General features: G+C 63.2%; 103 protein-coding genes, 5 tRNA genes and 1 other annotated feature (2 of these 109 only partly in view). Of the genes, 65 read left to right on the top strand and 43 right to left on the bottom strand.

Features of this window, described 5'->3' with window-relative positions:
* The 3 genes in view from selD to AB5Y47_RS09090 are tightly spaced (at most 27 nt apart) and all read left to right on the top strand, a layout consistent with a single transcriptional unit that may run on beyond the window.
* Nucleotides 1–148 carry the 3' portion of a selenide, water dikinase SelD gene (gene selD, locus AB5Y47_RS09100; protein ID WP_368220165.1) on the top strand. 890 nt of this gene lie to the left of the window's left edge, so 148 of the gene's 1038 nt are visible here — the last part of the coding sequence; the start codon falls outside the window, past its left edge; the stop codon is at nt 146–148.
* On the top strand, nt 145–1245 hold the full coding sequence (gene mnmH / locus AB5Y47_RS09095; protein WP_368220164.1) for a tRNA 2-selenouridine(34) synthase MnmH: 1101 nt from the start codon (nt 145–147) through the stop codon (nt 1243–1245). Before selD ends, mnmH begins: the two co-directional genes overlap by 4 nt.
* A 27-nt stretch (nt 1246–1272) precedes the next feature.
* Complete coding sequence (locus AB5Y47_RS09090) at nt 1273–1917, top strand: MBL fold metallo-hydrolase (protein WP_368220163.1); 645 nt, start codon at nt 1273–1275, stop codon at nt 1915–1917.
* Here AB5Y47_RS09090 and AB5Y47_RS09085 read toward each other — a convergent pair.
* From AB5Y47_RS09085 to AB5Y47_RS09055, 7 genes are all read right to left on the bottom strand, one after another.
* Complete coding sequence (locus AB5Y47_RS09085; RefSeq protein ID WP_368220162.1) at nt 1893–2909, bottom strand: HD domain-containing phosphohydrolase; 1017 nt, start codon at nt 2907–2909, stop codon at nt 1893–1895. The genes AB5Y47_RS09090 and AB5Y47_RS09085 overlap by 25 nt on opposite strands.
* Nucleotides 2906–6076, bottom strand: a complete 3171-nt coding sequence (locus AB5Y47_RS09080; RefSeq protein ID WP_263308978.1) for a response regulator — start codon at nt 6074–6076, stop codon at nt 2906–2908. The genes AB5Y47_RS09085 and AB5Y47_RS09080 overlap by 4 nt, the downstream gene beginning before the upstream one ends.
* A gap of 204 nt (nt 6077–6280) precedes the next feature.
* Nucleotides 6281–6568 carry a 50S ribosomal protein L25 gene (gene rplY, locus AB5Y47_RS09075; RefSeq protein WP_010674717.1) on the bottom strand — a complete coding sequence of 96 codons (288 nt, stop codon included), beginning with the start codon at nt 6566–6568 and terminating at the stop codon, nt 6281–6283.
* Nucleotides 6569–6732: 164 nt separating this feature from the next.
* Complete coding sequence (locus AB5Y47_RS09070) at nt 6733–7563, bottom strand: hypothetical protein (RefSeq protein WP_323920700.1); 831 nt, start codon at nt 7561–7563, stop codon at nt 6733–6735.
* Nucleotides 7564–7634: 71 nt separating this feature from the next.
* Nucleotides 7635–11549, bottom strand: coding sequence for an ATP-dependent RNA helicase HrpA (gene hrpA, locus AB5Y47_RS09065; protein ID WP_368220161.1), 3915 nt, complete (start codon nt 11547–11549; stop codon nt 7635–7637).
* Between the two features lie 189 nt (nt 11550–11738).
* The gene (locus tag AB5Y47_RS09060) at nt 11739–12161 is read right to left on the bottom strand and encodes a CBS domain-containing protein (protein WP_010674714.1); all 423 of its coding nucleotides are present in this window, start codon (nt 12159–12161) and stop codon (nt 11739–11741) included.
* Nucleotides 12162–12244: 83 nt separating this feature from the next.
* Nucleotides 12245–13315, bottom strand: a complete 1071-nt coding sequence (locus AB5Y47_RS09055; protein ID WP_041215183.1) for a transcriptional regulator — start codon at nt 13313–13315, stop codon at nt 12245–12247.
* 407 nt (nt 13316–13722) lie between these two features.
* Between AB5Y47_RS09055 and AB5Y47_RS09050 the strand changes: the two genes are divergently transcribed.
* Nucleotides 13723–15045 (top strand): YjiH family protein, encoded by a 1323-nt coding sequence (locus AB5Y47_RS09050; protein WP_010674712.1) that lies wholly within the window; start codon nt 13723–13725, stop codon nt 15043–15045.
* A gap of 57 nt (nt 15046–15102) precedes the next feature.
* Here the strand turns inward: AB5Y47_RS09050 and AB5Y47_RS09045 are convergent, their stop codons facing one another.
* Entirely contained in the window at nt 15103–15984 is an 882-nt protein-coding gene (locus tag AB5Y47_RS09045) for a pirin family protein (RefSeq protein ID WP_368220160.1), read from the bottom strand.
* A gap of 118 nt (nt 15985–16102) precedes the next feature.
* On the opposite strand from AB5Y47_RS09045, the gene AB5Y47_RS09040 reads away from it, so the two are divergent.
* Complete coding sequence (locus AB5Y47_RS09040; RefSeq protein ID WP_368220159.1) at nt 16103–17029, top strand: LysR family transcriptional regulator; 927 nt, start codon at nt 16103–16105, stop codon at nt 17027–17029.
* Nucleotides 17030–17139: 110 nt separating this feature from the next.
* On the opposite strand, the gene AB5Y47_RS09035 is transcribed toward AB5Y47_RS09040, so the two are convergent.
* The 4 genes from AB5Y47_RS09035 to AB5Y47_RS09020 form a co-directional block, all read right to left on the bottom strand.
* Nucleotides 17140–17469 carry a YbaB/EbfC family nucleoid-associated protein gene (locus AB5Y47_RS09035; RefSeq protein WP_005301028.1) on the bottom strand — a complete coding sequence of 110 codons (330 nt, stop codon included), beginning with the start codon at nt 17467–17469 and terminating at the stop codon, nt 17140–17142.
* 124 nt (nt 17470–17593) lie between these two features.
* Nucleotides 17594–20074, bottom strand: coding sequence for a DNA polymerase III subunit gamma/tau (gene dnaX / locus AB5Y47_RS09030; RefSeq protein WP_368220158.1), 2481 nt, complete (start codon nt 20072–20074; stop codon nt 17594–17596).
* A 177-nt stretch (nt 20075–20251) separates the two neighbouring features.
* Nucleotides 20252–20797 carry an adenine phosphoribosyltransferase gene (apt, locus tag AB5Y47_RS09025; protein WP_010674707.1) on the bottom strand — a complete coding sequence of 182 codons (546 nt, stop codon included), beginning with the start codon at nt 20795–20797 and terminating at the stop codon, nt 20252–20254.
* Nucleotides 20798–20929: 132 nt separating this feature from the next.
* Nucleotides 20930–21307 (bottom strand): YbaN family protein, encoded by a 378-nt coding sequence (locus tag AB5Y47_RS09020; protein WP_039039141.1) that lies wholly within the window; start codon nt 21305–21307, stop codon nt 20930–20932.
* Between the two features lie 177 nt (nt 21308–21484).
* On the opposite strand from AB5Y47_RS09020, the gene dusC reads away from it, so the two are divergent.
* From dusC to AB5Y47_RS09000, 4 genes are all read left to right on the top strand, one after another.
* Nucleotides 21485–22429 (top strand): tRNA dihydrouridine(16) synthase DusC, encoded by a 945-nt coding sequence (gene dusC / locus AB5Y47_RS09015; protein ID WP_368220157.1) that lies wholly within the window; start codon nt 21485–21487, stop codon nt 22427–22429.
* A 56-nt stretch (nt 22430–22485) separates the two neighbouring features.
* Complete coding sequence (locus tag AB5Y47_RS09010) at nt 22486–23313, top strand: AraC family transcriptional regulator (RefSeq protein ID WP_128295888.1); 828 nt, start codon at nt 22486–22488, stop codon at nt 23311–23313.
* 74 nt (nt 23314–23387) lie between these two features.
* On the top strand, nt 23388–24353 hold the full coding sequence (locus AB5Y47_RS09005) for a DMT family transporter (protein ID WP_368220156.1): 966 nt from the start codon (nt 23388–23390) through the stop codon (nt 24351–24353).
* Between the two features lie 81 nt (nt 24354–24434).
* Nucleotides 24435–24803: a TraR/DksA C4-type zinc finger protein gene (locus AB5Y47_RS09000; protein WP_039039175.1), complete on the top strand. Its 369-nt coding sequence runs from the start codon at nt 24435–24437 to the stop codon at nt 24801–24803.
* A gap of 158 nt (nt 24804–24961) precedes the next feature.
* Here AB5Y47_RS09000 and rnd read toward each other — a convergent pair whose 3' ends face one another.
* The 7 genes from rnd to AB5Y47_RS08965 form a co-directional block, all read right to left on the bottom strand.
* Nucleotides 24962–26074 carry a ribonuclease D gene (gene rnd / locus AB5Y47_RS08995; protein WP_042865294.1) on the bottom strand — a complete coding sequence of 371 codons (1113 nt, stop codon included), beginning with the start codon at nt 26072–26074 and terminating at the stop codon, nt 24962–24964.
* A 98-nt stretch (nt 26075–26172) separates the two neighbouring features.
* A complete protein-coding gene (gene fadD / locus AB5Y47_RS08990) occupies nt 26173–27849 on the bottom strand; it encodes a long-chain-fatty-acid--CoA ligase FadD (protein ID WP_139737180.1) in 1677 nt (558 codons plus the stop codon).
* Nucleotides 27850–28045: 196 nt separating this feature from the next.
* A complete protein-coding gene (locus AB5Y47_RS08985) occupies nt 28046–28897 on the bottom strand; it encodes an alpha/beta hydrolase (protein WP_323935383.1) in 852 nt (283 codons plus the stop codon).
* Between the two features lie 9 nt (nt 28898–28906).
* A complete protein-coding gene (locus tag AB5Y47_RS08980) occupies nt 28907–29422 on the bottom strand; it encodes a Slp family lipoprotein (RefSeq protein ID WP_039039136.1) in 516 nt (171 codons plus the stop codon).
* Between the two features lie 49 nt (nt 29423–29471).
* Nucleotides 29472–30173, bottom strand: coding sequence for a tRNA (adenosine(37)-N6)-threonylcarbamoyltransferase complex dimerization subunit type 1 TsaB (gene tsaB / locus AB5Y47_RS08975; RefSeq protein ID WP_368220155.1), 702 nt, complete (start codon nt 30171–30173; stop codon nt 29472–29474).
* A 97-nt stretch (nt 30174–30270) separates the two neighbouring features.
* The gene (locus AB5Y47_RS08970; RefSeq protein ID WP_368220154.1) at nt 30271–32190 is read right to left on the bottom strand and encodes an ATP-dependent DNA helicase; all 1920 of its coding nucleotides are present in this window, start codon (nt 32188–32190) and stop codon (nt 30271–30273) included.
* 61 nt (nt 32191–32251) lie between these two features.
* Entirely contained in the window at nt 32252–32497 is a 246-nt protein-coding gene (locus AB5Y47_RS08965) for a hypothetical protein (RefSeq protein ID WP_128295884.1), read from the bottom strand.
* A 190-nt stretch (nt 32498–32687) separates the two neighbouring features.
* Nucleotides 32688–32812: a sequence feature (His leader region), on the top strand.
* Nucleotides 32813–32840: 28 nt separating this feature from the next.
* On the opposite strand from AB5Y47_RS08965, the gene hisG reads away from it, so the two are divergent.
* From hisG to hisIE, 11 genes are all read left to right on the top strand, one after another.
* Complete coding sequence (gene hisG / locus AB5Y47_RS08960) at nt 32841–33737, top strand: ATP phosphoribosyltransferase (protein WP_010674694.1); 897 nt, start codon at nt 32841–32843, stop codon at nt 33735–33737.
* Nucleotides 33738–33767: 30 nt separating this feature from the next.
* A complete protein-coding gene (hisD, locus tag AB5Y47_RS08955) occupies nt 33768–35093 on the top strand; it encodes a histidinol dehydrogenase (protein WP_214003266.1) in 1326 nt (441 codons plus the stop codon).
* Nucleotides 35090–36160, top strand: coding sequence for a histidinol-phosphate transaminase (gene hisC / locus AB5Y47_RS08950; RefSeq protein WP_128295882.1), 1071 nt, complete (start codon nt 35090–35092; stop codon nt 36158–36160). Before hisD ends, hisC begins: the two co-directional genes overlap by 4 nt.
* A gap of 19 nt (nt 36161–36179) precedes the next feature.
* Nucleotides 36180–37313, top strand: a complete 1134-nt coding sequence (hisB, locus tag AB5Y47_RS08945) for a bifunctional histidinol-phosphatase/imidazoleglycerol-phosphate dehydratase HisB (protein ID WP_042017604.1) — start codon at nt 36180–36182, stop codon at nt 37311–37313.
* Complete coding sequence (hisH, locus tag AB5Y47_RS08940; RefSeq protein ID WP_113978456.1) at nt 37313–37936, top strand: imidazole glycerol phosphate synthase subunit HisH; 624 nt, start codon at nt 37313–37315, stop codon at nt 37934–37936. The genes hisB and hisH overlap by 1 nt, the downstream gene beginning before the upstream one ends.
* A 5-nt stretch (nt 37937–37941) precedes the next feature.
* Nucleotides 37942–38688, top strand: coding sequence for a 1-(5-phosphoribosyl)-5-[(5-phosphoribosylamino)methylideneamino]imidazole-4-carboxamide isomerase (gene hisA / locus AB5Y47_RS08935; protein WP_045524835.1), 747 nt, complete (start codon nt 37942–37944; stop codon nt 38686–38688).
* 132 nt (nt 38689–38820) lie between these two features.
* Nucleotides 38821–39930 carry a two-component system response regulator gene (locus tag AB5Y47_RS08930; RefSeq protein ID WP_010674688.1) on the top strand — a complete coding sequence of 370 codons (1110 nt, stop codon included), beginning with the start codon at nt 38821–38823 and terminating at the stop codon, nt 39928–39930.
* A complete protein-coding gene (locus AB5Y47_RS08925; protein ID WP_103243153.1) occupies nt 39923–42076 on the top strand; it encodes a PAS domain S-box protein in 2154 nt (717 codons plus the stop codon). Before AB5Y47_RS08930 ends, AB5Y47_RS08925 begins: the two co-directional genes overlap by 8 nt.
* The gene (locus AB5Y47_RS08920; protein WP_368220153.1) at nt 42073–46044 is read left to right on the top strand and encodes a PAS domain S-box protein; all 3972 of its coding nucleotides are present in this window, start codon (nt 42073–42075) and stop codon (nt 46042–46044) included. The genes AB5Y47_RS08925 and AB5Y47_RS08920 overlap by 4 nt, the downstream gene beginning before the upstream one ends.
* A 178-nt stretch (nt 46045–46222) precedes the next feature.
* Nucleotides 46223–46996 carry an imidazole glycerol phosphate synthase subunit HisF gene (gene hisF, locus AB5Y47_RS08915; RefSeq protein WP_214003269.1) on the top strand — a complete coding sequence of 258 codons (774 nt, stop codon included), beginning with the start codon at nt 46223–46225 and terminating at the stop codon, nt 46994–46996.
* The gene (hisIE, locus tag AB5Y47_RS08910; protein ID WP_029314506.1) at nt 46989–47624 is read left to right on the top strand and encodes a bifunctional phosphoribosyl-AMP cyclohydrolase/phosphoribosyl-ATP diphosphatase HisIE; all 636 of its coding nucleotides are present in this window, start codon (nt 46989–46991) and stop codon (nt 47622–47624) included. The genes hisF and hisIE overlap by 8 nt, the downstream gene beginning before the upstream one ends.
* 92 nt (nt 47625–47716) lie before the next feature.
* On the opposite strand, the gene AB5Y47_RS08905 is transcribed toward hisIE, so the two are convergent.
* The 3 genes from AB5Y47_RS08905 to AB5Y47_RS08895 all read right to left on the bottom strand — a co-directional run bounded on the left by AB5Y47_RS08905 (nt 47717) and on the right by AB5Y47_RS08895 (nt 50614).
* Nucleotides 47717–48037, bottom strand: coding sequence for a hypothetical protein (locus AB5Y47_RS08905; protein WP_048207631.1), 321 nt, complete (start codon nt 48035–48037; stop codon nt 47717–47719).
* 65 nt (nt 48038–48102) lie between these two features.
* Nucleotides 48103–48801, bottom strand: coding sequence for a YafY family protein (locus AB5Y47_RS08900; protein ID WP_214003302.1), 699 nt, complete (start codon nt 48799–48801; stop codon nt 48103–48105).
* Between the two features lie 190 nt (nt 48802–48991).
* Nucleotides 48992–50614, bottom strand: a complete 1623-nt coding sequence (locus AB5Y47_RS08895) for an acyl-CoA synthetase (protein WP_214003270.1) — start codon at nt 50612–50614, stop codon at nt 48992–48994.
* A gap of 466 nt (nt 50615–51080) precedes the next feature.
* On the opposite strand from AB5Y47_RS08895, the gene AB5Y47_RS08890 reads away from it, so the two are divergent.
* Nucleotides 51081–51878: a helix-turn-helix transcriptional regulator gene (locus AB5Y47_RS08890; RefSeq protein ID WP_214003271.1), complete on the top strand. Its 798-nt coding sequence runs from the start codon at nt 51081–51083 to the stop codon at nt 51876–51878.
* Nucleotides 51879–52038: 160 nt separating this feature from the next.
* On the top strand, nt 52039–52578 hold the full coding sequence (locus AB5Y47_RS08885; RefSeq protein WP_010674678.1) for a glycine zipper 2TM domain-containing protein: 540 nt from the start codon (nt 52039–52041) through the stop codon (nt 52576–52578).
* Nucleotides 52579–52732: 154 nt separating this feature from the next.
* Here AB5Y47_RS08885 and AB5Y47_RS08880 read toward each other — a convergent pair whose 3' ends face one another.
* Nucleotides 52733–55951, bottom strand: a complete 3219-nt coding sequence (locus AB5Y47_RS08880; protein WP_368220152.1) for an ExeM/NucH family extracellular endonuclease — start codon at nt 55949–55951, stop codon at nt 52733–52735.
* A 596-nt stretch (nt 55952–56547) separates the two neighbouring features.
* Between AB5Y47_RS08880 and AB5Y47_RS08875 the strand changes: the two genes are divergently transcribed.
* From AB5Y47_RS08875 to AB5Y47_RS08855, 5 genes are all read left to right on the top strand, one after another.
* On the top strand, nt 56548–57669 hold the full coding sequence (locus AB5Y47_RS08875) for an ABC transporter substrate-binding protein (RefSeq protein WP_368220151.1): 1122 nt from the start codon (nt 56548–56550) through the stop codon (nt 57667–57669).
* A gap of 123 nt (nt 57670–57792) precedes the next feature.
* Complete coding sequence (locus AB5Y47_RS08870; RefSeq protein ID WP_368220150.1) at nt 57793–58893, top strand: ABC transporter substrate-binding protein; 1101 nt, start codon at nt 57793–57795, stop codon at nt 58891–58893.
* Nucleotides 58894–58944: 51 nt separating this feature from the next.
* Nucleotides 58945–59997, top strand: a complete 1053-nt coding sequence (locus tag AB5Y47_RS08865; RefSeq protein WP_323920681.1) for an iron ABC transporter permease — start codon at nt 58945–58947, stop codon at nt 59995–59997.
* Complete coding sequence (locus AB5Y47_RS08860; RefSeq protein ID WP_368220149.1) at nt 59990–60760, top strand: ABC transporter ATP-binding protein; 771 nt, start codon at nt 59990–59992, stop codon at nt 60758–60760. Before AB5Y47_RS08865 ends, AB5Y47_RS08860 begins: the two co-directional genes overlap by 8 nt.
* Nucleotides 60761–60815: 55 nt before the next feature.
* On the top strand, nt 60816–62045 hold the full coding sequence (locus AB5Y47_RS08855; RefSeq protein WP_368220148.1) for an MFS transporter: 1230 nt from the start codon (nt 60816–60818) through the stop codon (nt 62043–62045).
* Between the two features lie 199 nt (nt 62046–62244).
* Here AB5Y47_RS08855 and AB5Y47_RS08850 read toward each other — a convergent pair whose 3' ends face one another.
* From AB5Y47_RS08850 to fadI, 5 genes are all read right to left on the bottom strand, one after another.
* Nucleotides 62245–63129: an AEC family transporter gene (locus tag AB5Y47_RS08850; protein WP_368220147.1), complete on the bottom strand. Its 885-nt coding sequence runs from the start codon at nt 63127–63129 to the stop codon at nt 62245–62247.
* 11 nt (nt 63130–63140) lie between these two features.
* Nucleotides 63141–63698 (bottom strand): YaeQ family protein, encoded by a 558-nt coding sequence (locus AB5Y47_RS08845; protein WP_010674671.1) that lies wholly within the window; start codon nt 63696–63698, stop codon nt 63141–63143.
* A 188-nt stretch (nt 63699–63886) separates the two neighbouring features.
* On the bottom strand, nt 63887–64027 hold the full coding sequence (locus tag AB5Y47_RS08840) for a TIGR02808 family protein (protein WP_010674670.1): 141 nt from the start codon (nt 64025–64027) through the stop codon (nt 63887–63889).
* A gap of 261 nt (nt 64028–64288) precedes the next feature.
* Nucleotides 64289–66436: a fatty acid oxidation complex subunit alpha FadJ gene (gene fadJ / locus AB5Y47_RS08835; protein ID WP_368220146.1), complete on the bottom strand. Its 2148-nt coding sequence runs from the start codon at nt 66434–66436 to the stop codon at nt 64289–64291.
* Nucleotides 66436–67746 carry an acetyl-CoA C-acyltransferase FadI gene (fadI, locus tag AB5Y47_RS08830; protein WP_368220145.1) on the bottom strand — a complete coding sequence of 437 codons (1311 nt, stop codon included), beginning with the start codon at nt 67744–67746 and terminating at the stop codon, nt 66436–66438. Before fadI ends, fadJ begins: the two co-directional genes overlap by 1 nt.
* Before the next feature lie 183 nt (nt 67747–67929).
* Here fadI and AB5Y47_RS08825 point away from each other — a divergent pair, with 183 nt between their 5' ends.
* The 11 genes from AB5Y47_RS08825 (at nt 67930) to AB5Y47_RS08775 (ending at nt 80226) form a co-directional block, all read left to right on the top strand.
* Nucleotides 67930–68880, top strand: coding sequence for an AAA family ATPase (locus AB5Y47_RS08825; RefSeq protein WP_368220144.1), 951 nt, complete (start codon nt 67930–67932; stop codon nt 68878–68880).
* Nucleotides 68881–68908: 28 nt separating this feature from the next.
* Nucleotides 68909–69799, top strand: a complete 891-nt coding sequence (locus AB5Y47_RS08820; RefSeq protein WP_368220143.1) for a DUF58 domain-containing protein — start codon at nt 68909–68911, stop codon at nt 69797–69799.
* The gene (locus tag AB5Y47_RS08815) at nt 69784–70341 is read left to right on the top strand and encodes a DUF4381 family protein (protein ID WP_225159456.1); all 558 of its coding nucleotides are present in this window, start codon (nt 69784–69786) and stop codon (nt 70339–70341) included. The genes AB5Y47_RS08820 and AB5Y47_RS08815 overlap by 16 nt, the downstream gene beginning before the upstream one ends.
* Nucleotides 70338–71300 carry a VWA domain-containing protein gene (locus AB5Y47_RS08810; RefSeq protein WP_368220142.1) on the top strand — a complete coding sequence of 321 codons (963 nt, stop codon included), beginning with the start codon at nt 70338–70340 and terminating at the stop codon, nt 71298–71300. Before AB5Y47_RS08815 ends, AB5Y47_RS08810 begins: the two co-directional genes overlap by 4 nt.
* 21 nt (nt 71301–71321) lie before the next feature.
* Nucleotides 71322–72782: a tetratricopeptide repeat protein gene (locus AB5Y47_RS08805; RefSeq protein ID WP_368220141.1), complete on the top strand. Its 1461-nt coding sequence runs from the start codon at nt 71322–71324 to the stop codon at nt 72780–72782.
* A gap of 62 nt (nt 72783–72844) precedes the next feature.
* Nucleotides 72845–74323, top strand: coding sequence for a hypothetical protein (locus tag AB5Y47_RS08800; RefSeq protein ID WP_263309098.1), 1479 nt, complete (start codon nt 72845–72847; stop codon nt 74321–74323).
* A 30-nt stretch (nt 74324–74353) separates the two neighbouring features.
* Nucleotides 74354–74944: a sigma-70 family RNA polymerase sigma factor gene (locus tag AB5Y47_RS08795; RefSeq protein WP_080769901.1), complete on the top strand. Its 591-nt coding sequence runs from the start codon at nt 74354–74356 to the stop codon at nt 74942–74944.
* Nucleotides 74937–75680 (top strand): DUF3379 domain-containing protein, encoded by a 744-nt coding sequence (locus tag AB5Y47_RS08790; protein WP_041215209.1) that lies wholly within the window; start codon nt 74937–74939, stop codon nt 75678–75680. Before AB5Y47_RS08795 ends, AB5Y47_RS08790 begins: the two co-directional genes overlap by 8 nt.
* Before the next feature lie 408 nt (nt 75681–76088).
* The gene (locus AB5Y47_RS08785; protein ID WP_139737813.1) at nt 76089–77360 is read left to right on the top strand and encodes an outer membrane protein transport protein; all 1272 of its coding nucleotides are present in this window, start codon (nt 76089–76091) and stop codon (nt 77358–77360) included.
* A gap of 251 nt (nt 77361–77611) precedes the next feature.
* Nucleotides 77612–78868, top strand: a complete 1257-nt coding sequence (locus AB5Y47_RS08780) for an outer membrane protein transport protein (protein ID WP_104455897.1) — start codon at nt 77612–77614, stop codon at nt 78866–78868.
* A 116-nt stretch (nt 78869–78984) separates the two neighbouring features.
* Entirely contained in the window at nt 78985–80226 is a 1242-nt protein-coding gene (locus AB5Y47_RS08775; RefSeq protein ID WP_316286339.1) for an EAL domain-containing protein, read from the top strand.
* Nucleotides 80227–80287: 61 nt separating this feature from the next.
* Here the strand turns inward: AB5Y47_RS08775 and AB5Y47_RS08770 are convergent, their stop codons facing one another.
* Nucleotides 80288–81454, bottom strand: a complete 1167-nt coding sequence (locus AB5Y47_RS08770) for an acetyl-CoA C-acyltransferase (RefSeq protein WP_368220140.1) — start codon at nt 81452–81454, stop codon at nt 80288–80290.
* Between the two features lie 132 nt (nt 81455–81586).
* On the opposite strand from AB5Y47_RS08770, the gene AB5Y47_RS08765 reads away from it, so the two are divergent.
* Complete coding sequence (locus tag AB5Y47_RS08765) at nt 81587–81985, top strand: MerR family DNA-binding transcriptional regulator (RefSeq protein ID WP_010674655.1); 399 nt, start codon at nt 81587–81589, stop codon at nt 81983–81985.
* A gap of 107 nt (nt 81986–82092) precedes the next feature.
* Here the strand turns inward: AB5Y47_RS08765 and AB5Y47_RS08760 are convergent, their stop codons facing one another.
* Nucleotides 82093–83337 carry a dicarboxylate/amino acid:cation symporter gene (locus AB5Y47_RS08760; RefSeq protein ID WP_041215213.1) on the bottom strand — a complete coding sequence of 415 codons (1245 nt, stop codon included), beginning with the start codon at nt 83335–83337 and terminating at the stop codon, nt 82093–82095.
* A gap of 268 nt (nt 83338–83605) precedes the next feature.
* Between AB5Y47_RS08760 and AB5Y47_RS08755 the strand changes: the two genes are divergently transcribed.
* From AB5Y47_RS08755 to AB5Y47_RS08745, 3 genes are all read left to right on the top strand, one after another.
* Nucleotides 83606–83890, top strand: a complete 285-nt coding sequence (locus AB5Y47_RS08755) for a pyrimidine/purine nucleoside phosphorylase (protein WP_010674653.1) — start codon at nt 83606–83608, stop codon at nt 83888–83890.
* Nucleotides 83891–84046: 156 nt separating this feature from the next.
* Entirely contained in the window at nt 84047–85429 is a 1383-nt protein-coding gene (locus AB5Y47_RS08750; protein ID WP_010674652.1) for an L-serine ammonia-lyase, read from the top strand.
* A gap of 284 nt (nt 85430–85713) precedes the next feature.
* Nucleotides 85714–87084, top strand: coding sequence for an L-serine ammonia-lyase (locus AB5Y47_RS08745; RefSeq protein WP_039039104.1), 1371 nt, complete (start codon nt 85714–85716; stop codon nt 87082–87084).
* A gap of 162 nt (nt 87085–87246) precedes the next feature.
* Here the strand turns inward: AB5Y47_RS08745 and AB5Y47_RS08740 are convergent, their stop codons facing one another.
* Together AB5Y47_RS08740 and AB5Y47_RS08735 are read right to left on the bottom strand one after the other, a co-directional pair.
* Nucleotides 87247–88209: a lytic transglycosylase domain-containing protein gene (locus tag AB5Y47_RS08740; protein WP_010674650.1), complete on the bottom strand. Its 963-nt coding sequence runs from the start codon at nt 88207–88209 to the stop codon at nt 87247–87249.
* Nucleotides 88206–88484 carry a YcgL domain-containing protein gene (locus AB5Y47_RS08735; protein WP_029314494.1) on the bottom strand — a complete coding sequence of 93 codons (279 nt, stop codon included), beginning with the start codon at nt 88482–88484 and terminating at the stop codon, nt 88206–88208. Before AB5Y47_RS08735 ends, AB5Y47_RS08740 begins: the two co-directional genes overlap by 4 nt.
* Nucleotides 88485–88590: 106 nt before the next feature.
* On the opposite strand from AB5Y47_RS08735, the gene minC reads away from it, so the two are divergent.
* The 6 genes from minC to AB5Y47_RS08705 all read left to right on the top strand — a co-directional run bounded on the left by minC (nt 88591) and on the right by AB5Y47_RS08705 (nt 92295).
* Nucleotides 88591–89316, top strand: coding sequence for a septum site-determining protein MinC (gene minC / locus AB5Y47_RS08730; protein ID WP_039039101.1), 726 nt, complete (start codon nt 88591–88593; stop codon nt 89314–89316).
* A gap of 18 nt (nt 89317–89334) precedes the next feature.
* Nucleotides 89335–90147, top strand: a complete 813-nt coding sequence (minD, locus tag AB5Y47_RS08725) for a septum site-determining protein MinD (protein WP_010674647.1) — start codon at nt 89335–89337, stop codon at nt 90145–90147.
* A gap of 2 nt (nt 90148–90149) precedes the next feature.
* Complete coding sequence (minE, locus tag AB5Y47_RS08720) at nt 90150–90419, top strand: cell division topological specificity factor MinE (RefSeq protein ID WP_010674646.1); 270 nt, start codon at nt 90150–90152, stop codon at nt 90417–90419.
* Nucleotides 90420–90599: 180 nt separating this feature from the next.
* Nucleotides 90600–90926, top strand: a complete 327-nt coding sequence (locus tag AB5Y47_RS08715; RefSeq protein ID WP_167825555.1) for an HI1450 family dsDNA-mimic protein — start codon at nt 90600–90602, stop codon at nt 90924–90926.
* Nucleotides 90927–90979: 53 nt separating this feature from the next.
* Entirely contained in the window at nt 90980–91687 is a 708-nt protein-coding gene (mtgA, locus tag AB5Y47_RS08710; protein ID WP_288212312.1) for a monofunctional biosynthetic peptidoglycan transglycosylase, read from the top strand.
* A gap of 284 nt (nt 91688–91971) precedes the next feature.
* The gene (locus AB5Y47_RS08705) at nt 91972–92295 is read left to right on the top strand and encodes an HI1450 family dsDNA-mimic protein (protein ID WP_010674643.1); all 324 of its coding nucleotides are present in this window, start codon (nt 91972–91974) and stop codon (nt 92293–92295) included.
* Nucleotides 92296–92340: 45 nt separating this feature from the next.
* Here the strand turns inward: AB5Y47_RS08705 and AB5Y47_RS08700 are convergent, their stop codons facing one another.
* Together AB5Y47_RS08700 and AB5Y47_RS08695 are read right to left on the bottom strand one after the other, a co-directional pair.
* Nucleotides 92341–92652 (bottom strand): DUF1289 domain-containing protein, encoded by a 312-nt coding sequence (locus AB5Y47_RS08700; protein ID WP_042863822.1) that lies wholly within the window; start codon nt 92650–92652, stop codon nt 92341–92343.
* A 1-nt stretch (nt 92653) separates the two neighbouring features.
* Nucleotides 92654–93523 carry a S1 RNA-binding domain-containing protein gene (locus AB5Y47_RS08695; RefSeq protein WP_042014378.1) on the bottom strand — a complete coding sequence of 290 codons (870 nt, stop codon included), beginning with the start codon at nt 93521–93523 and terminating at the stop codon, nt 92654–92656.
* A 271-nt stretch (nt 93524–93794) separates the two neighbouring features.
* Between AB5Y47_RS08695 and AB5Y47_RS08690 the strand changes: the two genes are divergently transcribed.
* The 4 genes from AB5Y47_RS08690 to AB5Y47_RS08675 all read left to right on the top strand — a co-directional run bounded on the left by AB5Y47_RS08690 (nt 93795) and on the right by AB5Y47_RS08675 (nt 96174).
* Nucleotides 93795–95027: a UPF0149 family protein gene (locus tag AB5Y47_RS08690; protein ID WP_368220139.1), complete on the top strand. Its 1233-nt coding sequence runs from the start codon at nt 93795–93797 to the stop codon at nt 95025–95027.
* 150 nt (nt 95028–95177) lie between these two features.
* On the top strand, nt 95178–95648 hold the full coding sequence (locus AB5Y47_RS08685; protein ID WP_010674639.1) for a MarR family winged helix-turn-helix transcriptional regulator: 471 nt from the start codon (nt 95178–95180) through the stop codon (nt 95646–95648).
* On the top strand, nt 95645–95833 hold the full coding sequence (locus AB5Y47_RS08680) for a DUF4250 domain-containing protein (RefSeq protein WP_043155974.1): 189 nt from the start codon (nt 95645–95647) through the stop codon (nt 95831–95833). Before AB5Y47_RS08685 ends, AB5Y47_RS08680 begins: the two co-directional genes overlap by 4 nt.
* Before the next feature lie 161 nt (nt 95834–95994).
* Complete coding sequence (locus AB5Y47_RS08675; protein WP_010674636.1) at nt 95995–96174, top strand: hypothetical protein; 180 nt, start codon at nt 95995–95997, stop codon at nt 96172–96174.
* 91 nt (nt 96175–96265) lie between these two features.
* On the opposite strand, the gene AB5Y47_RS08670 is transcribed toward AB5Y47_RS08675, so the two are convergent.
* Nucleotides 96266–96853 carry an FMN-dependent NADH-azoreductase gene (locus tag AB5Y47_RS08670; protein ID WP_221366511.1) on the bottom strand — a complete coding sequence of 196 codons (588 nt, stop codon included), beginning with the start codon at nt 96851–96853 and terminating at the stop codon, nt 96266–96268.
* Between the two features lie 226 nt (nt 96854–97079).
* Between AB5Y47_RS08670 and AB5Y47_RS08665 the strand changes: the two genes are divergently transcribed.
* The 4 genes from AB5Y47_RS08665 to AB5Y47_RS08650 all read left to right on the top strand — a co-directional run bounded on the left by AB5Y47_RS08665 (nt 97080) and on the right by AB5Y47_RS08650 (nt 100344).
* The gene (locus AB5Y47_RS08665; RefSeq protein ID WP_323896443.1) at nt 97080–97970 is read left to right on the top strand and encodes a DMT family transporter; all 891 of its coding nucleotides are present in this window, start codon (nt 97080–97082) and stop codon (nt 97968–97970) included.
* A gap of 73 nt (nt 97971–98043) precedes the next feature.
* Entirely contained in the window at nt 98044–99222 is a 1179-nt protein-coding gene (gene purT / locus AB5Y47_RS08660) for a formate-dependent phosphoribosylglycinamide formyltransferase (RefSeq protein ID WP_041211381.1), read from the top strand.
* 128 nt (nt 99223–99350) lie between these two features.
* The gene (gene hxpB / locus AB5Y47_RS08655) at nt 99351–100010 is read left to right on the top strand and encodes a hexitol phosphatase HxpB (RefSeq protein ID WP_043155976.1); all 660 of its coding nucleotides are present in this window, start codon (nt 99351–99353) and stop codon (nt 100008–100010) included.
* A 130-nt stretch (nt 100011–100140) separates the two neighbouring features.
* Entirely contained in the window at nt 100141–100344 is a 204-nt protein-coding gene (locus AB5Y47_RS08650) for a CPXCG motif-containing cysteine-rich protein (protein WP_005336871.1), read from the top strand.
* Between the two features lie 78 nt (nt 100345–100422).
* On the opposite strand, the gene AB5Y47_RS08645 is transcribed toward AB5Y47_RS08650, so the two are convergent.
* Together AB5Y47_RS08645 and AB5Y47_RS08640 are read right to left on the bottom strand one after the other, a co-directional pair.
* Entirely contained in the window at nt 100423–100713 is a 291-nt protein-coding gene (locus AB5Y47_RS08645) for a YciI family protein (RefSeq protein ID WP_029314482.1), read from the bottom strand.
* Between the two features lie 102 nt (nt 100714–100815).
* Nucleotides 100816–101427, bottom strand: coding sequence for a riboflavin synthase (locus AB5Y47_RS08640; protein WP_048207609.1), 612 nt, complete (start codon nt 101425–101427; stop codon nt 100816–100818).
* Between the two features lie 133 nt (nt 101428–101560).
* Between AB5Y47_RS08640 and AB5Y47_RS08635 the strand changes: the two genes are divergently transcribed.
* From AB5Y47_RS08635 to AB5Y47_RS08605, 7 genes are all read left to right on the top strand, one after another.
* Entirely contained in the window at nt 101561–101767 is a 207-nt protein-coding gene (locus AB5Y47_RS08635) for a YaeP family protein (protein ID WP_010674629.1), read from the top strand.
* Between the two features lie 151 nt (nt 101768–101918).
* On the top strand, nt 101919–103298 hold the full coding sequence (locus AB5Y47_RS08630) for an MATE family efflux transporter (RefSeq protein ID WP_029314480.1): 1380 nt from the start codon (nt 101919–101921) through the stop codon (nt 103296–103298).
* A gap of 193 nt (nt 103299–103491) precedes the next feature.
* Nucleotides 103492–103568, top strand: a tRNA-Val gene (locus AB5Y47_RS08625).
* Between the two features lie 11 nt (nt 103569–103579).
* A tRNA-Val gene (locus AB5Y47_RS08620) sits at nt 103580–103656 on the top strand.
* A 17-nt stretch (nt 103657–103673) separates the two neighbouring features.
* A tRNA-Val gene (locus tag AB5Y47_RS08615) sits at nt 103674–103750 on the top strand.
* Nucleotides 103751–103871: 121 nt separating this feature from the next.
* A tRNA-Val gene (locus AB5Y47_RS08610) sits at nt 103872–103948 on the top strand.
* A 39-nt stretch (nt 103949–103987) separates the two neighbouring features.
* Nucleotides 103988–104064: transfer RNA gene (locus AB5Y47_RS08605), tRNA-Val, on the top strand.
* A 133-nt stretch (nt 104065–104197) separates the two neighbouring features.
* Here AB5Y47_RS08605 and AB5Y47_RS08600 read toward each other — a convergent pair.
* Nucleotides 104198–106600: a DNA polymerase II gene (locus AB5Y47_RS08600; RefSeq protein WP_368220138.1), complete on the bottom strand. Its 2403-nt coding sequence runs from the start codon at nt 106598–106600 to the stop codon at nt 104198–104200.
* 239 nt (nt 106601–106839) lie between these two features.
* Here AB5Y47_RS08600 and AB5Y47_RS08595 point away from each other — a divergent pair, with 239 nt between their 5' ends.
* Nucleotides 106840–107718 carry a pirin family protein gene (locus AB5Y47_RS08595; RefSeq protein WP_319907257.1) on the top strand — a complete coding sequence of 293 codons (879 nt, stop codon included), beginning with the start codon at nt 106840–106842 and terminating at the stop codon, nt 107716–107718.
* A 60-nt stretch (nt 107719–107778) separates the two neighbouring features.
* Here the strand turns inward: AB5Y47_RS08595 and AB5Y47_RS08590 are convergent, their stop codons facing one another.
* The 4 genes from AB5Y47_RS08590 to AB5Y47_RS08575 all read right to left on the bottom strand — a co-directional run bounded on the left by AB5Y47_RS08590 (nt 107779) and on the right by AB5Y47_RS08575 (nt 112074).
* Complete coding sequence (locus AB5Y47_RS08590; protein ID WP_029314478.1) at nt 107779–108639, bottom strand: PA4780 family RIO1-like protein kinase; 861 nt, start codon at nt 108637–108639, stop codon at nt 107779–107781.
* Nucleotides 108640–108733: 94 nt separating this feature from the next.
* Complete coding sequence (locus AB5Y47_RS08585) at nt 108734–109729, bottom strand: lipid A biosynthesis acyltransferase (RefSeq protein WP_029314477.1); 996 nt, start codon at nt 109727–109729, stop codon at nt 108734–108736.
* Nucleotides 109730–109883: 154 nt separating this feature from the next.
* Nucleotides 109884–110873, bottom strand: coding sequence for a lipid A biosynthesis (KDO)2-(lauroyl)-lipid IVA acyltransferase (locus AB5Y47_RS08580; protein WP_045524804.1), 990 nt, complete (start codon nt 110871–110873; stop codon nt 109884–109886).
* A gap of 220 nt (nt 110874–111093) precedes the next feature.
* Nucleotides 111094–112074, bottom strand: coding sequence for a TDT family transporter (locus AB5Y47_RS08575; protein WP_039039171.1), 981 nt, complete (start codon nt 112072–112074; stop codon nt 111094–111096).
* Nucleotides 112075–112177: 103 nt separating this feature from the next.
* On the opposite strand from AB5Y47_RS08575, the gene AB5Y47_RS08570 reads away from it, so the two are divergent.
* The gene (locus AB5Y47_RS08570; protein ID WP_010674621.1) at nt 112178–113062 is read left to right on the top strand and encodes a LysR substrate-binding domain-containing protein; all 885 of its coding nucleotides are present in this window, start codon (nt 112178–112180) and stop codon (nt 113060–113062) included.
* Nucleotides 113063–113147: 85 nt separating this feature from the next.
* Here the strand turns inward: AB5Y47_RS08570 and AB5Y47_RS08565 are convergent, their stop codons facing one another.
* On the bottom strand, nt 113148–113618 hold the 3' end of the coding sequence (locus AB5Y47_RS08565; protein WP_368220137.1) for a Gfo/Idh/MocA family protein. 507 nt of this gene lie beyond the right edge of the window; only the last 471 of its 978 coding nucleotides appear in the window; its start codon lies off the right edge, out of view; its stop codon occupies nt 113148–113150.

Here is a 113618-nt window from a genome sequence, read left to right as displayed (position 1 = left end):
GCAGACCAGCGGCGGCCTGCTGGTAGCCGTCGGTAAAGAAAGTGAAGCCGAGCTCCTTGCCATTGCCGCACAGGCAGGGCTGACCCTCTCTCCCATCGGCCAGTTGCAGGCCTGCACCGGCAACCAGTTCATCGAGGTTGTCCAATGAGTGCCCTGCCACTGGCCACGGATTACGCCCGGATCTTTCTGGATGAGGTTCCACTCATCGATCTGCGCGCCCCGGTCGAGTTCAAGGAAGGGGCCTTTCCCACCGCCGTCAGCCTGCCGCTGATGACGGACGAGGAGCGTGCCCGGGTCGGTACCTGTTACAAGCAGGAGGGTCAGGCCGCAGCCATCACCCTGGGCCATCAACTGGTGGGAGGCGCGGTGCGCGCCGCGCGCATGGAAGGCTGGCTGGCCAGGTTGCGCCAGCAACCCGACGCCCTGCTCTACTGTTTTCGCGGCGGCCTGCGCTCCCAGACAGTGCAGCAGTGGCTGGCCGAGGCCGGCGTCACCCGCCCCCGGGTCGCGGGCGGCTACAAGGCGCTGCGCCACTTTCTCATCGACACCCAGGCGAAGGCCAGTGCAGAGTGCGACTGGACCGTGCTGACCGGCATGACCGGCTCCGGCAAGACCCACATGCTGGCGCACATCACCCAGGCGGTGGATCTGGAAGGGCACGCCCGTCACAGGGGGTCGTCGTTTGGCCAACTGCCGGGTGGGCAACCCGGCAACATCGACTTCGAAAATCGGCTTGCCATCGAGCTGCTTCAGCGTCGCAACCGGGGAGAGTCACAGTTTGTCCTGGAAGACGAGAGCCGTCTCATCGGTCGCTGCGCCCTGCCACTCAACCTCTATGAGGCCATGTGCCGGGCTCCTCTGGTGGTGGTGGAGGTGCCGCAGGAGGCACGGGCCGAGCAGATCCGCACCGATTACGTGCAGGATCTCTGGCTGCGCTATCTGGAGTTCCATGGGCCAGATGCAGGCTGGCCCCTCTTTGCCGGCTACCTCACCGACGCCATGGCCAGGCTCAAGCGCCGACTCGGTGACAAGGATTATCGCGAACTCGATGGGCTGTTGCAGGCCGCCCTCAGGGAACAGGCCCAGAGCGGGGACACCCGCGCCCATCTGGTCTGGATCAGACTGCTGCTGACTCGCTACTATGACCCCATGTACCGCTATCAGCTGGACAACAAGCGCGAGCGCATCATCTTCCAGGGTGACAAGCAGGCTTGTCTCGACTTCTTTGCCAAGCAGCGCGCCTGAATCAGCGGCCCATCAAGAGGACCCCATATGTTGAAATTCGAGGTGATCCCGGTCACCCAGTTTGCCCAGAACTGCTCCCTTATCTGGTGTGATGAGACCCATCAGGCCGCCCTCATCGATCCGGGCGGCGAAGCAGACAAGCTGCTGACCGCCATCGCCAAACGGGGGCTGACCCTCACCCATATCCTGCTGACTCACGGCCATCTGGATCACGTGGGCGCCGCCGCCGAGCTGCGCGAGAGAACCGATGTCGCCATTACCGGCCCCCACAAGGAGGATGCCTTCTGGCTCGATATCCTGCCCCAGCAGAGCCAGATGTTCGGCTTCTCCCACACACCGGCCTTCACCCCCGATCACTGGCTTGCACAGGGTGACAAGGTGCAGCTGGGCCGGTGCGAGCTGGATGTCTATTTCTGCCCGGGCCACACTCCGGGCCACATCGTGCTGCTCTGCCAGGCAGAACGCCTCGCATGGGTGGGGGATGTGCTCTTTGCCGGCAGCATAGGCCGCACCGATTTCCCGCGCGGGGATCACGGGACGCTGATCAAGTCGATCACCGAGACCCTGCTGCCGCTCGGGGATGAGATCGTCTTTATTCCGGGCCATGGCCCGAGCTCCACCTTTGGTCACGAACGGGCCAGCAATCCCTATCTGACACAGCCCATCTGGTAATCCCCCCGCTCCTCGCGGGCATCCCATTGCGCCTTGAGGCGCAAGATCTCCGGCATGATCTCGAGAAAACGGGAGAGCAGCCGGGGATCGAAGTGCTGGCCGGAGCCATCGCGCATGGTGGTCAGCACCCGGTCCAGGGGCCAGGGCTCCTTGTAGGGACGACGCACGCTCAGGGCGTCAAAGACGTCGGCGATGGCCACGATCCGCGACGCCTCGGGGATCCCCTCACCGGTCTCGCCAGCGGGGTAGCCCGAGCCGTCCCATTTCTCGTGGTGGTGCAGGGCAATCTCCGCCGCCATGCGAAAGATGGGGGCATCGGATCGCCTCAGGATCTCGTAACCGATGCGTGGGTGACTTCGCATGATGGCCCACTCCTCCTCGGTGAGAGGACCGGGCTTCTTGAGTATGTGGTCAGGGATACCAATCTTGCCCATGTCGTGCATGGGGGCCGCCAGCTCCAGCAGATCCGACTGCTCCGGGCTCCAGCCAGCCGCATCAGCCAGGGCCCGGGCGTAAGCGGCCATGCGCCAGATATGCACCCCGGTATCGGTGTCGTTGTAGTGGCCCGCCTCGCTCAGCATGACGATGGCGGTGCGATAGCTGCACTCGAGCTGATCGAGGCGCACCAGGGAGAGATGATTGCGCACCCGGGCACGCACCGTGCTCGGACAGACCGGCTTGTAGATATAATCCACTCCGCCCGCCTCGAACCCCTGGCTCTCGCTGTCTGCGTTGTCGCTCGCGGTGATAAAGAGCACCGGGATCCCGGCGTGAGCCGGATCGGCCTTGAGCCGGCGGCACACTTCGTAACCATCCATGTCGGGCATGCGCACGTCCAGCAGGATAAGTGCCGGCTCGTGACGCCCCACGGCGGCCAACCCCTCCTCTCCCCCTTTGGCAAAGAAGAGGTTGTACTCCTCTTTGAGGATTTGCCGCAGCAACCCGAGGTTGCTCGGCTCGTCGTCGATGATCAGCACGCGCGGTCGACTCATGGCGCAGGTTCCTCCCGATCCTCCAGATATGCCTCCAGCTTGCGGGTGGCGAACGGGATATCGAACAGCTCCAGGGCTGCGCTTATCTCGCTCACCAGATCGCAAGGCAAGTGACTCCTTGCCTGGCTCAGCGCCGGCTCAATCAGATCCAGATCCTCGCTCACCAGGGCCTGATGCAGGGCGTGCAGGCAGACCTCCCGTGCTTCCCCCTGGGCCAGCGGGGAGCTGACCGCGCCCGGTTCGCGCCCGGCATAGGTATCGATGGAGTGTTGTGCCCGCTCCAGGGCCTCGAGGAAGGGTGCGATAAGCTGGCTGGTGTCGCTCCCCTGCTCGATGGCCTCGTTCAACTCGGCACTGATACGCGCCACATCGGTGAGCGACAGGCTGCCCGCCACCCCCTTGAGCTTGTGGGTCAGGCTCGCGGCCGCATCGGTCTCGTGCTGGGCGATGTAACCCGGCAACACGGTACCGACCGTCATGTAGTCATCGCGAAAACGCCGCAGGTATTTAAGATAGACCGAGGCTTCACCCCAGTTGCGCAGTCCGGTATCGATATCGATGCCGGCCACCGGCTCGTGGGGGAGTGGCTCGTCGCTCACGGTGAGCGGCAGGACTACGTCCGGCAGATAACGCAGCAAGGTCGCGATGAGCTGCTCCACATCGAGCGGCTTGGCGATGAAGTCGTTCATGCCAGAGGCCAATGCCGCCTCCCGCTGATCCTTGAATACCCCTGCGGTGAGAGCCAGCACGGGAGTCTCCTCCCGCCCAGGCAGCAGGCGCAGGCGACGGGTCGCCTCGTACCCATCCATCACCGGCATCTGCACATCCATGAGCACCAGATCGATGCGCCGTGCCGGATCTGCCAGGCAGGCCAGGGCTCGCTCCCCATCGATGGCGGTCATCACCTCGGCCCCCTCCCGTTGCAACAAGCGGGTAGCCACCTCCAGGTTGATGTCGCTGTCATCCACCAGCAGTATGTGCACGCCCGGCAGGCGCAGACGGCGCTGGCCACTCTCAAGGGGCTCCACATGCTCGCGCTTCTCGTGGATGAGACGCGCCACCGCGTTGTAGAGACTGGAGCCGGTGACCGGTTTGTGCAGCACCAGATCCACCTGATCCGAGCCGGGGCGGTGCATCAGTTCATCCTGGGAATAGGCGGTCGCCATGATGATGATGGGTGAACGCTCCTGCTGCTCGAAGGCGCGGCGAATGGCCAGGCAGGTCTCGAGCCCGTCCATGCCCGGCATGATCCAGTCGAGCAGGATCACGTCGAAACGCTCCCCCTGGCGCAGCAGATGGTGCAGCGCCTGCTCACCGGACTCCACCACCCGCGACTGCCATCCGAGGGAGCCCACCGTCATCGACAGGGCGTCGCGGGTCACCTGATTGTCGTCGGCGATGAGCAGCGAGATGTGCTGCAGGCGCTCGTTCAAGGCCTCGGGCCGCTCCACCTGCTCCAGCCGGACGCGGAACCAGAATTCGCTCCCCTTGCCAAGCTCGCTGGTGACGCCGATGTCCCCCCCCATCAGATTCACCAGGCGGCGACTGATGGTCAGACCAAGCCCGGTGCCCCCGAAGCGGCGACTGGTGGAGGAGTCTGCCTGGGAGAATGCATTGAAAATGTTGGCCTGCTGCTCGGGGGGAATGCCGATCCCGGTGTCGCGCACCCGAAACAGCAAGGTGGCCATGCCGTCTTGCTCTGATTCCAGCACAACCTTGACCTCCACCTCGCCGCGTTCGGTAAACTTGATGGCATTGCCGGTCAGGTTGAGCAGCACCTGCTCGAGGCGCAGGGCGTCCCCAATCAGATGGGAAACCGGCTCGGGGGCACTGCTCACCACCAGTTCGAGGTGCTTCTGGCCAACGCAGGTGGACATGATGGCCGCCACGTGATCGAGCACCTCTTCGAGACTGAATGGCACCCGTTCAAGTTCGAGCCGACCCGACTCAATCTTGGAGAAATCAAGGATGTCGTTGATGATCCCGAGCAGCGCCTGCCCGGCCTGGTGGATTTTGCGCACCAGGGCATGTTGACCATCGTCGAGCCCTCCCTGTTCGAGCAGGTAGGTCAGCCCCATGATGGCGTTCATGGGGGTGCGGATCTCGTGGCTCATGTTGGCGATGAAATCACCTTTGACCTGTGCCAACCTGGCCGCTTCCTGCTGGGCCAGTTGCTCCTTGTGCCTGCTGCGCACCAGTGCAGCCACACCGGCACCAAACAACAGCAGCAGCACGGCGCTGGCGGCCAAGATGATCCCCCAGATATGAGTGCGAATGGCCTGCAGCTCGCTGTGCGGCACCAGGGACGCGGCTTTCCAGATCAGCTGATCATGATTCTGTGCCGGGTACAGGGTGGTCCAGCTCCAGAGTCCGTCGGCAGACTCCATCTGGCCGTTTGATGCGTCCCAGAACGCCTGCCAGGCCTGGGGAGAAGTCTGCTTCAGAGTCAGATCCGGGCGCTCGAGCATGAAGCCCCACTCCCGGGATGGGTCCGGGCTGCGCAGCCAGTATCCGTCCTGGTTGAACAACATAATGTGATCGGCTGCCTTGCCGCGGTTGTCGGCAAACTCCTTGAGCATACGGGCAGCCTGAACGTTGATTAGCAGCAGACCAAGATCACGTCCCCCAAGGCGCAGACGCTTGGCAATGCGGATCATGGGGTTGAAGGGGCGATCGATCACCCCGTGTTCAACGTTGAGATCGAGCGGCGAGACGTAGACCCGCTCCCAGGGCAGCGCCATGGCATCGCGAAAGTAGTAACGCTCCCCCTTGTTCTGCAACTGGTCGTCCGTCACACGCCACAAACGCTGGCCCTGGCGATCGATGCGCACCCGCTCCATGCCATCCGGGGCAAGCCAACGCACCTGGGCATAGTCGGGATTGCGGTTCAGCAGGATGGTGAACTGGACGGCCAGGGTGTCACGGTCATTGCGAGCCGCCGCTTCGAGCAGGATGGGTTCTTCCGACATGCTGCGCACATGGCGCAGCGGCACCGCCAGCTCGCCGTCAAGGCGGCCGCTGGCAAGCGCCAGGAAGGTGCTCTCATCGCTGCGAACGCGATAGAGCTCGCGCTCGATCAGTGCATTGCCCAGCAGATAGCCACCTGCCAGGACCAACAGCAGAATAGGTGAAAACAGCAGGATATATGTCCGTACGATTCCTTTCATAACGGTCAACATCGCCCCGAAAAATGGACTTGCCCGAGTACTTTTTGAACATCAGAGCACCACAACACGTGTCCTGCTGTCAATCATGCCTTCAAGTAAAGACCAATAGTGCTGTTTGAGTATTTTATTTTCCCGGAAAAAATGCTGTAAAAACAAAGAGGCCACCCGATTGGGTGGCCTCTTCACAGGAAAGTTCGTTGTCGATTAGACGCGAACGAAATCCAGGTGAACCAGCTTGTAGCGAACCGGGTGACGCTGGATAGCCTTCACGTTCACTTTGACTTCTTCACCGTTGATGACCAGGGTCAGCTCGGAGGAGTAGAACTCCGGCTTCTCTTGGGCCAGGATCAGCTTCTTGTGGTCCAGGGTAACGGACACGGCTTCTTTGCCTGCACCGTAAACGATGGCAGGAACCAGGTCAGCATGACGCAGGCGGCGGCTCGCACCTTTCCCCAGGTCAGAACGGACTTCAGCTTGGAATACGAAAGACATAGTGATTATCTCTTTTAAGATGAATGTATGGTGTTGACTGCGACCGGTCAGCACCTCGCAAAACGAGCGCGAATACTAGCACGGGCCCGGAGGGGATACAAGGAAAGAACCCGCGGCACTCCTCTCTAGGCAAAAAGGCACTCCACCACGCCTCTCGCCATCCCCTAACGCCCCTGCTCCAGACGGGCAAACTGCTGCTGTCGCTGGGCCGGGCTCAGGGAATCGAATTGCGCCAGAGTCTGCGCTTTCGGGCAATAGAGGCGCTGCCCGGCCTGTACCTGGATCCCTTTGGCCATCCTGTCACGATTTTCCTGCACCAGCGCCAGCAGATAACTGTAAGTATCCGAGCCGCCGGCCTCCTTTGACTGAAGCTGGCTTGCAATGCGCCACAGGGTTTCTCCCGCCGCCACCTGATGACAAACCCGCGATGCCTCCCCTGCCGCCGTGGCGGAAAGAGTCAGGGTCGCCTGCTCAGGGGCAGAATCTGCGGTGGCCATGGGCTGTGCATCTCCCTGCCTTGCCAAGGCCTGTGTGGGGACCTGCCCCCCAAGCCGTGCGAGCAAGGGCTCCCCCAGAGGCATCCGCATCTTCCTCTCCCGGGGCAGGGAGAACTCGGCGACAAAGGCGACAGCGCCCGGGACTTCGAACGAGGGGGCCGAGGAGGCGGCTTGCTGTACTGATTGGTGGGGCGCCATGCCATAGGCCATCTCATCGATGCGCTTTAGCCTGGCCAGGTAAGCCTTGGAGAGCTGGGCCTCCCCTTCGAACAGATCGAAGGGGGGCACCAGCCGGGCAGGAAAGAGGATCTGCCAGCGGCCATTCTTCTTTCTCTGTTCAAGAGGGGGAAACTGATTGCCCCGCCAGGCCGCAAAAATGGGCGGCACGGGGCGCTGCACCGGATAGAACTCCGGGTTGAGCTGCACCCAGGTTTGTTCCGCAATGGGTTGATACCCGCTGATGTTGACCAGTGCCACCCCCAACCAGATCCCCAGCATATGACGGCCTCCCTTCCCTTTGGCGTCTCGTTGCTTTCACACTATGGCTCAGAAAACAGATAGATAGCAGCTTAGCACTGGGCAATGGCGCTCTGCACCCGTTTATCCGAGATGGGGTATGGCGTCCCCAGTTGCTGGGCGAAGAAGGAGACTCTCAGCTCCTCGATCATCCAGCGGATATTGGCCACCTCGGCCGGGATCAGCTGGGATTTGGGGATCTTGGCGAGCAGTGCCTTGTACTCCGACTCCACGCTGTGCACCTTGAGCATGTAGACCCGATCCCGGTTGGGATCGATGGCGAGCTTCTCGAGCCGCCGCTCGATGGCCCGCAGGTAGCGCAGCAAGTCAGGCAGCCGCTGCCAGCCGGTCTCGGTGACAAAGCCCTTGTGAATGAGGTTGCCGAGCTGCTGCTGGATGTCCGACATGGCAAAGGCGGTGTCGAGCTGCATCTTGCCCTTGAGCCGTTTCTTGATCTCATGAGAGAGGGTCAGCACGGCTTCCACCTGTTTGGCCACCTCCACCACCGCATCGTTGAGCTCGGCGCGGACATACTCCTTGAGCGCCTCGAAACCGGCCTCGTCCCAAGCCATGCCGCCGTGCTGCTCAATCAGCTTGTCGCAGCCGCAGGCGATGCAGTCGTCAATCAGCTCGGCCACCTTGCCAAACGGGTTGAAATAGAGCCCCAGCTTGGCCTTGTTGGGCAACTTCTCCTGCAGATACTTGATGGGAGATGGCACGTTGAGCAGCACCAGCCGGCGTTGGCCTGCCCACATCAGCTGCTGCTGCACCACTGGACTCTCCACCAGCTGGATGGCGACCGAATCCTTCTCGTCTACCAACGCCGGATAGGCTTTCACCTCGAACCCGCCCCGCTTCTGGCTGTACTCCTGCGGCAGCTCGCCAAAGCTCCACAGGGTGAGGCCAGACTGCTCGATGTCATCATCCGCCACTTGCGACAGGGTCTCCTGCACCTTGCCGCGCAGGGACTCTTTCAATGCCTCCAGATCCTTGCCTTCCGCCACCTTCTTGTGCTTGTCGTCCACCACACGGAAGGTGAGTTTCAGGTGATCGGGCACCGCAGCCCAATCCCAGGATTCACGGGGCACGGTCACGCCGGTCATGCGGCGCAGCTGACGCTCCATCTCGTCCAAGAGCGGCCCCTGCTCGGGGTTGATACTGGCGAGCAACGCGTCGGCGTAGTTGGGCGCCGGCACGAAGTTCTTGCGCATCGGCTTGGGCATCGACTTGATAAGGGCCACCAACAGCTCGTGACGCAGCCCCGGGATCAGCCACTCGAACCCCTTCACCTCCACCTGATTCAGGAGCGGCAGCGGTATATGCAGGGTCACGCCATCGGCGGCCTCCCCCGGCTCAAACTGATAGGTCAACTTGAGCTTGAGGCGCCCCTGCTGCCAGAAGTTGGGGTAGTCGAGATCGCTGATGTGGGCCGCATCCCCCTTCATCAACATCTCTTTTTCGAAGTTGAGCAGCTCGGCGTCCTGCTTTTGCGCCTCTTTCCACCACTTGTCAAAGTGGCGGCTTGATATCACCTCCTCCGGCAGACGGGCATCGTAGAAGCGGAACAAGTCCTCATCATCCACCAGGATGTCGCGCCGGCGGGACTTGTGCTCCAGCGCCTCTACCTCGGCCAGGAGCTTGCGGTTATCGCTGAAGAAACGGTGGCGGGTCTCGAAATCCCCCTCCACTAGGGCGCGGCGGATAAACAGCTCGCGGCACAGCGCCGGATCGATGCGGCTGAAGTTGATGATGCGCTCGTTGACCAGGGTCAGGCCATAAAGCGTCACCTTCTCCTTGGCCATCACGGCGCCATTTTTCTTCGACCAGTGGGGGTCGCTGTGGTGTATCTTGATGAGGTGCCCCGCCAGCGGCTCCACCCACTCGGGTTCAATCTTGGCGTTGATGCGGGCATAGAGGCGCGAGGTCTCCACCAGCTCAGCGGCCATCACCCACTTGGGCGGCTTTTTGAACAGACCGGAGGCCGGGAAGAGGTGGAAGCGGCCGTTGCGGGCCCCGAGAAACTCGGGCTTTTCCAGATCCTTGTTGCCGATATGGCTCAAAAGACCGGTCAAGAGCGCACAGTGCACCGTCTTGAAGTCTGCCGGTTCTTGGTTGGCCTTGAAGCCCAGCTCCTTGACCGTCTGACGCAGCTGGAAGTGAATGTCCTGCCACTCGCGCACCCGCAGATAGGAGAGAAACTCCTTCTGGCACATGCGGCGAAACGGGTTGCTGCCAAGGGCATCCTGCTGCTCTTTCAGATAGTTCCAGAGGTTAACAAAAGCGAGGAAGTCGGAATCCTTGTCTTCAAAACGTCTGTGCTGCTCGTCGGCGGCCTGCTTTTTCTCCATGGGCCGCTCGCGGGGATCCTGAATGCTGAGGGCGGCGGTGATCACCATCACCTCGCTCAGGCAACCGGTCTGCGCCGCACTGATCACCATCTTCGCCAGACGCGGATCAAGGGGAATACGCGAGAGTTGGCGACCGGTCTCGGTCAGCTGCAGCTTGGCTTCGCGATCGCCGGTGGCGGGCAATTCCCTCACCGCCTCCAGCTCTTTCAAGAGGGTCAGACCGTCCTTGATATGGCGCGATTCGGGTGGCTCGACGAAGGGGAACGCCTCCATATTGCCAAGGCCGAGCGCCAGCATCTGCAGGATGACCGAGGCCAGGTTGGTGCGCAGGATCTCGGGGTCGGTAAAGGCAGGACGGCTATTGAAATCCTCCTCAGAGTAGAGACGGATACAGATACCGTCCGCCACCCGACCGCAACGCCCTTTACGCTGGTTGGCGCTGGCCTGGGAGACCGGCTCGATGGGCAGGCGCTGCACCTTGGTGCGCCAGGAGTAGCGGCTGATGCGGGCGGTGCCCGGATCGATGACGTAGCGAATGCCCGGCACCGTCAGCGAGGTCTCCGCCACGTTGGTGGCGAGCACGATGCGCCGCCCGGCATGTTGCTGGAACACCTTGTTCTGCTCGGCATTGGAGAGGCGGGCGTAGAGCGGCAGTACCTCGGTATCGCGCAGGTTGAGCTTGCGCAGGGCATCGGCGGTATCGCGGATCTCCCGCTCGCCGTTCATGAAGATGAGGATGTCCCCGAGCCCCTCGCGGGCCAGCTCTTCGACTGCATCGAAGATCCCCTGCAGCTCGTCGCGCTCCTCCAGCCCTTCGCTTTTATCACTGCTTTTTTTATCAACAAACAGTGGGCGGTAACGCACCTCCACCGGATAGGTGCGACCGGAGACCTCGATCACCGGCGCCTTGTTGAAATGACGGGAGAAACGCTGGGGGTCAATGGTGGCCGAGGTGATGATCACCTTGAGATCGGGGCGCTTTGGCAGCAGCTGTTTGAGATAACCCAGAATGAAGTCGATGTTGAGGCTGCGCTCGTGGGCCTCATCGATGATGATGGTGTCGTACTGGGTCAGCATCCGGTCGTTCTGGATCTCGGCCAGCAGGATACCGTCGGTCATCAGCTTGATGTGGGTCTGCTCGCTCACCTGATCAGTAAAGCGCACCTTGTAACCCACGTAGTGGCCGAGTTCGGACTCCATCTCCTCGGCAATACGGGCCGCCACGGTGCGGGCCGCCAGACGGCGCGGCTGGGTGTGGCCGATAAAGCCCTTCACACCGCGCCCAAGCGCCAGACAGATCTTGGGGATCTGGGTGGTTTTGCCCGAGCCGGTTTCGCCGGCGATGATCACCACTTGATGCTCTTCAATGGCTTTGGCGATCTCCCCTTGCTTCTGGCTGACTGGCAGATTGTCCGGATAGGTGACCTTGGGCACGCCCGCCAGACGGGACTGATAGCGCGCCTGTGCCACATCCAGGTCAGCGGCGATGGTTTCGAGCACGGCAGCCTGCTTGGCTTCCGGCAGCTTCTTGACCCCGTGCAGTCGACTGGAGAGACGGCGGGCGTCGAGATTCATGCAGGCGGTAAGACGGCGGCGCAGCGCCTCGATAGAGAGAGACAAGGTACGAATTCCTTAAAAGAGTGCCCATCAAGGGCCATATCGATAGCTGGGGGAGATCCTAAAGAGCGAGGCTGGGCGGTGCAAGCCTTAAAGCGCCGCGCCAACACATCAAGCCGGAGGCGTCATGACCGTCACGGATGAAAAGAGCAGGCCGGAGCCTGCTCTTTGAAAACAACCAGACAACACCGCTCAGACTCTGGCCTGATGCACGAAACAGGTGCCAAGCTGGGCGTGGATGGCCTGCATCACATTGTGGCGGTTGATGACCCCGAGCAGGCGCCCCTCCTCCACCACAGGATAGATCTTGGGCTTTTGACCCATCATCATCTCCGCCAGATCCAGGATGCTGGTGTCGGGGCCGACTGCCAGCACCTCCTTGCGCATCACATCCCTGACCTGGGCCACCTGTTCACAGTGGTAGGCCTCTTTCAACATGACGGCGATGCAATCCTGCTCGGAGACCCAGCCAATCAGATGTCCCTGGCTGTCCACTACGGGGCCGCCCAACTGATGACTGTTGAGAAATTTTTCCACCGCCGCCTGTACCATCATCTCTGCGCTGAAGGTGATGGGCTTGGTCTGCATGTAGTCCTTTGCTTTGAGTGATTCCATGACGCTTTCCCCCAACGAGCCTCCCGAGGGGAGGCAAGAGCCGGGCACTATGTCCAGCTCACTCCAAGCATAGTCCGCATGGATCAGGAGATGGATTGCAGCAAGAGCAAGAGCTCGTTCTGGCTGTGGCAGTCGGTCTTCTTGAACACCCCTTTCAGGGTGGAGCGCACGGTTTCCACCTTGACACCGCGCAGCTCCGCGATGTCGTTGCTGCTGTAACCCTTGCTCATCAGCACCAGCAGCTCCTTCTCGCCAATGGTGAGGGGATAGAGGCTGGCCAGCGCTTCGATGTCAGGATTGAAGGCGTGCTCGGGGTCACGCAGCACCACTTCCACATAGCGTTCAAAGCGGCTGAGTCCGCTCATCAGGGTGCATTGGACCAGCAGCGGGCGCAGGTTAGGCTGACGGGGAATGGACATATAGGCGCTGGCGCCGGGCAGCAAATAGGCAAAGCCATTGAGGATCTCCTTGAGCTGACGTTGCTGCTCCTTATTCTGCAAAGAGAAAATGCCATTGATGGCCCGCAATTCCACATTTTCATCGGCGATACGGTTGAAGGCCACATTGGAATAATGAATATGCCCCTTGTCGTCTATGATGGCGCTGGGCTTATTATGGTTTTTCACCAGCTGTTGCAACTGATAGTTCTGGGTTTCCAGGGCCAGCAAGTTCCAATAATGGTGGCTCCAGGCCGCCAGTCCGGAATAGATTTCCGAGAGCGAGGTGAGGTCGCGACTGCTGAAATCATCTTGCGCTGCACCACGGTAACTGCACAGGCTGCTCAGCCCACGCCCTTTGACCTGGCAGACGCCGCCGGCGGCGAATTGGGCGCCGAAACTTGCCAGCAGGCCCACCGAGCTTGAAATGCTGTTGGCGCTGACAATCCCCTTGCACCCTTTATCCAGGTAATGGTTGAACCACACATCCTGGCGATGATGTTGCAGGTAAAACTGCTGCTGGGCCTCGGTCAGACCGCTGGAAAAAAGCTTTATTCCGTCGCTCTTGTCATCATCCCGCAATAAAAACAGGGATGAACTGCAGGAAACGTCGGCACGAAATTGGTCCACGACGAGCTTAATGTCAGAATCATTAATACCGCACTCGTATAACTGGCTGATATAGGGCGATATCCTTTCTTTCTCTAATGCCTTCACACCCGAACTCCTAATTCTTATTTTTATTGAAGAGGCATCTTACTCTGCAATGTGATAGTCGAAAAGTAGTCAAATGAACAAAGGGTTTATGATTTATTCATAAATAGTCATGAATATAGGCTCATGAATGAATATGACCAGAAAGGGTAAATAGCCGCTCATGTTTTTCCTGGCGCTGGTCGCTTACCTTCCTGTTTTGCCTCTTGATGCCTCACCACCCACTCGCCATCCCGGCCCCTCTTTCCCCCCGAGATCACGCTTTTCAGTCTTGGGGTCATCTGCATCCACACCGATTCACATGTTGCATTTTGGTGACTTTGGTGTTTCCATTTTGAGCACCGGACGATATTGTATATACAAATTATCCCCTCAACGGAATTGAACCATGCGGATCACAAGGAGAGAAAATGGAACCTGAACACACGCTCACTGCACCGGCAGGATCAGGGGCCGGCATCAAGCTGCTGCTGGCCAGCCTGCTTGGCATCGCCATCTTTTTTGTTCCCTTCGAGCTTGGCGGGCGCAGCACCATAGTGGTGGATCACCTGGCCGGCTTTCTGATTGCCCAGCGCCCCCTTGCCCTGACCCTCATTCTCTTGCTCATCGCCTATGGCGCCATCACCCCCTTGCTGGATGGCCGCTGGCGCGCCCGTCCCATCGACAGGGTATTGAGCCTGTTCAAGCTGCTCGGGCTGGCCCTGGCCATTTTGTATGTCACAGACTGGGGCCCTGCCTGGTTGATGACCCCGGATCGCCTCCCCTTCCTGTTCGATAAACTGGCCATGTCTGTGGGTCTCATCGTGCCTATCGGCGCCATGGCCCTGACCTTCCTGCTCGGTTTCGGCCTGCTGGAATTCATCGGGGTGCTGATGCAACCTGTGATGCGCCCCCTGTGGCGCACGCCGGGTCACTCCGCCATCGATGCCGTCGCCTCTTTCGTCGGCAGCTACTCGGTGGGCCTGCTCATCACCAACCGGGTCTTCCTCGCGGGCAAGTACACGGTGCGAGAAGCCGTTATCATCGCCACCGGCTTCTCCACCGTCTCGGCCGCCTTCATGATCATCGTGGCCAAGACCCTCAACCTGATGGGACACTGGAACTTCTACTTCTGGTCCACCCTGGTGATCACTTTCGTCATCACCGCCATCCTGGCGCGTGTTCCTCCCATCAGTCGCCTGGCTCACCATGGGGAGACCGACGAGCCGCTACCGGCTGGCATGAGCCGCTGGCAGGCGGCCCTCACCTGCGGCCTGACCCAGTCCCACCAGGCCGATCCCCTGTTGCGGCAATTGAAGGACAACCTCAGGGACGGACTTCACATGGCCGCTGCCGTGGTGCCCACCATACTGTCCGTCGGTCTGCTGGGCCTGCTGCTGGCAAAGCACACTCCCCTGTTCGATCTGCTGGGCTGGCTGCTCTGGCCACTGACCTGGCTGCTGGATCTCGGCGAACCGCTCGCCACCGCCAAGGCCCTCTCGGCCGGTCTGGCCGAGATGTTCCTGCCCGCCATCCTGCTCAAGGATGCCGACCTGCTGGTGCGCTATGTCGCGGCCGTGGTTTCGGTCAGCTCGGTACTCTTCTTCTCTGCCTCCATCCCCTGCATCCTGGCCACCCGGATCCCGGTGAGCGTGGGACAGCTGGTGGTGATCTGGCTGCTGCGCACCCTGCTTGGCATCCTGCTGGCCGCCTTGTGCGGCAGGCTGGCACTGGCCCTCGGCTGGCTCGGTTGACCAGGGCTCACAAAAAAACAAAGCGCCATCAGGCGCTTTGTTTTTATCGGGATTGTCTCAGGGGGCGATGACGGCGAACCGGCCGCTGTTGAAATCATCTATCGCCTGATGGATCTCTGCCTCGCTGTTCATGACAAAGGGCCCATAACCCACGATGGGTTCATCGATGGGCTCGCCACTCAACAGCAACAAGCTGGCCTCGCCCTCCGCCTCCAGCATGAACTCCTCCCCGTTGGGATCGAGCAGCACCAGTTGTGCTTCGCCCGCGCGCTCCTGACCGTTGATCAAGAGAGAACCCTTGAGCACCACCAAGGCACTGTTCCATCCCGCTACCGCCGGCAGCACCACACTGGCCCCGCCCTTGAGCCACAAATCCCAGATGTTCATGGGCGAGAAGGTGCGGGCTGGCCCCTCTACCTCGCCTTGTTGCAACCCGGCATCGTTCCCGGCGATGATGCGCACCCGCACGTCGCCCTCCTTGAGGCTCAGTTGCGGGATGGTGTCGCTGGTGATGCCCTGATAACCGGGCGTCGACATCTTGTGTTTGGCGGGCAGGTTGACCCACAGCTGCACCATGTCGAGGGTACCACCACGACGGGTGAACCCCTGGGAGTGGAATTCGTCGTGCATGATGCCGGCGGCGGCCGTCATCCACTGCACGTCTCCCGGACCGATGGTCCCCCCCTGGCCGGTCGAGTCGCGATGGGCGACCTCCCCTTCATAGACGATGGTGACCGTCTCAAAACCACGGTGCGGGTGCTCCCCCACGCCCCTGGCATGATCGGCGGGCTCGAAATGTGCCGGGCCAGCCCTGTCCAGCAGCAGGAAGGGGCTCAAGGCGCGGCCATGGGTCTGATACGAGAACAGCGAGCGAACCGGGAATCCGTCGCCGACCCAGTGTTGTCGAGGGGCGCTGTAAATACCGATGACTCTTTTCATGATGCTCTCCTGGGTGATCGTCACGGGATGTGTCGTTGCTCGCATTGTGAGTCTGGAACGCTGCGTCCGGTAGACGTAAAATTGGCCATCAGCGTCCTATTTTGTGAACGATAACCCCATGCAACAGGATCTCAACGACCTCTATTTCTATGTCCAGGTGGTGGATCACGGGGGCTTTGCCCAGGCCGGCAGGGCCCTCGGCATGCCCAAATCGCGGCTCAGCCGCCGCATCGCCATGCTGGAGGAGCGACTCGGAGTGCGCCTTATCCAGCGTTCCACCCGCAGCTTCACCGTCACCGAACTCGGGCAGGCTTATTACACCCGTTGCCGGGCCATGCTGGTGGAAGCCGATGCGGCGCAGGATCTCATCGCCGCGACCCAGAGCGAGCCTTGCGGTCTGGTTCGCATCGCCTGCCCCATCGATCTGCTGCACGCCCACGTAGGGAGGATGCTGGTCTCCTTCGCCCTGGCCCATCCCAGCGTCAAGGTGCAGCTCGTCGGGGTCAACCGGGCGGTGGATTTGGTCGCGGAGGGGTTGGACATGGCGCTCAGGGTGCGACCACTGCCCCTGGAGGACAGCGATCTCGCCATGCGGGTGCTGGGTTATGCGACCCAGTGTCTGGTGGCAAGCCCGGCCCTTGTCGCGTCACTCGGCATGCCCCAGGCCCCCGCAGATCTGCTGTCATGGCCGAGCCTCGGTCACGGCGCCAGCCTGGAAGGCCATCACTGGACCCTGCTGGGCCCCGATGGTGCCCGAGTCAAACAGCACCACAGCCCCCACTTTGCCACCACCGACATGCAGACATTGCGTCAGGGGGCGATCGACGGGCTCGGGGTCGTGCAACTGCCCACCATGATGATGAATGAGCCCCTGGCCGATGGCCGGCTGGTGCGTCTGCTCCCCGACTGGGCACCGCGCCAGGAGGTGATCCACGCGGTCTTCCCCTCACGCCGCGGTCTGCTGCCTGCCATCCGCGCCCTCATCGATCATCTGGTCGAGGGCTTCTCCCACCAGGGGCAGGCAAGTACGCCGCCCCCGCCATGATCTGTGCATGGCCGTTCCCGGGTGTGCTGACATGCAAAAGGCCAGAGCTTGGCTCTGGCCTTTTCATTTTCCCCTTCACAGAGGAGGGGAAACGGATACGGGCCGTATCCTCAGAAGGGCATTTTGAAGCCCGGGGGCAATTGCATACCGCCGGTCAGCTCGCCCATCTTGGCCTTGTTCTGCTCTTCCACGCGGCGCACGGCGTCATTGACGGCGGCGGCGACCAGATCTTCCAGCATCTCCTTGTCGTCTTCCATCAGGCTGGGATCGATCTCGATACGACGCACGCTGTGGCTGCCGGCCATGGTCACCTTGACCATGCCTGCGCCCGCCTCGCCGACCACTTCCATCTGGGCCAGCTGCTCTTGCATCTTCTGCATGCGCTCTTGCATCTGTTGGGCCTGTTTCATCAGGTTACCCATTCCACCTTTACCAAACATAGATCGTCTCTCGTCTTGAAATCCGGCATCCAGCGCCGGGCTGTGGGTTCATCTGCCCTAAGTGGGGGCAGCCAAAAGTCTTTTCAACCGGGGACAAACCCCGGCACGGTTTTTTCACCGCAATTCAGCGACTCAGTGGTTCGATGCTCTCGGGATGGAGCACGGCGCCGAAACGCTGCTGCAAGAATTGTACGTTGGGATCCGCCGCCAGATCCCGGCTCACCTGTTCACGCACCCCGAGATAGAGACGATGCTCTATCTCGAGCGGCGTCTCCCGCGCGGGATCCGAGCCCAGGGTCACATCGATGTGAACCGGGCCGCCCAGCTCGGGACCGATGATCTCGGCCAGATCGGCGCGGGCCTTGTCGCTCACCAGATGGCGCTGCTCGGGTTTGAGCAGCAGGGAGACCCGATTGCCTTCCCGGGTCATCACCGCGTTGATGGCCAGTTGGCGCAGCCGACCACCCACCCCGGTGCGGGCGATGAGCTCGGCCCAGGCGTCCCCGCAATTGACCAACAAGGACGAGGGGATCAGACGGGCGACCTCCCCCTCCTCCTCGGGTTGTTCGTCGCTCTCCAGGGCATCCCAGTCGATGGTCTCCATCAACGCAATGGCGGGCTGAGGCTCGCAGGCGGCCACTGGAGGCGCGGCAGACACCATAGCGGCAACCACAGGTGCCGCCGCATCCGCGCTGCCGGCGTCAGCGCCCAGATCCCAGGGCGGCAGATCCTCCTGCGAAGGAGGTGCCATGGTGGCGGGAGCTGGCTGGGCGGAAGTCACTGCCCGCGTGGGCAACGGGGCACTGGCAAACCCCTCGTCAAACCCCTGATTCAGATACTCTTCGTAGTCACTGGCCCCCTCTTCATAGGCATCGAGAGGGGGCAGGTCGTCATACCCTGTTTGCAAGGCAGGTCCCTGCCCCGGCATCTCGGGCCGCGCCGCTGGTTGCACCTCGGTCTGGGGTGAAGTTGCGAAGGCAGGCATCGCAGGGGCCGGTTTGGTCGCGGCCACCGGTTTGACGGGAGTGACCCGGGCGGGCGCGGCGTTTGCACTCTGCTCGCCACGCAGGCGGCTTCGCAGCAGATTGCGCTTGCCAAGCAGGCTCTGCATGCTGGAGGTCGAAGAGATGGCGACGTCTTCCCCTTGAACCTCAACCTGCTGCGTCTGCCCGGCGTCATCCGCCGCCAACGGCCCAGAGGCAGGCTCTGCAGGCGGACTGGCAGGCACCACGGCCTCGTAACCCATCCGTTCGGCCTCACGCAGCAGCTCATCCTGCTCGGCAAAGAGCGGATCCAGCACTGCGCCCTCCTCCGCCTTGGGTGAGGGGGCGACGTGCTCGGCCTCAAGGACAGATGCTGGCGCGGCGGGAGCCTGTGGTGCTGCACTGGCAGCCGGGGCCGGCTCAGCCCCCTGGGGCTTTCCCGGCAGGAGCGGCGCGCTTTCCCTCGCAGCCGCCATCACGCCGGGGTGCCCTGTCATGAGAGGTTGGGCCGCCAGGTTGGCGGGATGGACCACCTCGCGCCGGGGAGAGAAGGCCAGCATCCGCAGACAGGTCATCTCCAGTGCGGTGCGCCCGTCAGGGGCCCAGGGCAGATCCTTGCGCCCCCCCAGCACGATTTGATAGCAGAGCTGCACCTCTTCCGGGCTCATGGCTCCGGCAAGCTGCAGCAAGGCATCGGCATCCGCCCCCTGCTCCTGCACGCTCGCAGGCAGCAGTTGCGCCATGGCCACCCGGTGGAGCAAGGCTTCCAGCTCGGCGTGAAGCTGGTCGAAATCCGGCCCCAGGGTAGCAATCTCGGTGATCTTGGCCATGGTGGCCGGGGCATCCTGGCGCAGCACCGCCTCCAGCAACTGGTGCAGGTGGTGATGATCGAGGGTCCCCAGCATGGTGAGCACGCTCTCCAGGCGCACGCTGCCGTTGCCGTGGGCCAACGCCTGATCGGTGAGGCTCAGGGCATCGCGCATGCTGCCATCGGCCGCCTTGGCCAGGGCCAGCAGGGCGCGAGGCTCGAAGGGTTGTCCCTCCTGATCCAGCACCCATTCGAGCTGCCTGGCGATCTGGGTCTGATCCAGGCTCTTGAGATGAAACTGCAGGCAGCGCGAGAGGATGGTGATGGGGAGCTTCTGCGGATCCGTGGTGGCCAGCAGGAATTTCACATAGGGGGGCGGCTCTTCCAGGGTTTTGAGCAGCGCATTGAAGCTGTGGCGCGACAGCATGTGCACTTCATCGATGAGGTACACCTTGAAACGACCACGGGCCGGACGGTACTGCACGTTGTCGAGCAGCTCTCGGGTGTCTTCCACCTTGGTGCGGGACGCCGCATCGATTTCCAGCAGATCGACGAAATTGCCCTGATCGATCTCGCGGCAGGTATCGCACACACCGCACGGATGGCTGCTGATCCCCTGCTCGCAGTTGAGGCTCTTGGCCAGAATGCGGGCGATGGTGGTCTTGCCCACCCCGCGGGTCCCGCTCAGCAGGTAGGCATGGTGAAGCCGCCCCTGATCCAGGGCATTGGTCAGGGCCGTCAGCACATGTTGCTGGCCGACCACTTGTTCAAACGTATGGGGGCGCCATTTGCGCGCCAAAACCTGATAGCTCATAGATCTCGATGCTGGGAAACGAGGCATTGAGGCTGGATGCTAACACAAATGGAGGGCTGGCTGTATGGGGGATGCGCCGCCTTGGGAGGGATCGCTTGAATTTCAAACCGGTGCCCGTTCAGGCACCGGTTTGCGGCAGAAAGCAGGGTGACGAGGCCTGCCGCGCGAAGGGGCGATTTACGCCCCCGCGAGTTCCACCAGAGAGACCACCTTGACGCCGGCGGCGGTCAGGCGGGCATCACCGCCCAGGGACGGCAGGGAGATGATGAAGGCGGCATCCGCTACCTCACCGCCGGCGCGGCGGATGAGCTTGACGGTGGCATCGACGGTGCCGCCGGTGGCCAGCAGATCGTCCACCACCAGCACCTTGTCACCGGGCACGATGGCATCGGTGTGCAGTTGCAGGGTGTCGGTGCCGTACTCCAGGGCGTAGGACTCCTCGATGACGGCGCGGGGCAGCTTGCCCGGCTTGCGCACCGGCACGAACCCCAGCCCCATGGCGTAGGCAACCGGGGCGCCGAAGATGAAGCCACGGGCCTCGGTGCCAACAATCTTGGTGATGCCTTGATCACGGTAATGATCGGCCAGCAGATCGATGGTGGCCTTGAAGGCCTCGGCATTCTCGATCAGGCTGGTGATGTCGCGAAACAGAATGCCCGGCTTCGGATAGTCGGGAATGGTCTTGATGCTCGCTTCGATAAACTTCAGGGTTTCCGGATTCATTATTTGACCGCTTATTTTTTGAGCCCTGCCATGGCGGCGCACGGGGTCTCCGCCTGGGGGCAATAAAAAGGCCCGTCACGCAAAAATGACGAGCCGACTCCATAGCATTATTGCCGCGATAGCTTAGGGATTTCACTTCTTCATTGCAACCGGCTCCAGCACCGGCAGACGCATCAACCAGGTGAGCAGGATCACCATTATGACAACCAGCAGCCACCTCACCCAAGGCAACGGCACCACCAGCAGCGATACCGAGAACGAGATCAGGATGAAGATGATGGCGCGGCGTCTCGCGTGACGGCGAATGCCGCGATACTGCTGCCAGTCGAGGATGGGGGGGCCAAACCAGGGATGCGCCAGCAACCAGCCATGAAAGCGGGGGGAGGAGCGCGCAAACAGCGCCGCCGCCAGCAACATGAAGGGGGTGGTCGGCAACAGGGGCAGGACTATCCCGACTATCCCGGTGGCGAAGGCAAGCCAGCCCAGGGCCATCAGACACCAGCGTTTCATGGGTACTCCTCTGCATGTATCTCTGCCTTTAGCCTAACAGAGTTGGCCCGGAAGCTGACAGCCTGGCCCAGTCTGCGGCCGTCGATGGGGGCCATCGAGTGGGCAGACGGCTGACAATCCCGGCCATTGCCACTACAATCTGCGCTCTTTTTTCTCCCCTTGTCTTCGGAAGCAGCTATGCGCGTTATTTTGGCCCCCATGCAGGGGGTGCTGGATCACCTGATGCGGGAGGTCCTCACCTCCGTCAATGATTACGACCTCTGCGTCAGTGAATTCATCCGGGTGGTCGATCAACTGCTGCCCGCCAAGGTCTTCCATCGCCTCTGCCCCGAGCTCAAGCAGGATGGCAAGACCCGTGCAGGGACCCCGGTACGGGTGCAACTGCTGGGACAACATCCGGAGTGGCTGGCAGAAAATGCCATACGGGCCATCGAGCTCGGCTCTCCCGGGGTCGATCTCAACTTCGGCTGCCCTGCCCCCACGGTCAACAAGAGCAAGGGGGGCGCCGTGCTGCTCAAGGAGCCCGAGACCATCTATCGCATCGTCAAGGCGGTGCGGGAGGCCGTGCCTGCCCACCTGCCGGTGAGCGCCAAGATCCGTCTGGGATACGATGACAAGGATCTCTATCTGGACAACGCCCAGGCCGTCTATCAGGGGGGGGCCAACGAGCTGGCGGTGCATGCCCGCACCAAGCGCGAAGGCTACAAGGCGCCGGCACACTGGGAGTACGTGGACGCCATCCGCCGCGCCCTGCCCATCCCCGTCACCGCCAACGGCGAGATCTGGAACCATGCCGATGCCCTGACCTGTGCCCGGGTGTCCGGTTGCGATGCCCTCATGGTGGGCCGGGGCGCCATCTCCCTGCCCAACCTGGCCAACGTGATGAAGACGGGGTGTGCCCACATGAGCTGGGCCGAGGTACTGCAACTGATGGTGACCTACACCGAGCAGGATCTGGCGAGCGACAAGGCCGACTACTACCCGAGCCGCATCAAGCAGTGGTTCTCCTACATAGTGCGGGAATACCCCCAGGCCGACGAGCTGTTTCGCCGTATCCGCACCATCAAGACCGCAGAGGAGATCCGCTCCGCCCTCGAGCGCGAGTGCGCCTCACAGGCCTAGACTTGGCCGCCACCCCGCGGCGCCCTATGATGAAGGCTCATTGACAGGAGGTCAGGATGCAGGGAGTACCGGTCAACTTTACCCATCAGCACGACAGGGCCGATTTTCGCGCCCTGCCGGGGCAGCCTGCGACCGAGCTCTATCGCGCCCACATCCAGCACCACATCTTCGATCCCCATAGTCACGAGGGGTTTGGCCTCGGTGTCATCGAGTGCGGTGCCGAGCGCTTTCGCTATCGCGGCAGCCAGCTCCTGGCCGGTCCCGGCAGCCTGGTGCTGATGAACCCCGATGAGCTGCACACGGGCGAGTCAGCCTGCGAGCAGGGGTGGCGCTATCGCATGCTCTACCTGCCCGCCGACCGGCTCGAGGCCATCAGCGGCGAGCGCGACTGGTATTTCACCGATGCCGTGCGAAGCGATCCGCGCACTGCCCCCGTCCTGCAGGCGGCCCTGGATGCCCTCTGGCACTGTGACAGCGAGCTCGCCGCCGACGGCCTGCTGCTAAGGGTGTGCGAGACCCTGCGCCCCCATGCCCGGGCCCTGGCGGCCCCGCGCGAAGCGGCACACCCTCTGGGCCGCGCCATCGACTATATGCAGGCCTGTTTCGCTCGCCCCATTACCCTGGCCGAGCTGGCCGGTGCAGTGAACCTCAGCCCCTACCACTTCCAGCGCAGCTTCAAGGCCCGCTTTCACGTCACCCCCCAGCAGATGTTGATGGCCATCCGCCTGCAGCGCGCCAAGGGGTGGCTGGCCTCCGGCCTGCCCGCAGCCGAAGTGGCCGCCGCCTGTGGTCTGGCCGATCAGTCCCACCTCAACCGTGCCTTCCTGCGCCGCTATGGCACCACCCCGGTCCGCTACCAGAAACAGGTGCAGGCTGGCCGCTAAAGCGCAATCTGGTTCAATACGCCCCCCTTCCCCCCTGCTAGGCTGGCCTCCTTCTTCTTTACCGGATATGAAACATGTTGATCGGAGTCCTGTTTGCCCTGCTGGCCGGCCTGATGTGGGGGCTCATCTTCGTCGCCCCCCTCTTGGTGGACGGCTATCCCCCCGCCCTGCTCGCGAGCGGCCGCTACCTCGCCTTCGGCCTCATCGTACTGCCGCTCGCCTGGCAGGCCCGCAAACACCTGGCGGCCCTCTCGGCTAGCGACTGGCGAGAGGCCCTCGCCCTCACTCTTGTGGGGAACCTCCTCTACTACTTCTGCCTGTCGGGGGCCATCTTTCGCATCGGCTCGCCCCTGGCGGCCATGTTTATCGGCACCCTGCCGGCGGTGACGGCCCTGGCCGCCAACCGCCTCTATGGCGCACGGGACGGTCGCCTCTCCCGCACCCGGCTCTACCCGTCCCTGGTGCTGATGGGGGCCGGCCTCTATCTGGTCAACAGCGCCGAGCTGATCTGGCACACCGAGGCACGCACCGAACAACTGCTTGGGCTCGCCCTGGCGGTGGGCGCCGTGCTGTGCTGGACCTGGTATCCCCTGCGCAACGCCCGCTGGTTGCGCGAGCACCCGGGCCGCAGTCCGGCCGTCTGGGCCACCGCCCAGGGGCTGGTGACCCTGCCGGTGGCGCTCATTGCCTATCTCGGCAGCCTCGGCCATCTTGCCCTGAGCGCACCGGACTTTCCCCTGCCCTTCGGGCCGACGCCCCTGCGCTTCGTGCTGCTGATGGGGGCGGTGGGGCTCTTCTGCTCCTGGCTCGGCACCCTGTGCTGGAACGAGGCGAGCCAGCGCCTGCCGACCGTGCTGGTCGGGCCGCTCATTGTGTTCGAGACTCTGGCGGGGCTCTTGTACGCTTTTATGCTGCGCGGGATCATGCCCCCCATGAGTACCCTGGTAGGTGTCGTCTGTCTGGTGGCGGGGGTGCTCTACGTCATCACCGGCAAGCCGCAGCACCTGCCGGAAAAACCCGTCAAAGCACGGTTAACTTGACTCATGTCATCTTGATAAACCGCGGGTTTCCCTATACTGGCCGAGTTTTATCACTCGTTTTTGGGGGCTGCTGTGTGTGAAGTGACGCAAGCCCGGTTGGCCGAATGGCATCAGCGCCTTCTGACCGACTGGGCGCAAACAAGAGAGGAGCTGATTCGTCAGCTCAAGGCCTGTCGACAAGATGACTGGGCACAGAAGGTGGAGCGCTGCGAGCGGGATCAACTGGTTGATCTGACCAGCCGTCTCGATCTGCCCGGGGTGGAACACAGCGTGGCACGCCTCAAGCGGCTCGACGCGGCGCTCTGCCAGATGGATCTGGGGCTCTATGGCTTCTGCTCCGATTGTGAGGAGCCGCTGCTCCCTGAACAGCTGGAACAGGATCCGACCCTGCAACGCTGCCCGCGCTGCGAGGCCCGCTACCGCAAGGGATTCCACGCTCACGAACTCTGATGGGGGCACCCTTTGTGCCCGCCATTTCCCTCCTCCACCCCTTCTCGCTTCCCATCATGACCAACCCCCTGGTGCGACGATCCCGGCAACCCCTGGGGGCAGCCGCACAGGCATGAAAAAGGGGAGTCATGGACTCCCCTTCTCGTACTGCGTACTCGTCACTGGGCCAGCAGGTGGCCTACCAGCTCATGACGCCACCCTTGCAGCAGCATGGGCTTGTCCGCCCTGGCCCGCTCCTCGGCACTCATGCGCCAGCTCCAGGTGAAGTACTGGTGGATGATCTTCTTGCTCGCCACCAGCTCCGGTGGAATGTTGCTGGCCTTGGCCTTCTCCTCCACCATGGCCTTGATGCGCTTGAGCTCGGCCTTGTACTGGGGGAAGTCCACCAGACGGCGGATGGGATCGGGCCAGCTCGCAGGGTCGCTCTGCTGGGCGGCGGCGACGATGTCCAGCATCCGCTTGCCGTGGATCTTGATCTCGATGGGCGAGAGGCCCAGCTCGTTAAGATCCCGAAGGGAAGCGGGACGACGCTCCGCCACCTTGAACAGGTGCAGCTCTTTGACCACGAAGTTGAGGGCAAGATCCCGACGTACCGCTTCCTGCTGGCGCCAGGCGGCCAGCTCGCGCAGGATGGCCAGCTCGCGGCGACCCAGTTGCCAGGCGTTGACTATCTCGAGGTAGGCCTGACGGGGATCGCTGCCCTGGGTCTTGCGGGCGGAGTGGTTCTGGCACTCCTGTTCGAACCAGGGGAACTTGCCGCTCTCGCGCAGTCTGGCCATCACCTTCTCGTAGAGGGGCATGAGGTAGAAGACATCCGCCGCGGCATATTCCAGCTGACGAGGGGTAAGGGGGCGCGCCAGCCAGTCGGTACGGGCCTGATCCTTCTCAAGCTCAACCCCGAGGAATTCGTTGACCAGGGCGCCAAACCCCACCGACACGCCATGGCCCAGGAAGGCTGCCGCCAGCTGGGTATCGTGCATCTGGTTGGGCAGGTGACCCGCCTGATGCTGGATGAGTTCCAGATCCTCACCGGAGGCGTGCAGGATGGCAATCTGTCCGGCCCGACCGAGGCGCTGCCACAAACCGGAGAGCTCCAGGGTCAGGGGATCGAGCAGGGCAAGCTGCTTGCCATCGTAGATCTGGAACAGACCGAGCTGGGGATAGTAGGTACGGGTGCGAACGAATTCGGTATCGATGGCCAGGGGAACGTCGGCCAGAGAAGCGAGATACTGATCCAGTTCGGCTTGCTGTGAAATGAGTTGATATTGCATCGTTGCCTGCACGTTGGTCGGATCCAGAAAGAAAAAACCGTGGATATCCCACGGTTTTGCATAACGACAGCGCTGGACTGCAAAGCAGTGCATGCCGGTTACTGCTTGGCAATCTCCTCGTCGCGCAGTACGCGGCGCAGGATCTTGCCCACGTTGGTCTTGGGAAGTTCGTCGCGAAATTCTACCAGTTTCGGCACCTTATAGGCAGTCAGATGTTTGCGGCAGTGGGCAATTATCTCCTCTTCCGCCAGCTTTGCATCTTTCTTGACCACGAAGATCTTCACCTGCTCGCCGGACACCGGGTTGGGTACGCCGACGGCGGCTACCTCCAGCACCTTGGGATGCAGGGCCACCACGTCTTCTATCTCGTTCGGGTAGACGTTGAAGCCGGAGACCAGGATCATGTCCTTCTTGCGATCGACGATCTTGAAGAAGCCCTGCTCGTCGCATACCGCGATGTCGCCGGTGCAGAGCCAGCCATCCTGCATCACCTCGGCGGTCGCCTCCGGGCGCTGCCAGTAGCCGGTCATCACCTGAGGACCGCGCACCTGCATCTCGCCGGGGGCACCCCGTTCGGTGACCTGGTTCCCCTCGTCATCCACCAGACGGATCTCGGTGGAGCAGACCGGCAGGCCGATGGAGCCGTTGTAATCCACCAGATCATAGGGGCAGACGCTCACCAGGGGCGAGCACTCGGTCAGGCCATAGCCCTCCAGCAGCGGGGTGCCGGTCAGCCCCTTCCACTGCTCGGCCACCGCCCGTTGCACCGCCATGCCGCCACCGATGGTGAGCTTGAGCTTGGCAAAATCCATGCTCTTGAAGTCGTCGTTGTTGACCAGGGCGTTGAACAGGGTGTTCACCCCGGTGATGCAGGTGAAAGGATACTTTTTGATCTCTTTGACAAAACCCGGAATGTCGCGGGGGTTGCTGATGAGCAGGTTGTAGCCCCCCAGACGCATGAACAGCAGGCAGTTCACCGTCAGGGCGAAGACGTGATAGAGCGGCAGCGCCGTGACCACGAACTCCTTGCCGCGCTCCAGCACGGGGCCATAGACACCGAGGCACTGCTCGACGTTGGCGATCATGTTGCGATGAGTCAGCATGGCCCCCTTGGAGAGGCCGGTGGTCCCGCCGGTGTATTGCAGGAAGGCGATGTCCTGGTTGCTGATCTCGGGTTTGATGTACTGCAGGTAGCGCCCCTTGGCGAGGGCCTGGCGCATGGTGCTGGCATGGGGCAGGTTGTACTTGGGCACCAGCTTCTTGACGTATTTGACCACGAAGTTGACCAAGGTCCCCTTGGCCAGCCCCAGGTTGTCCCCCATCCGGGTCAGGATCACGTGCTTGACCGGGGTGTCATACACCACTTTTTCCAGGGTATGGGCAAAGTTGGAGACGATGACGATGGCCTTGGCGCCGGAGTCTTTCAACTGATGCTCCAGCTCGCGCGGGGTATAGAGGGGGTTGACGTTCACCACCGTCATGCCGGCCCGCAGGATGCCGAATACCGCGATGGGGTATTGCAGCAGGTTCGGCATCATCACGGCCACCCTGTCCCCCTTGCCGAGCTTCAGCTCGTTTTGCAGGTAGGCGGCGAAGGCTCGGGACTGCTCCTCCAGCCGGCGGTAGGTAATGGTCTGCCCCATGTTGACGAAGGCGGGTTGATCGGCGAACTGGTTCACCGACTCTTCAAACATCTCGACCAGAGAGCCGTATTGGTCTGGATTGATCTCGGCGGGCACCCCTTCTGGATAACGCTTCAGCCAGACTCTTTCCACGAACTTCTCCTGCATAACTCGCACCTGTGCGCTCACTGTGTTGCCTCCGTCCCTGTCACATCCATTTCAATCAGTTGTTTTAAGTTCATGCTCTAATGCCGCACATATTTACATAAGGCAACATCAATTAACAGTGAATTAACAACGGGAAGTGTGAGGGAGAAAGCAAACCTGACATGATTCAAAGCCGCCGATCCTACCGGATTTGAGCGAAGTTTTCGATATAAACGGCGGTTTCTGATGAATTTTCCATATGAAAATGATGGCCTCCTGCCACTGTCACCCGTTCAATGTGGCCAAAGGCCGCCTCCCGCAACTGCCACTGTGCCAGGAGCCCGGGGAAGCCCTGCTCTCCCCGGATAAAGAGCACCGGACAGGCGATGGCCCGGATCAGGGCCTGGGCCTGCCCCTCGCTCATGCGCAGGGGCGAGAGATCGCGAAGACGGGGATCACTGCGCCAATACCAGCGCCCTGCCCGCGCCTCCAGTTGTCGCTCGCAGATAAGGCGTGCCGCACTCGGGGGGATGTCCGCCACCTTGCAGCGGGCAGCCACCGCCTCCTCGAGGGTGGTAAATCCACTGGTTGCACGCTCACGGGTACGAGTGCGGTTGAGGATGGCGCGGCGCAGCTGCCCCGGTACCTCCTCGTCGGGCTGGCTCAAGGGGCCGAGCCCCTCCAGCAGAATGAGCCGCTCGATTTGTTCGGGAAAAACGCCGGCATAGGCAGAGGCAATCAGCGCCCCCAGGGAGTGACCAAGCAGGATGAAACGCTGCCAGCCCGCGGCCTGGGTGATCTGGTAGAGATCATCCAGCCAGTCCACGAAGACATAGGGAGTCGACTTGTGATCGGAGTGACCATGGCCCGGCAGATCGACGCAGACCAGATGAAACGCCCCCAGCCAGGGGGCCAGAGGCAAAAAGCTGGCACCGTTGTCGAGCCAGCCATGGAGGGCCACCAGCAGCGGTCTGCCCTCCTGACCATTGTCCAGCAGGGCGATGTGCCGCCCGTCCGCCAGGCGCAGCCTGCGCTCCTGCAATGTCGCCGTCATCCGGGCTCCTCAGCGGCGCAGGGGCCGTCTGGGCCAGAAGGGATCATAGAAAGGATCGTAAAAGTAGGGATCCATGTAGCGGATCTCCACCTCCTTCACCGGTGGCCACAGCTTGCTCCCCGTCACCTTGAGTACCGAGAAGCGATACTTGTGCTCGCCAATCTGGCTGTCCACCGGCTTGTCGAGGGTGCCGAGCACCGTCAGGCTGCGACCCTTGGCATAGAGGGTCGGGTCGACAAACCCCTGCATGATGGCGAGAAAACGACCGGGGCTCTGCTCGGTCTGCTCCGGCACCCCGTTAGACTTGAGGGGCAGATAGACCACCTCGATGACACTCTGATCCGCCTTGTTGTGGACCGCCGAGATGACACCGCTCCAGCGGGCCGGCTTGCCTTCCATTCCCTGCAGAGCGGGTTGATAGGCCACCAGCTGATCCGCAGGCTCATAGGCAAGCTCTTTGGGCACCGTGCTGCAACCGCCCAGCAGCAGCCCCACCAATCCCAGCATGATCACGGATTTTCTCATTCGTCTCTCCATCATCGTCCGATAAAGCAGCCCGGGCAGCTGTTGCCGCCTATTCGCGACCCGGCAGTTTCTTCCAGGTCACCTTGTCACGCAGATAGACAGGGGTGGCTTGCTCAACCGGCACCGCCTCACCCGCAAACCAGGCCTGGCGTGCCAGAGGCAGCATGTCGGCGGCCGCCGGGAAACGCACCTGGCTTGGCATCAGCACATCTGCCAGGCCGCACAGGGTCTCGCCATAGGTTTCAAAACCGGTGCCAACGCAGCTCACCGCGCCAGTCAGCTTGTCACGGGCCTGCACCAGTGCGGCTGGTTCGCTCACCACCTCCTCGCCCACCAGCGTCATCACCCCGTCCACCAAGGCGTAGTGGCCGAAATAGACCTCGTCCATGCGCGCATCGATGGCGGCAAGCACCTGCTCGGCCCCTTCCAGCTTATGGGCCCCCTGGGCCATGGCTGCCAGGGTGGAGACACCGATCATCGGCACGCCGGCACCAAAGGCGAGCCCCTGGGCCACGCTGATCCCGATCCGTACCCCGGTGAAGGAGCCAGGCCCACGACCGAAGGCGATGGCGTCGAGCTCATCCAACGATAGACCGGCTTTATCCAACAGAGCCTGAACCATGGGCAGGATCTTGCGGGTATGGTCACGCGGCGCCTCTTCCCAGCGGGAGTAGAGGGTATCGCCCACCAAGAGGGCTGCGGAGCAGGCTTCGGTGGCGGTATCCACGGCCAGGATCTTCAACTCATCCATTCTTTTTATTCTCTTCACATCAGTCAGTTAAATCGTCAGCATGGCCAAGGCCTGCCGTCATGCATGGCCGGGTGCAATCAGCCCCGGCGCGGCGGACTCACTCCCGTGGTCCGAAAAATTCTCCCAGGGTCGCCAGCTCCCGGGTCCGTGGAATAGCAGGCAGGCTCTTGATGAAGGTGGCGCCATAGGGCTTGTTGACCACCCGGGGATCACAAATAACCAGTACGCCGTGATCACTGCGATCACGGATGAGCCGCCCCACCCCCTGCTTGAGGGCAATCACCGCCTTGGGCAACTGCAGCTCGGCAAAGGGATCTCCCCCCTTGAGCTTGCAATCCTCCACCCGTGCCTTGAGCTGGGGATCGTCCGGGCTCGCAAAGGGCAGCTTGTCGATGATAACACAGGACAATGCCGCCCCCCGCACGTCTATCCCTTCCCAGAAACTGCTGGTGGCTACCAGCACGGCCCGACCGTTTTCCACGAAGGTCTTGAGCAGCCGCTGCTTGTTGTCTTCCCCTTGCAGCAGGACGGTGCGGCCGATTTCCCGGCGTAGCACCTCAGCCACCTGGCGCATCACCTGATGGCTGGTGCAGAGGAAGAAGCACCCCCCCGGCGTCTTGTTGATGAGGGGGATCATCAGGGTCGCCAGCTGCTCCCCGCGCCCGAAGGCATTGGGCTCTGGCAGGAAACGGGGTACGCACAGGCGCGCCTGCTCGGCGTAATCGAACGGACTGTCGAGAATGAGTTCGGCGCTGCCGGCCAGCCCCATCTCGGCGACGAAGTGGGCGAAGCGATTGTCCACCGTCAAGGTGGCCGAGGTGAAGACCCAGGCCACCTCGGGGCGCTGCACCTCGGCACCGAAGCGCTCGGCGACCGACAGCGGCGTCAGATTGAGGGTAAAGTGCAGACGCGAACAGTCATACCAGTAGGAGAAACCAGTCTGGTTGACCGCCAGCACCTCCCCAAGGCGAGTACGCAGCTCACTGATGCGCTCGAAACAGTGATCCAGCTGCTCCCCTCGCCCGAGCGCCAGTTTCAGCACTTCATAACAGAGCCCGATGGCATCGTTGAGGCGAGCCAGCGCCTGGGCCCAGAGGGATTGTCTCAGCAGATCCCGGGTGTTGCCGCGCCCCCCCTCCACGCCGAAGGCAAGGCGCAGATCCTGACTGGCAATGGCGAGCCTGTCCGCCGCCTTGCCAAGCTGGGCCATGTCATGAGCCTCTGCCCGGTAGGCGAGCTGGATATCCTGCGCCAAATCCTGGATGGTGCGGCTGCCCACGGACTTGCCGAAGTAGTGGCTGGCGATCTCGGGCAGCTGGTGCGCCTCGTCGAATACATAGACCTGCGCCTCGGGCACCAGCTCGCCAAAGCCGGTGTCTTTGACCGCCATGTCGGCGAAAAAGAGGTGGTGGTTGATCACCACTACCTGGGCGTCCATGGCACGGCGCCGGGCGATGACCAGGTGACAATCATCGTAATAGGGGCAGTCGCGACCCAGGCAGTTGTCGTTGGTGCTGGTGACGTGGGCAAGGATCTCGGCGTTCTCCTGTAGCCCCGGGATATCTCCCACATTGCCGTTGTCGGTGGCGGTCGACCAGGATTTGACCTTCACGAGATCGCTCAGGATCTCGGGCTTTTGCAGATGGGATTCACTCAACAGCCGGTTCATCCGCTCGATGCAGAGGTAATTGCTGCGCCCCTTGAGCAATGCCACCGGCGGGGTGTAGTGAAGCGCCCCCGTGATGGTGGGCAGATCCCGATAAAAGAGCTGCTCTTGCAGGTTCTTGGACCCGGTGCTGATCACCACCCGCTTGCCGGATTCCAGCGCAGGCACCAGATAGGCATAGGTTTTGCCAGTGCCCGTTCCAGCCTCCACCAGCAAGCGGCCACCTTGCTTGATGGCGCGCGACACCGCTTCGGCCATCTCCAGTTGCGGGGCACGGGCCTTGAAGCCGTCAATATGGCGGGCCAGGGGGCCGTCTGGCTTGAACAGGGTCTGGATGATGGTCAAAGGCATGTCCCGCTGCAAAAGCGGGCATTATGCCAAAAGCGCGGAAAAAGCGGGACTGATAATGCGTTCAGACGAAGAGATCAATCCGGTGGTCCGGATCCGGTTTGTGATCATCATCCTGCACCGCTGGTTGATCAGGCTTTGGCGGCTGCTCTCTCTGCTGGCGATGCTGGCCACCGCCGCCATTGTCGGTGCCTATCTTGCGCAGCTGATGTTTCTGGCTGATCTGGGTCACCTCCCGCTTGATGTCATCCGGGCTCGGTGTCGAGGGTGCGCGGGGCAGGATGGGAAATAACAGGTCCTGGCTGGGCATGATGTCGCCTCCTTTGGCATCTCATTGTCTAGTTATCGACCAGAAAACCGTTTTCTCAACTTTAATCGTCCGGATCACATTTTTCGGTTGCATTTTCTGTCAAGGCAGGTAGTTTAAACCGGGCGTCAACAACGGCATCTGATTTGTAAAGGATTGATTACATCATGAAGTTCACCAACCTGAAGACTCATCATCACCATCATCATCCCGAATAGTCTTTCAGGAGGTTGACTGCTGGAAGACACTTAACTGGTGACTTCCAAAAGGACCGCAAGATTCATGAACCCTCGGAAGCACATACTTCCGAGGGTTTTTTCGTTTTTGACTAAAAGGAAATCGAGCAATGGAAACACAACGTCTGCGCATCGCCATGCAAAAATCCGGTCGTCTGAGCCAGGATTCCCAGGCCCTCTTCAAGAGCTGCGGCCTCAAGATCAACCTGCGGGAACAGCGCCTCATCGCCCATGTCGAGAACATGCCCATCGACATTCTGCGAGTGCGTGATGACGACATCCCGGGTCTGGTGATGGAAGGGGTGGTCGATCTTGGCATCATCGGCGAGAACGTTCTCGAAGAGGTGCAGCTCATCCGCGCAGCCCAGGGGCAGCCCTTTGCGGTGAAGACCCTCAAGCAGCTCGACTTCGGCGGCTGCCGCCTCTCTCTGGCGGTGCCGGACGATGTCAACTACACAGGACCCGAGAGCCTGGCCGGCAAACGCATCGCCACCTCCTACCCCGGTCTGCTCAAGCGCTTCTTCGACGAGAAGGGCCTGGGCTTCAAGAGCGTGATGCTGGGCGGCTCGGTGGAAGTGGCCCCCCGCGCGGGTCTGGCCGATGCCATCTGCGATCTGGTCTCCACCGGCGCAACCCTGGAAGCCAACGGCCTGAAAGAGGTCGAGGTGATCTACCGCTCCAAGGCCGTCCTGGTGCAGGCCCCCAACCCCCTGAACGATGCCAAGCAGAAACTCATCGACAAGCTGCTGCCCCGCATCCAGGGGATGCAGCAGGCACGCGAAAGCAAATACATCATGCTGCACGCCCCCAAAGACAAGCTCGATGCCATCACCGATCTGCTGCCGGGGGCGGAGCGTCCCACCATCATGCAGCTCGCCGGTGACACCAACCAGGTGGCCCTGCACGTCGTCTCCAGCGAAACCCTGTTCTGGGAGACCATGGAACAGCTCAAGGCCCTGGGTGCCAGCTCCATCCTGGTGCTGCCCATTGAAAAGATGATGGAATAAGCCGAGATGATGGAATAAGGAAGACACATCATGCAGACCCTGATCTGGAAGACCCTCTCCCCCGCCCGGCAAGCCGAGGTCCTGACCCGACCCGCCCTTGGCGACGAAGCCGACATCGGTACCGTGGTGCGAGACATCATTGCTGCGGTACGCAGCCGGGGCGATGAGGCCCTGCGCGAGCTGAGCCAGCGTTTCGAACGCGCGCCCCGCGAACAGCTTCGGGTGAGCGACGCGGAAGTGGATGCCGCCTGCGCTCGACTCGGTGATGACATCAAGGGTGCCATTGAGGCCGCCATCGCCAATATCCGTACCTTCCACGCCGCCCAGGTACAGCCCGTCGTCCGAGTCGAAACCCAGCCCGGGGTACTGTGCGAGCTGCGCACCCAACCCATCAGCCGGGTCGGCCTCTATGTCCCGGGAGGCAGCGCGCCGCTCCCCTCCACCGTGATGATGCTGGCCATTCCGGCAAGCCTGGCCGGTTGCCGTGAGGTGGTGCTCTGTACCCCGTCTCCGGCGAGCGACGAGATCCTGTTTGCCGCCCGCGCCTGTGGCGTCCGTCAGGTGTTCGCCATCGGCGGCGCCCAGGCCATCGCGGCCATGGCCTATGGCACGCAAACCATCCCCAAGGTGGACAAGATCTTCGGCCCGGGCAACGCCTATGTGACCGAAGCCAAGGGCCAGGTTTCCCGTGACTGGCGGGGCGCCGCCATCGACATGCCAGCCGGCCCCTCCGAGGTACTGGTGATCGCAGACGAGAGCGCCAACCCGGCCTTCGTGGCATCGGACCTGCTCTCCCAGGCCGAGCACGGCCCCGACAGCCAGGTGGTGCTGGTGACCACCTCCGCTCCCCTGGCCGATGCCATCGGCAGCGAGATCCAGGCGCAGCTCGCCGACCTCAGCCGCCGCGACATCGCCGAGCAAGCCCTGAAGGCAAGCCTGGTGATCCTCTGCGACAGCCTGGAGGAGGCCTGCGCCATCTCCAACGCCTATGCCCCGGAACACCTCATCGTGCAGACCCGGGCCCCCCGGGATCTGCTGGACAAGCTCGAGAACGCGGGCTCCATCTTCCTTGGGGCATGGACTCCGGAATCGGTCGGTGATTACGCCAGCGGCACCAACCACACCCTGCCCACCTACGGCTATGCCCGCACCTGCTCGAGCCTGGGGCTTGCCGACTATCAGCGCCGCTACACGGTTCAAGAGCTCACTGCAGACGGCATTCGCGGCCTTGGCCCCATTGTCCAGCGCATCGCCCAGGCCGAGGGACTCGATGCCCACAAGCATGCCGTCACCCTCAGGTTGAACGCCCTGGCCGCCGAGCCCCAACAAACAGCACAGCAGAAGGATTTGTCATGAGCATCGTCAATCTGGCCCGTCGCGTCGTGCGGGCTCTCACACCCTACCAGTCCGCTCGCCGCATCGGCGGCAAGGGCCACGTCTGGCTCAATGCCAACGAGGCACCCCTGGCCTATCCCTTCACCGTCGAGGGGAGCCGCCTCAACCGCTATCCCGAGTGCCAGCCGGCCGAGGTGGTGAATGGCTATGCCGCCTACGCCGGGATCAATCCGGATCAGGTGCTGGTGAGCCGCGGCGCCGACGAGGCCATCGAGCTGCTGATCCGCACCTTCTGCGAGGCGGGGGAAGATCAGATCCTCATCTGCCCCCCCACCTACGGCATGTACGCCATCAGCGCCGAGACCTGTGGCGTGGGGATTGTCGAGCAGCCATTGACCGCCAGCCGTCAGCCGGACTGGCCCGCCATCGCCGATCGCCTCTCTGACGTGAAGCTGGTGTTCCTCTGCTCCCCCAACAATCCCACCGGGGATCTGGTGGGCCGCAAGGGACTCGTCGCCCTGCTGGAGAAGGCACGGGACCGCGCCATCATCGTCGTGGACGAGGCCTACATCGAGTTCTGCCCGGAGGCCTCCGTGGTGGACCTGCTGGCCCAATACCCGAACCTGGTGGTGACCCGCACCCTCTCCAAGGCCTTCGCGCTGGCGGGGATCCGCTGCGGCTTTACTTTGGGGGATCCCGAGGTGATTGCCATGCTGGCCAAGGTGATCGCGCCCTACCCCATTCCCGACCCCATCGCCCAGATTGCCGCCCAGGCGCTCTCTCCCATGGGGCTGGAACTGATGCAGGAGCGGGTGCAGGAGCTCAACAAGCAAAAGGCGCTCATCAAGGCGGAGCTGCTTCGTCTGCCCTGCGTCAAGGAAGTGTTCGAGGACAAGGGCAACTTCGTGCTGGTGCGCTTCAAAGATGGCGCCGCCGTGTTCGCCGCCATGAAGGCCGCCGGCATCATCTTGCGTGATTTCTCCAGCAAGCCTGGCCTTGACAACAGCATCCGCATCACCATCGGCTATCAGGGCGAAATGGACGCCGTGCTGGCCGTGCTGCGTGACCTGCCCCCACCCTCTCTGTAAGACAAGCAAGGATGTAGCGATGAAAACCCCGTTTTTGTTTATCGACCGTGACGGCACCCTGATCGAGGAGCCGGTCACCGACAAGCAGGTGGACAGTCTTGCGAAGCTGCGCTTCGAGCCCATGGTGATACCTGTGCTGCGTGAGCTCCAGGCCGCCGGCTACGTGCTGGTGATGGTGACCAACCAGGATGGGCTCGGCACCGCCAGCCTGCCCCTTGAAAACTTCCAGCCGCCTCACGACCTGATGATGCACCTCTTCGAATCCCAGGGCGTCACCTGGGAGCAAGTGCTGATCTGTCCCCACTTCCCCACCGACGGTTGCAGCTGCCGCAAGCCTCACCTTGGGCTGGTGAAGGAGTATCTCGCCTCGGGCCGCATCGACTTTGCCAACTCCTTCGTGATTGGCGACAGACAGACCGACATCCAGCTTGCCGAAAACATGGGCATCCGCGGCATACGCTACCACCCGCAAGATCACGGCTGGACTGCCATTCGTGATCAGCTGCTCTCCAAGGGGCGCGTGGCCGAGGTGGAGCGCTACACCAAGGAGACCCGCATCCAGGTGGCGGTGGATCTCGACAAGAGCGGTGGCAACCAGATCGCCACCGGCATCGGCTTCTTCGATCACATGCTGGATCAGATAGCGACCCACGCGGGCTTTCGCCTCAAGCTCAAAGTGAGCGGCGATCTGCACATCGACGATCACCACACGGTGGAAGATGTGGGATTGGCGCTGGGTCAAGCCCTGCGCCAGGCCCTTGGCAACAAGCGCGGCATCGGCCGCTTCGGCTTCGTGCTGGCGATGGACGAGGTGCAGGCGGTGATCGATGGGCGTCCCCGCCAGGAGGCTGACAACACCTCGCTGACCGAGCTGGACGTGGCCACGGCGCTGGATCTGAGCGGCCGTCCCTACTTCGTGTTCGACTGCCCGAGCGGCTTTGGTCGCGACAGCGTGGGAGAGATGGCCACCGAGATGGTGCCCCACTTCTTCCGCTCCCTCTCTGACGCCATGGCCATCACCTTGCAGATGAAGGTGGGCAGCGGCAACACCCACCATCAGGTGGAGGCGCTGTTCAAAGGCTTTGGGCGCGCCCTGCGCCAGGCCATTCGCGTGGAAGGGAGCGAGCTTCCCTCCAGCAAGGGGGTGCTGTGATGGGGAAACAGAACCTGGTCATCATCGACACCGGCTGCGCCAACCTCGCCTCGGTGCGCATGGCGTTCGAGCGCCTCGGCGTGCAGCCCAGGGTGAGCTGCAAGGCCGCCGACATCGAGCAGGCGGACAAGCTGATCCTGCCCGGCGTCGGCACCGCCATCGCCGCCATGAAGAACCTCAATGAGCGGGAACTGGTGCCCCTCATTCGCGCCGCCAAGCAGCCGCTGCTCGGTTTTTGCCTCGGCATGCAGATGCTGGCACAGGCCTCGGAAGAGAACATGAGCACCGATGGCAGCGAAGGAGCGCTCATCGACTGCCTCGGCATCGTGCCTGGCAGGATCCGCCTGATGGAGGTGGGCAACCTGCGCCTGCCCCACATGGGCTGGAACCAGATTGAGCACGACGAAACCCACCCGCTACTCAAAGGCATTCCCAGCGGCAGCTACTTCTACTTTGTCCACTCCTATGCGCTGGAGGTGACCGACGCGACCCTGGCGACCTGCGACTACGGCCTGCCCTTTACCGCCATCGTCGGGCGGGACAACTTCTTTGGCGCCCAATTCCACCCGGAGCGATCCGGCCCGGCCGGTGCCCGCCTACTGCAAAACTTTCTGGAGCTATGACAGGCATGATTATTCCCGCAATCGACCTCATCAACGGTCAGGTCGTGCGCCTCTATCAGGGCGACTACGGCCAGAAAACCGCCTACAGCGACAACCCGCAGGCCCGCTTCGATGACTATGTCAGCCAGGGGGCGGCGCAGCTGCACCTGGTGGATCTGGACGGCGCCAAGGATGCCAAGGCCCGCCAGTTGGCCCTCATCGCCCAGCTGCTGTCCGCCACCGAGGCACCGGTGCAGGTCGGCGGCGGCGTGCGCAGCGAACAGGACGTGGCCGACTTGCTGGCGGCCGGCGCCAGCCGGGTGGTGATCGGTTCCACCGCCGTCAAATCCCCGGATCTGGTGGCCAGCTGGATGGAGAAATATGGCCCCGAGCGCATCGTGCTGGCCCTGGATGTCAACATCGATGAACAGGGCAACCGCCACATCGCAGTGGCTGGCTGGCAGGAGAACAGCGGCATCTCCATCGAGGCGCTGATCGAGCGCTTCCTCCCCGCCGGACTCAGACACGTGCTCTGCACCGACATCAGCCGGGACGGTACCCTGGCGGGCACCAACGTCGAACTCTACCGGGATCTCTGCGCCCGCTACCCGAGCGTCGGCTTCCAGGCGTCCGGCGGTATCGGCGGTCTGGCGGATATCGAGGCGCTCAAGGGAACCGGCGTCAAGGGGATCATCCTCGGCCGTGCCCTGCTGGAGGGCAAGTTTGACGTGGCAGAAGCCATTCACTGCTGGGGTGACGGCCGCGCTGCGTGACGCGCCCCTTTCCGGCATCAGACAGCCTGCCCATCCGGGCAGGCCTCTTTCTCCCCGATGGGGGCGAACCTTATGATTTGGCAGCAATTGGCTCTATACTCGACCTCACAGGGATAGCGTCATGGAAGACATATGTTGACACCTCACAACGCCACCATCCTGATCGTCGACGACTCACCCGAAAATCTGATGGTACTGACCGAATTGCTTTCGCCTCATTACCGCGTGCTGGCTGCGCAGAGCGGGGAAAAATGCCTGCGCATCGTCAGCGCGGATCCAAAGCCTGACCTCATCCTGCTGGATGTGATGATGCCCGGCATGGATGGTTATGAAGTGCTCAGGCAATTGCGTCAGTCCCCGATCAGCAGCCGTATTCCCGTCGTTCTGCTCACCGCCCTCGCCGACCCCCAGAGCGAGGAGTTCGGCCTCTCCCTCGGCGCCGCTGATTACATCACCAAGCCCATCAAACCGGTGGTCGTTCAGGCCCGGGTGCGTACCCAGCTGGAGGCCAAGCAGGCCCGTGACGGTCTGCAAAACCAGAATGCGGCGCTGGAAGCCGAGGTCGCGCGGCGAATGGCGGAAAACGACCTGATCCAGCAGGTCTCCATCCGCGCCCTCGCCCATCTGGCGGAGATCCGCGACCCCGAAACCGGCAACCATATCCTGCGCACCCAGGGCTATGTGCGTCTGCTGGCGAGCGCCCTGGCTGATCACCCCCGTTTCGCCGATACCCTGACCCCGGGTTACATCGATCTGCTGAGCCGCTCCGCACCGCTTCATGATATCGGCAAGGTGGGCATTCCCGACCACATCCTGCTCAAGCCGGGCAAGCTGACCCCGGAGGAGTGGCAGATCATGCGCACCCACGCCAAGCTCGGCAGCGATGCCATCGAGGAGGCCGAACAGGACATGGAGCAGCCCCTGGCCTTCCTCACCCTGGCCAAGGAGATCGCCCACTGGCACCACGAGAAGTGGGATGGCAGCGGCTACCCGGATGGCTTGCAAGGGGACGCCATACCCCTCTCGGCCCGCCTGATGGCGCTGGCAGACGTGTTTGACGCCCTCATCTGCGCCAGGGTCTACAAGCCGGCCATGAGCTACGACGAGGCTCGCGCCCTCATCCTCTCCGGCAGCGGCCACCATTTCGATCCCGATGTCGTGACCGCCTTCGATCGCCATTTCGACGCGTTCGTCACCATTGCCGAACGCTACCAGGATGGCAGCGAGGCCGTGGATGGCTGAGGCTCCCCTGACCCGGGCACATGTGCTCAACGTCGTGCTCACCTATGCCGCCGTGGCAAGCCTGTGGATCCTGCTCTCCGACAAGGCGGTGGAGTGGCTGTTCAGCACCCCTGCCCAGTTCGCCATGGCAAGCACCATCAAGGGCTGGCTCTTCATCCTCATCACGGCCCTCATGCTTTATGCCATGCTGCGTCGTCGCATTGACTCCACCGGCAGCACACCTGTCTTTACGAGGCGTCAATGGATCCCCTTCCTGTTGCTCAACGGGCTCATTTTGGCCCTGACCGCCATGGCCATCGCCCGCAACATCGAACTGGCACGCAACAAGGAGGTGGCTCGTCTCGAAGCCATCGCGGATCTCAAGAGCCAGCGCGTCACCGAGTGGCTCGGAACCCACGAGCAGGATATTCACCAGCTCATAAAGGGTCTGGGCAGTACTGATTTCTATCGTCCCGGACAAGCACCATCCTCACCCGAAGCGATCACGCCACCACTGGCAAGGCTGCTCGAATTCATCTCGGTACGCGGATTTCACGGTGCGGCCGTGTTCAATCCTGCCGGACAGCCCCTGTGGCATACCCCGGGTGGCGACACCATGAATGCCACGTTGCGTGACGCCCTGCCACGGCTCGAGCAGGGCAACGTCATGCGTCTTGGTCCCTATCTCGATGATCGCGGTCACGCCAGGCTGGACTTTCTGGTCAATCTGGAGGTTGCTGCAGGACCTGCCCCCGTGCTGGTGATGCAGATAAGCGCAAATCGCTGGCTCGATCAGATCCTGGGGTCCTGGCCCGTCCCAGACAGCAGCGGAGAAGCCATTCTGTTTCGCCAGCAGGGGGATCAGGTCCACTATCTGAGCAGCCTGCGCTATCGCCCGGAACCGGCTCTCACCCTGCACTATCCCGTCACCCACCCCACCCTGCTGGCTGCCCAGTATTTGCGGCTCGCCGAACGCGGCACGCCCCAGGTGCTTTATGGCCAGGATTACCGGGGCAGCGAGGTCTTCGGGGTTGTCTATCCGGTCATGAACACGGACTGGTACCTGCTGGCCAAGATCGACAAGGCGGAACTCTACCAGGCCACCTTCAAGGAGAGCGTCTGGATCGGTCTCATCGGCCTGCTGGTGCTCTTTGTCACCAACGCCGGCATCATCCTGCTGCGCCAGCACACCCGGCTGCAGATGGCCGAGCAGCTTCAGCACTCCCAGTCCCAGCGGCTGGAGGCCTTGCAACTGCTCTCCGCCATCGCCGACAGCTCGGAAGACGCCATCTTCGCCAAGAACAAGGAGGGCAGATACATCCTCTTCAACCGGGCCGCCAGCCAGTTTGTCGGCAAGCCGGTTGACGAGGTGCTGGGCCAGGATGATCTGACGCTCTTCCCGCCGCAGCAGGCGCAGATGCTGATGGCATCCGGGCGCCAGGTCATAGAGCGCAACCGGGTGCAGACCGAGGAGGAGTACCTGACCCTGCCCGATGGCGAGCATGTGTTTCTCGCAACCAAAGGCCCCTTGCAAGACAGCGAGGGGCAGGTGATCGGGATCTTCGGCATCTCTCGGGACATCACGGACTTCAAACGGGCCGAGGCCGACTTGCGAGAGCGGGAGGGGCTGTTCCGTGCACTGGTGGAGCAATCCCTTGCCGGGATCTACATCATCCAGCAGGGTCGGCTCTGCTACATCAACCCCTGTTTTGCCCGACTGTTTGGCTATGACACCCCGGGGGCGCTGATCGCCGTTGGCCAGTTGCACGCCCTTGCCGCTCCCAAGGACAGCACCAGGGTCGCCGAGCTGGTGCACGCGTGCGAGCAGGACGCGCGCGATATCCACACCCGCTTCAGTGCCCTGCATCAGCACGGGGAATCCCTAGAGGTCGAGCTGTACGGGCGGCGCGTCGACTACCTCGGCCAGCCCGCCATCATCGGCATTCTGCTCGATGTCACCGAACGGGAGCAGGTTGAACAGGCCCTGACCCGCCAGGCCAGCGAGCTGCGCCAGCAGAACCATGAGCTGGAGCGGTTCAACAAGGTGATGGTAGACAGGGAGCTCGCCATGCTGGCCCTCAAGCACCAGATCAACGGGCTCTCCCGTCAGCTCGGAGTGCCGCCCCCCTATCCCCAGGCCCCCATGCCACCGGAGGATCTCCCATGATGAGCTGGTCACCCCTGTGGCATGTGCGCCCCTCCACCCAGCGCTGGGGGATCTCCCTGCTGGCCGTGCTGCTGCCCGTTCTGATGTTGCAAATCCGTGTCCAGCTGCCCATCGCCTTTGGTGAGCGACCGCTGCTGGTTCTCTTCATGCTGCCCATCATCGTTTGCGCCCTGTTGGGGGGCTTGTTGCCAGGTCTGCTCTGCACCCTGATCACCGCCCTGGTCACCAGCTATTTCATGCTCCCCCCCATCTATTCACTGAGTGTCGAGGCTGGCCAGGATCTGGTGCAATGGTGCCTGCTCATCGCCAACGGACTGCTCATCAGCGTGCTCAGTGCTGCCTTTCATCGCGCCCGGGCCAGAGAGGTCCTGCGCTGGCAGGAGCTGATGAACACCCAGAACCAGTTGCAGCAGAGCGAGAACCGCTTCCAGGTCACCTTCGAACAGGCGGCGGTCGGCATCGCCCTGGTCTCCCCCGATGGACACTGGCTGCGTGTCAATCAGCGGCTGTGCCACATCCTGGGCTACCGGGCCGACGAACTCACCGGGATGACGTTCCAGCAGTTGACCCACCCGGACGATCTCTACCTCGATGAGGCCCATGTGGCCCGGGTACTGGCGGGAACTATCCCCCACTACACCCTGGAGAAGCGCTACCTGCACAAGGGGGGCGAGATCATCTGGACCACTCTGACAGTGGCCCTGGTGCGCGACGCCGAAGGTAATCCCGACTACTTCATTTCCATCATCGAGGACAACCGGCAGAACAAGGAGACCGAGGAGGCGCTGCGCCGCAACGAAGCCATACTGCGCGAGTCCCAGCGTCTCGCCAAGATAGGGAACTGGCGCTGGCGCGTGGCCGATGACAGCCACTTCTGGTCACCGGAGATCTATCGCATCTATGGCCGGGATCCGGCCCTCCCCCCCGCCGTCTATCCCGAGGTCAGAAAATACTTCACTCAGGAGGGGTGGCACACGGTGGCCCAGGCCGTCGAGCGCTGCAGGATGGACGGGCAGCCCTACGAGTGCGATGCCGAAGTGATCACGGAGCAGGGGGAGACCGCCTGGGTCATTGCCCGCGGGGCGGCGCTCAGGGACAGGGATGGCACCATACTCGAGCTCTACGGCACCGTGCAGGACATCACAGAGCGCAAGCTCGCGGAGCAGCGCCTGCAACACAATCAGCAGATGGCGCTCGATACCCAGCGTCGTGCTCGCCTCGCAGCCCTGAACCTGATGGACGACGCCATCAGTGCACGGGTGCGCGCCGAAACCGTCAGCAGCGCCCTGCGCGAGAGCGAGCAGCGCCTGCTGATGGCCCAGGAAGGGGCCCATGTCGGCATCTGGGAATGGGACATGGTCAGCAACCGTCTCTTCTTCTCGCCGGAATGCGCCCGCCTCTATGGCCGCAGTGCCGAGGTGCTCGGCGAGCTGGCAGCCTGGCAGGCCTGCCTGCATCCGGATGACAGGCCCCGCATCGAGCAGTTGCTGGCGGAGCGGGCGGTCAGCGGCGCCCCCGTCGAGCTGGAGTTCAGGATCCTGCTGCCAGATGGCGGCATCCGCTGGCTGGTGAGCAAAGGGAGCGTCTATCGGGACGCCCAGCAGCGACCCGTGCGCCTCCTTGGCATCCATCTGGACATCACCCAGAGCAAGCTGGCCGAGCAGCAGTTGCGCCAGTTGTCCCTGGCCCTCGAACAGAGCCCTGACGGCGTCTTCATCACCGACACCCGGGCGCGCATCGAGTACGTCAACCCCGCCTTCCTCGCCGCCAGCGGTTACCAGCAGCACGAAGTGATAGGCCGGACCCCGTCCCTGCTGCGCTCGGGCCTCACCCCGGATGCCAGCTATGTCGCCCTGTGGGATGCCATCAACCACGGCCAGCGCTGGCATGGCGAATTCATCAACCAGCGCAAGGATGGCTCCCACTACCAGGTGCTGGCCACGGTGTCGCCGATCCGCCAGGAGAGCGGCGAAATCACCCACTACGTCACGGTCCAGGCCGACATCACCGAGAAGAAGCAGCTCGGCGAGGAGCTGGACCAGTATCGCTACCACCTGGAGGAGATGGTCAACGAGCGCACCCGGCAGCTGGCCCAGGCCCACCAGCGGGCCGAAAGCGCCAACCACGCCAAGAGCGCCTTCCTTGCCAATATGAGCCACGAGATCCGCACCCCCATGAACGCCATCCTGGGGCTCACCTATCTGCTCAAGCGCGACACCCGGGATCCCACCGACCTCGAACGGCTGACCAAGATAGACACTGCCGCCCAGCACCTGCTCAGCATCCTCAACGACATCCTAGATCTCTCCAAGATCGATGCGGGCAAGATGACGCTGGAGCTGACCGATTTCTCCCTCACCGCCATGCTGGACAACGTCCGCGCCCTGATGAACGACCAGGCCAGGGCCAAGGGGCTCACCATAGTGACGGACATCGGCGATACCCCCGCCTGGGTGCACGGCGACATCACCCGCCTGCGCCAGGCCCTGCTCAACTATGCGACCAACGCCATCAAGTTCACCGAGCAGGGAACCGTCACCCTGCGCGTCAGGCTGGCCCGCCCCCTCACCACCGGCTACCTGCTGCGCTTCGAGGTGGAAGACACCGGCATCGGCATCACCCCTGCGCAGCGCGAGAAGCTGTTCCAGGCGTTCGAACAGGCGGATGTCTCCACCACTCGCAGATATGGCGGCACTGGCCTTGGCCTTGCAATCACCAGCCGGATCGCCGCCCTGATGGGGGGTGAGGTCGGAGTCACCAGCGAGCCAGGCCAGGGAAGCTGCTTCTGGTTTACCGCCAGGCTGTTCAAGGCAAAGGAGGACGCCCCTTCCCGGACCCCGTCCGAGCAGGGGAACCAACAGGCCTTCAGCTTCCCTCGCCACGCCCGGATCCTGCTGGTGGAAGACAACGCCATCAACCGGGAAGTGGTGCTCGAGCTCCTGTGCCACAGCGGCCTCGTCATCGAGACGGCCGTCAACGGCCAGGAGGCCCTGGCCCTCGTCAGCCAGCATCCCTTCGACCTCATCCTGATGGACATACAGATGCCGGTGATGGATGGCTACAGCGCCACCCGCGCCATCCGGGCCCTGCCCGGCATGGACAGGCTGCCCATCCTGGCGCTCACCGCCAGCGCCTTTGAGGAGGACAGAAAGGCGAGCGCATCGGCCGGCATGAACGATTTCATTGCCAAACCCGTCACCCCCGCCAAGCTGTTTGAAGCCCTGCAGCGCTGGTTGCCCCAGGGCAAGGTCCCCGAGCTTGCCCCGGACGACAGCACTCGCCATCCCGTGACAGGCCCCCTTGCCCGCCTGCAGGCACACCCGGGCCTGGATCTCGACCAGGGGCTGGCGACCCTCAACGGCAATCAGGAGAAATACCTGGCCCTGCTTCGCTACTTCATCCATGAGCATGGCCAGGACATGGCCCGGCTGCACCGCCACTTGCAGGCCGGGGAGCACAACGGTGCAACCCGCATGGTCCACAGCCTGCGCGGCGTGGCGAGCACCCTGGGGGCACGTGAGCTGTCGCGCCACTGCCTGGCCCTGGAGCAGGCCATCGCGGGCGGCGACACTGAGCCCACCGGACTCATGTCATCCATCGATGAAGAGATCGCCGCCCTTTGCGCTCTGCTCGGGGACGATCTCGCCGCCCCGACCACCGATCTGGTGCCCCTGGGGGATCAGTGGCGCCAGCAACTGCTGGGCCAGATGGAAGCCCTGCTGGTGCAAAGCGACACCGCCGTGATCCCCCTCTACGAGCAGTATGCCGGTCCCCTTCGCCTCATGCTGGGGTCTCGCAGCGACACCCTGACCAGGCAACTGAAGGCGTTTGATTTTGATGCCGCCCTGCTCACCCTGCGCCAGCATATGGCAACGGACGAGACCCACCCGGACGATCGGGCTCCCCTCCCCGAGGCGCCAGCCTGCCATCCGGGGCAGGTGAAGGGCGACAAAGGGTTGAATCACTGAATGAAGTCATGCATATAGTGGGGTGCCCAGAGGCGACGAGACGGCCTGCCGGGCCTGTCGTTTCTCCCTTCATGGGCCCCCGTTCAAGGCATGCCAACCGTGTTCCCGTCCGCCGCCCGGGCCAACGCCGGCGGCAGAACGACGTTTCTTTAACCGTGCTTTACATGGAGCAATGAGCATGTTGTCAAAGCGTATTATCCCCTGCCTCGACGTCAAAGATGGCGTGGTGGTCAAGGGCGTGCAGTTTCGCAACCACGAGGTGATGGGCGGCATTGTCGACCTCGCCCGCCGCTACGCCGCCGAGGGCGCCGATGAGCTGGTCTTCTATGACATCACCGCCTCGAGCGACGAACGGGTAGTGGACAAGAGCTGGGTAAGCCGGGTGGCGGAAGTCATCGACATCCCCTTCTGCGTCGCCGGCGGCATCAAAAGCGTGGAGGATGCCCGCCAGATCCTGGAATTCGGTGCCGACAAGGTCTCCATCAACTCCCCCGCCCTGGCCGATCCCACCCTGATCACCCGGCTCGCCGAGCGCTTCGGCGTGCAGTGCGTGGTGGTGGGTATCGATTCCTACTTCGATACCGCCCTCGGTCAATATCAGGTCAAACAGTTTACCGGCGACGAGAGCCGCACCCGCACCACCACCTGGACCACCCTGGAGTGGGTACAGGAAGTGCAGCGCCGGGGCGCGGGGGAGATAGTGCTCAACGTGATGAACCAGGACGGCATGCGTCAGGGGTACGACCTTGAGCAGCTCAAGCTGGTGCGCGCCGTGTGCAAGGTGCCCCTCATCGCCTCCGGCGGCGCCGGGGCCATGGAGCACTTTCGCGATGCCTTTACCCTGGCCGACGTGGACGGGGCGCTGGCCGCCTCGGTGTTCCACAAGGGCCTCATTCCCATTCCCGAATTGAAACGCTGGCTGAAAAACGAAGGAGTCGCCATCCGTGAATAATCAAGCAGTAGACAATGCATTGCCGCTGGCCGAGCGCCTGGACTGGGCCAAGTGTGAGGGCATGATCCCCGCCATCGTCCAGCATTCCCTCAGCGGCGAAGTGCTGATGCAGGGCTTCATGACCCGCGAGGCGCTGGAAAAGACCCAGACCACCGGCCAGGTCACCTTCTTCAGCCGCAGCAAGCAGCGCCTGTGGACCAAGGGCGAGAGCTCGGGCCATGTGCTCAAGCTCGTCGCCATCACCACCGACTGTGATCAGGACTCCCTGCTCATTGCCGCCGACCCGGTCGGCCCCACCTGCCATCTGGGCAACCCCTCCTGCTTCGACGGCCACCCCGTGCCGCCGCTCGGCTTCCTGGCCGAGCTCGAACAGATCCTGGCATCACGCAAAGGGGCAGATCCCGCCACCAGCTACACCGCCAGCCTCTATGGCAAAGGCACCAAGCGCATCGCCCAGAAGGTGGGTGAAGAGGGGGTGGAAGTGGCCCTGGCCGCCATGGCGAAAGACAGAGAAGAGCTCATCAACGAATCCGCTGACCTGCTCTACCACCTGACCGTCTTGCTGCAAAACGAAGGCTTGGGTTTGAAGGATGTGGTGCAGCGCCTGCATGAGCGCCACACGAAGTAATTATTGAATTCTGTTCAACAAAACGGGCCCTATGGGCCCGTTTCATTTCATGATTGCCACCTCACAGGGGAATGGCAGGCCCCGCGCCGCCCTCAGCCGATACGGGTCCAGAAGCTCATGTTGACCGAGTGATGGTCAAGCAGGGTCAGGTACTCCCCTGCCACGTCGTTGTGCAGCCACTGCTGGCAGTAGGCTTCCACCAGCGACTGGCTGGGGGCCATCACCACGTCCGCATAAAGGCCGTCGGCGCCGCGCAGCAGGCAGTGCATGATGAGCCCGGATTGCTGGACAAGAAACTCGGACTCGACCCGCCGTGACAGGGCGAGCAAATCAGCCTCCGTCACCCCTTCCCTGAGCCTGAAGGTGGCAAATTCGACGCCCCCTGCCTGTTGCATGTCACCCTTGATGATCATCTTTTTTCTCCGTTGTGGATGGTCTGGAGAACCCAGCATAACGAAGGGCTACTGACAGCCTTGTGTCAGTCCTGAATGACCTTTTCGGCGCCACTGCGCCCAGGGGGGAACGCGTCCGACTGGCGCAGGGCAAGGTAATCGGCCAGGGTCGCGCCAGGTGGTGCCCCTTCTCCCGGTCGGCACGTCGCCAGGGTGTCGATGCGATCAACCCTGAAATCCCGGTAGGCCCGGCGCAGCGCACACCAGGCGCCGAGCGTCCAGCATCCGCCCCAGTAGAAGAGCCCGAGGGGAAAGAGCTGACGTTCCGTCCTGCTGGCGCTGGCATCCCGGTAGCCAATGTGCAGCCAGTGACCGGCCGTGATGGCGTCGTGCAACCTGTCCCAGCGAGCGTATGCAGGCTGCGCCGTGGAATAGTCCGGCACCCGCACCACGGGGACGCGAGGTGCCCGGGCCTCCTTGGCGGGCAGGGCCGCCTCAATCTTGGCGAGCAGGGCGCGGGCCGGATCGGCCATCCCCTTGCCCGTCAGCACCGCCACCAGGTTCACCCCGGTGATGAGGGCCTCCAGCTCGGCCGCACTCAGTTGCAACGGGGCCATCTCGAACCCCTCGCTCAGCCGATAGCCCAGCCCGGCTTCCCCGTAAACCGGAATGCCCGCCAAAGAGAGATCGTCGATATAGCGGTAGATGGTGCGCTCCGACACGCACAGGCGCGTCGCCAGATCCCGGGCGGTCAGGGGTTGATGCGCCCGCAGCAGGTTGGTCAGTTGAAACAGTCGGTCCGATTTTCTCACAGGCATCCTCAGGCTGGCGGGACATGGCGGCCATGGTAAGCCGGGACGGGCTCGAAAGGCACGTCTTGTTGGCTGGCGACCGCTACCGGCGAGGCCCTGCTTCTTTGCATCACGCAACACAAAACGGGCCCGCAGGCCCGTTGATGGCGCGGCGCCTTTGTCGTCACGCCAACTGCTTGCGCAGCATGAATTTTTGCACCTTGCCGGTGGAGGTCTTGGGCAGCGGGGTGAAGATGATGCGCTTGGGGGCCTTGAAGTGGGCCATCTGCTCGCGGCAGAACGCAATGAGCTCGGCCTGGGTGAGCTCGCGCCCCTCCTTGAGCTTGACGAAGGCGCAGGGCACCTCCCCCCAGGTCTCGTCCGGCATGGCGATCACCGCGGCTTCTTCCACATCGGGGTGGCGATAGAGCACGTCCTCCACCTCCAGGCTGGAGATGTTCTCCCCGCCGGAAATGATGATGTCCTTGGATCTGTCCTTGATCTCCACATAGCCGTCCGGGTGCCAGACCGCGAGATCCCCGCTTCTAAACCATCCCTGTGCCATCGCCTCTTCGCTCGCCGCCGAGTTCTTGAGGTAGCCCTTCATGACGATGTTGCCCCGCAGCACTATCTCTCCCAGGGTTTTGCCATCCATGGGGACCGGCTCGCCGCTGACGGGGTTGATGACCCGCATCTCCCCTTGCAGGGGGGAGGCCACCCCCTGGCGCGCCTTGAGACGGGAGAGCGTGGTGGCATCCTGCCCCTGCCAGCGTCTTTGCGGCTCGCACACCACGCAGGGGCCATAGGTTTCGGTGAGGCCATAGACATGGGTCACGGCGATCCCCATGGCCTCCATGCCGGCGATCACGGTGGCGGGCGGCGCTGCCCCCGCCGTCATCGCCTTGACGGGGTGGTCGAGTCCCTGCTTGAGGGCCGGATCGGCATTGTTGAGCATATTGAGCACGATGGGGGCGGCGCAGAAATGGCTCACCTTGTGTTCGCGCAGCGCCCCGTAGATGGCCGCCGCCTGCACGTGGCGCAGACAGACGCTCACCCCGGCGGTGGCCGCCAGGGTCCAGGGGAAGCACCAGCCATTGCAGTGAAACATCGGCAGGGTCCAGAGGTAGACCGGGTGCTTGGGCAGCTCCCAGGAGAGGGCATTGTTGACCGCATTGAGGTGGGCGCCGCGATGGTGATAGACCACCCCCTTGGGGTTCCCCGTGGTGCCGGAGGTGTAGTTGAGGGAAATGGCCTGCCACTCGTCCGCCGGCAGCCAGCCGGGTTCGTCCCCGTCCCCCAGGGCGATGAACCCCTCGTAGTCGAGCTCGCCGACCAGCTCCCCTTCCCGGTAGAGGGGATCGTCGATGGCGAGCACCAGGGGCTGGCTGTCAATGAGAGAGAGCGCCTTTCGCACCAGGGCGCCGAACTCCCGGTCCACCAGCACCACCTTGCTCTGGGCGTGCTGAAAGATGAAGGCCATGGCGTCCGCATCGAGCCGGGTGTTGATGGTGTTGAGCACGGCGCCGCTCATGGGCACCCCGAAGTGCGCCTCGAACATGGCCGGCACATTGGGGGCGACGATGGAGACGGTGTCCCCCTCGCCAATGCCGCGACGGCGCAGGGCCGAGGCGAGCTGGCGGCAACGGCGTTCGGTCTGAGCCCAGCTCTGGCGCAGGGGCCCGTGGATCAACGCCGGATAGTCGGGATAGACCCGGGCTGCCCGCCCCAGAAAGCTCAAGGGGGTCAGCGCCTCGAAATTGGCGGGCGTCTTGCCAAGGCCGGCGTCGTACATGTTCTGCTCTGTCATCGGATCCTTCCTCACAGGGGCACAAAACGGGGTGGCTCTCGCGGTTCACCACGACCGGCATTGCGCCCTGATGCGGGGCCAGGATGCCGGCTGGAACCGGATGAAAGGGTATCAAGGGGGGCCGAGCCCAGGTATTAGCGAAACGTCTTAGGGTGGTGAGGAGATGACACATGCCCCCACCGACCACCTTGCCAAGGAGCATGAACGAGCCTCAAATCAATGCCGCCAGCACAAACATCAGACAAACCAGAAGGCACGCCAGTACGTTGACTACGGGGGGCATCGCCAGTCCCCTGAGCCCCCCACTCACCCACAGGCTGTGCTCACTCCTGTCTATCCACTGAACACCGCCCCTCATCTGATCGCGATACATGACTACCTCTCCTGTGCTAAAAGAGAGCAAAGCATCACGCCAAGACCACATCAAGGCCATAAATACAAATGAATGGTCACCAGGAGATACCAAATGGATAGAGAGAGGATCCCCCCTCGGGACAGAGACAGCATCGATCACGCCATGTGCCAGTTGTTCAAGCGCCACCTCAAGCGCGCCGGCATCTCGTACAAGGCGCTGGCGGGGGAGTTGAACATGTCGGAAGCCAGTGTCAAACGACTGCTCAATCAGACTCAACCCTTCACTCTGGACCGCATGCTGGCGATTGCCACGCTCCTCGGCGTTCCCCTCTCCCAGATCCTGACGGAGGCAGAGCAGTTGGCCGCAAGCGTCGTCCACTTCACGCCGCAGCAGGATGCCGCCTTCTGCCAGCGCCCCGAGCTCTACAGCCTGTTGCTGCAGATCCTGCAACAGGGCACGGATCCCGATGCGCTGTGCCAGCACTTCGGGCTCAATGCCCCCTCGCTTTATCTGTATCTGCGCGAGCTCGAGCAGCTCGGACTCGTGGCGCTGCAGAGCGGACTCAGCTTTCGTCTGCTGGTGCCCCGGCACGTGGCATTTCGGGACTCGGCCCGCTTCCCCCTGCGCTTCAAGAATCAAGTCATCGAAGGGTTGCAGGCACGCGTCCAGCACCTGACGCCCCGCGATCGTCAGGCCTATCTCATCACCGCCCAGCTTCGGCTGACCGAAGCCGAGTTCATGGAGTACCGCCTTGCGCTGGAGACGCTCATGCTGGACACCCTCAAACTGAGCCTCAAGCGTGACCCTGCCACGCCGGATCTGGCGGACTACACCATCCTGGACATGGGCGCACTGGGCAGTTATCAACCCATGTTGCCGCAACCCGTCAACCTCAATCCCTCCACATAGGTCTCTTCTTTGTCGCCAATCGCCGACGCTATTTTTGTGCGGTCACTTTTTGCGCAGTCAGCCCCTGTCGCGATCCCGTGGCCCTTGCCTTGAGCCTGCGGCGCAAAATGCCAAGAATGATCCCAAGCCCTCAACGGGTATGAGTACGAGGAGAAGAGTGATGAACAAATCCATGTTGGCAGGTGTCGGGATCGGTGTGGCCTCTGCGCTGGCATTGTCGGCGGTCGCCAGCGGATCCCTGTTTTCATCAGAGCCCCAGTTTGCCGAGGTGCTGGCCAGCAAGCCGGTGACCGAGACCATCAAGACGCCACGTCAGGAGTGCCGCAACGTCACCCTGACCCACCGCAAGCCGGTGCAGGACGAGCACAAGATCCTGGGTACCGTGGTTGGCGCAGCCCTGGGCGGCGTGGTCGGCCACCAGTTTGGCGGTGGCAGCGGCAAGAAGGTGGCCACCGCCGCCGGTGCCGTGGCAGGGGGTTATGCCGGGAATCAGGTGCAGGGCAACATGCAGGCGGGTGATACCTACACCACCACGGAGCAGCGCTGCAAGACGGTGCAGGAGAGCAGCACCCGCACCATCGGCTATGACGTCACCTACCGCCTCGCCGGCCAGGAAGGGGTGGTACGCATGGAGAAGCAACCCGGCCCCACCATTCCGGTCAAGGATGGCAAGCTGGTACTGAGCAACGCGCAGGGTTGATACTCCGTTAGGAGCGCCCTGCCATGAGGAAGGCCCACCATGACGGTGGGCCTTTTTCATCTTCGCAACCCAACCTGTCTGCAACAGGTCTTCCCAACAAAAGTGTTCTCAATAGAAAGGGGCCCGCAGGCCCCTTTCTTTTGCTCAATCATCCTCAGTGGCGACCGAAGGGCCACCAGGGCTTGTCGTTGTCCTGGATGTCGACCCGGGTCTGCTGCAGGGCGCCGGGCTGGCCCCCTTCCACCCGATCGAGGCTCACCCTGAACTGCTCGGTGGGCTCGACGAACCAGTCATCGATGATCAGCACTTTGACCGACTTGCTGCCCCCCTCGCCCGCAGCCCAGCTCACCGACTGACCGAACCAGGGCAGGAAATCCAGCCCCCAGCGCGCCGTGACCCCGTCAAGGGCCACCCGGGCCCGGGCCGGCTTGCTCAGATCGCCGCTTCGCACCAGGGGGATCTCGGCAAACCACTGCCCCTCGTTCACCGTGATACTGGCCTGAGCCAGCGAGATGGTGGACGGTGCCAGCTTGTCCTTGATGGTCACCACGGTCTGGTGCTGCTCGCCCAGGGTCGCACCACTCGGGTCAAACAGCTCCAGGGTAAAGGTCTCGTCCCCTTCGTGCAGGGTGTCGCTCTTCACCGGGATGCTGATGGTCTGGGGCTCGCTCTGCCCGGCGGCCCAGTGCAGGGTACCGGTGAGGGGCGCCACGTCGCCTGCGTCCGCGCTGCCATGGGCGATGCGATAACTCACGCTCGCCTCCCCATGGCTGCCATCGCGGCGCGCCACGCTCAAGACCAGGGTGTTGCCCTCCTCCACGCTCGCAGCGGCGCTCTCGAGGCTCAATACCCCGGCGGGCGGCAGCGGATACTGGATGGCTACCAGCACGGGATCGTGATCCGAGGCGCTGAAGGGGCCCTCGGATTTCACCAGCTGGCCGCTGTACTTGCTGCCGTACTCGAAGAAGTTGCTCTCGGCGGAGTTGATGTGCCAATCCTCGATGCCGATCACCTTGGCCGCGAGGCTCGGGTTTGCCAGGGCGTGATCCAGGTTGCCGAGCTCCCCTTCGTAGCTGTAGGAGTAGGTGTCGGTGCCGTGGAAGCGGGTGTTGAGGTTCACAAACCCATACCCCTTGCCCAGGGCGCTGCCGCTCTCCTCAAAGGGCTGACCCGCCAGAGTGGTGAAGGAGGCGCTCATGATCTGGCGCGCCTGGGCGGCCGGATCATAGTCGGTCAGCACCCGAATGGGATCCTCCATGCCATAGGCGTTCATGTCGCCGATGAGCAGCAGATCCCCGGCCAAATCTTTGAGCTGCTCCCCCAGCACCTTGGCGGCAGAGACCCGCAGCGCGTTGCAGTGGCCCTGGCCATCCAGCGGATCGGCAGTGGCGTAGTCGGGGTAATCCTCGAAGCAGGCGGAGCCCTTGGACTTGAGGTGGTTGACCACCAGGGTCAGCGGCGCATCCCCCTTGTGCGAGCTAAAGCGCTGCACCAGCGACTCGCGCATTCCCTGATTGATGGTCACCGGCTTGCCGCTGGCGTCCACCGCTTCGGCCTGCTGCACCGGCAGCGCGATAAGGCTGGCGGCCCCTTGCGGGCTCACGCTGGCGGGCCGGTAGATGAGCCCCACCGTGATGGCGTCGGTGCCAATGGGCTTGCCATCCGGCGAGGCAATCCAGCGGTAGTGATCCGCCTCATCCGGCTGGGCGGCGTTCAAGGCCGCCACCAGGTTGGCGATGGCGGAGTTGTCGCCGTAGCCGTTGTTCTCGATCTCCATCAGCCCCACCACGTCGGCATTGAGGCGGGTGATGGCGCTGACGATCTTGGTGCGCTGCAACTCGAACTCCGCCACCGTCAGGGCGCCCCGGTTGCTACCGGTGGGGTTGGCATCGCCCCCCACGACCGTGGTGAAGAAGTTGAGCACGTTGAAGCTGGCAACCCGCAGATCCCCCGCCTCGGCGAGCTCGGGGGTTTCCACCCGATCCCAGCCACTGTGATCAATCTGGCTCGCGTCGATGCGGTTGCTGGCCACCAGCCTGAACAGGTTGTAGGAGTAACCAAGGGCCCCCTCCAGCCCGTTGAGCTTGTCGCCGATGCGCAGGTAACCGTCCTCGGCGTTGAAGCCGGGGAACCAGGGCAGCACGCCATCCGGCGCCTTGGCGTCGGTCTCCACCACCAGCTGGTTCTGCTGGTTGCGCAGGGCCCAGTCGCTCGCCTCCTGGCTCATGGCGGCAAATTTCTGGGTCGACTTGATGAGCGGCGCACCATAAGAGAGCACCAGGTTGTTGCGCTTGCCGTCGTAATCAAAGCTGAAGTTGCGGGTCACCACCAGGCTGGAACCCGGCACCAGCCGCACCTGCATCCCCTCGTGACGTTCCAGCAGCTGGCTCAAACTCTCCCCCGCCACCGGCAGCAGATCCACCGCGGCCGGGATTGCCCCTTGCGGCCGGGTCACCACCAGCTCGTCGGCGTTGAGCTGGGTCTGGTTGAAATACTCCTTCACCTTGCCCGAAACGCACACCTCGGCCCCCGGCACGACGGCAGCGTTGGCCTGGGTGGTGTAGACGAAGAGGCCGTCGGAGGTGGCCGGATCGCCATCCCCTTGCTCGTCCTGAATGAAGAAGCCCTTGTAGAGGCCGCTCACCACCTGGGTCACCACGCCGCGGGTGGCATAGGCCTGGTCCGATTCGAACTTGCCGGCCGGCACCAGCGGGCTGCTGCTGCCCGGGCCCTGAATGACGGGCACCGGCACCAGGCTCTCCACCGGGCAGACGAAAGCGGGCGGCTGGGTGCCATCGCAGGGGCCATCGCCACTGCACCCCAGACCACTGGCGTCATCTTTCGGGGCGGCCACGTATTCCAGCGCCGGATCGAAGGGGGCGGTTGCATCGGTCCGGCCCATGGTGACGGTGGCCTTGCGGCGCAGGGTCATGTCCAGGGTCGAGACGCTCCCCGACACCCAGGCCGTGCCCGGATCCACCCCCACCAGGCCGACGCTGTCCACTATCTCGCTGCCGCGATAGAGCACCAGGGCATCGTCGCCGTTGAACACCAGGTTGCCGCTGGTCTGATTGGCCTTGGCCAGGATCTCGGCATTTGCGGAGGGGTTGGCCAGCACCAGACTGGCGCCCGGGGCCAGGGTGCCTTGCAGCGCTAGGCTGTTGGTGGGGGATTCGCTGATGGGTTTGCCGTTGGCGTAGAGGGCCAGCCGGTATTGGGAGAGATCGACGAGGTCGCTGCCGAGGTTGCTCAGCTCCACCGCCTTGTTGTTGCCGGACCCTTCCAGGTATTCGGTGATAAGCAGTTGCGCCTGTGCCTGTCCAGCGAGCGCCAGCCCGACGGCCAGCGCCACCAGAGAGTGTCTTCCTGACATGGTCAGTTTCCTTTTTTATTTGCAGATCATGTTATTGGCGCCCCGCACAAGGCGGGCCGCAGCACCTTGGATGCAGCCATCAACGGGAGGCATGTCAGCCCCCGGCCGAAACTGCGCGCCCACTCTGCCCCGTCGGCGCCGGGGCTACTGCGAGCTGGCTAACAATGACAACAAAATGTTGCGCCAAGGTGACGGGCAATACCCGAATGGGCAGTGTCTGCCATCGCTGCGCAGGAAGTTGTCGCCCCCTAGCCCCTGCTGGCGGCCTCTGTCAGGGAGCGACATCGGCGCCGGTGCAGACGGGGGGAGCACTACGGCGGCCCTCTGCCCGCTACCATCTCGTGAGCAACCCCACTCACAGACTCCGGTTCATGGGCAAATCCATGGGCGCCATACCGGGCGCCACCCCCTTCGTGGCCCGAGAAGGCAGAAAACCGGGGGTGGAACGCTCTCCTGGTGCTCTTGTGGAACCGGTTCCAGTAATGACAGAAATAACAAGAGAGGGGATGACACAAACGTTTGTTGCTTTTGCGCCCGCGAATAGCAATAGTTCTCACTTTCTTTTTTGACCGTCTCTATTCTCGAGGTGCTACAAGATGTTTCGTCACCCCCTGGCAAAGTTGCTGCTGCTCGGCCAGCTCGTCCTGGTGAGCTGGATGGCGCAGGCCACCCCCCCCGTTGAAGTGGAAGATGTGATGGGCCGCAAGGTCTCCCTGAGCCTTCCGGCAAACCGCATCGTGCTCGGTTTCTATCCCGAAGATTACCTGGCGGTGGCCGGTGAAGGCGGGGCCGAACGCCTGGTGGGCATGTCCCTGGGCTGGTTCATGAAGTCCCGTCCCGCCATCTGGTCTATCTACGTGGCCAGCCAGCCACAACTGGCCAAGGTCCCGGACCTTGGCAACGTGCAGGATCAGAGCTTCTCCATCGAGAAGACCCTGGCGGTCAAGCCCAACCTGGTGATCCTGGCGAAGTGGCAATATGAGGCCCTGAGCGCCGACCTGCCACGCCTTGAGCAGGCGGGGATCCCGGTGGTGGTCATCGACTACAACGCCCAGACCCTGGCACAGCACATGGCGAGCACCCTGCTGCTTGGCAAGCTGACCGGCCAGGAGGCCCGCGCCCGGAAGATGGCCGACGAGTACAAGGCCAAGATTGACACCATCACCTCCCGCATCGCCGCCGCGAAGCGCACGCCGCCCCGGGTCTACATCGAGCTGGGTGACAAGGGTCCGGCCGAGTACAGCTACACCTATGGCAAGGACATGTGGGGCGCCATGGCCCTGCTGGCCGGTGGCGACAACGTGGCCGCCCCCTTCGTCGATCGCTGGGGTCCCATCCACCCGGAGCAACTGCTGGCGAGCAAGCCCGAGGTGATCCTGATGGCGGGCTACGAGAGCGTGAGCAGTGCTGTCGCCATGCAGGTGGGCCAGGATGTGTCGGAAGAGACAGTGCGCCAGCGTCTGCAAGGCTTTGCTGCCCGTCCGGGCTGGAGCGAGCTGCCTGCGGTGAAGCAGGGTCGCCTCTACGCGGTCTATCACGGCGCCACCCGCAGCATCATGGATGCCGCCCTCATCGAGTTCATGGCCAAGGCCCTCTATCCGGACCTCTTCCAGGATCTCGACCCCCTGGCCACCTATCAGGCGTTCTACCAGCACTACCTGCCCATCCGTCCCCAGGGCACCTTCATGCTGGGCATTCATCAGCACAACGCGCACTGAGTGTCAGCCGGGGTCTCTCCGGCTCATTCCCTCCTCCACCCGGTGGAGAACCCAGCGGCGACCTCAGGTTGCCGGTGACAAAAACGACAAAAAACCACAAGACAAGATGGAGTTCACACGCAGATGACACTTTTCTCCCGCTATGCCAGCCTGGTGCTGGCAAGCCTTTGCTGCTTGTTTGGCACCGCACAGGCGAAAGTTGAAACCCTGACAGATGTGCTGGGACGGGAAGTCCAGGTCGATCTCCCCGCCAAGCGGGTAGTGCTCGCATTTTACTTTGAAGACTACATGGCCGTCGGTGGCGAACAGGCCTTCGATCGGGTCGTCGGCATCTCCCGCGAGGCCTGGGAAGGCTGGCGTCCTGCCAACTGGTCCCTCTTTACCGCCCATCGCCCCTCTCTCAAGGAGATAGCCGACGTAGGCGAGGTAGAAGTGCAGACCTTCTCGGTGGAAAAAGTGCTCGCCCTCAAACCCGACGTCGTCGTCCTGGCCGACTGGCAATACAAAGGTCTTGGCCAGGACGTGGCCCGTCTCGAACAGGCCGGTCTGCCCGTGGTGGTCGTGGACTACAACATGGAACTCCCCGCCAATCACAAGGCCAGTACCTTGCTGCTCGGCAAGATTGCGGGCACCGAGCCTCGCGCTCGCCAGCTCGCAGACGAGTACCAGCATGCCATCGACGAAGTACATGGCCGGATCGCCGCAGCCAATCTGCCCAAGCCCCGTTTCTACGTGGAGTTTGGCAACAAGGGGCCTGACGAATATGGCTTCAGCTATGGCAAGGGCATGTGGGGTCCGCTCGGCCACCTGGCTGGCGGCAACAACATCGCCGCCCCCTTTGTGGAATGGTACGGCCCCATGAACCCCGAGCAGGTTCTGGTCTCCAAACCCGAGGTCATCTTCCTCACCGGCACTGAATCCACCCAGAACCCCACCGCCGTGCTGCTGGGCCAGGGTGTCAATCCCGCGCTCGCTCGGGCACGGCTCCAGGCCTTTACCGAGCGTAAAGGTTGGGCGAACCTGCCAGCGGTGAAGGAAAAGCGCATCTATGGGATTTACCAGGGCGCCTCCCGCACGCTGCTCGATTACACCATGGTCCAGTTCATGGCCAAGGCGCTCTATCCGAGCCTGTTCAAGGAGATGGATCCGCTTGCCAACTACCTCGACTTCTATCGGCGCTATCTGCCGGTCAAGGCAGACGGCACCTTCGCTATCGCTCTTTAACCTTCAACCTTCGTGGGCGCCTCTTGTGGCGCCCGTTTCAGGATTGTCACCATGAATGATTTGGCTGCCCTGCAGCAGACCCTCGCCCGGCAGCGGCAACGGGAGCGCCGTCGCTGGCACTGGCTCCTGCTGCTCGCCTTGGTCCTGTGCATTACCCTGGTGTTCGACATCGCCACCGGCCCCTCCCTGCTGGCCCTGCACGACGTGATCGATGCCCTGGTTTCCCCCGCCCAGGCCGATCCCATGACCCGCACCATCGTCCACGACATGCGCCTGCCCATCGCCCTCATGGCCCTGGTGGTCGGTGCCTCCCTCGGTCTTGGCGGCGTGCAGATGCAGACCCTGCTGGACAACCCCCTCGCCAGTCCCTATACCCTCGGGCTCGCGGCGGCGGCGGGCCTTGGCGCGGCGCTGGCCCTCTACACCGGCGGCCTCGGGCTTCCTCCCCTGGTGGCCATCCCGGCCGGTGCCTTCATTGTGTGCATGTTTGCCGCCTGCCTGCTGTTTGGTCTGGCCATGATGCGCCATGTCAGCAGCCAGACCCTGATCCTGGCGGGCATCGCCCTGCTGTTCCTGTTCCAGTCCCTGCTCTCCCTGCTGCAGTTCCTCTCCTCCCCCGAGCTCAACCAGCAGATCCTGTTCTGGCTGTTTGGCAGCCTGATGCGCACCACCTGGGACTCCCTGATCATCACCGCCGTCGTCACCCTGATCTGCACCCTGCTCATCTACCGGGATGCCTGGGCCCTCACCAGCCTGCGCCTCGGGGAAGCCCGCGCCCGCAGCCTCGGGGTCAACGTCGACAGACTGCGCATGAAGACCCTGGTGCTGGTCGCCCTGCTCACCGCCACCGCCACCAGCTTCGTCGGCGTGATCGGCTTTGTCGGCCTGGTGGCCCCCCATATCGCCCGCATGCTGGTGGGGGAAGATCAGCGCTTTTTGATCCCCCTCTCCGCCCTGTGCGGCGCCTGCATGCTCTCGGCGGCCTCGGTGCTCTCCAAGTCCATCATTCCGGGGGCCCTGTTCCCCATCGGCATCGTCACCGCGCTCATTGGCGTGCCCTTCTTCATCTGGTTGATCCTCGGCAGGGGGCGTAAACGTGCTTGAAATATCCCGACTCTCCCTCTCCCTCGGCCAGCAGACCTTGCTGCGGGATCTCAGCCTCACTCTGCATCCGGGTCAGGTCCATGTGATCATCGGCCCGAACGGGACCGGCAAGACCTCCTTGATGCGCACCCTCTTTGGTGAACTGACCCCGGACAGTGGCGACATTCGTCTCGGGGACCAGAGTGCCCGCCAGATGATGCAGGCCAGGTGGCGCCAGCAGTTTGGCTACATGCCCCAGAACATCCAGCTGGAGCTGGATCTCAGCGTCATCGAAGTGGTGGTGCTGGGGCGCCTCGACAGCCTCTCCATGCGCCTCGCGGACGAGGACATCCTGGCTGCCGGCCGCGCCCTGCAGGCGCTCGGGATCGCCCATCTGGCGGATCGCCCCCTCTACTCCCTGAGCGGCGGCCAGCGGCAGATGGTGCTCTTCGCCCAGGTGCTGCTGCGCGACCCCCGCATCATGATGCTGGACGAGCCGGTCAGCGCCCTGGACCTGCACCACCAGATGCAACTGATGGAGCACCTGTGCCAGCAGACCCGGGAACAGCAGTGGATCACCCTGGTGGTGCTGCACGATCTCAACCTGGCCGCCCAGTTTGCCGATCAGCTGATCGTGCTGGCAGGGGGAGATCTGCAGGCCTTCGGCCCCCCCGCCCGGGTGCTCGACGCGGCCCTCATCGAGCGCCTCTACCAGGTACCGGTGGAGATAGGCCACGATCAGCACGGCATCCCCTTCCTCAGAACCCTGCGAAAGACACCATGACACAGTGCTGCGCCACCCCGGCGACCACCGCCCCACGCGCTGGCGGGAGGCGACCATGAACAGCGCCTCCTACTGGCGGGACTGGCAGGGCATGAGCCCGGCCGCCCGCCTGCTCATCACCAATGGGCTCGCCTTCAACCTCGGCTTCTACATGATGATGCCCTTCCTCGCCCAGCACATGGGCAGCGGGCTGGGCCTGGCCGGCTGGGCCTGCGGCCTCGTCATGGGGATGCGGGTCTTCAGCCAGCAGGGGCTCTTCCTGTTGGGCGGTACCCTTGGAGATCGCATCGGCTACCATCCCGCCATCGTCTGGGGCTGCCTGGTACGATCTTTAGGCTTCGTGCTGCTGGGCTGGGCCGAGTCCATGCCCATCCTGCTGCTAGCCGCCGCCCTCACCGGCTTTGCGGGGGCCCTGTTTACCCCCTGCGCCCAGGCCTACCTTGCCAGCGAATGCCACAACCCGAGCCAGCGTCAGCGCGCCTTCGCCCTGCACAATCTGGCCAGCGAGGCGGGCATGCTGCTCGGCCCCCTGGTCGGCCTCACCTTGACCCAGCAAAGCTATACCCTGACGGGGATCCTGGCGGCGAGCCTCTTCGCCCTGCTCGGAGTGCTGCAATACCGGGTGCTGCCCAAACGCCCGGTGAGCAACCAGAGCCCCCGTGGCGCCATCTTGCGCCAATGGGGGGAGATAGTGCGCCAGCGCCCCTTCATGGGGTTCACCCTGCTGGCAGGCAGCTACCAGATCCTGTTCCACCAGCTCTACCTCGCCCTCCCCGCCCATATCCAGAGCCTGCCGGACGCCACCCACCTGCTCGGCGGCGTCTTCACCCTCTCGGCGGTGATCGGTGTCGTGCTCCAGCTCCCGGCCTCCCGCCTGGTGGAGCGCCGCCTGGGGGTACCGCTCGCCATGGGGCTGGGGATAGGCATGATGGGCTTGAGCTATCTCGCCCTGCCCCTGCTGGCACCCTGGCCGACGGCAGGCGTGTTGACGCAGGTGGCCCTGCTTTCCCTGGGCTCCATCCTCTGCTTCCCGCTCTTCGCCGCCCAACTGCCCCGCTACGCCCCCCCTGAGCAGCTCGGCAGCTACTACGGCTTCTATGCCAGCGCCGGGGGCTGCATGGCGCTCTTTGGCAACCTGCTGATCGGCTTTATGCTGGGGGATGCGGGCAGTCGCCCCGCCACCGCCATCTGGTGGCTGCTGGCCCTCGCCGGCCTGCTGGCGGGGTTTGGTCTCTATACCCAACTGCGCAAGGATGGCCAGGTGCAACCTGCTCCCCATCAATAAACAGGGCGGCCAAGGCCGCCCTTTTTTATTCCCTTTCTCCCCCTTCCACTCTCTGCCTTATCCGGCTAAACGGCTTCAAGACCTTGTCAGATACGCGAGCAAGCTCGGCTGTACTCGATGAGAAAAACAACATCGGACATGCACGATAGCAATAAAAAGGACGCCATCGGGCGTCCTTGAAGAGGAAGACAGTGCCGGGTCAACTCCCCAGATGCAGCGCCAACCACACCGCAAGGGGGATCACCACCACAGAGAGCGCATTGCCGCCGAGCACTATGCTGGCCACCTTGTCGGGCTGGCACTGGTACTGCTCGCACAGCATGTAGTTGAGCACCGCCGGGGGCAGCGCCACCGACAGCATCAGGAGTGGTATCCAGTCAGGTTCGAGGGGCAGCAGCCAGACGGCGAGCCCCAGGGAGATGGCTCCCGCCAGCAGGTAGAGCAGGTTGCACTTGATGGCCAGCCCCAGATGATCCAGCTCCCCTTCCATCAGCCGGATGCCTAAGGCAAACAGCATCAGGGGCACCGCTATCTGACCGAGCAGGGCGGCGCTGGTCACCAGGTATTCCGGCAGCGGGATATGCAGGTTGGCCACCAGCAGCCCGGCGAAGGCGGCCCAGAGCACGGGGCTTCTCAGCCAGAGCCAGCGGGAGCTGCTGGCGGAGAGGATGAACATGCCCACCGAGAAGTGGAGCAGGTTGGAGAGCACAAAGAGGATGACGATGGCGCCGAGCTGCTGCTCGCCAAAGGCGAGCACCATCAGCGGAATGCCGAGGTTGCCGGTGTTGCGAAACATGGCGGGCAAGATCAGCGCGGCTCGCTCTATCTCCTTGAGTTTGAGCAGGGAGAGCAGCAAGCCGGGCAGCAGGATGACCAGGGCACCGGCCCCCACAAGGGGCAGGTGCGCCGCGAGATCCAGGGGGTATTTCACCAGGGCCGAGAAGACCAGCGCCGGGGTAAAGAGCTCGATATTGGCCCGGTTGACATAACCCAGGGCCCCGCCCGGCCGCAGCCGTCCATAGAGGGCGCCAAGGCCCACCACCGCAAACACGGGAATGACGATATTGAGCAGGGCGCTGAACATGGGTATCCCGTTTACAGTTCGCGGGCCGGGCGTCCCATCAGCACCACGGGGTCCAGCGTCACCTCCTGGCTGCCGTTGCTGACCCAGAGCTGGCCGTCGGAGATGGTACAGGTGAGCTGCATGGTGCGCTCCACCATGGCCGCCAGGGGCAAGGTCTGGCTGTCGGAGAGTTCGATGACGCTCAGGTTGTCGTGCAGACCGAGCTTGCCCTGGTTCTGCTTCCACCAGACGCTGGTGCCACGACCGCCATAGAGGTAGAGCACCACCTGGCGAGAGCGGTTGCATGCCTTCTTGAGACGGCGCTCGTCCGGCTGACCCAGCTCAATCCAGAGTTCAATCTCGTCGGAGTAGTTCTTGCACCAGAGCTCGGGCTCGTCGTCGGCTGAGAGCCCCTTGGTGAACTCCAGCCGCTCGGCGGCATGCCAGGCGAAGGCCGCGAGGCGGATCATCATGCGCTCGTCGGTCTCGGAGGGGTGACGGGCCAGGGTGAGGGAGAAGTCCTGATAGAGATTGCGATCCATGTCAGACAAGCTGATCTGGGCCTTGAAGATGGTTGCCTTGAGCGCCATAGAAGTCGTGAATACCTGATAAAAGAGAAGGGGGCGGACATGCCGGGCGTCAGTGTAATCAAAATGGCCGCCGGGTTCGACCGTCTTGCGCTCCCTTTACCCCATCAGGGGCGGGCAAGTGCTTCAGAAGACACAAAAAACAAATGCCAGTCGTGAGACTGGCATTTGGCGGCATGAACGAGAGTGACTCACTTCTCGGCGGACTTGACCCCGAAGGCATTGAGCAGCAGGCAGCAGGTCACTGCCACTGCCACGAACCCGCTCAGGAAGATAAAGGGCATGGCCCCATACCCCAATACAGTCCAGATGGTGTGTTCAAGCAGACTCATAGTGTGTCCTTCATCCAGTGAAATGGGTGTCCCTTTCGTGACGGGGTCGCCCCCGTTCCTGATGAGACTATTTGACCTCAACCCGCGCCTGAGTCCTATGCCACCAAAGTAATAAATGGGGCACCTGTTTGCGCCAGATCAAGGTTTTACCCCTCTCCGCCCCTTTTTCTTCGCGCCCCCGCCCCAAACCGGGAAGGTACGCCCAACAAAAAGCGAGGCGACCTTGGGGTCGCCTCGCTCGATGCATGCCGTCGAGAGCCATCAGTAGAAGGTCTGCTGCTCCGCCGCCATCGCTTTCAGCCGCGCACAGGGGGCGAAGCGGTCGCCAAAGCGCTTCTGATGGTGCTCAAGGCGCCCCACCAGATAGTCGATGCCGAGGCTGTCCATGTAGCGGAACGGACCGCCCAGGAAGGGAGGGAAGCCGATGCCGAAAATGGCGCCGATGTCGCCGTCCCGGGCCGAGGTCACCACGCCGCCATCCAGGGCCATGGCTGCTTCGTTGAGCATCAGCAGCACGCAGCGCTCGGCGATCTCCTGCCTGGCCAGCTTGGCCTGGGGCTTGACGCCCAGCACGTCGTAGACGCTCGCGTCCACCGTCTTCTTGCCCTCCTTGCCGGTGAGCTTGTTGCGCGGGGCCGCCTTGCCATAGAGATAGAAGCCCTTGCCGTTCTTGCGCCCCTTGCGATCGTCTTCCAGCAGCTTGTCAAAGGCCTTGGGCGCCTGGAACTGCTCGCCACCCAGCTCTTTTTCGAGGATGGGGGAGATCTTGGCCCCCACGTCGATCCCCACCTCGTCCAGCAGGGTGATGGGGCCGACCGGGAAACCGAAGTCGAGCAGAGCGCCGTCCAGTACCTCCACCGGCTCCCCTTCCAGCACCAGGCGCGCCGCCTCGTTCATGTAGGGGGCCAGGATGCGGTTGACGTAGAAACCGGCCTCGTCTTTGACCACGATCGGGGTCTTGCCCTGGGCCCGGGCGAAGGCCAGGGTGGTGGCCACCGTCTCGGCGCTGGTGCCGGCGTGGGGGATGACTTCCGCGAGCGGCATCTTGTCCACCGGGCTGAAGTAGTGCAGCCCCACCACCCGCTCCGGATGCGTCGCCGCCGAGGCGATCTGGTGGATGGGCAGGGAGGAGGTGTTGGAGGCAAACACGGTGTGCTCGCCGCACTCGCGCTCCACGTCCTGCACCATCTGGTGCTTGAGGTTGATGTCCTCGAACACCGCTTCCACCACCATGTCCACCCGGTGGAAACCGGAATAGTCCAGGGTGCCGGTGAGCAGGCTCATCTGTTTCTCCAGCTCACTGCGCAGCAGTTGGCGACGCTTGAGCTTCCTCGCGAGGAGGTCGTAGCTGTAACGCATGGCATTGCCGATGCCGGCGCTCGCCACATCCTTGATCCGCACCGGTACCCCCGCCTTGGTGGCGGTGACGAAGGCGATGCCGCCCCCCATCAGGCCGCCCCCCAGCACGGCGGCATGACCCACCTTGCGCGGCTCGGCCCCCTGATAGCTCACCTCTTTCTTCATCTCAGTGGTGGCGAAGAAGAGGGAGCGCAGAGCGGCGGATTCCGGCGTCATCACCAGCTCGCCGAAGTGGCGGGCCTCGGCCAGCAGGCCGGCCTGCATCCCCTCCTCCACGCCGATGCGCACCACCTCGATGATGCGCTCCGGCGCCGGGTAGTTGCCCCGGGTCTTGGCCTTGACCCCCTTGCGGGCCTGATCGAACAGCACCTTGCGACCAAATTTGTTGGTCTCCAGCACCTTGCCCTGCAGATCCCGTTTCAGGTGGTGGCGCGGCTTGCCCTTCTTGGCAAGCTTGATGGCGGCCTCCAGCAAAATGGACGGGGGCACCATGTCATCCACCAGCCCGAGCTTCCTGGCCTGTTTGGCCCGCACCTGCTTGCCGGTCAGCATCAGATCCAGTGCCTTGGCCACCCCGATGAGGCGCGGCAGGCGCTGGGTACCGCCGGAGCCCGGCAGCAGGCCGAGCTGCACTTCCGGCAGGCCCAGCACGGTTTTACCGTGATCGGTCACCACCCGGCCATGACAGGCGAGCGCCAGCTCCAGCCCGCCGCCGAGGCAGGGGCCGTGAATGGCGGCGATCACCGGGATCCCCAGGGCTTCGATCTCGGCGAACACGTCCTGTCCGGCCCGGGACAGCGCTTCGGCATCCTGGGCGCTGGTGCAGGCCGCCAGCATGGCGATGTCGGCCCCGGCGACGAAGGAGTCCTTCTTGCCGGAGACGATCACCAGACCGATCAGATCCCCGTTCCCCTTCACCTCGGCCAGCAGAGTGCGGATCTCGTCCACAAAGGAGGCCTTCAGGGTGTTCATGCTCTCACCGGGCACATCCATGGTGAGGATGCCGATGCCGTCTTTGCGAATATCCAGAGAAAAAGTCTTGGCACTCATCATTCCACCTCCAGCACCATGGCCACACCCAGCCCACCCGCCGCACAGGCGGTGTTGAGCCCCAATCCCCCACCCCGGCGCCGCAGTTCATGCAGGGTCTGGGTGATCATGCGCGCCCCGGTGGCGGCAAAGGGGTGACCAAAGGCCAGCGAGCCGCCGAGCACGTTGAACTTCTCCATGTCCACCTCGCCGATGGCCTGATCCCGGCCCAGCTTGTCACGGGAAAATTCGGCGCTTGCAAACATCTTGAGGTTGGCCAGCGTCTGGGCGGCGAAGGCTTCGTGCATGTCGATGAGGGTCAGATCCCCAAGGGTGATGCCGGCACGGTCCAGCGCCAGCGGCGTGGCATAGGAGGGGCCCATCAGCATGTCCTGCCAGACATCGATGGCGGAAAACGCGAAGCTGCGGATGTAACCCAGCGGCTCCAGACCCAGCTCGCGGGCCCGCCCTTCACGCATCATCAGCACGGCGGCGGCGCCGTCGGTGAGCGGAGTGGCGTTGGCGGCGGTCACCGAACCGTGGGCCCGGTCAAAGACCGGTTTGAGCTTGGCGTAACTCGCCAGATCGGAGCTTTCGCGGATGTTGTTGTCCCGCTCCAGCGGCGACTTGTAGGGGGGCACGTGGGCGGTGAACACCTCGCCACTCAATTTGCCCTGGGCCCAGGCTTCGGCCGCCAGGGTGTGGGAGCGGTGGGCCAGCGCATCTTGCGCCTCGCGGCTGATCTGGTGGGTCTTGGCCATCTGCTCGGCGGTCTGCCCCATGGAGAGACCGGTGGAGTACTCGGCCACGGCCGGGGGCACCGGCAGCAGGTCCTTCAGGCGCAGACGGCGCAGAATATTGAAACGCTGCTGGAGGTTGCGCGCCTTGTTGAGATCCACCAGGGCGCGGGCCAGAGACTTGCTGACCCCGATGGGCAGCACGGAAGAGGAGTCGGCACCGCCGGCAATGGCGATGTCCACCGTGCCGGCCATGATGGATTCGGTGACGTTGGCCACCGCCTGGAAACTGGTGGCGCAGGCGCGCGACACGCTATAGGCATCGGTGCTGACGCTCATGCCAGTGCCAAGCACGATCTCCCGGGCGATGTTTGGCGCTTCCGGCATCTGCACCACCTGGCCGAACACCAGCTGGTCGATGAGCTTGGGGTCGAGATCGGTGCGGGCGAGCATCTCGCTCACCACCAGTTTGCCCAGATCCACCGCAGGCACGCCGTGAAAAGCGGTGGCCTGCTTGGCAAAGGGGGTGCGCAGACCCGCCACGACGGCTATCCGTTCGCCCTGGCGAGTCGTCAGTTTCAATGGCTGTTTCATCCTGGCTCCTTGGGTTAAAAAGGCAGAGGTCTGACCTCATTGCGCCACATCTTAACAATCCAATCACAACTTTCATACGGCTGATTGAAACTAAATTGTCCCCATCTTGCCACCCTCCCTCGCCCTTGTGAGCCAACTGGGGTATAAAAAGATCAACTTCCATAAAAACAACGGGTTTATCGCATGGCAGCGGCCGAGTTCAGAGCACTTGGAGACTATCTGGGCAGCCAGATCCTGGGACAGGGCCCCCTCATCGAGGGGCTGCTGATCGCCCTGTTATGTGAAGGACATGTGCTGATCGAGGGGGCCCCCGGTCTTGCCAAGACCCGGGCGGTCAAGGCGTTGGCCGGTGCCGTGGAGGGGCGCTTTGCCCGTATCCAGTTCACCCCGGATCTGCTCCCTGCCGATCTCACCGGCAGCGAGGTCTTCCATCCCCAGGATGCAAGTTTCGTGTTTCAACCCGGCCCCCTGTTCAATCACCTGGTGCTGGCGGACGAGATCAACCGGGCGCCGGCCAAGGTGCAGTCCGCTCTGCTGGAGGCCATGGCCGAGCACCAGATCACCGTGGGCAAGAAGAGCTGGCGCCTGCCCTCCCTCTTCATGGTCGCCGCCACCCAGAACCCCATCGAGCAGGAAGGGACCTATCCCCTGCCGGAGGCCCAGCTCGATCGCTTCTTGCTCAAACTGCTGGTGGATTACCCCAGCCCCGCCATGGAGCTGGCCATCCTCCAGCTCAACGCCCGCGGCGACGCCCTGCCGACGCCGCCGGTCACCCTCAGTCAGTCCGACCTGATGGAAGCCCGCACCGCCGTTCAAGGGGTACAGATGCAGGGGCGCCTCGAGCACTATCTGGTGCAACTGGTGTGCGCCACCCGCCCCGGCAGCAGCCTGTGCCCCGAGTTGGAACCCCTCATTGCGGTGGGTGCCAGCCCCAGGGCCAGCATCGGCCTCGCAAGAGCCGCACGGGCCCGGGCCTGGCTCGCCGGGCGCGACTTCGTGCTGCCCGAAGACATCCAGCAACTGGCGCCAGCCGTGCTGCGCCACCGCCTCATCCCGAGTTATCAGGCGCTGGCGGACAACCTCGACAGCGAGGCGCTCATCACCCTGCTGCTGGATGCCATTCCATGCCCCTGAGCCGACCCCCGCAAGCAGCCCTATCGCCATGACCCCCGTCGCCGAGCCCCGGGATCACCCCGACATCGCCCTCACCCTCGAGCGGCTGCTGGCGGTGCGCCTCTGGACCCGCCAGGGCGAGCGTGCCCGCATTCATCAGGCGGCCCATGGGCGTATCGGGCGCCAGCCCGGGCTCCATTTCAGGGAGCTTCGCCTCTATCAGGCCGGTGACGAGGTGCGTCACATCGACTGGCGGGTCACCGCCCGCCTCGGTCGCCCCCACACCCGCCTCTACGGGGAAGAGCAGGATCAGGCCCACTGGTTGCTGCTGGATCTCTCACCCGCCATGTACTTTGGCTCCCGCGCCCAGCTCAAGGCCCGCCTTGGCTGCGAGCTGGCCGCAGCCCTGTTCTGGCAGGGGGAGAAACAGGCCAATACCTTGATCTGCCAGGGCGCAGTCCCCCACACAGAGCACCAGCGCGGCTCTCTCATGCCTCTGCTGGAAGCGCTCTGCCGCCATTACGAGGCAGGGCTGGATCGCGCCCCCCCACCCTGGACGCTGGCACAGACCCTGGCACGACTCACCCTGCCCCACGGGGCCAGATTGACCCTGATAAGCCATCACCAGGCACCGGACCAGGCACTCTGCCAGCAGTTGCAACGCCTTCGCCTGCGCCACGATATCCACTACTGGCAGATCCGCGATCCCCTGGAAGCCGCTCTGCCCGAGCAGGGGCAGCTGGCAGTGCAGGCAGGCAGACACAGCGGTTGGCTCGCGGGAGAAGACCCCCGCTTTCGCGCCCGCTACCAGAGGGCAGCCGACGAACAGGCCGAGGCCTGTCGCCAGCAGTTGCTGCCCCTGGTGACGCGCCTCTATCGCCTCGACAACGGCGCCACCCTGCAACGCCAGTGGCAGGAGGGCGGATGCCGTCTGTTTTGAGGGGGGAGCAGGGCGTGCCCGCACCGGATGCATATCGCCAGCCCTCGTCCAGTGAGGCCTTGCAAGCCATCCGTGCCGAGCTGCGCGACATCCACCAAGGCCCCGCTCTCGAGCCTGCACAGGATCCTCGCCTGATGGCCCTCGGGGGACTGCTGATCGCGGCGATCGCCGCTTGCCTGATCGCCATGACGGCCCTCACCCTGTGGCGCCAGCGCCACTGGGCGCTCCGGATAGACTGGCAGGCAGACGATCTCGTCCCCAGGCTGCAGGATGCCCTGCGAGAAGCGGCCATGGCCCGCTGGCCCGAGGCGGCCCCCCTGCAAGGGGAGGACTGGCTCGCCTGGCTGGACAGCAAGGGGGGGAGCGATTTTTCCCGGTTTGCCGCCCAGTGGCCGCTCTGGCTCTATGGGGGCAGAGTGCCCGATGAGGCGCAGCGCAAAAGATTGCGTCTCGCCTATCTCGCCTGGGGGCGACGCTGCGTCAGCGCGCCGCGATTCCCGGCAAGCAAGCGAGGGGCCCCTTCCCCGGAGGGTACGCGATGATCCTCGCCTGGCCCTGGTTTTCCCTCGCCCTCGCCCTGCCGCTGCTGGTGCGCTTCGGCCTGCCTCCCATGAAGGGGCGCAAGGGAAGAAACCGGCTCGTTCATGGAGGTTTTCCCCTGCTCCAGCCCCAGGCGGGGCAGCCCTTGTGGCGCATGATGATCTGCTGGTGCGCCCTGGTACTGGCTCTGTGCCGCCCCCAGTGGCAGGAGCCCCCGATCATTCACTACCAGAGCAGCCGGGACCTCATCCTGGCGGTGGATCTCTCCGACAGCATGCGCACCCAGGACATGCTGGATGACGGAGAGCAAACGGACAGGCTTGCCGCGGTGCGCCAGCAGATAAGCAACCTTGTCGCCTCCCGCCCGGGGGATCGCATCGCCCTGGTCGTCTTTGCCGATCACGCCTATCTGCTCTCCCCCCTCACCCAGGAGACCGGGGCCCTGCTCACCCTGGCCAGGGAGCTCGATTTCGATCTGGTGGGGCGCACCACGGCCCTGGGGGAAGCCATCCTGCTGGCACGCCAGCACGCCGACCCCACCCGCCCCACCGCCCTGCTGCTGGTGACGGACGGGCGCAATACCTCGGGCAATGCGGATCCCCTGACCGAGGCCCGGCTCGCCGCCAAAGCCGGCATCCGTCTCTATACCCTGGGGGTGGGCGCCGACCCCGACACCTTCGCCGGGCCCGCAGGGGACGCCGATCCCAGTGCCGAACTGGATGAAGCCCTGTTGCAGCAGTTGGCGACGCTGGGAGGAGGCCGCTATTTTCGCGCCCGCAACCGGGGCGATCTCGCCGCCATCAACCAGGCCATCGACACCCTGGAGCCCCTCGCCCGGCCCCAGACCCTCTCCCGGCCCCACCAGGAGCTCTACCCCTGGCCACTGGCCCTGGCCTGGCTGCTGCTCTGCTGGCCAGCCCGCTGGCACATCCCCCTGTCACACAGGCCATCCCATGAGTAGGCAGGCCATGATGGTGGCACCATGGAGCTGATCTTGCTGCGCCCCCTCTGGTTGCTGGCCCTGCTCCCCTGGCTGTGGCAGGGGTGGCGCCGCCGCCGCGATCCCGGCTTGCTCTCCCCGGCCATGCAGGCCTATCTGCTGCCGAGCCGCCATCGGGCCATCCCCTGGCGCTGGCTTGCCTGTCTGCCGGTGATCCTCGCGCTCTCGGGCCCCGCCCTGCGCCAGCAGAGTCTCCCCATGCCGAGCCCGGCCCTCGATATCTGGCTGATGGATCTCTCCGACTCCATGCTGGCACAGGATCTGGCGCCGGACCGGGCAACCCGGGTAAGGCTGGGATTGCAGGAGATGCTGGCCGACATAGCGCGGCAGGACGCGGCCCATCCCATCGCCCTCATCCTGTTTGCCGGGGATGCCTACCTCGCCATGCCTCCCACCCGGGATCATCAGGCCATCGCCCTGCTGCTGCCGGACCTGCGCCCGGCCATCATGCCTGTCCAGGGCAGCGCCCCCGAGCGCGCCGTGGCCCTGGCCCTCACCCTGATCCCGCCGGGCCAGTCCGCCCGTCTGCTGCTCGTGACCGACGACCTCTCCGGGACAGCGCGCGATCGCATCGCCGCCCTCTGGCCCTGCCTCAACGACCTGTTCTGCAAGGCAGGCTCGGCCCCGCGGCTCGACATCTTGCTGGCCAGCGGGGGCAAGGAGACCCGGCTGCCCGGCGTGGCTGCCGAGCGCTGGCAGCTCGGCAGCCCGATCGGCCACACCTTGCCGGCGCCCGACGAGGAGGCCATGGCCGCCCTTGCCGCCAGTACCGGAGGCAGGCTGGCCTGGCTTGATTCCGGCCTGCCCCGCTTTGCCCCCCTGCCCATGGGCCAGGCCCTGACGCAGGGGCAATCCCGGGATCTCGGCCCCTGGCTGCTCATCCCCTTGCTCCCCCTGGCGCTGCTGGCGCGGATCGGCGCCCACTGGCTGCTGGTGATCCTCGTCATTGGCTTCGCGCCCCCTTCCCTGCAGGCGGCCTCCCGACAAGATGAAGCAGGCTGGCAGGCTTATCGCCAGGGACACTATCGGGAAGCGGCCAACGCCTTCCAGGATCCGGTCTGGCAAGGCAACGCCTGGTATAGATCCGGGGATTACGCCAGGGCCGTCGCCGCCTATGGCAGGGCAAACAGCGCCACCGCCCACTACAACAGGGGCAATGCCCTGGTCTGGCTCGGGGATCTTGCCGCCGCGGAGCAGGCCTATCTGAGCGCCCTTCGCCTTGAACCTGGGCACAGGGATGCCTTGCACAACCTGGCCCTGCTGCGGGCCAACCCGCCGCAGACAACGCCCTCGGCAAATGCCCCGGAGCAGGTTGACACTCCCGACCCCGCCCGCGCCTCAGAGGCTCCCCGCCCCCCGGCGCCCCCCGTGCTGCTGCTGGAGCAGCGCCTTCGCAAGGAGGCCCTGCGCCGCCCCCTGCTCAAGGTGGAGGAGCCCTGGTGATCCTCGTGCTGCGCTTGCTCTCCCCCCGGATCGGCTGCTGGCTGCTGCTCGCCCTGTGTGCCATGCGGGTGCAGGCCGCCCCTGTCGAGGCCGAGCTGTTGCCGGGGGCGAGCGAGCGCGACTGGCTGCTCGTCATCGAGGCCGACGGGCTGCACCGCGATGAGGATCTCAACCTGCAACCGCTGCTGCGCCAGTTTGCGGTCGGGCGGGTCAGCATCCAGCGGGTCAGTGCCCAGAGCCGCAGCCTGACCCGCTGGCAGATCCCCCTGCACCTGCTCGATACCAGCCCGCGCCAGGTGCCCTCCCTGCCCCTTGGCGCCGATCTCACCCCCTCCCTGGCGGTGCCGACACGTTCCCTGGACGGCACCCTGATGCCGACACAAGATCCGGTATTCTCTCCGGTCGAGCTGCAGGCCCGGGTGCTCCATGAGGGGAATCTCTACCCCGGCCAGCCCTTCATCTATGAGCTGACCCTCTGGCTGCCTGCCAACCTGGAGGCCCCCAACCTCGGCGAGCCCATCACCCCGGCCTTTACCATTCGCCGCCTTGGCGAGGACCGCTGGGACTCTCCCACCAGCCCCGGCCTGCCCGGGCGTCTCACGCGAAAATGGCTGCTGCAGGCCAAAGGACCCGGGCTCCATCCCGTCGAATCCCCCCGCTTTCAGGGGCGGTTGCCGCCCCAGGACCAGGCCGGTGCGACCGCGCCGGGCAACGCGGGGGATCTGCTGTCCGCCAGGGCGGCGACCCTATTCATCAAGGTGGACAAGGCCCCCCTGGAGCCGGTGGCGAGCAGCCTGGTGTTGCGCCAGCAGTTCAGCCCGGCGCAGGCCAGGGTGGGTGAGCCGGTGATCCGCACCCTCACCCTGGTGATGGAAGGGGGGGATGGCAACCGCCTGCCCCCCTTGCCGGCCCCGCCCCTGCCCGCCGGCCTCTCCATGAAGCCGGACGGCGAGCAGCAACAGGAGCGATTCGTGGCCGAGGGGGCGCTACGCTTCGAGCGCCAGTGGCGCCAGGCCCTGACCGCCGACGAGGCGGGGCGCTATGTGCTGCCCCCCCAGACCCTGCGCTGGTTCAACACCCAGAGCGGTCGCATCGAGGAGGCGCGCCTGCCCGCACATCCTCTGGTGTTCACGGCAAGGGAGAGCGCCACTCCCGCCTCCCCCACACCGGGGACCCAGTATCTCTATTGGGTGCTCCTGGCCATCCTGCTGCGGGCATTCATGCGCCGCTGGCCGCGCTGGCGCGCCTTCTATCGCCTGCAACGGGCCCTCGCCACGGGCTCTCCTGACGAGGCCAGGGAAACCCTGCTGACCTGGGCCGTCCTGCGCTGGGACACCCCCTGTCTGCATCTGGCCAGGCTGCCCTGTCACCGCGACCCCGCCATGGGGGCGCTGCTGGACGACCTGGATCGGGCCTGTTTTTCCCCCAAGCGAGTCCCTGGCGAACACCTGCCCAGACAGGCGCTCGCCAGGGAGTTGTGCACCTGGGAGAGCTTTGCGATAGCCTATGGTCTTCGAATACTGGCGTGGATGCGTGCATGATGCGCCCCTCATGAAACAGGACACCCCTTTATGGCGTTAGGTTTTTTCAGAAGAAAAAGGGCCGACACGGGAAAGGATCCCTGCGCTTCTCCGGTCTATGGGGAGATGGCAGATAAACAAACCAAGTACGAAGCCCTGGTGCACGCCCTGCACGGGGACATCTACCGCTACGCCTACTGGCTGTGCCGGGATCCGCAAATCGCCGAGGATCTGGTGCAGGAGACTTTCCTGCGCGCCTGGAAGGCGATAGATACCCTGCTGGACGACAAGGCTGCCAAGGCGTGGCTCATCACCATATTGCGGCGGGAGAATGCCCGCCGCTTTGAGCGAAAGCAGTTCGATCTCGTCGACCTCGACGAGCACCCCCTGCGGGATCAGGGTGTCCTGCCAAGCGAGCAGGAGATGGAGCACGAATGGCTCAGGCGCCACATCGCCCGCCTGCCTGCCGAGTATCAGGAGCCGCTGCTGCTGCAGGTACTGGGGGGATTCAGCGGGGAAGAGATCGCCGAGCAACTCGGCCTGAACAAGAACACCGTCATGACAAGGCTGTTTCGCGCCCGCAACCAGATAAAAGAGGCCATGGAGTCTGCGAAACAACAGAGAGGACACACCAATGGATGAGCTTGAATTTCGCCGCCGGGCCATCACTCACCCCTCGGACAGGGATCCCGCCTTCCTGAAAGCCGCCGAGGCATCACCGGCCAATCGCAAGCATCTGGACGAGATGCAGCAGCTCGAGCGCCAGGTGCGCAGCACTCTGGAAGTGGACGTACCGGCCGGTCTTGCGGAGCGGATCCTGCTCAGGCAGGCGATGGCAGCCGAAGAGGAGCAGGTGGTCCCGCTGCCCGTCACTCCTGCACGCACGCAATGGCGCGCTCTGGCCATCGCGGCCTCGGTCGCCTTCCTGCTCGGCATGAGCACCCGCTGGATCAGCTGGCCTGTGGCACCGGACACCCTGTCGCTGGCTCAAGTCGCCATGTCCCACGTTTATGGGGAAGAGCCCTTCATTCATGCGGTGGATGAGCGGGTCAGCCTGCACACCATCAACGCGAAAATGGAGAAATATGGCGCCACCCTGAGCGAGATGCCGGGCATGAAGGTAACCTATGTCAACCACTGCGCCTTCTACCAGGGACCGGCCCTGCACATGGTGCTGCAGGGCAAGATGGGACCGGTCACCCTGTTCCTCGTCCCCAAGCACCTGCCATTGACGATCCAGTCCGATTTTGCAGACGGGACCCTCAAGGGGGAGATACTGCCGCTCAAGGGGGCCAACATGGTGCTCATCGGAGACATGCAGGAGCCCCTCGCCCCGGTTGCCCGCCAGCTTGAGTCACGCCTGCACTGGTCCATTTAACAGACCTTGACCCAGGCTGACTCGTCCTCCGCCTCAGCCACATCACAGGCAGACATCCTCATTGTCTGCCTGTTCATCCCCACATCCCCGCATGTTCCCGCCCATTGCCCGCGCGAAGTCACATTTCTACCATTTATTTTAAATGACGCAAATGGCACCATTTGTGCTTTATTTATCCAATAATAGATAAATCAGCCTAATAAAACGGCAAGTTAAAACAAATGATTAACACAATGGAAACTTTTATGTATTCTGCTGTCACTGGTCTGATTTCTTACCTCCTACCAGATCCATAGAATCACGCCAGCAATGAATGGGAAGAAGCTGACATAACAACAGATCATGTCGTCAATAGCCGCCAAAGAGCCGCGATGTCGACAGAAAATCTGCTTACAAAGAGAGAACACTATGACAACTGCCTTTTTCAAGAAAAGCCTGATCGCTGCGGCCGTGACCCTGGCCAGCACCCAGACCTTCGCCGCTGCGTTCCAGCTGAACGAGCACTCTGCCTCCGGTCTGGGGCGCGCCTACGCAGGTGAAGCAGCCATCGCCGACAACGCGGCCGTGCTGTCCCGCAACCCGGCGGCCATGACCACCTTCGACAAGATGGCACTGTCTGTATCCGGCACCTATATCAAGCCCGACGTGGACGTGGCTGGCGACATCTATGCCGGCTCCACCAAGCTGGCTCCGTCCAGCGAGAGCGACATCGCCCCCGATGCCTTCGTGCCGGCCACCTACTTCATCCAGCCCCTGAACGATCAGTGGGCCTGGGGGATCGGCCTCTTCTCCAACTACGGCCTCTCCACCGAATATTCCAAGACCTTCGCGGCCGGTGCCGGCGCCGGTGACACCGAGCTGCTGACCTTCAACATCAACCCCAACATCGCCTATCGCATCAACTCCAGCTTCAGCGTCGGTGCCGGCATCAATGCCGTCTACGCCGCCGCCGAGCTGAACCGTTATGCCGGTGCGCTCTCCGCTGCCATTCCGGGTGCCAACTCCGATACCCGTCTGGCTCACCTGAAGGGCGACACCTGGGGCTTTGGCTGGAACGTCGGCACCCTGTACGAGATCAACGAAAACAACCGTCTCGCCCTGACCTACCGCTCCCAGGTGGACTTGAGCTTTGACGGCGACTTCCAGGGTGCCACCTCCGGCAACCGCGTCGTCGATGGCAACCTGAAGCTGGATCTGCCGGCCCAGGCCGAATTTGCAGGCTACCACCGCCTGAACCAGCAATTCGCTGTCCACTACTCCGTGAACTGGACCGACTGGAGCGCCTTCCAGGAGCTCAAGGCCACCAGCAGCAACTGCGCCGGCGGCGTGTGCCTGCAAAAAGACGAGAAGTTCAAGGACTCTGCTCGTTACGCCCTGGGCGGTACCTGGTACGTCAACCCGTCCTGGGAAGCCCGTATCGGCTTCGCCTACGACAACAGCCCCATCGAGCCGGAATACCGTAGCCTGAGCATTCCTGACTCCGACCGTATCTGGTACAGCGCCGGTGCCACCTACCACATCAATCCGGACATGAGCCTCGACTTCGGCATGGCCTATCTGGACGGCAAGGAAGTGGACGTGAACGAAGGCCTGCGCAACCACAGCGATGCGCTGCGCTGGAAGGGCACCTCTCACGGCAACGCCCTGCTGGCTTCCGCCCAGTTCAACATGAAATTCTGATTTTCATGTCATCATCAAGAGCGCCCCAGGGCGCTCTTTTTTTATCCAACTTCGCCATCTGAGCGCACAGCTGTAGTAAACAACTGTACTCTTTTCTTTTTTTATCAAGCTGTTATGGGTATTCCTTTCAGCATTTAATCCCGTTTTGCACCACGTTCCCCTCTCCCCGTTGCCTTGCTGGTCATACCATATAAAATCCCGGCCCCAACCGAATAACAGAATGAACACCCAGTTCATCCCGAGGAAAGACCATGCATCCGACGTTCAAACCCTCCCTCATTGCCCTCTTGCTGCTGTCGAGCCAGGTGCAGGCTGCCGGCTTCCAGCTCGCGGAGCAATCCGCCACCGGCATGGGGCGTGCCTTCGCGGGTGAAGCCGCCATCGCCGACAATGCCAGCGTGCTCTCCCGCAACGCCGCCGCCATGACCCGATTCGATACCCTGGCCTTCTCCGGCGGCGTCATCCACGTGCACCCCGACGTCAACATCGAGGGCACCACCCGGGTGCCTACCACCCAGGGGCCGGTCAGTCTGGATGCCGGAGCCCACGACATTGCGGGTGACGCCTGGGTACCCAACGCCTATCTCATCGTGCCCCTCAACGAGCAATGGCGCCTCGGGCTTGCCGCCACCTCCTATTACGGACTCGGGGTCAAGATGCCGGACAACTACAACGCCGGTCACTTCGGCAACGTCTCCGACATCAAGACCGTGGATCTGGGGGCCTCCCTTGCCTATCGCATCAACCGCGTCTGGTCCGTCGGGGCCGGTCTCTCCGCCATTCAGGGGGAAGGGGAAGTGGGCGGCACTTTCCCCTCCAACAACCAGATAGCCAAGCACCTGAAAGGGGATGGCTGGGCCATGGGCTGGAACCTGGGCACCCTGCTTGAGTTGTCGCAGGCAACCCGCGTCGGTCTCTCCTATCGCCACGACGTGACCCTGACCCTCTCCGGTGACGCCATCGGCATCGATCAAAGGGGCCAGCCCTTCACCGATACCGGCAGCCTGGATCTGCCTCTGCCCGCCACCGCCGAGCTGGCTCTGTTCCATCAACTCACCCCGGCCCTGGCGCTGCATTCGAGCATCAACTGGACCAACTGGAGCAAGTTCGTGCAGCTCGAATCCGAGCTCGACCACCACGGCACCATGCACATCAAGGAGGAGCACTGGGAAGACAGTTGGCGCTATGCCCTGGGGATGACCTACCAGCTGGCCCCCCAGTGGCAACTGCGCTCCGGTATCGCCTACGACCGCAGCCCGGTCCCGGCGGATCGCCGCACCATCTCCATCCCCGACTCGGATCGGGTCTGGTACAGCGCTGGCGTGGGCTACCAGATTGACCGCCACCTCTCGCTGGATCTGGGGCTGACCCTGATCGACGGCAAGAAGGTGGACGTGAGCGAAACCATGCAGCTCAGGCCCGGCATCCCGCAGACCACCTCCACTTTCAATGGCACCTCGGAAGGGGATGCCTGGCTCGCCGGCCTGCAGCTCAACTACCTGTTCTGACACCCCGGGTTTCCTGACAAATAGTATGCCAGTTGTTGACCTTCCCGACCGGTCGGCACTGGCATAGTGATCCGCTTCACCATAGAATCAAGCCTGTAACCATGGTGGAGAGATGCATGTATTCCTATGTAGCAAGGCAGCCCATTCTGGATCGGGAGTTGAACACCCAAGCCTATGAGCTGCTGTTTCGCGACAGCCTGGACAATGTATTTCCCTCCGTCTCCGCACAGCAGGCCACTTCCAGGCTGGTTGCCGAGCAGTTCTTGCAGCAGAACATCGATCAGCTCATCGGAGATCACCCCTGCTACATCAATTTCCCCCACTCCCTGTTGCTGGACGGATTGGCCGAGTGCCTACCACGGGACAAGGTGGTGATCGAGATCCTGGAGGATGCCGAGCCCGACGATGCGCTGCTGGAAAAAGTGATCCAGCTCTATGGGCTGGGCTATCGGTTGGCGCTGGATGACTTCACCATGGTCTCAGACTGGGACAGGTTCCTCCCCTACATCCATATCATCAAGTTCGACCTGCGCAGCACGCCGCAACCCTGCATCGAGCACTTCATGGCGAATCATCGCCACCTGCCCCTCACCTATCTGGCCGAGAAAGTCGAGGATCAGGCCGAGTTCGAGCGGATGAAGCAGCTCGGCGTCACCCTGTTCCAGGGATTTTTCTTCAGCCGCCCCCAGATGGTGCAACAGCCCACCATACCGCCGGCCCAGCTGGTGGTGATGCAGCTGCTCGAGGTGGTCAATCAGACCGAACCGGATCTGGACAAGATTGAGCAACTGCTCAACCAGGATCTCACCCTCTCCCTCAAGCTGCTGCGCTACATCAACCACCTCAAGCGTTTCCCCCAGCCCATCGCCTCGTTTCGCCAGGCCGCAAGTTCCCTGGGGCACGCCCAGCTCAAGCGCTTCGTCGCCCTGATCGCCGCCACCAGTGCGGGAAGTGAAAAGAGCGCCGAACTCCACCAAATGTCACTCATCAGAGCCCGGTTCTGCGAACTGCTGGCCCAGACCCATGCGCCCGCAGAGCAGGCACAGCAAGCCTTTGTCACCGGCCTCTTCTCCCTGCTGGACGTGCTCATGGGCGAACCGCTGGATCAGCTGCTCGGCTCCATTCCCCTGACCGACGACATTCGTGCCGCCCTGCTCACCCGCAAGGGCAAGCTCGGGTTCTACCTGGCGTTCTGTGAAGATTTCGAGAAAGCCGACTGGCAGCGGGTCGCCGCCAACACCGTCCGGCTCGGCCTCAACGAAGAGAAGGTCAGCCACCTCTATCTGAGCGCCACCGCCTGGGTCAACCAGCAGCTTCAGGCCATGGAAGAGCAACCGGTCCACTCCCACCAGAAATGACAACGTCCCTCTTGAAGGGACGTTGTCATTTCATCAAGCCGCAGCAATCTCACCCACGCATTCAGCCTGCCTCGATGGCGATGGCCGTTGCCTCCCCTCCCCCGATGCACAGGCTCGCCACCCCTCGTCTGAGCCCGCGGGCACGCAGGGCATGGATCAGGGTCACCAGGATGCGGGCGCCACTGGCGCCAAGAGGGTGCCCCAGCGCACAGGCCCCGCCGTTCACGTTCAACTTGTGATGGGGAATGCCGCACCCTGCCATGGCCAGCATGCTCACCATGGCGAATGCCTCGTTCACCTCGAACAGGTCCACCTCCTCCACCGACCAGCCCACCCGGGCCAGCAACTTGTCAATGGCGCCGACGGGGGCACTGGTAAACTCCGCCGGCAGTGCGGCGTGACTCTGGTAACCCACTACCCTGGCCAGCACCGGCAATCCGAGCCGGGCAGCGGTCTCGCCCCGCATCAGCACCAGGGCAGCCGCCCCGTCCGAGATGGAGCTTGCATTGGCCGCCGTGATGGTGCCGTGCTTGCTGAAGGCCGGCTTGAGGCCGGGGATCTTGTCGGGCCTGGCTTTGCCCGGTTGCTCATCCTCGGCCAGCAGCAGGGTGTGGTCAGCGGTCATGACGGGAGCCAGTTCCGCGGCAAAGGCACCGCTGCGCTGCGCCGTCAGCGCCCGCTCCAGGGAGGCGATGGCAAAGGCATCCATGTCGGCCCGGGTCAGTCCGCTGCGATCGGCGCTCAACTGGGCGTAATGACCCATCAGATGGCCTTCGTAGGCATCCTGCAAGCCGTCCAGGAACATGTGATCGAGCACGCTCTGGTGCCCCATGCGAAAACCGCTGCGCGCCTTATCCAGCAGATAGGGGGCGCGGCTCATGCTCTCCATGCCCCCCGCCACCACGACCTCGGCCTCCCCCAGGCGCAGGCTGTCCACCGCCAGCATCACCGCCTTCATGCCGGAGCCGCACACCTTGTTGATGGTGGTACAGGGCACGCTGTCCGGCAGCCCCCCCTTGAGCGCCGCCTGGCGGGCTGGCGCCTGGCCGACCCCTGCGCTCAGCACGTTACCCATATAGACCTCATTGACCTGCTCCCCCGTCATCCCGGCCTGCGCCAGCGCGGCGCGGATGGCGCAGGCGCCAAGCTCGGGGGCACCGAGCGCGCTCAGGACCCCCTGGAAGGCCCCCATGGGGGTACGTTTGGCCGCCACAATCACGATATCCATCGATAGCACTCTCCTTGTTACATCGGGATAACATATGCCGCGACCGCGACAGGAACAAGACTTGCGGGGAAGTTGACGTTTGGGTAAGGTGCCAGCCTGCATTGACAACCAGATGGCAGCCAAGACAGCCCCATGACCAAATCCAGGGACGACACCCGCACCTTCAGCATCAGCGAACTGGCTCGCGAGTTCGATGTGACCACCCGCAGCATCCGCTTCTACGAGGATCAGGGCCTGCTCAACCCGACCCGCCAGGGACAACACAGGATCTACAGCCGTCAGGACAGGGTGCGGCTCAAGCTGACCCTGCGTGGCAAGCGTCTGGGCTTCAGCCTCGCAGAGATCCGGGAGCTGTTCGATCTCTACGATGCGGACAAGAGCAGCCGCTCCCAGTTGCAGACCATGCTGGGGCTGGTGGCCGACAAGCGGGAGACCCTGCAGCAGCAGCTGGAAGATATCCAGATGGTCCTGCTGGAGCTGGAGGCGGCCGAACAGCGCTGCCGCCAGGCCCTGGCACACCTCTCTCCCTGAGGCACGCAGATGGGCGAGGCGAGCGGGGAACACCGCCAGCAAATAGACACAAATGAAAGAGGGAGGCCTGAAGCCTCCCTCTTGTCATGCATGGTGGACGACCGATATCAGGCCTCCTTGCTCCAGCGGTTCGGATCGTAATCCGGGCTGTAGCGGTCGACGATGATGGCGCAGGCCGCATCGCCGGTGATGTTGAGCGCGGTGCGGATCATGTCGAACAGACGATCCAGCGCGAACAGCAGCGGCAGACCCTCGATGGGAATCCCGGCCGCCAGCAGCACGGCAACCACCAGGAAGCTCGGGCCCGGTACACCGGCCTGACCGATGGCACCCAGGGTGGAGGTGACGATGATCGCCGCCCAGGCACCCATGGAAAGATCGATGTTATAGACCTGGGCGAAGAAGATGGCGACCAGGCCGTAATAGATGGCATTGCCGCTCATGTTGATGGTGGCACCCAGCGGCAGCACGAAGGAAGCGGTGGCGTTGGTCACCTTCAGATCGCGCTCGCAGGTCTCCATGTTGACCGGCAGGGTCGCCATGGAAGAGGCGGTGGAGAAGGCCACGATCTGCGGCTTCTTCATCGCGGAGAAGTACTTGCGTACCGGCGTGTTGGAGAAGAACGCGATCAGCAGCGGATAGACCACGAAGCCGAAGATGAGGATGGCGGCGACATAGACGACGAACAGCTTGAGCACCAGAGTCAGCACGTCGAAGCCGTAGGTGCCGATGGCGTCGGCCATCAGGCCGAAGACGCCGATGGGGGCGATCAGCATCACCTTGTTGATCATCCAGACGAAAGCGTCCACCAGGGTGTTGAGCCCGTCCACCAGCGGCTTGGCGCGCTCGCGGGGCTGCTTGGCCAGGGCGATGCCGAGGAACATGCAGAACACCAGGATCTGCAGGATGTTGGCCTCGTTCAGGGCGCTGAACACGTTGGTCGGGATCATGCCAAGCAGGGTGGCCACCGCATCGGGCAGTGCACCCTTGTCGGCGTAGTCGCCGGAGAACATGGCCGCGGTGGCGCCAAAGTCAACGCCCACACCAGGTTTGAACACCTGACCCATCACCAGCGCCAGGAACACCGCCAGTGCGGAGGTGCCGAGGAAGAAGGCGAGCGTGGTGACGCCAATCTTGCCAGCAGCGGGGCTGGCCCCCAGGTTGGCGGCCCCGGACAGGATGGCCACCGCCACCAGCGGGATCACCAGCATCTTGATCAGCTGGATAAACAGGGTGCCGAGCGGCGCAAACACCGTGGCTTGCTCTCCCATGAGCGCCCCGACAAGCGCGCCCAGCACCATGGCCACCACTACCTGGAAGCCGATGTTTTTGATTAATCCTTTTGTTAACACAGAATGTTCCTTTATTTAGCAATTACTCACACTTTTACAGCGTAAATGACCACCCAGAGCGTCAAATCCTCTCCATTGCTCTGGCGGTGCGCTTTATCTCATATTTGCGCCCCGTTTTACATCAGAATCCGTTAACGAAATGCATTGATAACTTTATGAGAAAGTAAAGCCTCAAAAGAGACACGGCTGTTTTTGCTCCTTTTACCATGACAACATCCAAAACAGTGTGCTACGTTGGCTCTGCAAACGTGCATACAGGGAAGAAAAGATGCTGAAAGTTAACGAATATTTTGACGGAAATGTTAAATCCATCGGTTTCGAGCAAAAAGGCGAGAAAGCTACCGTTGGTGTGATGGAAGCGGGCGAGTACCTGTTCAATACCGCCGCCCCGGAGCGCATGACGGTGATCAAGGGCGCCCTCACCATCCAGCTGGCCGACGAAGATGAGTGGCACACCTACCAGCAGGGAGAATCCTTCGACGTGGCCGGTCACTCCTCCTTCAAGCTGGAAGTGAAGATCGCCTCCGCCTATCTGTGCGAGTTCCTCGACTGATGTATCACGGGCGCCATGGGATGCCGAGCGGTTCCCCCATGGCGCGTCTCTCCCGCGCCCATTTCCCTACCGCCATCACACCCCGCTATCTCCCCCCTTTTCAACGACTACAAAAAATTTACAATGTTTAGACGAAATCCATAATTGGAGTACGTCATGATCAGTGTCTTCGACATGTTTTCCATCGGGATAGGCCCCTCCTCCTCCCATACCGTGGGACCGATGCGGGCCGCCTGCGCCTTCATCCAGACCCTCAAAGCGAACGCACTCCTCTCCCGTACCGGACGCGTCGTCGTCGAGTGCTACGGCTCACTGGGCCAGACCGGCAAGGGGCACGGCACCGGCAAGGCCATCATCCTGGGATTGGCCGGATTTGAACCCGAATCCGTGGACATTGAGGCCATTCCCGCCTTCCTCGCCCAGGTAGAGCAGACCCAGACCCTCTGCCTTGGCGGCGAGCAACCCAGCGAATTTCCCCGCATCGGCGCCATCCTCTTCAATCGACGCAAGACCCTTCCCGCCCACTCCAACGGCATGACACTGCGCGCCTATGAGGGTGACACCCTTGTGTTCGAACAGACCTACTACTCCATCGGGGGCGGTTTCATCATCGAGGAGAGTCACTTCGCCAACGCCCGGGAAGAGGCGGCCCGCTTCGATGCCGCCCACCCCATCCCCTATCCCTTCGAGAGCGGCGCCGAACTGCTGGCCCAGTGCCAGGAGAGCGGCCTCTCCATCTCGGGGTTGATGCTGGCCAACGAGAAGGTGTTTCGCTCGGAAGCGGAGATCAAGGCCGGGCTTCGCAAGATCTGGCAGGCGATGCAGGGGTGTGTGGAGCGTGGCTGCAAGAGCGAGGGGGTGCTGCCAGGCGGCCTCAAAGTCAAGCGCCGGGCTCCCGCCCTCTATCGCCAGCTCTGTGGCGAGACCAATTTCAACAAGGATCCGCTGATGGTGATGGAGTGGGTGGACCTCTTTGCGCTGGCCGTCAACGAGGAGAACGCCGCCGGAGGCCGGGTGGTGACGGCGCCGACCAACGGCGCCGCCGGCATCATCCCCGCCGTGTTGCACTATTACGATCGCTTCGTGCGCAAGGTGGATGACGAGCTGCTGATGCAGTACTTCCTCACCGCCGCCGCCATCGGCATCCTCTACAAGAAGAATGCCTCCCTCTCGGGGGCCGAGGTCGGCTGTCAGGGCGAGGTCGGCGTGGCCTGCTCCATGGCCGCTGGTGCCCTGGCCGAGCTGCTGGGCGCCAGCCCCGCCATCGTCGAGAACGCCGCCGAGATCGGCATGGAGCACAATCTGGGGCTGACCTGCGATCCCGTCGGTGGTCTGGTGCAGGTGCCCTGCATCGAGCGCAACGCCATGGGCGCGGTCAAGGCGATCAATGCCGCCCGCCTCGCCCTGCGCGGTACCGGCGAGCACAAGGTGTCGCTGGACAAGGTGATCAGAACCATGTGGGAAACTGGCAACGACATGAAGACCAAGTACAAGGAGACCGCACGGGGCGGCCTTGCCGTCAACATCACCGAGTGTTAAGCCGCTGTGATAAAGCCGCATATGGCACTCGAATACCCGGCATCGCCGGGTATTTTTTTGCAAAACGTTTGTCTGGCGCTTAACAAAATGGATAACCATCAAAATAAATTTTATACTCGCGCCACGAATTCAACAAAAATAGATCTGTTTCAACTTTTTTTAGGCATTGAACCGTTACACTGTGGTTATCCGGTTCCCTGGCCTTTGTGACGACAGACCCGTCCCATGGATCCCTTTTCTGCGAGTGGGCATGGCGCCCCCTTCTACCCTGAGGTAATTGTTACATGATCAGCGTTTTTGATATCTTCAAAATCGGTGTTGGCCCCTCCTCTTCCCACACTGTCGGCCCCATGAAGGCAGCCAAACAGTTCGTGGATGAACTGCGTGCTGGCGGCAAGATCCGTGACATCACCCGGATCCAGGTCGATGTCTATGGCTCACTCTCCTGGACCGGCAAAGGCCACCACACGGATACCGCCATCATCATGGGTCTGGCGGGCAACCTGCCGGAGAACGTCGACATCGACGCCATCCCCGAATTCATCTCCCGCGTGGAGCAGACCGGTCGTCTGCCCATCGGCCTGCACTGCCACACCGTCAGCTTCCCCAAGGGCGCCATGATCTTCCATGACGAGGCCCTGCCCCTGCACGAAAACGGCATGAGGCTGACTGCCTTCATCGAAGATGACGCCGTCTACAGCAAGACCTACTACTCCATCGGCGGTGGCTTCATCGTCGACGAAGAGAACTTTGGCAAGGGTGACAGCGGCGACATGTCCGTCAGCTATCCCTTCAAGAGTGCCGCCGAGCTCATCGCCCACTGCAGCCAGAGCGGTCTCTCCATCTCCGCCCTGATGATGGAAAACGAGAAGTGCTTCAACACCCCGGAAGAGATCTACAAGAAGCTTGGCAAGATCTGGACCACCATGCGGGAAGGGATCGAGCGCGGCTGCCGCACCGAGGGCGTCCTCTCCGGCCCGCTGCGCGTACCGCGCCGCGCCGCCCCGCTCTACCGCCAGCTGACCACCAACGAGAACCTCTCCAACGATCCCATGAACATCGTGGACTGGGTCAACATGTTCGCCCTGGCGGTGAGTGAAGAGAACGCCGCCGGTGGCCGCGTCGTCACCGCACCGACCAACGGCGCCGCCGGCATCATCCCCGCGGTGCTGGCCTACTACGACAAGTTCATCCAGCCGGTGGGCCGCGACGAGTACACCCGCTTCTATCTGGCCGCTGCCGCCGTCGGCATGCTCTACAAGATGAACGCGTCCATCTCCGGCGCCGAAGTGGGCTGCCAGGGTGAAGTGGGCGTCTCCTGCTCCATGGCCGCCGCCGGCCTGACCGAGCTGATGGGCGGCAGTCCCGAGCACGTCTGTGAAGCCGCCGAGATCGGCATGGAACACAACCTGGGTCTGACCTGCGACCCAGTGGCCGGCCAGGTACAGGTACCCTGCATCGAGCGCAACGCCATCGCCGCCATGAAGGCGGTCAACGCCTCCCGCATGGCCCTGCGTCGCACCTCCAAGCCGCGCGTGTCGCTGGACAAGGTGATCGAGACCATGTACATCACCGGCAAGGACATGGACTCCAAGTACCGCGAGACCTCCCGCGGTGGCCTGGCCATCAAGGTGATGCAGGTTGCCTGCGACTAACGCCGAGTCGCGATGACATGAAAAAAGCGGGATATATTCCCGCTTTTTATTTGGTCGCGATTTAAAGGGCAGCGTTCGTGGATACAGGGAGGCCGACAAGGGATAAAAAGAGACGGGCATATCACCTCCACCCGTTCGCCGTGACAGGAGAACGGGGGAGAGCTATTTCACGATGCGATCGGCCAGGGTGCCGACGGCCACCACGAAATAGGGGGAGCGATTCCAGTGACGCAGTACCCGGTAATTGTCATAGGCAAGGTAGCTTCGCCCGTGAATATCGTCGGGGCGGATGAGGGAGGCCTGCATGTCGACCGCAGGCAGAGGTGAGCCGTCCTGCTGGCGAACCCCGAGGGCCTGCCAGGTCGCCAGGGACTTGCGGGTATCAAGTCCCAGCAAGGCGGGGTCCAGGCGTTCTGGCACCCTCACCCGCCGTCCCCAGGTCTGGTCTTCGCGCCAGCCGTTCTGGCTCAGATAATTGGCAGCCGATCCAAATACATCCGCCAGATTGCCCCAGAGATCCTTCTTGCCGTCCCCGTCCTGATCCACCGCGTATCGCAGGAATGACGAGGGCATGAACTGCACCTGTCCCATGGCCCCCGCCCAGGATCCCTTGAAGTTGGCGGGGTTCACATGTCCCTGCTCCAGAATGCGCAGGGCATCGAACAACTCGCCTTTGAAGAAGGCTTCACGGCGACCGTCCCAGGCCAGGGTCGAGAGAGAAGAGATAAGGGGATAATGGCCGGTTATTTTGCCGAAATTGGTTTCAATTCCCCACAAGGCAACAATAAAGCGGGGCTGTACCCCATATTCCCGGCCTATTTTTGTGAGCAGCGGCAAATGCTGGCGATATAAGGTTTGGGCTTGCTTGACTTTCCATTCCGGCACCGCCCGGGGAATATATGTGTCCAGGGTCAGTTTGAATTCCGGCTGATTTTTGTCGTGCCTGATGGCGGCATCGACAAGGTGGACATCCGCAAAGGCCGCACTCACCGTCTCGGGCAACATGCCCGCCGCCAGCGCCTGCTCTTTGAGGCTCGCCACGTACTGGTCAAAATCGGGGCCGGCCTGCACCGGCGATCCCGACAGGGCGCCTGACAACAGCAGTGCCAGCCGCCCCGCCCTCATCGTGCGCCCTTTAATTGCGCCTTGTGCTGCTCCAGCAGGTTTTCCGGTGGCGGTGGCACCTGCAGATAAAAGCCCTGGCTCTTCAGGGCGGCCATCACCCGCTCCGTGGAGGCCAGCCCCAGGGGCTTGGCCGGGTCCAGCTTGGTCATCAGGACCAGTTCGGGACGCCCGAAGGTACTCATCAGCACCTCGGGAACGCGGGAAAAGTCCTCTCTTCGTTCAATAAAGAGATAGGTCTCGGCTTTTTTGCGACTTTTATAGACTGCACACAACATGGAAATTGATATAATCCGACGGGTTTATTGCCTCTGGTGGTGGCAAACTATAACATCAGGAATTGAATAACAATAACGTATTACCGTCTCGGTTCGGGGAAGATTCATGGTTGAACGCGATAACGAATTGAAAGGGACCACCTTCACTATTTCTGTGTTGCATCTCAGCGATGGCAATCCGGCCCGGATCCGACAACTGCTGGAGGCCAAGGTCGCGCAGGCCCCCCAGTTTTTTAATTGTGCCCCCCTCGTCCTCAATGTGGAACGCCTCGAGGCGATCCCCGATTTCGAACAGCTCAGGGAGCTGGTCGAGTCGGAAGACTTCGTGCTGGTCGGGATCACGGGGGCACGGGACGAGGCGATGAAGACGGCCGCCAAGGCGGCAGGCCTCGCCGTCATGGTGTCAGGCAAGAGCCGCAAGGCAGAACCTGAGCCGACGCCGCCAGTGCCTGAGCCCAAGCCAGTGGAGGCCGCACCGGTTCCTCCGGTGCCAGCGCCCGTGGAGGCAAGCAAGGTCCACGTGGGCCCGGTGCGCTCCGGTCAGCAGATCTATGCAGCCGGCACCTCGCTGGTGGTGCTGGGCTCGGTGAGCCCTGGCGCCGAAGTCATCGCCGATGACAGCATCCATGTTTATGGTGCCCTGCGTGGCCGAGCCATCGCAGGGGCCAAGGGCAATCCCAAGGCCCGCATTTATTGCCAGCAATTGCAGGCCGAGCTGCTCTCCATCGCGGGCACCTTCCAGCTCAGCGATGCATTGCCTGCAGGCGTGATACAAGAGCCGGTCCATATCCGGCTCGACAATGAACAACTTCGTATAGACCGAATCAAATAGAGTTACAAGGAAGCGAGAATGGCGCGAATCATAGTCGTTACATCGGGCAAGGGTGGCGTTGGCAAGACGACAACCAGCGCGGCACTGAGCACCGGTCTGGCCCAGCGTGGCCACAAGACCGTGGTCATCGATTTTGACATTGGTCTGAGAAACCTGGACCTCATCATGGGTTGCGAGCGGCGCGTGGTCTATGACTTCGTCAACGTCATCAACGGGGAAGCCAACCTCAACCAGGCCCTCATCAAGGACAAGCGTTGCGAAAACCTGTTCATCCTGCCCGCCTCCCAGACCCGGGACAAGGATGCCCTGACCCGTGAAGGGGTGGAGAAGATCCTGGATCAGCTGGCGGAGATGCAGTTTGACTACATCGTCTGCGACTCCCCCGCCGGTATCGAATCCGGCGCCCTGATGGCGCTCTATTTCGCCGACGAAGCCATCGTCACCACCAACCCGGAAGTCTCTTCCGTGCGTGACTCGGATCGCATCCTCGGTATCCTGGCCTCCAAGTCCCGCCGTGCCGAGCGCGGTGAGGATCCCATCAAGGAGCACCTGCTGCTGACCCGCTACTGCCCGACCCGCGTCAACCGCGGCGACATGCTGAGCGTGCAGGACGTACAGGAGATCCTGGCCATCAAACTGCTCGGGGTGATCCCGGAGTCCCAGGCGGTGCTGCGCGCCTCCAACTCCGGCGAGCCGGTCATTCTGGACAAGGAGTCCGATGCCGGTCAGGCCTACGAGGACGCCGTCGCCCGTCTGCTGGGTGACACCAAGGATTTCCGTTTTCTGGAAGAAGAGAAGAAGGGCTTCTTTAGCCGACTGTTCGGGAGTTAAGCATGTCATTATTGGATTATTTTCGTTCCAACAAGAAACAGAACACCGCACAACTGGCCAAAGAGCGGTTGCAGATCATCGTGGCTCACGAGCGTTCATCCAGAGGGGGGCCGGATTACCTGCCCCAGCTCAAGCAGGACATCCTCGACGTGATCCGCAAATACGTGCAGATCGACCCGGACAAGATCACCGTCCAGCTTGATCAGAAGAGTGACGAATTGTCGGTGCTGGAGCTCAACATCACCTTCGCCGACGACCAGAAGAAGGGATGAGCTGACGCACCATGCGCGACCCCTTCCCCCAATGAAGACCGGATCCTTTCCCAGGATCCGGTTTTTTAATGCCTGGCGTCCCGGCATCTCGCCAAGGGCATCAGGGCCAGCTAGAATACCGCGCACCCCGAGGCGCTGCCGACGGGCTTTCCCTCCCCCCTTATCTGGAACACGGCTCTTATGTCTTTGAATGACGAAATGCACAGCGTCGAGGAACTGCTCGACACCGCCCTCGAACTCTTCATGGAGCTGGCCTCCGACAACCTGCCCGAGCAGGAGATCGTCCGCTTCAATCAGGAGTTCAACGACCGCGGCCTGCTGGCGGAGACCGATCCCGCCGACGACTGGGCGGCCGACGTGGGGTTTGAGGTGAACGACGCCGACTATGCCGAGATCTGGGTCGGCCTTGGCAACGAACAAGAAGAGTACGAGCACCTGTTTGCCCGCATGCTGCTCTCCCGCCGCGTCGACGAGAAGTTCTGCCACATCGAATGGCTGCCCCAATAATTCCGGATCCCGATGATCCTAGCCACTATGACTGGGACGGCGGGCCCGAGCCCGTGAGGCCTTCGCACAAACGGCGACTGCTGGGCTGGCTCGGCAAGCTGCTGCTGGCCGCCTTTGCGAGCACCATCGTCTCGGTCGCGCTGCTGCGCTTCATCGACCCCCCCATGTGGACCTGGCGCCTCGAACGCGCCCTGTTTCCCCCTGCCAAGGTGGCCGAGGTGAAGCACGACTGGGTGCCGCTTGAGCAGATTTCCCGGGAGCTGCAACTGGCGGTGATCGCCGCCGAGGATCAGCGCTTTGCCGAACATCACGGTTTTGACATGGATGCCATCAGCTCGGCCCTCAGGCACAACCAGCAAAGCGGGCGGGTGCGCGGTGCCAGCACCCTCAGCCAGCAGACCGCCAAGAACCTCTTCATGTGGAGCGATCGCAGCTTCCTGCGCAAGGGGATAGAGGCCTGGTTCACCCTGTTGATGGAGCTGGGCTGGGACAAGTCCCGCATTCTCGAGGTGTATCTCAACATCGTGGAGTTCGGACCCGGCATCTATGGCGCCGAGGCGGCCGCCAGGCACTACTTCGGCAAGCCGGCGATACGCCTCACCCGCTACGAGGCCTCCCTGCTCGCCGCCGCCCTGCCCAACCCCTGGCGTTATCGGGTCAAGCCCCCCTCACCCTATGTGCAGCAGCGCTCGGCCTGGATCCGTCGTCAGATGGGTCAACTCGGGCAAGTCACCCTGAACCGGGTCCACGGCACAGAGTAGCGCCATCCTGCGGATCAGAGGCGGGCCCCAGATGGCCGCCGACGGTTTCCCGATGAAGGGGCAGATAGTGCCACCACCAGGTTTCGCGCCGCCGCTTGATCTGCCTTCTGTACTGTCGTCGCTTCATCTTGCCAGGCCGCCCCGTCACGCCGCCCCTGCTGGCGGCTCTGTTAACCTTATCCCCTACTCCCGCCATTTGACAGCACGGCGTCACCGCCCCCGGGCTGGCTGCCCATCCCAATACTTGTTAAAGTGGCGAACCTGGACGTATCTGGAGTGATTTCATGGAACAACGTAGCCCGGATCAGCTGGTCGAGTGGGCCTATGATCAGTTTCTGGAGCAGGCCGCCGACATGCTGGCCCCCGAACAAATCGTCGACATCACCCTCGAGTTCGAGCAACGTGGCGCGGTGGAGGCAACCCTGCCCAATGCCGACTGGTCGACCGAACTCGGCGAGCCGGTGGACATGGCACGTTGGGCCGAGGTCTGGGTCGGCTTGCTGGATCATCAGGACGAGTTCGAGGTGATCTACGCCACCTTCCTCCTCCCACGGGATCAGAGCGAGCACGACGTGCATATCCGCTGGCACCGCCAGCAACAGGCATAAGAAAAGGCGCCCCAGGCGCCTTTTTCGTTTTTTGCGATGCCCGAGTCAGGGGCGTGCCGCGATGGCCTTGGCCAGACAGCGGCGACACCAGCAGGCGCTGGCATCGCTCATGGGCAGCGCGGGAAGCTGGCTGCACCAGCAGCGCTCGATGGGTTCCCCCGCCGACACGGCGCAGAACGCCGGCTCGCCGCAGCCCGGGCAGGCATGGGTGCTCTTCGAGCCATCGAGCTCGGCCATGCGGGCCAGCTGGGCCTCGCTGTCCATGACGGACCACTGGCCTATCTCGGTCAGGGTGCGGCCACAGCCGAGGCAGAGCCCCTCCTTGGCCCGGCAGTCACCGATGCAGGGACTCGGCACCTTATTCGTCCCCTGCCGGCGTGTCGGAGCCCACGAGGCGGATGCTGTGCTCCTCGATGACGATCTTGCCCTGCTTGTAGAGGCCGCCGATCGCTTTCTTGAAGGTGCCCTTGCTCATGCTGAACATCTTGTAGATGACGTCAGGATCGCTCTTGTCTCCCACCGCAAGGCTGCCCCCCTGCTTTTGCAGGCGCAGCAGAATGCGTGCACCGGCGTCATCCATCCGGGCCAGCCCCGGCTTTTGCAGGGTCAGGTCCAGCTTGCCATCTTCGCGCACCTGCTTGACCCAGGCGGTCAGCGGTCGGCCCGTCATCACGCGGCCGAACACCTCGTTCTTGAACAGCATGCCGGCGTACTGGCCATTGACCACGGCCTTGATGCCAAGGGGGGTGTGCTCCCCCGGCAGCACCGTCACCTCGTCACCGCTCTTGAAAGGAGGGTCGATGCGCAGGAAACGCTCCAGACGGCTGGTGCCGACCATGCGCCCTTCGTTGTCCAGCATCAGGTGCACCAGATAGACATGGCCCACCTGCATCGGCTTGTTCTGCTCGCGGCTTGGTACGAAGAGATCCTTTTTCATGCCCCAGTCGAGGAAGGCACCAATCTTGTTGGCGTTGACCACCTTGAGACCGACGATGTCCCCCACCATGGCGAAGGGCTTGTCGGTGGTGATCACCGGCTCGCAATCCGCATCCAGATAGAGGAAGACGGACACCTCGCTCTCCTCGGCGACGCCTTCCGGCAACTGGCGCCTGGGCAGCAGCAGCTCGCCGTATTCCCCCGCCGCCAGCCAGGCGCCGCGCTCCTCGATCTCGACGACGGTCAGGGTGTTCATCTTGCCAATCTGTAACATGGTGATCTCTTCTTTCAATATCCGGATGGGCCCATCTCATGGAAGACCCGTCATATAGAGGTGCATCGCCTCCGTCGGATGAGAGAGGACGGGGCCGATTTATGTCATGCAGGCGCGCATGTTACCCCAGAGCGGCAGCAGGACCTAGCCCCTCCCCCCTGTGTCTGACCTCTTTTCCCGCTCCCGGGTGGCCAGATTGACGATATTAGCAGCATTCAGTTCCCCCTTTGCTGCAAATAACCCCACTTTTAGGTAGACTTCGCGGCCGTCAAATCCAGAGGAAGCGTCGATGAACCCAGCCACTCGTACCCGTCATCTCAATCAATGGATCCAGACCCACAGCCAGCAGGAGATGAGTTACCCCGCCCTGCACGGCTTCCTGTGCGCCCGTCTAACGGGGCCCGTTGCCCCCGACTGGCAAGATCCGCTGGCCGGCCTGCTGCCTCATGATGCAGCGCTGGACGGGAAGAGTGCCGAGGCGCTGCATCACCTGATCGCCGAGCTGGAAGCCCAGGCCGACGACGCGCAGCTGGCCCTGCCGAGCCAGTGTCGCCTCTCTACCGACAACCCGGAGCAGGTGTTTGACAAGCGCCATCCTCTGGGCCAATGGAGCTATGGCTTCAGTCAGGGGGTGGCCTGCTGGCCGGCGCCGACCGACCTGAACGATCCGGCGACCCGCCATCGCTTCAGCCTGGTGGCCGAGCTCTGCCTGTTTCGCGACAAGCCCATGGCCATGATGCTGCACCAGGCTGCGGCCAGCGAGCTCCCCTTCCTCGATTTTTGCAAGCGTCAACGCCAGCAGATGAAGACGGCCCTCAACCTCCTGCTCGGCCAGGATCACTACGAGGCCGAGCCTGAAGAGAGCCCGTCCCTGGACAACGAGCAGACTCGCCAGTGGCAGCAGTGGTTCGAGCTGGCGGCAGAGAGCCGCGATCCCCTCCCTCGCCTTGGCTGGTTCGAGCGCATCATTGCCGATGCCAACCTCCTGTTCGATGAGGCATTCTGGCAAGCCCACGCGGGCCATGGCTGGCAGGTCCCCAAGGCACGCCCTCTGATCGCGGCCAGGGCCGGTCGAGCCGATTGCCTGCTGCGACTTAGGCAGCTTGGGCAAGCTCGGGATGAGTACCTGGCCCTGCTCGCCCTCTGCCGCGCCGACGAGCCCGCTTGCCGCCACCCCCTCTCCACCCTCTATGCCTGGCAAGGGGAATGGGATGCCCTGCAACAACTGCTGGTGCGCTTTGATGAAGCCTCCTGCTGGCTGCTCTACAACAAGGCCTTGATGAGCTTTGTCTGCGAAGGGGAAGCGGCGGCGCGCCCTCATCTGGCGGCGGCAATGGAGGTCAATCCCCATGTGCCCGCCACTTTGCTGGGCCAGCGCCGCTTGCCCAAGCAGGAGCCTCGCCGCTGGCAGGGAGGCAGCCGTGACGAGGCGGCGCTCTACGCCTTGCAGAGTCGCGAGGCCTGGCTGACCCACAACGCCTTGATATGGCTGCGAAAGAGTGCGGGCAAGCAGGCCAGTTGAGACCCCAATTGCCGATTCGATGACAGAACACGTGCGCAAACGCACATTTTTCTGGTGACTGGTCAGACAAATGCCCCTGTGTTACGTATCATCAAGGCCAAAGTATCAAGAGAAACTGCACCCGATGCAGCCGCCACAGCAGGATGTCATATGTCGAAGATCATTGAGCTGCTCGCGCACTACCCTCCTTATCAGCTGGTTCACGCCGCTGAGATGGTGCGCGATACCTTTGAACAGTTTTATCAGCAGCGGTACCAACTCACCGTGCCCCAGTGGCGCCTGATGATGGTGCTCGGCCCCCACTACCCCATCAGCCAGAAGGAACTGGTGGAGGCGAGCGGCATGGACAAGGTACGGATCTCCCGCGAGATCCATCGTCTGGTGGAGAAAGGCATCCTGTTCACCGAGAACAGCGTGCAGGACAAGCGCATCAGCCTGGTCTCCTTCACCCCGGCGGGGCTCACCCTGTTCCAGCAGCTCAAGACGGAGGCGGGAAGCTGGCAGCACACCCTCACCGACTATCTGCCGGCCGAGGCGCGTCAGAGCATTCGCCTGCACCTGCAGAGCGTCAGCGATGCCATCGAACAACTTCACCTGCTGGACAACGAGCAACCCTCATGAAGCTGAACAACTTTGCCACCATGGATGTCAACATGCTGCTGAGCCTGGTCAACATGCAGCTGCGTGATCACTACGAGGATCTCGATGATCTTTGCCGGGCGCAGGATCTCGACAAGGAGGCCCTGGTCGCCAGGCTGGCCAGCGGCGATTTTCACTATCAGGAAGATCAGAAGCAGTTCAGATAGGGATCCGGATCACAACCCGACCCATGCCGCTGGCTCCGTCGGCAAAAGCTGCTAAGGTGGTGGCTACCCGGTCCGTTGATGTTCGCAAGAGGTATGGATACATCTTGTTGTCACAGACCGCGGTTAGCCTCTCGTTCACCACCCGCAGCCAAGGATGACCCATGATGCGCCTCATTCGACCAACCAGCCTGATCACCCTCTGCACATTGCTGGTGATCAGCCTCTTCCTCCCCCAGGTCCCCAACAGCGCCGAGCAGTGGCTCACCACCCTGCTGCTGGCCTCCCTCGTGGCGGTCTTTCTAATGGTCGGCAGCGGCTGCCGCCACTTCCTGCGCGAATAACGACGCCAGAGCGCGATGACTGCCCAAAAACAACAACGCAGCCCGAGGGCTGCGTTGTTGTTTCAGGATACTGGGGAGGCCCCGAGTCGCATCAGTAAGCCAGAGTTTCCAGCTGCTCCTTGGCCTGCTCGATCCCCTTGGCTTGCGCCTCCGGACCCATGCCCATGCCCTCGGCATAGATGAAGTCCACTTCGGTGATGCCGATGAAGCCCAGCACGGTACGCATGTAGGGGGTCACCAGGTCGGTGGCATTGCCCACATGCATGCCGCCACGGGGGCTGACCACCAGGGCGCGGGTGTTCTCCACCAGGCCGACCGGACCGGTCTCGGTGTAACGGAAGGTCACGCCGGCACGGGCCACCAGATCGATCCAGTTTTTCAGCTGGGTCGGGATGTTGAAGTTGTACATGGGGGCCGCGATGATCACCAGATCGCTCGCCTTGAGCTCGGCGACCAGCTCGTCGGACTGGGTCAGCACCGCTTGCTGACGCTCGTTCAGGTTCTCGCCACCACGCAGGCCCATGGCCAGCTCGCCGTCCAGCACCGGCAGGTTCAGGGTCGCCAGATCGCGTACCTGGATGGTGTCACCCTGGCGCTCGGCCAGGTAGCCGTCGATCAGGGCGTTGGATTGGGAATACTGGCCCAGGATGCTGGACTTCAGAACGAGGATATTGGCCATGGTGAAACTCCATTTGATTGTCAATTGAACAGCCAGGCTGTCGATGGAGGTCACTATAAAGACTGGCATTAAAGCCTGATAGCGAAAATAGATGCTCAAGTCATTCAAAAAATTTGATGTCTGTGCATTTCCTCGGCAGAGAGGGGCTCATCAAACTCCGCACCCTTGGCATGACAAACGATTGCCGTTATGATCCGCCGCACTTTTTGTACGTGATCCGGATCTCATGACCTCCTCCCGCAGGCACTCCCCCTTTGCCGGCGCCGTCTGGATGATGGTGGCAGGCCTCTGCTTCGCCGCCGTCAACAGCCTGAGCCAGTATGTCAGCTTCACGCTCGGCCTCCCCTCGACCCAGGTCGCCTTTCACCAATATCTGATCGCCCTGGTCTGCCTGCTGCCCTGGCTGGTGCGCCACGGTCTGCGCCAGTCCCTGATGACGAACCAGCTGCGCCTGCACCTGCTGCGGGTCGCCCTTGCGGTGACCGGCATCCAGTTCTGGCTCTGGGCCCTGGCGGTCCCCGTCCCCATCTGGCAGGGGATCGCGCTCTTGATGACCTCCCCCCTGTTTGCCACCCTGGGATCAGCCCTCTTTCTCAAAGAGCAGGTGAGCCGGACCCGCATCCTGGCCACCCTGGCCGGCTTTGTCGGCGCCATGCTGATCCTGGCCCCCTGGACCGACGACTTCACCCTGGCCTCCCTGCTGCCGGTGGCGGCCGCCCTCTTCTGGGCAGGCTACTCCTTGCTGGTGCGCTATCAGGCAGCCAGCGAGTCGTCCCACACCATCGTCGTCTACCTGCTCGTCTTCAGCACCCCGTTCAACGCCATGCTGGCGATCCCTGAATGGCAGTGGCCGAGCGAAACCCAGTGGCTGCTGGTGGCCGCCTCGGGCGTACTGTCGGCACTGGCCCAGATGTCCATCGCCCGCGCCTACAGCGTGGCGGAGGCCTCCTTCGTGCAACCTTTTGATTTTGCCAAGCTGCCCATGAACGTGCTGGCCGGCTGGCTGGTATTTGGCTGGGCGCCCCCCGGTCGCTTGTGGCTGGGGGCGGCCATCATCATCGGCGCCATCACCCTGCTCACCCATCTGGAGCAGCGCGCCCACCCACCCACTTCCTGAGGTACGCCATGCGTGCCTCTTTTTTTGCTCACCCGGATCAGCCCTGCTGACCACCGACCTCAGGAGAGATCAGATGTTTGGAACCGCCACCCGCCCCACTGCGACCCGCGCCCTGCTGCTGGGATCAGGCGAACTCGGCAAGGAGGTCGCCATCGAGCTGCAGCGGCTCGGTATCGAGGTGATCGCCGCCGACCGCTATGCCAACGCCCCCGCCATGCAGGTGGCCCACCAGGCCCGCGTGCTGGACATGCTGGATGGTGCCGCCCTGCGCGCCCTGGTGGCCGAGGTCAAGCCCGACCTCATCATCCCCGAGATTGAAGCCATCGCCACCGACACCCTGGCCGCCCTCGAGCAGGAAGGGGTCAAGGTGGTGCCCAATGCCCGCGCCACCCAGCTCACCATGAACCGGGAGGGGATCCGTCGCCTCGCCGCCGAAACCCTGGGGCTGCCCACCTCTGCCTACCGCTTTGCCCAGAGCAAGGAGGAGTTTGTGGCCGCAGTCGAGGCCATCGGCCTCCCCTGCGTGGTCAAACCGGTGATGAGCTCCTCCGGCAAGGGGCAGAGCCTGCTGCGCGATCTCGCCAGGCTGGATGAAAGCTGGACCTATGCCCAGGAGGGGGGCCGTGCCGGTCGTGGCAAGGTGATTGTCGAAGGCTTCGTTCCTTTCGAGTACGAGATCACCCTGCTCACGGTGCGCGCCGTCGATGGCATCCACTTCTGCGAGCCTATCGGCCATCGTCAGGAGGATGGCGACTACCGCGAATCCTGGCAGCCCCAGGCCATGAGCGAGCTGGCCCTGGCCCGCTCCAAGGAGGTGGCGGCCAAGGTGGTTGAAGCCCTTGGCGGCTACGGTCTGTTCGGGGTCGAGCTCTTCATCAGGGGTGACGAGGTGTGGTTCAGCGAAGTCTCCCCCCGCCCCCACGACACCGGCATGGTGACCCTGATCTCCCAGGATCTCTCCGAGTTCGCCCTGCACGTGCGCGCCATCCTGGGGCTGCCCGTCGGCACCATCACCCAGTACGGCCCGAGCGCCTCTGCCGTGGTGCTGCGGGAAGGCCACAGCCAGGATATCCGCTATCAGGGGATTGGCGAGGCACTGGCCCTGGTGCCCGGTGCCCAGTTGCGTCTCTTTGGCAAGCCGGAGATCGCCGGTCGTCGTCGCCTCGGGGTGGCGCTCGCCCGCGGGCAGGATTGCCAGGAAGCCGTGGAGCAGGCCAAGACGGTGGCAGCCCGGGTAGAAGTACTGTTCTAGGCAATCCGCTTTACCACGCAAAAACAAACGTTTATCTGCGTGATCCGGCGCAAGGGGCAGGTGACTGCCCCTTTCCCATTGAAGCACCGGGCTTATAATCCCCCCTTCACCTATGTCAGGAGTACAAGATGTTAACTGCCGTGATCTTCGATATGGATGGTGTTCTGATCGACTCGGAACCCTTCTGGCAACGGGCACAGATGGCCGTCTTCGCCGAACTGGGCCACTTCCACACCGAGGAGGACTGCAACTCCACCATAGGGGTGCGCATCGATCAGCTGGTGGCCCACTGGTACCGGATCCGCCCCTGGAGCAGCCCCAGCCAGGAAGAGGTGGTACAGCGCATCCTGGATCAGGTGATCGCGCTCATCCTGCAAGAGGGACAGCCCAAGGCCGGGGTGCTGGAAGCGCTCGACCTCATCGAGGCCCAAGGGCTCAAGATCGGGCTCGCCACCTCCTCCCCGTTTGCCATGGTCGAGGCGGTGCTCGGCAAACTCGGCATCCAGGACCGTTTCATGGCGGTCCACTCCGCCGAGGTGGAGCGCTTTGGCAAACCCCACCCGGATGTCTATATCCACGCCGCCGAGAAGCTCGGCGTCGAGCCTGTGCACTGTCTCGCCATCGAGGACAGCTTCACCGGCCTGCTGGCAGCCAAGGCAGCCTCCATGACGGCGCTGATCGTGCCGGACCCGGCACTGGTCGGCGATCCCCGTCTGGCCATCGCCAACCACGAGTTGCGCTCTCTTGCCGAGCTGAACACAGAGATGCTGGCCGGCTGGGTCAAGTAGGCAACACGGACTGACCTCCTGCCTCCCTTGAGCCCGCTCATAAACGTGCGCTTGCTCGCGGTTGCGCCGCCCTGTGGCGACTAGAATCAGCAGGAGCACAGAGACGGCCCACGGGCCCGAGGAGGTCACCATGATCGAATACACCAGCAAGCGTATCGTCTGCCCCCACTGCGGCCACCACACCCGGGTCGAGCTGGATGCCAGCCAGGGGGATCAGGAGTTCTACGAAGATTGCATGGCCTGCTGCAACCCCATCCATCTGCGGCTGCACCGGGATGAAGCCCGCGACTGCCTGCAACTCTTCGTGGATGCCGACGACGAGCAGCTGTTCTGAATCCCCCTGTCCAGACACAGACAAAAACAAACGGGACCCTGTGGGTCCCGTTTGTTCTGGTGCCATCGTCAGGCTGGGTCACGCCTCCCTCAAGCACGCCGCCTTCGCCGACGTCATGGTCGGAACAAACTCCACCACCTGATAATCGGCCGCCTCTGCCTGCTTGAAGGGATCCTCTGCCAGCATCGCCTCCAGGGCGTCTCGGCTCACTCCCTGCGCCAGTATGACGCCCCCGACTCGGGGTACCCGACGCCCGGATGCCAGAAAATGGCCTGCGGCATACTGCCGCTCCAGCCACGCAATGTGGGCCGGGATCAGGGCATCGATCTCCGCCAGCGGTTTCACATAAGTCAATGTCACGACAAACATAGAGAAGTCTCCAAGGCCCTGGGGCGGCGCCTCTTCCACAAGAGGGCGCCTTTCCCGTGATGCCGCCCTCCTCTTCGAACCCTGGGGGCAGCGCTCAGGTGGTTACTGGCGCGCCGCCAGCACCCGCTCCACCGTGTCGACGATGGCCTGGGTCTGGGGGTCAATCTCGATGTTGGTCTGCCAGCCGGCCTTGACCCAGCCCAGGTTGGTCCGGGCCAGGGTCTCGGGGATCAGGTTGACGCAGAACTCGCTGGCGCGCACCTCGCCCACGGTGAGGCTGATGCCGTCGATGCCGATGTAGCCCTTGGTCAGCACGTATTTCATGAGCGCAGGATCGAGGCGATACCACACCTGGCGGTTGTTGGGGGTGTCGATGACCGAGGTCACCTCGGCCGTCCCCATGATGTGGCCGGACATGGCATGGCCGCCAATCTCGTCCCCAAAGCGGGCGGCCCGCTCCACGTTGACCTTGTCCCCCACCACCAGTTGCCCGAGGTTGGTGAGGCGCAGAGTCTCCTGCATCAGATCGAAGCTGACCAGATCCCCCTCCACCCGGGTGACGGTCAGGCAGCAGCCGTTGTGGGCTACCGAGGCCCCCAGGGCCAGCCCCTCGCCCCAGGCCGGGCTCGGCATGCGGATCACGTGGGTGCGAAAATTGGGCAGTGAATCGATGGCCACCAGTTCGGCGGTCCCTTGTACGATGCCGGTGAACATGAGTCTCTCCAGGCTGTGAAAATTGTCGGCAGGTTACCCCCGGCCACCTTGCAAGACAAGGGTGCCGGCTGACAAGGAGAAGCGCGATCGCTATAGTGACCCCAATCAATCCAGACTGAACGAGGAAACAAAAATGCAGGTATATCAATGCTGTGAAGCCATTCGCATCGCCTACAACCAGATTGGCTCCGGTGAGCAGGGTTATGTGCCCCAGGCCATTGCCGCCAGCATACGGGCGCTCAACGCCGTGGCCTCCGACGAGCGGGTACCGGCGGATCTGCGCGAGCAGGCGGCCTATGCCGCGGCCAACCTGCTGATCAGCGATCACGAAGACGCCTGATCCCGGCTACAAATCTGCCGCCGACCTTCCCCGTTGGCGGTTTTTCAGGCTAGAATGACACCCCCGCATTTTGTCTCCTCAGGACGAGGAGGCAAAAGCCCATCTCTCTTGCCCGCTCTTTCTCTTTTATCTGATCCACTCGGAGGTGTCAGTGCAACGTTATTGGTCCGAGGCGAAGCAGCTCGTTCGTCTAGCCAGCCCCATTCTGGTCGCCCAGGTGGCCCAGATCGCCATGAACTTCGTCGATACCGTGATGGCGGGACAGGTGAGCGCCGTGGATCTGGCCGCCGTGTCGGTGGCGTCCAGCTTCTGGCTGCCGATCATCTTGCTGGTGCAGGGCATCATCATGGCCCTCACCCCCATCGTTTCCCAGCTCAACGGCGCCCGCAAGCAGGATGAGGTGCGCCCCGCCGTGCACCAGGGCTTCTGGCTCGCCCTCATCGTCACGCCCATCGCCATGGTGGCACTCTACTTCAGCCCCCTGGCACTGCAGTTCATGGATGTGGATCCCGTCATGGCGGCCAAGACTGCCGGCTACCTGCACGCCATCCTGTGGGGCCTGCCCGCCTTCGTGATGTTCCAGGTGCTGCGCAACTTCAGTGAGGGGCTCTCCCACACCATGCCGACCATGGTGATCGGGTTCGTGGGGCTCGCGGTCAACATCCCCGCCAACTACATCTTCATTCACGGCCACTTCGGCATGCCGAAACTCGGCGGCGTCGGCTGCGGCGTAGCCACTGCCATCGTGCTCTGGGCCATGCTGCTGGCGATGATCGTCTATGTGAAGTGCTCTGCCCACTTCAAGCGCATCAACCTGTTCGCCCAGCTGGCACGCCCCAACGGCAGCCGGATCTGGCGCCTGTTTCGCCTGGGGTTTCCCATCGCCATGGCCATCTTCTGCGAGGTGACCCTGTTTACCGTGGTGGCCCTGATGCTGGCCCCCTTCGGTGCGGAGACGGTGGCGAGTCACCAGATTGCGCTCAACTTCTCCAGCCTGGTCTTCATGCTGCCCCTCTCCATCGGTGTCGGCGTGACCATCCGGGTCGGTCACAACATAGGGGAAGGTCAACCGGATCAGGCCAGAGTCGCCGCCCGCACCGGCCTGATGCTGGGCATGGGCGTCGCCGCCGCGACCGCCGCCCTCACCGTGCTGCTGCGCGACCCCATCGCGGGGATCTACACCGACGACCTGCAGGTGATCGGCCTCGCCGCCACCCTGCTCTTCTTCGCCGCCATCTACCAGATCTCCGATTCGGTACAGGTGGTGGCCGCGGCGGCCCTGCGCGGTTACAAGGATACCCAGGCCATCTTCTACGTCACCATCGTCGCCTATTGGGGGCTGGGTCTGCCCACCGGCATGATCCTGGGGCTGACCGACTGGGTGGTACCGCGCATGGGCCCGCAGGGCTTCTGGATAGGCTTCATCGTCGGTCTCACCTCCGCCGCCCTGATGCTGGGCGCGCGGCTGCGCGTCATCTACGGCCGCTTCGCCAGCCCCGCGGCCTGCACAGCCCTCTCCCGGGCGCAATAGGGCGCGGCCAGGGGCACGGGAGCCGCACTTTTGGGACGGCTCGCCTGTAAAATCAACAGGCTGCACAAGAACTGGGCAAACAGTCTCCTTTGTGCATGTCCCTTGTTGACAGCCTTGGGGGCCATGGGTAGTATGCCGACCACGCCAGCAGTGCTGGCGGGATAAAACGGGTCTTCAGCTCGGTTTATGAAGTGGGTTTATAGCTCAGTTGGTTAGAGCACTACCTTGACATGGTAGGGGTCGTTGGTTCGAATCCAATTAAACCCACCACTTTTCGTGATGCGTCCTTAGCTCAGCTGGTTAGAGCACCACCTTGACATGGTGGGGGTCGGTGGTTCGAATCCACTAGGACGCACCATCACGAAACCCTGTTATGCGTCCTTAGCTCAGCTGGTTAGAGCATCACCTTGACATGGTGGGGGTCGGTGGTTCGAATCCACTAGGACGCACCATAACAGTTTGAATAAATTGCAGATATGAATTTGATGTGGGTTTATAGCTCAGTCGGTTAGAACAGTACTTTGACATGGCGTAGGCAATGTCGTTGGTTCGAATCCGGTTGAACACAGATGTGGGTTTATAGCTCAGTTGGTTAGAGCACTACCTTGACATGGTAGGGGTCGTTGGTTCGAATCCAATTAAACCCACCACTCCCCTGCAATGACACACAAAGTCGCTTTGCGCACCCTGCGTCCTTAGCTCAGCTGGTTAGAGCATCACCTTGACATGGTGGGGGTCGGTGGTTCGAATCCACTAGGACGCACCAGATTTGAAAAGCCCGCTTGATAGCGGGCTTTTTGCATTGCTCGGCTCTGACATCCGCTCTCCCCCGTCATCTGCCTCCTCTGGCCCGCGGGCAGCCGTTGTCGTGCCATGGCCGCCGCGTTTACCTCGCGTTGTCAGAAGAGATCGAGCTGCTGGCCGCAGATCCGCTCGAACGACTCCCCCACAAAGGGAAGGATGGCGTCGGCGATGGGCCTGAGCTGCTTGTCGATGTAGTGCTCGTAGTCGACGGCGCTGCGCCGGTACTCCAAAGGCTCGGGGCCGTTCAGGGTCATCAGGTAAGCGATGGTGCCCCTGTGCTGATAACGCTGGGGCAGGCCGCGGCGCAGATTCTCCTCATCCGCCAGGCGCGCCGCCCGCACATGGGGCGGCACGTTCTTCTGATACTCCTCGAGTTTCTGGCGCAGCCGCTTGCGGTAGATGAGCAGATCGTCGTGACGGCCGGCACGGGTCTCGTCCACCATGGTGCGCACATAGCTGCTGGGATCCTGGTCGTGGAACACCATTTCGTAGAGCCGGGTCTGGAATGCCTTGGCAAGGGGTGTCCAGTCGGTGCGCACCGTCTCCAGCCCCTTGAACACCAGGTGCTCCCCTTCCCCTTCGCCCACCAGTCCCGCATAGCGTTTCTTGCTCCCCTTCTCCAGCCCGCGAATGGTGGGCATCAGGAAACGGCGGTAGTGGGTCTCGTACTGGATCTCCAGATGGCTCGGCAGGTCGAACTCCCGCCTGATCAGCGCGGCCCAGTTGTCATTGATCATCTTCGCCAGTCGCTGGCCAATCTCGTCCGCCTGTTCGAGACGGATATCGCTCCCCAGGTGCACGAAGGTGGAATCGGTATCCCCATAGATCACCTCGAACCCTTCTGCCTCTATCCACTCCCGGGTCTGCTGCATGATGCCGTGGCCCCGCAAGGTGATGGAGGAGGCGAGCCTCGGGTCGTAGAAGCGGCAACCCCCCGACCCCAACACCCCGTAGAAGGAGTTCATGATGATCTTGATGGCCTGGGAGAGGGCCTTGTTACTGGCGGCCTTGGCCCGATCCCGCGCCGCCCAGAGGGTGGCGATGAGATCCGGCAGGAAGTGGCGGGTTCGGGAGAACAGGGCGCCGCGAAAGCCTGGAATGGCGTTATCCGGGTGTTTGAGCCCCTCCACCAGCCCCATGGGGTCGATGCAGAAGGTGCGGATGATGCTGGGATAGAGGCTCTTGAAGTCGAGCACCAACACGTGGCGATAGAGCCCCGGCTTGGAGTCCATCACATAGCCGCCGGGGCTTGCGAGCCCGCCGTCTGCCGGCAGGTTGGGCGCCACATAGCCACCGCGGTGCAGCCGTGGCAGATAGAGGTTGGTGAACGCCGCCACCGACCCGCCCACCCGGTCGAGCTCAAGACCGGTGAGGGAAGCGCGCTCGATGGCGAAGGGGATGAGGTGGCAGAAATCGAAGATCTCCCACACCAGCCTGCAATCTTCCAGGTTGTAGCGGGCCAGCGCCTCCTTGTCGGAGTGGAACAGCTCGGTGATCTTCTCCCCCCGGTTGGCCACGTCCTCGATGTCCTTGCCCCGCCCGAGCAGCTCGCTCGCCACCGCATCCAGGCTGTAGCTCGGGAACTGCCAGGTGGCGCTCTTGAGGGTATCGATGCCGTCCAGCACCATGCGCCCCGGGATGATGACGTTGCCGCTCTGGGGGTCGTTTCGGGACGAGCGCCAGAAGCAGAGCTCCCGCCCGCGCCCGAGCCGCAGCCGCCGCTTGTGGAGTTCGGCGCGGCGCAGCAGCAGGCGAAAGTCGAAATTCACCACGTTCCAGCCGATGACGAGATCGGGATCGTGCAGGCTGAACCAGCCCTCCAGGGCACCGAGCAGGGCTGGCTCGTCCGCCACCCACTCGACGGGGGTCTCCCAGTCCTGCGAGTCCGGCTCCGGGGCACCAATCATGATGACCCGCGCGTCCTCTTCGCTATGAAGCCCCACCGAGAAGAGGGTGCCATCCATGGCGCACTCCACGTCCAGGGAGACCCAGGAGAGGGTCGGCGTCACCGCCTTCGGCGCACAGCGCGCCTCGTTTACCTCCCAGTAACCCTGCCTGCCCCCCTTGCGCCTCGCCTTGCCGTCAAAGCGCATCCCGGCGGTGATGAAGCGCTCCATGAGAAAGCGCTCGGGCAGGCGGATATCCGCCTCGAAGTGCTCCAATCCGCGGATGAGCAGCAGCTCGATGGCGCGGTGGAAGGCGCTCAGGGTGGCAAAGTAGCAGCCCACCACCCGGCTCCCCTCGAAGGTGTGCATGGGGAGGCGGCGAAAACGCCCCCTCACCCCGGCCCCCTTGAAAAGCTCTGCCGCCTCCTCCAGGTGGCGTTCAGGCAGGAAGAAGACCGGCTCCTGCCCCGGCACCACCACCCGTACCGGTCCCTGTGCGCTCCAGAGCCACATCACGATCTCGGTACGCCCCTGCACATCCCGACCATGGCGGGTCAGGATGAAGCCGTCGAGCGGCGGGGTCACGGGAGGGAGGGGCTGGATGTCGGTCATGCAGGTGGTCGGGCTCAAGAGTGGGATGGGACTATTGTACGTTCATACAGTACCCGGCTGCAATTGCCGGGCTGGGCCCTCAGGGCAGGCGCTGTGCCCCGTCTTTGCCATCCGGCGCCGGATTGGGGCATAGTAACCTCGGCATCACTCACCGGCACCGGGCGAGACGGCATGTCCAACTCCCGGCAGACGCTGCGGCCTGCGCGCGCGCCAACCTTTTCCTCGACAAGGAGCACCCCATGACACAACAGTGGCAACGCATTGCCTCCCGCCTCACCGATGTGGGCGGCATCCCGGTGGCTCGCGCCATCCCGGTCAAGGAGCGGCGCACCATCGGGCCCTGGTGTTTTCTCGATCATATCGGCCCGACCCGCTTTGCCCCCGGCGCCCCCGGCATGGATGTGGGGCCCCACCCCCACATCGCCCTGCAGACCTTCACCTGGATGCTGGAGGGGGAGATCCTCCACCGGGACAGCCTGGGCAGCAAGCAGGTGATCCGTCCGGGCCAGGTGAACCTGATGACCGCAGGACGGGGCATCGCCCACACCGAGGAGTCGGTCCCGAACCAGCCCGATCTGCACGCCGCCCAGCTCTGGATAGCCCTGCCCGAGGCGGATCAGCATACCCCGCCCCGCTTCGATCACTACCCGACGCTCCCCCGCTGGCAGCAAGGGGAGATCACCCTCACCCTGCTCATCGGCGAGCACGGCAGCCAGCGCGCCCCCACCCTGCACTTCTCCCCCATTCTGGGGCTGGATCTGCACGCCCCCGAGGGAGGCGAGATCACCCTCCCCCTGGACCTCGCCTTCGAGCACGGCCTCTTTCCCCTCGCGGGGGAGACCATCGTCGCAGGGGAGGCCCTGGCCCCGGAGCAGCTGCTCTACCTGCCCCCCGGCAACCGGGAGGTAATGCTAACCCTGCGCCCGGGTGCCCGGCTGCTGCTCATCGGCGGCGAACCCCTGCCCAGACCGCTGCAGATCTGGTGGAACTTCGTGAGCGTCGACAAGGAGGCCATTCGCACCGCCGCCGCCGACTGGGAGAGCGGTCATCCGCGCTTTGGCGAGGTGACGGGTTACCAGGGGCCTCGTCTCAAGGCGCCGCCCCTGACCGGGCTCTGAGCCAGGGTTCCAAAACAAAAGAGCGCCCATGGCGCTCTTGTTGATTGGGATGAAGGCCCGTCAGGACTCCTCTTCCTGCTCCGCCTGCAACCTGGCCCGGCGGGCCATGGCCTCCTCCTGGGCACTCTCTATCTCGTGCAGCACGCCATCCAGATCGATGGCCTCCCGGCTCTCTTCGAACAGGCCGGTGAGCTCGGTCTCGGGGCCCAGCTTGCCATCCTCGAACAAGGACCACATCTCCCGGGCATAACGGGTCTTGAGCAGTTCGGGGGCATACATGCCGTAGTAGTTGCGCATATTGTCGACATCCCGCTCCAGCATGGCCCTGGCCTGGTTGTTGGCGGCGGCATCCACCACCTGGGGCAGGTCGATGATGACGGGCCCCTCTTCGTCCACCAGCACGTTGAACTCCGAGAGATCCCCGTGAATGAGCCCGGCGCAGAGCATGCGCACCACGTAGCGGATCACCTTGCCATGATCCACCAGAGCCTGCTCACGGGTCAGGGCCACGTCGTTGAGACGGGGAGCGACGTTGCCGTCGGCGTCGGTGATGAGCTCCATCAGCAGCACGCCATCGAGGCAGACATAGGGCCTGGGCACCCGCACCCCGGCCGCCGCCAGCTTGAACAGGGCATCCACCTCGGTGTTCTGCCACACCTCTTCGTGCTGCTTGCGACCGTACTTGGAGCCCTTCTCCATGGCGCGGGCATCGCGGCTGCTGCGTACCCGCCGCCCTTCCTGATAGACCACGGCCTGCTTGAAGCTGCGCTTTGACGCCTCTTTGTAGACCTTGGCACAGCGGATCTCGTCGCCGCAGCGCACCACATAGACGTCGGCCTCTTTGCCGCTCATCAGCCGGCTGATGACATCGTCCACCAGGCCGTCATCAACCAGAGGTTGGATTCGATTTGGAATTTTCATGACCGCCCTTTTACCCTATTTGCACCTTGTTTGCACCTGTTTGCTGGTGGCCTGCCACCCCTGTCAGAAACGGCCCGCAAGGGGGCCGTGTCGATCAAGGTTCCGGTGGCAGCCCCTGGCGGATGCGGCGGATCCCCGCCTCGTAGAGACCGTCCTCGCCCTGATCGTGCTCCTGGGTTTCGAAGATCTTGAGAAACCACATGTACTGCTCGGGGAAGCGGCCAAGCTGCTGCTCCACCATGCGGTTCATCTGGTTGACGTCCGCCACCAGATCCGCGGTGGGATAAGGATCGAACGGCGCCTCGATCTCCAGCCGGTAGCACCCCTCGTCCTCGTCGTAGCAGGCCAGAATGGGCACGGCGCGGGCACCGGTCAGCTTCACCAGCTTGGGCAGGGCCGGCAGGGTCGCCTTGGGGTGGTTGAAGAAGGGCACGAAGAGGCTCGCCTCCCGGCCGTGATCCTGATCCGGCAGATAGAAGAAGCTGTCGCCGCTGCGCAGGGCCTTGATGGCGGGCTTGATGCCGACGCTGCGCTCGTAGATACGCCCGCCCTTGCTGCGCTCGCGGTTGATGTACCAGTCGAACACCGCATCCTTGGGACTTTTCATCATGGTGCACATCTTGATCCCCTGGAGGGGGAAGTAGCGGCCAATCATGTCCACCGCCCAGGTGTGGGGCACCACGAAGATCATGGGGCGACCGGCTGCCCGCTCCGCTTCCACGTGTTCCCAGCCGCTCACCTTGACGCGCCCCTTGAGGAAGTCGGGGCTGCGCCAGGTCAGCTCGCCAAAGCCCAGGAAGGTCTTGAGCCCCACCCGGATGGATTTCAGCAGCAGGGCCTGACGGCCCGCCTCGTCGAGATGGGGGAAGCAGATCTTGAGGTTGGTGTCAGCGATGTAGGCCTGCTTCCTGGAGACGCGCAGCAGCAGGGGGGCCAGGTAGTCGGCCAGCTTGTCCCGTGCCCTTGCCGGCACCCAGGCCAGCAGGGAGAGCAGGGCGACGGCCAGCCAGCTGCCCCATAGACGGGGGTGCAGCAGGCGCGGATGAAAAGAGGTATCAAACACCGGATCTTGTGCGGACATGGTCGCCATCGAATCATCAAAACAGACCGTCATTTTAGTGATCCTGACAACTTTTTCTACCCTGCCCTGCACAGCGCCACCGCGCCAAGTCACTGATCAGACAAGTTAGAAATAAAAAGTGGCCCGCTTGGGGCCACATTTTTGCACCGGGTGAGCGCAAGGCTCAGGGATGAGGAGCAAGGCCCCGGCGGATGCGCCGGATCCCCTCTTCGTAGAGGCCATCCGGCCCCACCTGATCCTCACGGGTGTCGAAGATCTTGAGGAACCACATGTACTGGCCCGGGTGGCGGCAGAGCTGGCGCTCCACGCTGTCGTTCATGCGGCAGGTATCCGCCATCAGATCCGCGCTCGGGTAGTCGGCGTAGGGAGCCTCGACCTCCAGCCGGTAGCCGTGCGCCTGCTCGTCATAGCAGGCCAGCACCGGCAGGGCCCGGGCACCGGTCAGCTTCACCAGCCGTGGCAGGGCCGGCAACGTCGCCTTGGGGTGGTTGAAGAAGGGGGCGAACAGGCTCGCCTCCCGGCCGTGATCCTGATCCGGCAGATAGAAGAAGCTCAGGCCGGATTTCACCGCCTTGATCACCGGCTTGATGCCGGCGCTGCGCTCATAGACGCGGCAGCCGTGCCGGGCCCGCGCGCCGTTGATGTGCCAGTCGAACACCGGGTTGCGGGCGCTCTTCATCATGGTGCACATGGGCAGGCCCCGCTGGGCGAAGTAGTAGCCCGCCGCGTCGATGGGCCAGCTGTGGGGCACCACCAGGATCACCGGTCGGCCAGCGGCCTGCTCCGCCTCGATATGCTCCCAGCCGCTGACCTGGATCCGCCCCATCACGTGGGCGGGGCTGCGCCAGGTGAACTCGCCAAAGCCCAGCAGGCTCTTGAGGCCGACCCGGATGGAGGTCATCAGGATGGCCTCCCGCTCGGCCTCGCTCTTCTCCTTGAAGCAGATGGCGAGGTTGGTCCTGGCGATGTAGATCTGCTTCTTCGAGATGGCGCATACCAGGGGCGTCAGAGCATCGGCCAGGCGATCCCGCCAGCGCGGGGGAACGAAGGCGAGCACACCGATGGCGCCGAGGGCGAGCCAGCTCAACCAGTAACGGGGGTGCAGCAGACGAGGCTGGAATCGGGCGTCAAACACGGGATCAGATGAGGACATGGGGCACGACAAAACAATGGGAAGATAAAGTGGCGCGCATCGTGACAGGTATTACCAGTTAACGCCAACTGAATGTCGCCTGTATGGGCAACTATTTAAGCCACTTCACGGATTGACAAAATTAATCTGCTTCATTTGATTCCCCTCTGTGTCACTGCATCACGAACGGCAGACCCCGCACGGGCGGGGTCGATGACGAGGGGGGATGAAAACCTTGTGCCTAGCGGCGTGCGGGCTGCCCCGGCAGGTCATCCTGCACCGCCGGCAGGAAGAACATCAGGTAACGCAGGGCCACGTAACCCACCACCAGGGTGGCCACCCCCAGCTCCAGATAGGCCAGCTGATGGAGCTGCTCGGCATAGCGGGCCGCCTGTGGCCACTGCGACAGCAGGTGACTCACCTTGAACAGGGCGGTGGCCCCGATCACCAGGGGGAAGGTGAAAGCGGCGTAACCCGGCGAGAACGGCAGGCGCAGCAGCTTGATGAAGGCCAAGTAGATGATGCCGGTCATCAGCACGGCGATCCCGAGCAGCACCGCCACCAGCAGCAGGGAGGGATCCTGGCTCACGGTGAGGTAGCCGGCCAGCGACAGGCTCGCCGGGGCGGCCAGGATGGCGATGGTGGGCTTGGCGGCATCCGGCACCTCGTGGCTGAAGATGAGGCGATAGAGCATCAGCGGCAGCATCAGGCCGTAACAGGCCATGCCGAACCAGAGCAGGCCGGTGGCCAGGGATGCGAAGGGACCGCCCGGGTAGGCCACGTCAGCCACGATGATCCCCACCGGCGGCACAAACCAGCTCGGCACCATGTGATGGATTTCGAACGCTCTGGCCCTGTGCCAGACGAAGGTGGCGAGGAAGACGAGGTGGATGATGACCGCAAACAGCCAGAGCCCCTGCCCCAGGGTCGGGGCGAGCAGGCCGACCGCCTTGGAGACCACCATGGTCCCCATGGCGTAGGTGGGCACCACGCTGCCCACCACGGGATGGGCGAGATCCTGCCACAGCAGGCGCGGGTGGATCAGAAACTTGAAGGTCAGGACGAGGAGCAGCACGGCGGCGATGGCGGCCCCCAGCAGTTGCAGACGGCCATCGAACTGACCGGCATTTTCCCAGCACCAGCCGAGGCTGGCGATCCCCAGAGCCAGACCGGCCATGGGGGTCGGGGCGGCGGCCAGGGAGCGGCGGGTTCTTGCGATCATGGCGAATACCCTCTTGATGATGACGATGGGCATAGGATAAAGGGGGTCTATCGTTTACGATATCTAAATGAATTGAACTTAGCGTTTAGGAAAATCAAACGATATGAAGCTCACCCTGCAACAACTCAAGGTGTTTGCCACCATCGCCCGCCACGGCAACCTGGGGGGCGCCGCCAATGAACTCTGCCTGAGCAAGGGGGCCGTCTCCCAGTCGCTGCAGGAGCTGGAGCGCCAGCTCGCCACGCCCCTGTTCGACCGGGTGCACCCGAGGCTTCAGCTCAACAGCGAGGGGCGCCTGCTGCAACCGGCCGCCGAGGAGCTGCTGACCCGGATGCAGGAGATAGAGCAGCTCTTCAGCCCCGATGCCGAGCCGAGCGGCCAGCTGCACCTCGGGGCCAGCCAGACCATCGGCAACTACCTGCTGCCCGCCCTGCTGGCGGAGGGGGCCCAGGAGCTGGGGGCCGCCCCCAGGGTCACCATCGCCAACACCCACCTCCTGTGCCATGCCCTCGCCCACTTCGAACTGGATCTCGCCCTCATCGAGGGGGAGAACCACCACCCGGACCTGGTGAGCGAACCCTGGCTGGAGGACGAGATGCTCATCATCGCCGCCCCCGGTCACCCCCTGGCGGATCAGCTCGAGCTGCCCCTGCGCCGACTTGCCGGGGAAACCTGGGTGCTGCGCGAGGCGCAATCCGGCAGCCGCGAGCAGTTCGAGCAGCAGCTCCAGCCCCACCTGCCCCGCTGGCAGGCGGGGATAGAGCTCAATACCCTGGAGGCGGTGATGCTGGCGGTGGAGAAGGGGCTCGGCATCTCCTTCATCTCCCGCCTCGCGGTGGCGGATCGGCTGGCACAGGGGCGCCTGGTGGCCCTCACCCCGAGTCGCCGCTTCCCCCGCCAGCTCTCCCTCGTCTGGCACAAGCAGAAGTTCCACTCCGTCGCCCTGCGCCGCTTCCTGGCCTTCTGCCGCGCCCAGACCCTGGCGTGAGAAACCCTTCGGATACGACAAGGGCGCCATTGGCGCCCTTGTCGTTCAGCCGATGCTCCCCTCGGCCCTCAGCCCTTCCCCGGCCTCAGCCGGCGAGTCCCCCTTCAATCCAGCCGAGCACCTGCCGGGTCACGGCCTGGGGCACCCAGGGGGAGTCCAGCAGCCGGTGGCGCAGGCAATCGGCGAAGTGATCCGCCTCGTGCTGCATGCCGCCCCCCTCCACCGGCAGGTAGATGTCCGCCGGCCAGATGACGGGAGCAGGCCCCCCTTGCCAGCGAATGTGCTGGGGATTCCACCACTTGCCCTCGATGACCAGGCGCCACCCCTCCCCGGACAAGGACGCTTCCCGCTCGAGATCCTCGATGATGGAGGCCTCGAGCTCGGCCCGAAACGGCTCATCGAACGTGAAGCTGGCGGCGAGATCCACCTCCCCCGGAGCCCGCGTCAGCGTCACCTCGGGGGCGGGGCAGCCCAGCCCCAGCCGATGGCAGAGGGCGGCATGGAGCCAGAGGGGATAGACCCCCACGTCCCAGGCGGCACCGCCATCCAGCGCCGG

The organism is Aeromonas sp. R7-2 (genome assembly GCF_040908105.1).
Taxonomy (GTDB): domain Bacteria; phylum Pseudomonadota; class Gammaproteobacteria; order Enterobacterales; family Aeromonadaceae; genus Aeromonas; species Aeromonas caviae.
This window is presented reverse-complemented; position numbering and strand designations above follow the sequence as displayed.

Coding starts and splice junctions, on each gene's coding strand:
- mnmH (WP_368220164.1), top strand. CDS start 145: ATGAGTGCCCTGCCACTGGCCACGGATTACGCCCGGATCTTTCTGGAT.
- AB5Y47_RS09090 (WP_368220163.1), top strand. CDS start 1,273: ATGTTGAAATTCGAGGTGATCCCGGTCACCCAGTTTGCCCAGAACTGC.
- AB5Y47_RS09085 (WP_368220162.1), bottom strand. CDS start 2,909: ATGAGTCGACCGCGCGTGCTGATCATCGACGACGAGCCGAGCAACCTC.
- AB5Y47_RS09080 (WP_263308978.1), bottom strand. CDS start 6,076: ATGAAAGGAATCGTACGGACATATATCCTGCTGTTTTCACCTATTCTG.
- rplY (WP_010674717.1), bottom strand. CDS start 6,568: ATGTCTTTCGTATTCCAAGCTGAAGTCCGTTCTGACCTGGGGAAAGGT.
- AB5Y47_RS09070 (WP_323920700.1), bottom strand. CDS start 7,563: ATGCTGGGGATCTGGTTGGGGGTGGCACTGGTCAACATCAGCGGGTAT.
- AB5Y47_RS09060 (WP_010674714.1), bottom strand. CDS start 12,161: ATGGAATCACTCAAAGCAAAGGACTACATGCAGACCAAGCCCATCACC.
- AB5Y47_RS09050 (WP_010674712.1), top strand. CDS start 13,723: ATGGAACCTGAACACACGCTCACTGCACCGGCAGGATCAGGGGCCGGC.
- AB5Y47_RS09045 (WP_368220160.1), bottom strand. CDS start 15,984: ATGAAAAGAGTCATCGGTATTTACAGCGCCCCTCGACAACACTGGGTC.
- AB5Y47_RS09040 (WP_368220159.1), top strand. CDS start 16,103: ATGCAACAGGATCTCAACGACCTCTATTTCTATGTCCAGGTGGTGGAT.
- AB5Y47_RS09035 (WP_005301028.1), bottom strand. CDS start 17,469: ATGTTTGGTAAAGGTGGAATGGGTAACCTGATGAAACAGGCCCAACAG.
- dnaX (WP_368220158.1), bottom strand. CDS start 20,074: ATGAGCTATCAGGTTTTGGCGCGCAAATGGCGCCCCCATACGTTTGAA.
- apt (WP_010674707.1), bottom strand. CDS start 20,797: ATGAATCCGGAAACCCTGAAGTTTATCGAAGCGAGCATCAAGACCATT.
- AB5Y47_RS09020 (WP_039039141.1), bottom strand. CDS start 21,307: ATGAAACGCTGGTGTCTGATGGCCCTGGGCTGGCTTGCCTTCGCCACC.
- dusC (WP_368220157.1), top strand. CDS start 21,485: ATGCGCGTTATTTTGGCCCCCATGCAGGGGGTGCTGGATCACCTGATG.
- AB5Y47_RS09010 (WP_128295888.1), top strand. CDS start 22,486: ATGCAGGGAGTACCGGTCAACTTTACCCATCAGCACGACAGGGCCGAT.
- AB5Y47_RS09005 (WP_368220156.1), top strand. CDS start 23,388: ATGTTGATCGGAGTCCTGTTTGCCCTGCTGGCCGGCCTGATGTGGGGG.
- rnd (WP_042865294.1), bottom strand. CDS start 26,074: ATGCAATATCAACTCATTTCACAGCAAGCCGAACTGGATCAGTATCTC.
- AB5Y47_RS08985 (WP_323935383.1), bottom strand. CDS start 28,897: ATGACGGCGACATTGCAGGAGCGCAGGCTGCGCCTGGCGGACGGGCGG.
- AB5Y47_RS08980 (WP_039039136.1), bottom strand. CDS start 29,422: ATGAGAAAATCCGTGATCATGCTGGGATTGGTGGGGCTGCTGCTGGGC.
- tsaB (WP_368220155.1), bottom strand. CDS start 30,173: ATGGATGAGTTGAAGATCCTGGCCGTGGATACCGCCACCGAAGCCTGC.
- AB5Y47_RS08970 (WP_368220154.1), bottom strand. CDS start 32,190: ATGCCTTTGACCATCATCCAGACCCTGTTCAAGCCAGACGGCCCCCTG.
- AB5Y47_RS08965 (WP_128295884.1), bottom strand. CDS start 32,497: ATGCCCAGCCAGGACCTGTTATTTCCCATCCTGCCCCGCGCACCCTCG.
- hisG (WP_010674694.1), top strand. CDS start 32,841: ATGGAAACACAACGTCTGCGCATCGCCATGCAAAAATCCGGTCGTCTG.
- hisD (WP_214003266.1), top strand. CDS start 33,768: ATGCAGACCCTGATCTGGAAGACCCTCTCCCCCGCCCGGCAAGCCGAG.
- hisC (WP_128295882.1), top strand. CDS start 35,090: ATGAGCATCGTCAATCTGGCCCGTCGCGTCGTGCGGGCTCTCACACCC.
- hisB (WP_042017604.1), top strand. CDS start 36,180: ATGAAAACCCCGTTTTTGTTTATCGACCGTGACGGCACCCTGATCGAG.
- hisH (WP_113978456.1), top strand. CDS start 37,313: ATGGGGAAACAGAACCTGGTCATCATCGACACCGGCTGCGCCAACCTC.
- hisA (WP_045524835.1), top strand. CDS start 37,942: ATGATTATTCCCGCAATCGACCTCATCAACGGTCAGGTCGTGCGCCTC.
- AB5Y47_RS08930 (WP_010674688.1), top strand. CDS start 38,821: ATGTTGACACCTCACAACGCCACCATCCTGATCGTCGACGACTCACCC.
- AB5Y47_RS08925 (WP_103243153.1), top strand. CDS start 39,923: ATGGCTGAGGCTCCCCTGACCCGGGCACATGTGCTCAACGTCGTGCTC.
- AB5Y47_RS08920 (WP_368220153.1), top strand. CDS start 42,073: ATGATGAGCTGGTCACCCCTGTGGCATGTGCGCCCCTCCACCCAGCGC.
- hisF (WP_214003269.1), top strand. CDS start 46,223: ATGTTGTCAAAGCGTATTATCCCCTGCCTCGACGTCAAAGATGGCGTG.
- AB5Y47_RS08905 (WP_048207631.1), bottom strand. CDS start 48,037: ATGATCATCAAGGGTGACATGCAACAGGCAGGGGGCGTCGAATTTGCC.
- AB5Y47_RS08895 (WP_214003270.1), bottom strand. CDS start 50,614: ATGACAGAGCAGAACATGTACGACGCCGGCCTTGGCAAGACGCCCGCC.
- AB5Y47_RS08890 (WP_214003271.1), top strand. CDS start 51,081: ATGGATAGAGAGAGGATCCCCCCTCGGGACAGAGACAGCATCGATCAC.
- AB5Y47_RS08885 (WP_010674678.1), top strand. CDS start 52,039: ATGAACAAATCCATGTTGGCAGGTGTCGGGATCGGTGTGGCCTCTGCG.
- AB5Y47_RS08880 (WP_368220152.1), bottom strand. CDS start 55,951: ATGTCAGGAAGACACTCTCTGGTGGCGCTGGCCGTCGGGCTGGCGCTC.
- AB5Y47_RS08875 (WP_368220151.1), top strand. CDS start 56,548: ATGTTTCGTCACCCCCTGGCAAAGTTGCTGCTGCTCGGCCAGCTCGTC.
- AB5Y47_RS08870 (WP_368220150.1), top strand. CDS start 57,793: ATGACACTTTTCTCCCGCTATGCCAGCCTGGTGCTGGCAAGCCTTTGC.
- AB5Y47_RS08865 (WP_323920681.1), top strand. CDS start 58,945: ATGAATGATTTGGCTGCCCTGCAGCAGACCCTCGCCCGGCAGCGGCAA.
- AB5Y47_RS08855 (WP_368220148.1), top strand. CDS start 60,816: ATGAACAGCGCCTCCTACTGGCGGGACTGGCAGGGCATGAGCCCGGCC.
- AB5Y47_RS08850 (WP_368220147.1), bottom strand. CDS start 63,129: ATGTTCAGCGCCCTGCTCAATATCGTCATTCCCGTGTTTGCGGTGGTG.
- AB5Y47_RS08845 (WP_010674671.1), bottom strand. CDS start 63,698: ATGGCGCTCAAGGCAACCATCTTCAAGGCCCAGATCAGCTTGTCTGAC.
- AB5Y47_RS08840 (WP_010674670.1), bottom strand. CDS start 64,027: ATGAGTCTGCTTGAACACACCATCTGGACTGTATTGGGGTATGGGGCC.
- fadJ (WP_368220146.1), bottom strand. CDS start 66,436: ATGAGTGCCAAGACTTTTTCTCTGGATATTCGCAAAGACGGCATCGGC.
- fadI (WP_368220145.1), bottom strand. CDS start 67,746: ATGAAACAGCCATTGAAACTGACGACTCGCCAGGGCGAACGGATAGCC.
- AB5Y47_RS08825 (WP_368220144.1), top strand. CDS start 67,930: ATGGCAGCGGCCGAGTTCAGAGCACTTGGAGACTATCTGGGCAGCCAG.
- AB5Y47_RS08820 (WP_368220143.1), top strand. CDS start 68,909: ATGACCCCCGTCGCCGAGCCCCGGGATCACCCCGACATCGCCCTCACC.
- AB5Y47_RS08815 (WP_225159456.1), top strand. CDS start 69,784: ATGCCGTCTGTTTTGAGGGGGGAGCAGGGCGTGCCCGCACCGGATGCA.
- AB5Y47_RS08810 (WP_368220142.1), top strand. CDS start 70,338: ATGATCCTCGCCTGGCCCTGGTTTTCCCTCGCCCTCGCCCTGCCGCTG.
- AB5Y47_RS08805 (WP_368220141.1), top strand. CDS start 71,322: ATGGAGCTGATCTTGCTGCGCCCCCTCTGGTTGCTGGCCCTGCTCCCC.
- AB5Y47_RS08800 (WP_263309098.1), top strand. CDS start 72,845: ATGCGGGTGCAGGCCGCCCCTGTCGAGGCCGAGCTGTTGCCGGGGGCG.
- AB5Y47_RS08795 (WP_080769901.1), top strand. CDS start 74,354: ATGGCGTTAGGTTTTTTCAGAAGAAAAAGGGCCGACACGGGAAAGGAT.
- AB5Y47_RS08790 (WP_041215209.1), top strand. CDS start 74,937: ATGGATGAGCTTGAATTTCGCCGCCGGGCCATCACTCACCCCTCGGAC.
- AB5Y47_RS08785 (WP_139737813.1), top strand. CDS start 76,089: ATGACAACTGCCTTTTTCAAGAAAAGCCTGATCGCTGCGGCCGTGACC.
- AB5Y47_RS08780 (WP_104455897.1), top strand. CDS start 77,612: ATGCATCCGACGTTCAAACCCTCCCTCATTGCCCTCTTGCTGCTGTCG.
- AB5Y47_RS08775 (WP_316286339.1), top strand. CDS start 78,985: ATGTATTCCTATGTAGCAAGGCAGCCCATTCTGGATCGGGAGTTGAAC.
- AB5Y47_RS08770 (WP_368220140.1), bottom strand. CDS start 81,454: ATGGATATCGTGATTGTGGCGGCCAAACGTACCCCCATGGGGGCCTTC.
- AB5Y47_RS08765 (WP_010674655.1), top strand. CDS start 81,587: ATGACCAAATCCAGGGACGACACCCGCACCTTCAGCATCAGCGAACTG.
- AB5Y47_RS08755 (WP_010674653.1), top strand. CDS start 83,606: ATGCTGAAAGTTAACGAATATTTTGACGGAAATGTTAAATCCATCGGT.
- AB5Y47_RS08750 (WP_010674652.1), top strand. CDS start 84,047: ATGATCAGTGTCTTCGACATGTTTTCCATCGGGATAGGCCCCTCCTCC.
- AB5Y47_RS08745 (WP_039039104.1), top strand. CDS start 85,714: ATGATCAGCGTTTTTGATATCTTCAAAATCGGTGTTGGCCCCTCCTCT.
- AB5Y47_RS08740 (WP_010674650.1), bottom strand. CDS start 88,209: ATGAGGGCGGGGCGGCTGGCACTGCTGTTGTCAGGCGCCCTGTCGGGA.
- AB5Y47_RS08735 (WP_029314494.1), bottom strand. CDS start 88,484: ATGTTGTGTGCAGTCTATAAAAGTCGCAAAAAAGCCGAGACCTATCTC.
- minC (WP_039039101.1), top strand. CDS start 88,591: ATGGTTGAACGCGATAACGAATTGAAAGGGACCACCTTCACTATTTCT.
- minD (WP_010674647.1), top strand. CDS start 89,335: ATGGCGCGAATCATAGTCGTTACATCGGGCAAGGGTGGCGTTGGCAAG.
- minE (WP_010674646.1), top strand. CDS start 90,150: ATGTCATTATTGGATTATTTTCGTTCCAACAAGAAACAGAACACCGCA.
- AB5Y47_RS08715 (WP_167825555.1), top strand. CDS start 90,600: ATGTCTTTGAATGACGAAATGCACAGCGTCGAGGAACTGCTCGACACC.
- AB5Y47_RS08705 (WP_010674643.1), top strand. CDS start 91,972: ATGGAACAACGTAGCCCGGATCAGCTGGTCGAGTGGGCCTATGATCAG.
- AB5Y47_RS08690 (WP_368220139.1), top strand. CDS start 93,795: ATGAACCCAGCCACTCGTACCCGTCATCTCAATCAATGGATCCAGACC.
- AB5Y47_RS08685 (WP_010674639.1), top strand. CDS start 95,178: ATGTCGAAGATCATTGAGCTGCTCGCGCACTACCCTCCTTATCAGCTG.
- AB5Y47_RS08680 (WP_043155974.1), top strand. CDS start 95,645: ATGAAGCTGAACAACTTTGCCACCATGGATGTCAACATGCTGCTGAGC.
- AB5Y47_RS08675 (WP_010674636.1), top strand. CDS start 95,995: ATGATGCGCCTCATTCGACCAACCAGCCTGATCACCCTCTGCACATTG.
- AB5Y47_RS08670 (WP_221366511.1), bottom strand. CDS start 96,853: ATGGCCAATATCCTCGTTCTGAAGTCCAGCATCCTGGGCCAGTATTCC.
- AB5Y47_RS08665 (WP_323896443.1), top strand. CDS start 97,080: ATGACCTCCTCCCGCAGGCACTCCCCCTTTGCCGGCGCCGTCTGGATG.
- purT (WP_041211381.1), top strand. CDS start 98,044: ATGTTTGGAACCGCCACCCGCCCCACTGCGACCCGCGCCCTGCTGCTG.
- hxpB (WP_043155976.1), top strand. CDS start 99,351: ATGTTAACTGCCGTGATCTTCGATATGGATGGTGTTCTGATCGACTCG.
- AB5Y47_RS08650 (WP_005336871.1), top strand. CDS start 100,141: ATGATCGAATACACCAGCAAGCGTATCGTCTGCCCCCACTGCGGCCAC.
- AB5Y47_RS08645 (WP_029314482.1), bottom strand. CDS start 100,713: ATGTTTGTCGTGACATTGACTTATGTGAAACCGCTGGCGGAGATCGAT.
- AB5Y47_RS08640 (WP_048207609.1), bottom strand. CDS start 101,427: ATGTTCACCGGCATCGTACAAGGGACCGCCGAACTGGTGGCCATCGAT.
- AB5Y47_RS08635 (WP_010674629.1), top strand. CDS start 101,561: ATGCAGGTATATCAATGCTGTGAAGCCATTCGCATCGCCTACAACCAG.
- AB5Y47_RS08600 (WP_368220138.1), bottom strand. CDS start 106,600: ATGACCGACATCCAGCCCCTCCCTCCCGTGACCCCGCCGCTCGACGGC.
- AB5Y47_RS08595 (WP_319907257.1), top strand. CDS start 106,840: ATGACACAACAGTGGCAACGCATTGCCTCCCGCCTCACCGATGTGGGC.
- AB5Y47_RS08590 (WP_029314478.1), bottom strand. CDS start 108,639: ATGAAAATTCCAAATCGAATCCAACCTCTGGTTGATGACGGCCTGGTG.
- AB5Y47_RS08585 (WP_029314477.1), bottom strand. CDS start 109,729: ATGGCGACCATGTCCGCACAAGATCCGGTGTTTGATACCTCTTTTCAT.
- AB5Y47_RS08580 (WP_045524804.1), bottom strand. CDS start 110,873: ATGTCCTCATCTGATCCCGTGTTTGACGCCCGATTCCAGCCTCGTCTG.
- AB5Y47_RS08575 (WP_039039171.1), bottom strand. CDS start 112,074: ATGATCGCAAGAACCCGCCGCTCCCTGGCCGCCGCCCCGACCCCCATG.
- AB5Y47_RS08570 (WP_010674621.1), top strand. CDS start 112,178: ATGAAGCTCACCCTGCAACAACTCAAGGTGTTTGCCACCATCGCCCGC.